The organism is Mucilaginibacter sp. P2_D11 (assembly GCF_056404435.1).
On record NZ_JBFUEA010000010.1, the window covers coordinates 115,344 to 230,686 of the forward strand.

Sequence of the window (115,343 nt, forward strand, 5' to 3'; positions counted from 1 at the left end):
GCAGCACATCTGGATGACGCCCACCGGCAACTGGCGCTACTCCATCATCCGTTTTTATTGGGACGATGAAACCACCCCATCGGTAGAGGCACCAGTTGGTGATTTCTTTTGCATGGGCTGGGGCAAATACGCGCCCATAACTTCGCTTGCAGTAGTGGTGAACCCCGGCAGCGCATTCAACTGCTACTGGCCCATGCCTTTCAAAAAGAAATGCCGCATAACCATGGAAAACATCGACGATGAGGATATGGTGCTGTATTACCAGGTAGATTATACACTGACCAAAGTGCCCGAGGATGCGGGGTACTTCCACGCGCAGTTCCGCCGCATCAACCCGTTGCCTTATAAAAAGGATTACGTTTTGGTTGATAGTATACAAGGCAAGGGCCAGTACGTGGGCACTTACCTGGCCTATGGCTCTAACAAGAACGGCTGGTGGGGCGAGGGCGAGATTAAATTCTTTATGGATGGCGATACCAAATTCCCCACCATCATTGGTACCGGTACCGAGGATTACTTCTGCGGATCGTATAATTTTGATACCCGCCGCAAAAACCCTGATGGCTCCGAAACGCATGGTTACACCGAATTCAGCGGGCCATACACCGGCCTTGCGCAGGTGATAAAGGGCGATGGGCTTTACAATGTTGCCCAACGCTTCGGCCTGTACCGCTGGCACATTGCCGACCCGATACGCTTCGAGAAAAACCTTAAGGTTACCCTGCAGGCCCTGGGCTGGCGGGCCGGCGGCAGGTATTTGCCCCTGCAAGACGATATTGCTTCGATAGTGTTCTGGTACCAAACCGGGGCGCATGGCACGTTCCCTAAATTGCCATCTAAGGACGAACTGGAGGTGAATTGAAATTAGCCCGGAAACATCTTTGTGCCCTTGTAGTGAAATTTTACCGCAAAGCACGCAAAGAAAAAACGCAAAGAAGCGCAAAGGCATAGTTTGCTAAGTATATGGCACGCAAAGTCGCGAAGGCGCAAAGGTTTTTAAGCTTAGCTACTCTATCTTGTTTTTTTCTCCGCGACTTAGCGCCTTTGCGAGAAAAAAAATCTTTGTGGCCTTTGCGCTCATCAGCTTGCAAATTCTTTGTGCGCTTTGCGGTAAAAAATAACGTAACGATTAATAACTTGATATATCAATTTACCGCAAAGCACGCAAAGAAAAAACGCAAAGAAGCGCAAAGCCTTGCAAGCGCAGAAAAACTTAATATTATTTGCATTCTCTTTGCGGCCTTTGCGCTCATCAGTTTGCAAATTCTTTGCGCGCTTTGCGGTAAAATTAACCACACTGAGCTAAATTCATTTTAAAATGAAATTATACAAAACCAAAAAGGGCAACCTGTTGCAAACCGACGGCGGATTTTTTTAAAGTAAAAGGCGATTACGATACCATCGTAAACAACGATTGGCTGGAAAGCTATCTTGATACGGTTCACCATTTCACCGGAGATTATTAAGCGTTAAACGCAATTTCGTTGAAAATATGAGCAATTTCGTTAGATAACATACAAGCTGCATTTAAATAATATATCTTGTGCCCTCCAAAAAACCTGAATACATTTTAACTGACAATGCAACAAAAAAAAACAGATAGCAACCTTGTGGCTGTAGCACTTATTACGTCCCTGTTCTTTTTATGGGGATTTGCGCTCAACCTTAACCCTATACTCATCCCGCACCTCAAGAAAGCCTGCCGGCTTAGCGATTTCCAATCCTCGCTTATCGATTCGGCCTCCTACATCGCTTATTTCCTGCTGCCCATACCGGCGGCCTTGTTTATGAACAAGTATGGCTACAAAGGCGGCATCGTGCTGGGCCTGTTGCTGTTTTCATTCGGGGCAGCGTTGTTCTATCCGGCAGCTGCGGCACGAAATTATAATTTCTTCCTGGGCGCGTTGTTCATCGTATTCTCGGGCATGGCCTTTTTAGAAACAGCTGCCAACCCGCTCATTACCGTACTGGGCGACCCAGCCAAGGCTACCCAACGAATCAACTTTTCGCAATCGTTCAACGGCCTGGCGGCAGTTTTAGGACCATTGATGGGCGGGATTTTTATCCTGTCGGGCACAACGTTGACCGATGCACAGGAGAAGGCCATGTCGCCCGGGGCATTGACGCAATACCTCGATAAGGAAGCCGCATCCGTGCAGATACCTTACGTAGTGATAAGCCTGGTAGTGCTTACCGTAGCTATTTTAGTTTGGCGTACCACATTCCCGGTTATACACGAAGAAAGCGCGAGCGAGTTGAACGAAGAAAAACGCCCTCTAGGTGCCCGGATAGCCGAGTTGTTGAAAGATAAACAATTGATGAGCGGCGCGCTGGCCGAATTTTTTTACGTGGGCGGCCAGGCTTGCGTAGGTAGCTTCTTTATCAAGTTCAGCGAAAAGGTTGCGGGTTTTACCGAGAAGGAGGCTTCAACCTACTATCTGCCGGCAGCATTCGCAGGCTTTATGGCAGGCAGGTTTATCGGCACATTCCTGATGCGCTACTTCAACCCCGTAAAATTGTTGGTTATTTATGCTTTTATCAATGTAGTACTTGTTATAGCAGCTGTTAATCTTAAAGGGGAAGCGGCAGTGTACACGCTGATGGCGGTGTGGTTCTTTATGTCTATCATGTTCCCAACTATATTTTCGCTCAGCATCCGCGATTTAACAGCAAAAACCAAAAAACTGGGCTCGTCGCTGGTCATCATGAGTATCGTGGGCGGTGCCATCATGCCGCCTATCATGGGCCGCATATCAGATAAGTTCCATAATATACAATTGGCGTACCTGGTGCCGGGCATCAGTTTCGCGGTTATTTTGGTGTTTGGCCTTTTCAACCTGAAAGCGAAGAAAGTGGAGATAGTGGCGGGGCATTAACTCGCATGGTATTTTACCACAAAGTGCACAAAGCAAAAACACAAAGGGCACAAAGAATTTTTTCTTTGTGCCCTTTGTGTTAAACGATTGCAAGTTCTTTGCGCCCTTTGTGGTAAAGACTTACAGAATTGCTTTCAACTCCGCCCAAACATTCGCCCCCACAATTTTAGCGCCTTCGGCAGTGGGGTGGATGCCATCACCCTGGTTAAGTGTGCGGATGCCGGCAACATCCTGCAGCAGGAAAGGTACCAGCGTCATACCGTTTTTGGTGGCCAGCGCGGGGAATATGTTCTTGAAATCGTTGGCATAATTGGCACCCATATTCGGTGGTACCTGTATGCCGGTCATTACCAGTTTTGCTTTCGGGTATTTGGCTTTTACCCTATCAATGATGGCTTGCAGGTTCTTTTCCGTATCTTCAACAGGCAAGCCGCGGAGGCCGTCGTTAGCGCCAAGCTCCAGCACGAAAATATCGAGCGGCTGTTGTTTCAGCAGCCAGTCTATACGGCTTAGTCCGCCGGCAGATGTTTCGCCGCTCAGGCCACCGTTTACAACGGTATAGGGCAGTTTGGCCGAATCTATCTTGGCCTGCACCACGCCGGGGAATGCCTGCGAGGCATCCTCCAGCCCATAGCCGGCAGTTAAGCTATCGCCAAAAAACAACACGATTTTTTTTCCTGCGCCCGTGCTTGCTGTGGTTGTCGATGTTGTATCGTTCAGAGCCTGTTTCTTATCGCCGCCACAGGCAGCCAAAAGAAGGGTCAGCAGCAATACGGATGTTATTTTGAATGGATGTTTCATATTGGTTTTAAGCGTTTGAACGTAACACCTCCAAAGGCGGTTTGTTTAAAATGCCCCGGCTGTTGAGTAAGCCTATGACTACCGTTAGCCCCGTGATGGCGATGAATATGTAGGCTACGGGTGCCAAATCTACGTGGTAAGGCGTTTTAAAAGTGTATTTAGCCAGCAACCAGCTGCTGCCTATGGCGATAACGATACCCGTTAAAGCCGATAGCGCACCAAGGAACAGGTATTCTAATGCGGTGATAGAAAATATTTGGCGGCGACTGGCACCCAGCGTGCGCAGCAAAACGCTCTCTTGTATGCGTTGGTATTTGCTGATGCGTACCGAAGAGATGAGCACGATGATACCCGTAAGGATGCTGAAACCGCTCATGAATTTGATCACGTAACCTATCTTATCCAGCAATTCATCCAGCACGGTAAGTACCAGGCCAAGATCGATGATAGATACGTTGGGGAATTGCTTTACAACGGCCTGCTGGTAAGCTGCCGACGACTTTTGCGATGGCACATGCGTAAGCAGTACGTGGAACTGCGGAGCCCCCTCCAGCACCCCGGTAGGGAACAGCACCTGGAAGTTGGTTTGCACCCGGTTCCAGTTCACCTTGCGGATACTGCTGATATAGGTGTTCATCAACACACCTTGTACGTTGAACACCAGCTTATCGCCAACCTTGGCGTTTATCCGCTGCGCAAAACGCTCCTCTGCCGATACCGGGATATCCGTACCGGGCGTGGCCTTGCCTATGAATTTGCCCGAGGTAATGTCTTCTGAATCGGTCAGCGAATCGCGGTAGGTAGAGCGGTATTCCCAGGCGTAGGCGCGGGGAGATATGCGCAGCGTACTGTCTTTTTTGGCATCGGCGGCGGTGTGGCCATTCACTTTCTCCAATCGCATGGTTATTATTGGCACTTGCGATAGTACGGGCAGGCCTTCTTTACGGGTCAATTCGGCAAGGGGCTTTTCCTGTGCGGTCTGGATATCGAACAAAATCATATTGCTTTGGTTGCCGCTTGAGGATAGCGACACCTGCGCAATAAGCAATTGTTGTATCAGGAATAAAGTAGCGATAAAGGCCGTACTTAAACCGATGGACACCGTAAGGATGATAGTTTGGTTGCGTGGCCGGTAAAGGTTGGCAAAGCCCTGCCGCCAGATGTAGCTCCAGCTACTCATTATCAACAGGCGCGTAAAGCGGATGAGCAGCCAGGCAATGGCCGTCAATATCAGGAAGGCGATGAGGATGCCCACGGTGAACGTTGCTGCGCTCGCCCAATCTTCCAGTTGCAGGTATGAGAAACTTACCACAAAGCCCAATACCAGCAAATACACCAGCCAGCGGAACGGGTCGCGTTTGGTAGCCGTATCTTCGAACGAAAGGCGCAGCGTATTCAACGGCGATATATTGCGAATGTTGATTAATGGCAACAGCGCGAACAGCACAGATATGATGATGCCCAACACGATGCCTTGCCAAATGGCCATCCAGGAGATTTGCACGGATATGGTAATCGGCAGAAAATCCTTCAGCACAAACGGTAGCAAATGCTGGATAGAAGTACCCAATATAGCGCCAGCTACTGAGCCGATAAGCCCGATGCCGGTAATCTGTATCAGGTAAATCAGGAATGCTTCGGAGGCCTTTACGCCCATGCAGCGCATAATGGCAATGGAGGTAATCTTCTCGCGGATGTAGATGTTGATGGCGCTTGCCACGCCCACGCAGCCCAGTAACAGGGCTATAAAACCCACCAGCGACAAGAACCGCGACAAATCGCCAAATGATCGCCCGGTGTTTTCTTTACGGCCCTCTACGGTATCGTAGCCATAATCAGCTTTATCCAGCGCGGGTTCTATTTTTTTGGAAAGTTTTTCGGCATCGGTGCCGGGCTTCAACTTATAGTAATACGCGTAATTGATGCGGCTGCCCAGTCCTATCAGTTTGGTTTCTTCCAGATATTGGAAGGGGATATAAACGATAGGTGCAATACCTGCCGCTATGCCCGTTTGCCCGGGTGCTTTGTTCAGTATCCCCGCTATGGCGAAAGATGTGCTGCCCACTTTTATCGAATCGCCCACTTTTGCGTTGAATTGCAGCATCAGGGTTTTATCAACCAAAGCGTATTTACCCGTTTTGAAGCTTTTGCCTGCCTGTAACGGCGTGGTTTCTAAATCGCCGTAGTAGGGGAACGAACCCTGCAATGCCTTCACGTTCACCAGCCGCGTGCCCTGCGTGCGGGTGAAGTATATCATCGAGGCAAAGCTCCGCTCTTCAGACCGGTCGCCGGCGATAGAATCGAGCAGGGTTTGCAGTTTTTTGTCGGGTTGCTTGTTGCCGGTAATGCTCAGGTCGGCACCAATAAGGGTTGCGGCCTGGGCGTTGATATCGTTCTGGATATTATACCTGAACGAGTAGATGGCCACCAACGCCGCAATGCCGAAGATGATGGAGGAGATAAACAGCAGCAGCCGGGCGCGGTTGCGGCGGCTATCGCGCAGCGCCATCTTAAATAGCCAGGCAAAGTTTATTTTGCGATTGTAATTAATGTTGTCCATTTCAGCCGCTATTTGTTGCCTGTGGGTTCGTCGGATACCAGCTTGCCGCCTTTTATGCGCAATATGCGCTGTGTTTTGGCAGCCAGTTCCAAATCGTGCGTTACCAGCACTAATGTCGTCCCGGCCTCGGTATTCAGGTCGAAGATGAGTTTTACTACTTTCTCGCTGGTTTCGGCATCCAAATTTCCGGTAGGCTCATCCGCAAACAATATCCGGGGCGAGTTGGAGAAAGCCCTCGCCAATGATACCCTTTGCTGCTCGCCGCCCGATAGCTGGGCAGGGTAGTGGTGACCTCGGTCGGCCAGGCCTACTTTATCTAGCAGGTCTAAGCTACGCGCTTTGATATTTTTCTCGCCGCGCAGTTCCAGCGGCACCATTACATTCTCTAAAGCGGTAAGCGTTGGCAACAGCTGGAAATTCTGGAAAATGAAACCTACATACTGGTTGCGCACCTGCGCACGTTTATCCTCGCCCAGGGAGCCAAGGTCAACACCGTTGAGCGCTACCAGGCCCGATGTTGCGCTATCCAGCCCGGCGCAGAGGCCAAGCAAGGTAGTTTTGCCACTGCCCGATGGGCCTACGATGGCATTGGCCGTGCCGGCGCCTATGGCGAAGTTGATATTATCTAAAACCGTTAAGGTGCGCCCCGCGCTTTTGTAGGTTTTGTAGAGGTTGGAGATGTTCAGTATAGTTTCCAAAACGATTATATATTTTGCTGGTGCCTTGTAAATATCAAAGTATTCTTAACAAAGCGATTGTATAAATTCATTACTTACAAATGCATTACATTTCTATACTGTTTTTAAAATGCCAATATTATTTCTACACTTGTAATTAATACAATTGTAAATAAACTTACCGCTCATGCATGAATATCCCGGGCAGCTGCGTATGCTGGTTGCTGTTGACTGTATTATATTTGGTTTTGATGGCTTAAACGTAAAATTGTTACTGGTGAAGCGTGGTTTAATGCCCGAGAGGGGCAAATGGAGCCTGATGGGGGGCTTTATGAACCCCACAGAAAGCCCCGAAGATGCCGCAACCCGTGTGCTGGAAGAGCGCACCGGGCTAAAGGACGTATATATGGACCAGTTTATGGTGTTTGGCAAACCCGGCCGCGACCCTGTGGAGCGCACCCTTTCGGTAGCGTACTTTGCTTTGATAGATATACACCAATATGAAGAGCAGTTAACCGGCGAGTATAGCCCCGAGTGGTTTTTGCTGGATAAGATGCCACCCATGGTTTTCGACCATGCCGAGATGGTGGCCGGAGCGCTGAAGCAGCTGAGGTATAAGGCGGCGCTTCACCCGATATTGTTTCAATTGCTGCCGGATAAGTTTACTATCCCGCAATTGCAGGCCCTGTATGAGGGGGTTTATCAAACGGAGTTCGATGACCGTAACTTCAGCCGCAAGTTGCTATCTACGGGCTTGTTGGTGAAACTGGCCGAAAAGGATAAGCTATCATCAAAAAAAGGCGCGTTCTATTACCGGCTGGACCAATCGCACTACGAAGAGAACTTCGAGAAATTTTTGAACCTGGTGCCTAATCCCGATAAGTTTTTTTAACCATAAAAAACGATATATTTACAGGGGTAATCCCCACACTGCCAACGGCTGTGTTCAAAATATAATAAGTGTTTTCAGCCGAAGCCTGCTTTGTGTTGCAGCCAATTAAATATAAACTATTGTTAAGTTGAATAAGGTTAAGGCGATAAGTGCGGCGGTGGCAATTGTATTGGCATGCTTTAGCCATTTGGCCATTGCGCAATCCAGCCAGGGCAAAGAGTTTTGGACCGGCTGGATGACGCACATCAAAGGTTCCGAGAACAGCCAGATGAGCCTTTACATTACCGGCGGCGCAAACACAACAGGCAAGGTAGAGATTGCCGACGGCAGCTTCTCCATTTCCTTCACCGTAACGGCCAACCAGGTTACTACCGTAGTTATCCCCGCAAGTGCATTTATAAAAGGGCAGGGGCAGTCAATGAAAGGGCTGCATATTACCGCCCAAAAAAACATTGCGGTTTATGCGCATATCTATGCCGCCAGTGTGTCGGGCGCAACGCTTCTGCTGCCGGTAAATGCCCTGGGCAAAAATTACTATTCTATCAATTATACCCAGGCCTCCAACTCCCAACAGGTAGAAAATCTTCCCTCGTATTCAACTTTTATGGTGGTTGCTACCGAAGATAATACTACGGTAGAAATCATCCCGAAGGGCAACCTGCTAAATGGTATTATGGCCGGCCAAACTTTAACCATCACATTAAAAAAAGGCGAAGTTTACCAGGGGTTATCTGCCACCGATCTTACCAACACGGTTATACGTACCAAAAACGTAAACGGCGATTGCAAGCCTATAGCCGTATTCTCGGGCAGTAGCAAAATTGGCATCGGCTGCCCCGAAACTAATTTTACGTCAGACAATCTTTTCCAGCAGGTGTACCCTATTTCATCCTGGGGCAAAAACTACATCACCGTTCCGCTAAAGAACCGTAATTACGATATCTTCAGGATAATTACAAGCGAGGATAATACTTCGATCAAAGTCAATGGCAGCAGTACGTTCATCGCGGTGGCGGGGCAAACGAACTACGAATTTACCTCGCAGCAAACTAACGTAATAACGGCAGATAAGCCCATACAAGTGGTGCAATATGCCATATCGCAGGGGCAAAACCTCAATGGCTGCACGCATGATGGTAATGACCTGGGCGACCCCGAAATGATATACCTAACGCCTACCGAGCAAACGCTGGATCAGGTAACGTTATACTCCAGCCCGTATTTCAACATTATTGCCAACTATATCAACGTAGTCATCAAAACCGACCAGGCGTCAACCTTTACGCTGGATGGCAAGCCATATACTAATTTTACCCCCGTGCCTGGTAACACAGCTTATTCCTATGCGCAAATAAGCGTAAATGCGGGTACGCACAACATAAGAGCGGCAGATGGGTTCAATGCCATTGCCTATGGTTTCGGCAACCTCGAATCATATGGTTATGCGGCAGGCGCCAGTCTCAAGAACCTTAACCAGTTTATCGCCCTGGAGGATGCAGCATCTGGCAACCATAGCACTGTCAAAATAAACGGCTGTAAAGACATCGAATACAAGATGCTGCTCACGCTGCCTTATCCCACCTCTCGCATAGAATGGGATTTCAAGGATGGCACTGCGCCGTTGGTGGTAAATAATCCCGCAGTAACCGGCACGGCCATTAAAGAGGGGAAGACCTTATATTACTACGAGTATTATAAACCGGTGAAATTTTCGGCCGGCGACTATAGCGTTACGGCAACCGTGAACAACCCCAACGGCGATATTTGCGGCGCTACCACCGATATCGATTTTGATTTCAACATTAGCGAATACCCCGATGCTAAATTTACGGTTGATAGCGCCTGCCCCGGCGAAGAGGCCAGCTTTACCGACGTTACCGATACCAAAGGCATAGCCATAAAAACCTGGCTGTGGGATTTTGGCGACGGGCAAACCAGCGCCCTGCAAAACCCAAAGCATGTGTACGCGGCAGCAGGCGATTTTAATGTGGTTTTGACCACCGTGAACTTTAATGATTGCGCTGCGGTTTCGCAGCCCATGGTGGTGCATGTTGCCAAGAAGCCGCTCGCTGCTTTTAAGATAAGCGCACCGCTTTGCGCGGGTAAAGAGATTACCCTTACCGATGCCTCTACCACCACAGACGGCAGCATTAAAGCCTGGATTTGGGATTTTGGCGACGGCACCAACGCCACCTTTAATGATAATAAACCATTTACGCACTTATACGCCAATACCGGCAGCTACAAAATAAAGCTTACGGTGGCCAACCAAAGCGGCTGTGCGGGCATATCTGTAGAGAATACCATCGTAATTAACCCCATCCCTGTAGTTGATTTTAGCCTGCCCGACGTTTGTATATCTGATGTTGCCCGTTTTAACGATAAAAGCACCATTGCCGATAATACCGAAGGCGGCTTTACCTACCTGTGGGATTTTGGCGATGCCAGGGCCAATGTTGCCAACCCTAATACATCCACCCTTAAAAATCCCAGCCATCGATACACCCTGGCAGCGGTGTACACGGTTAAGCTTACCATAACCAGCGCAAGCGGATGCGTGTTCGAGAAGACCCAACAGTTTACGGTGAACGGTGCACAGCCTATGGCCAAGTTTACCGTGCGCGATAAGGATGCCCTGTGCAGCAGCAGTCCCGTAGTGATGGATGAAGCTTCCACGCTGGATTTTGGCAACTTCACCAAAATTATTTGGTATTACGATTATAACGGCAATCGCCAGGATGCGGAAACCTTTTTGCGCTCCAACCTGCCCGCCGATAGAATATACAGCCACAGCTATGCCTTATTCAACACGCCTGCCACCAAAACTTACCGCCTGCGGATGGAGGCCTACTCGGGCGATGCCTGTGTAGACGTTGCCGAGCAGGATATCGTTATAAAAGCTAACCCCATTGCCCAGGTTACCGCTTTAGGTTCCATTTGCCTGGAAGTACCGCCGGTGCAATTAATAGCTAACAACAATGGCTATGCCGGCACGGGTGTTTTCAGCGGCAGGGGAGTGAATTCTTCGGGCTTATTTAGTCCCGCGACTGCGGGAGTGGGCGTTACTACCATCACCTATGTCTTTACAGCTACAAACGGCTGCAGCTATACTAACATACAACAGATTACCGTTAACCCTACGCCAACGGTAAATGCCGGAGGCAATACCGGCCTGCTGGAGGGTGGCACGGTGCTTTTGAAAGCAAAGGCAAGCGGAAAGGGTTTAACATATAAATGGACCCCTGCCACCGGGCTGGATCATGATGATGTTTTGAACCCCGTATGCTCGGCAACAGACGATATTAGTTACCGGCTAATCGTTACCAGCAGCGACGGCTGCCAGCAATCTGACGAAATTTTTGTTAAAGTGCTGAAAAAGTTGGGCGTAATAAATACCTTTACGCCTAACGGAGACGGATTTAACGATACCTGGACCATAAAATATCTCGAAAGTTACCCCGGAAACACTGTTGATGTGTACAACCGATACGGAGAAAAGGTATATTCGTCTGTTGGTTACGGCATTCCGTGGGACGGCACCTACAAAGGCGCAAATTTACCATCAGGAACATATTATTATATTATAAACCCTAAAAACGGCCGCAAGGTTGTTTCGGGAAGTGTCACAATTATCAGATGAGAAAAAACTTACTTCTAATGGTATTGCTTACTTTGTTTGTGCGAACGGCATTTGCACAACAGCGCCCGCAGTACACGCAATATGTATTTAATAATTTTTTACTGAACCCGGCCGTGGCTGGTATTGAAAATTATACCGATGCCAAACTGGGCTATCGCAGCCAATGGACTGGCTTACAAGGGGCACCCGTAACCAGCTACTTCAGTATAAACGCACCACTTGGGCAGGATTTTTTGCAGGGCGATGCAACAGCGTTCCCGGCATCGGGAGGGGAGAACCCATCGAGCAGGTTGTTTACGCAGTATTATCGAGCCGCCGAGCCGCATCATGGTATAGGCTTTGCCATCGTATCTGATAAAGCCGGCCCCATAACCCAAACCAATATCGATGCCAGCTATGCTTACCACCTGGGCCTTACCGATCAGCTTAACCTGGCCGTGGGCGTACAAGCCGGGGTAAGCCATATCAACCTGAATACCGATATGATAACGCTGGAGACGCAAAACGACCCGGCCCTCAACAATATCAATAACAACCAATGGAAGCCCGATTTGGGCGTTGGGCTTTGGGCCTATTCATCCAGGTTTTACTTCGGCGTATCGGTACAGCAGATATTGCCACAAAACCTGTACATTACTACCGGCAATACGGCCAACCAAAGCAAAACCGTACCGCACTACTTCGCAACAGGCGGCTACAAGATATTCCTTTCAGATGATGTTACGCTGCTGCCATCGGCACTGTTAAAGTTCATCGATCCGGCACCGGTAACTTTCGATATCAACATGAAGCTATCCTTCCGCGATAGGTTTTGGTTCGGAGGCTCGTTCCGTAAAGGCGATTCTTATTCGGTGCTGGCTGGTTTCAACCTAAGTTCGGTAATCAACGTAGGATATTCGTATGATGTTACCACATCTGCCCTGCGCACCGTAAGCAACGGCTCGCACGAGGTGGTGCTGGGCATCCTGCTTAACAACCGCTATAACCTGAAAAGCCCGCAGCACGGATTTTAAAATTAGAGGCGAGAGTTAAGAATCAAGAGACAAGACAAACATACATTTAAAAGAAAAGCCCTTTAATTGATTTTAAAGGGCTTTTCTTTTATCTTGATTCCTGTCTCTTATTTCTTATCGTTGATGCAAGCGCGGCGTGTATATCGGCATAGATTATAACCATTAAGAGATTATATCATATACAAAAATTACCGTGTTTTCACGGTATGCAGTGTTTTATTCAATAGTTATATTTGCTTGCAAATAACTTATTCACAACCCTTTAATCCTATATCTTGTCCTATGAAAACACCTAATGGTTATTCCCAAATAAACGCGTTGTTCGGCAATCCGGCCAACCCCGATGGGTCTGAAAATAAAGCATGGGTTCACGCCCATATTCAACTGGTAAAGCCACCAGCTGGTTGGAAATTATATTACCAGCAAGACCATAATACGCTGACCCCTTACCCCGGCTTGCAAATGCATGTTTTGCTTGCGCCGGTTTTTACAACCGTAATGAAGGAGATATGGGACTATGCTAAGGCGCAGTTGAACAACCCTACTGATGACCAGATTCGCGCCTGGCTACACCAATACAGGCTGGATGTTACTGCCGGCTGTTTTAATTTCAGGCCGAACGTCGGCAACCCTACGAAATTGTCATTGCATAGTTATGGCATAGCCATTGATTGGGATCCGCTCCATAACCCTCGTAAGAGCCCACTAACCAGAACTTTGCCGGATTGGTGGTATGACATCTGGAAGAAACACGGTTGGAGCGACGGTCGGCATTTTCACACACCAGACCCAATGCACGTACAATTCGCTACCGGAGCCTGAGGAAGTTCAAGAATCAAGAACCAGGAAAATATCCAAAAGAAAAGCCCTTTAACCGATTTTAAAGGGCTTTTCTTTATCTTGATTCTTGACTCTTAGTTCTTGAATCTTCTACAATTCTTTCCTCAGCCTCGCAACCGGAATATTCATTTGTTCGCGGTATTTGGCTACGGTACGGCGGGCTATATTGTAGCCGGCATCTTTTAATATGTCGGTCAATTTTTCGTCGGCAAGGGGGTGGCGTTTGTCTTCCTGGCCAATGTGCTCTTCCAATATCTTCTTAACCTCCTTGTTTGATACCTCTTCACCGCTTTCGGTTTGGATGGCCTCGGAGAAGAATGATTTCAGCAGGAAAGTGCCATGCTCGGTTTGTACGTATTTGGAGTTGGCCACGCGCGATACGGTGGAGATATCCATACCGATGCGGTCGGCAATATCCTTCAAAATCATCGGCTTCAGGTTTTTGTCGTCGCCGGTTAAAAAGAAATCGTACTGGTACTGCATTATGGCGTTCATGGTTTTCAGCAGCGTTTGCTGGCGCTGCTTAATAGCATCTATAAACCACTTGGCCGAATCGAGCTTCTGCTTCACAAATTGCACCGCCTCTTTCAGCTTCTTGTCCTTCTGCGAAGCCTTATCGTAATGCTGGAACATCTCCTGGTAAGAGCGGCTCACCTTCAGTTCGGGCGCATTCTTACTGTTTAGCGTTAGTATCAACATGCCATCGTTGTTACTGATATGGAAATCGGGTATCACCTGCATTTGCTTGGTGCTTACCTCGTTGCTGTCGCCCGGTTTGGGGTTTAGCTTCAGTATCTCGGCAACAACGCCGCGTAACTCTATGGAATTCATATTCAGCACGCGTTCCAGTTTATCGTAATGCTTACGGGTAAACTCGTCCAGGTAATCTTCAACAATTATTATCGCTTTTTTTACAATAGGGTCGTTAACATCTTTTTTGCGGAGTTGTATCAGCAGGCATTCCTGCAGGCTGCGCGCACCAACGCCGGCCGGATCGAAGCTTTGGATTACTTTCAGCATATCCTCCACTTCCTCATCTTCGGCCATCACGTTCTGCGAAAAGGCCAGGTCGTCGGTAATGTTCATAATGGGGCGGCGCAGGTAGCCATCGTCATCAAGGCTGCCTATGATTTGCTTGCCTATAGCAAAATCTTTGTCTGATACGGGGAGCAGGTCCAGCTGCGATTGCAGGCTCTCGAAGAACGAGCTTTGCACGGCAATGGGTATTTCCTTGCGTTCGTCTTCGTCTTCGCCGTTTTGGTCGTAACGAGAGCCATAATCGTTCACGTTATCTTCCTGCAGGTAGTCGTCTATATTAAACTCGTCCATCTCTCCACGCTCTTCGTCGGCGTTGAACTTATCTTCGTCGGGGTCGCGGTCGGGGTATTGTTCCTCGGGTTCGTTTATATTGGCCAGGCTTATATCTTCAAGCGCGGGATTTTCTTCCAGTTCTTCTTTTATACGGGTATCTAACGATACCGTAGGCACCTGCAACAGCTTGATGAATTGTATTTGCTGCGGCGAAAGTTTTTGTAAAAGCTTTTGTTGAAGGTTCTGTTTAAGCATAATTAAGACAAAGGCAAAAGTACATCAATTACCTTAACTTATAAAATAAAGAAGTTGTAACCGGCGTAATGTTGTAAATGCTTTTTGTATTAATTTGTTTGGAGGCGTGGGATAAATATTGATAACTTTAAAAATATATAAATATCTGTATTATGGGTTTCGTAAAAGAATTTAAAGATTTTGCCGTGAAAGGCAATGTGGTTGATCTGGCGGTCGGTGTAATTATCGGCGCTGCTTTTGGTAAGATAGTCACGTCTTTAGTGTCTGATGTGATCATGCCGCCTATCGCTTACCTTACGGGCGGTGTAGATTTCGCCGACAAAAAAATTGTACTTACCCCGGCAGATGCCGTGGCGAAAGTACCCGAAGTAGCCATTCATTACGGCCTGTTAATTAATGCCATTATCCAGTTTTTGATTATTGCGCTTTGCATATTTGTTGCAATAAAGGCCATTAACGCCCTTAAAAAGAAAGAGGAAGAAGCACCTTCTGCGCCGCCTGCACCAAGTAAAGAAGAAGTATTGCTTGCCGAGATAAGGGATATTTTGGCTGCGAAGAAGTAGTGACAACCAAAAGGATACTTACGGGAAGCGTAAAGGCACTGATCCTTGTAAGTGTTTGCGTATTTATATGTTATTCGCATCGTTACAATTCGCCTTATGGAGCATGGTCTTTGGTTGGTATTTGTGGAGGATTTTTAATTTTAACTGCCGTTAGGTTACATGGCCAGACATCAAATGACCTTCGTAATTCGATTATCTTTAATTACACAGGGCTAATAGTTGGTTGCGTTTTAGCAGCGTATGTATTGAGATGGGTTTATCAAAAATACGAACTTGCAGCGCACGGGCTGATTACAAAGGGAATAGTCGTAGGATTTAGCCAGGTAACTGTAAAACACACTGTCGCTAATTACGCTGTTGTTTATTATCGGTTTAACAACCGATTTTACACCCAAGAGTTTAGAGACGCGGATGACATGCTACAAACCTCAGATACAGTTACAATGTTGTGTTCATCAACCGACCCGGAACTTTGTGATATAACAGCTTATCAACGAAATGGGGTTCAAATAAAATGGTAAGTGTAGATTTTTTAAGGCGTGAAGCATTATCGCTACCAGATGCGATAGAGGATGCGCATTTCGAAAACAACTCGTTCAAAATAGCTAAAAAAATATTTGCCACGCTGAATGAAACGGCAAATCGTGCTACGGTGAAGCTGTCGCCAACCGACCAGGATATCTTTTGCCTTGCCGAAGGCAACGGTGTTTACCCCGTACCTAATAAGTGGGGCAAACTTGGCTGGACGCACATCGACCTGAATGCTGCCAAACCTGAGTTGTGTACCGAGCTGTTAAAAGTAGCTTACTGCGAGGTAGCGCCTAAGAAATATGCTGCGCTGATTAATTTTGAGGAGTGAAAACGAAAAACTCCACCACGTCATCATAAGGAACGAAGCAATCTCTACACAGGACAATTCACTATGCAAGTTGCTCTTTTTATCGGGAGATTGCTTCGTTCCTCGCAATGACGCGGCGGTAAAAACGCTTTTCAGCGCTCCTTCGTTTTAAAAGGTCTTCGGCAGTTTAGGATCCGTAAGGATTATATAGTCACCAAATTTGGCGTATTTGCTCCAATCGGGCTTGTCGAAGTTATCATCGGCGTAGGCCTGTATGTTCATTACCTTTATTTTAGGCGCGTACTTCTTTAGCTGTGCAACGGTACCCAGTTTTTCTTCGCTGTGGAAACCGCCGTTTACCTGCATTATCTTGAAATCTTTATGAGCTTTGTAAAATTTGGCAATGCTGTAACCCATGGTAGCATCCCAAAGGTTTTGCGATTGGAAAACGTGCATAGGCCCGCCGTGCCCGCCCATCACCTCGCCGAATTTATCGTAATAGCGGCCGGTTGCGGTATCTATCGGTAAGGGTGGCAGCCAGCTTTTGGCGGTGGCATCCAATTTTTGCAGGTCGCCAAGCCCAACACGGGTAGTCATATTGGTGTAGCGGGTAGGGGCATTGGCAGCAACAACGGGCAGGTTATTGTCTTTGGCGGCATCAACCATTGGGCGGTAATCTTTATAGTTTTTCCAGGCGCGGCCCTCGGTAATCAGGTTCTTCTCGCGGATAAAGCCGGCCAGGTACTCGTTCAATACCGTTTGGCAATCGGTTTGGAACATCTCCATTGATAGCGCTGTTTTAGCCGGGTATTTCGCTGCCAGCATCTTAAATAGTACGGCCTCCAGGTAATGACCTGTGCTATCATTATGCTCCTCGCCGAAGAAAAGTACATCGCTCTTCTCCATATCATTAATTACATCATCCAGCGTGGCGGGGGCATTTTTGGCTGTATTGTATATTTTGTAATGGGCGGCCATAGGGTCCTGGCAAAAGGCGGCCAGAGGAAGCAATATTAGCAACAGGCAGGCGGTAAATTTCATGTGATAAGCGGCTATGTTAATATGTTAATAAATACGCGTTATCAAATAACAACATTTCTATTTGAAAAAACTAAAAAATACGCTACATTTGCACTCTTGTTTTTTAGGACGAAGATTAAGCATAATAAGAATAAAATATAGCCATGAAAAGAACGTTTCAGCCCTCACAAAGGAAAAGAAGGAATAAACACGGTTTCCGTGAGCGCATGTCAACTGCTAACGGCAGGAGGATATTAGCAGCAAGAAGAGCCAAAGGCCGCAAAAGATTGTCAGTTTCTGACGAGCGCACCCACAAAGCTTAATATACTGGTTGTTTTTCCTTATTAAAATAAATAAGGGGCCGAACCGGTTACAAGCTTAATTTAGGTTCAGCACTAACAACTATGCATACTTTTAAAAAAGAAGAACGGTTATGTAATAAGAAGCTTATAGACGGGCTTTTTCATAACGGTTCTTCTTTTTTGTGTTACCCCTTCCGGGCCTCCTGGATGCCTGTAGATAACGCGCAGCAATTCCCCGTGCAGGTAGTGTTCTCGGTGGCAAAAAAGCGCTACAAACGCGCTGTAGACCGTAATGTAATCAAGCGCCGCATGCGCGAGGCTTATCGCCTCAACAAACAAGCCTTGTTATATGATGTACTGGCCGATGCCGATAAACGCATCGTTTTGTCTATTGGCTTCATTGGCAAAGAACTGGCCGATTACGCCCTTATCGAAAAAAAAATGCTTAAGCTTTTGGCGCAGCTTGGGGGGCAGGTAATCAAATGAAGTTTTTGTGGGATATATTTGCCCGCCTTATCGGCAGTGTTTTTTTGCTGCTGATAAAGTTTTACCAGTACTTTATATCGCCTATAACCGGGGCATCGTGCCGTTATACGCCCACCTGCTCGCAATACGGGGCAGAGGCTATTAAAAAATACGGCCCATTTAAAGGTGGCTGGCTCACCATAAAACGCATAGCCAGCTGCAACCCGTGGGGCGGCCACGGGCATGATCCGGTACCATAAATAAGTCAAAAGTTTAAAGTAAAAAGTCAAAAATCGACTGTCTGCTTTTTAATTTTGGCTTTTTAATTTTGACTTAGATGGCAACCATACTACAAATAGAAACAGCAACAACCTCCTGCTCGGTAGCATTAGCCCGGGATGGGCAGGTATTGGGCCTTAAAGAGATAGACCAACGTAATATACACGCCGAGGTAATAACGCTGTATATAGATGGTTTGCTAAAGTATGCGGGTATAGGTTACGATGCCTTGGATGCTGTTGCAGTAAGCTGTGGGCCCGGCTCATACACGGGCCTGCGTATTGGTGTTTCTACTGCAAAAGGCTTATGTTTTGCGCTGGATAAACCGCTGATATCGGTAGATACCCTGGCGGCTATGGCTAAAGGTATTGCAGATGCTGAAGGCGATATGCTATTATGCCCTATGATTGATGCCCGCCGTATGGAAGTGTTTACGGCTATATTTGATCAGCAGGGTGATGTGGTTAAACCCACCTCAGCCGAAATAGTAAATGGAGATAGCTTTGCGGATTTATTGGCCGATAATAGAATATTGTTTTTTGGCGATGGTGCAGATAAATGCCGCGTGGCTTTAAGTGGTAACCCTAATGCTAATTTCCGCACCGGCTTTGCCAATTCTGCGGCACACCTCACGGCTATAGCTGCCGAAAAATACCTCGCTCGGGATTTTGTAGATGTGGCTTACTTCGAGCCTTATTACCTTAAAGATTTTATCGCCGGCAAAAAGGCGAACGCCTAATAATCGTCGCCACTACCAAACAGGCGGTTCCATATCCTGCGGAAGAAACCCGGTTTTTTCTCGAGAGGGATGTAGCTGGCGTTAAGCGGATGTTCTATCAGCGGGCCGAATTTAAAAGTTGCGCCAATGAATATGTCTTCGCCGGTATAAGCCGCGCTATGATTTATCTGGCCTGTGTTTTTTGTTGATGCCAATGCCAGACTTGCGGTTGGTATCAACCTCTCGCTCCCAACAAAAAACTCCACATTGGGCGTTTTTATCATAAACTGGCCGCCCACGCTTAATATTTTGTAATTATTGTAGCTGGTGGTAAGCGTTATCGTGTAGTTTTTATATTGCACGGGGTTTACAAGCGCCGCCGTTACGCCATCAAAAAACACCTCTTTAGAGATAATGAACGTTGGCGAATATTTATACTGATTGTTATAATCGAGCCAGTAGGTTCTGTTTGCGCTTATCTCTATTTTGCCGTTGGTGGGTGTGATGAAACCGCCGATTTTGTCGTTGGTTTTGGTGATGTGCCTGGCCGTTTCGTAGATGTTGTGCTCGCGCTGGTTCGACGAAAATTGGGGTATGGTATCAGTAGCGGCAAAATTATACACGCTGGATCGGTTGCTCCAGTGGATAAAGCCCAGATCCTTAAGGTTGAACTGCAGGTTGAATGCATCCCTCGTGCGGAATGATACCCCAAAGCCTGCGGATATACCCGGGTTGCGGAACGTTGGCAAATAATCGCGCCCGGTAAACGGTCCCGGGTTATAATTAAGGTGGTACCTGCCAGTCATGGCAACAATTGCCTGGTCGGCCGCCCGGTCTATATCCAGCGCCGAAGTGTTAGTTTGTAACTTTTGGTAACGGATACCCATCAACGCACTAAGCTTTATGCCCAGGGCCAAGTCGCGGTTTATTTTTTCGCGATAGGTAAAGCTAAGCTGATGGTAGGCCTGGTAAGTACCCTGGTTATTGAAGATGTTGTCGTAATGGTCGTCGGCAAAGGCATTTGGGCCGTTGTACAGGGCTATAGTTTCGTCGCTGAAAAGGCCGCGGGCCTCTATTTTGCTTTGTGCCGATATGCCGATTTCGGCATTGCCCTCCAGGTTGGTAAACATCTTGAACATCAGCGAGTAGTAGTTGATGTTGCCATTTACCCGGTTCATACGCCCCTGGTTAAGTGTTAGGTTGGTGGTGGTATAATAACCTAAAAATGCCCTTGATTTTAATGGGATTTGCGAATTGCCCGTTAAGAACGAATTGGTAGATAAATTGGGCAGCAGGAAGTTGAAAGCAAACTTGCGGCTGGAATCGGGGATGAAGGTGCCACGAGACGGGTTCTCGAAAGAATCATATAAAGTGCCGGTATTGTATTGCGAAAATTGTTGGCCAAAGGAGTGTACAGTAATTAACAGCAGGGGAAATGCTAATAAAAATTTCTTCATAAATCGCTTCGTATTCTTTGCTCGCGTTAATGCCTTTAAATATATCATTCAAATTTCACTTGGCGTTAAACTACGCCAGTAATATGCTCCTTTAACGGAATACAGCGGCAAGGGTTGTATTTATTGTTGGTTTTGGCCGTTTTTTGCGCTCAGGGTAGTGTCGCGCTGGTTTCGTAGCATGCAAAAGTTGGTGTAGAAATTGCCATCGGTGGCGGTGAGCTGGTACGATGCCGATTGGAAATCCTGCAAGGACAGCTTGTTGTTTTCGTAAGCATAGAAAACGCTATCCTTCAGGTCGTTTTTCAATATCATGCGGGCGTTTTTGAAATTGATAAAGAATGTTACGTTGCTGCGCTCGGCCATCAGATTATCAAAACGCTGGTATGAGTCTGTTTTGCTCATGAATTTACGGTTAAGGTAGCTATCGGCAAAGCTATCCAACTCCTTAACGCTGTTGGCGAGCACCAGGTAATTATCGAATATCCTGAAATAAGGCCGGCGGAACATGTTGAAGGCATCGCCGAACAGGAAATAAGGCAGCTTGTTGTAATTTAATTCGCCGGTATCATCGTTTATCATTGTGCTGATGTTTACCATAAAGGGGCGCAGTTTTGAGCCGTCTTTTACGGTTATCAGAGCAAATTTCTCGCGGTAACGAGTAGTGACTACGGCAAACTCTTTGCCTAGCAGTTTGCTAAGTTCTGATTTTAGGTTGATGCCGGTCTCGGCTTTTACTCTTTTCAGCAGTGTGTCCCGGTCGGTTTTCAGCCCCGCCTTATCCTGGAAGGTGCTCAGATCGTGCATAAATTTCTCCGGGTCGGATGCCGCCATATTGATGGCATACGCCGTAGTGGAAGGGAAAATCTCTTTCAGCTGGTTTTCCACAGGTGCCTGGGCAATAAACAGGTTGAGGTAGCTGGTCGGTTTGTTGGCATCTGCTTTGGTATAGCCGTTAAACATCAGCGCATCTGCTTTGTAATTGAGATTGAGTGCAGCTGAAGCAGGCAGCAACCGGAAGTTTTTGAAGATATCGTTGTTTTTGGTTTTGAACAATTTATCGAAAAGCGGCGATAGCTGGCTGTAATTGATGTAAAGGTTGGCAAGCGAATTTGAGTTTTGCTGATCGGGCAAGAGCAGGAAGGCCGAGGTTTCCTTATCGTTCCGGGGGGAGGCCACCTGGGCTATGAGTTCTTTAGAAAAACTTGCCGAGTAAATATTTTCTTCGGTATTGAGGAGATAGAAGCGTTTTTTGAGCGACGCTAAGTAGATAACAAAGCCCCTTTTCTCATTCATGGTGAACGAAGTGATGAGCATCCCCGTTTTTTTTTGCTTAGCCAGGGCATCAATGATACTTATTTCGAAATCTTTCCCGGCGGCCGCGGTAAGCAGCAGCTGGGGCTCCGGGCCTGTATTGGGGTGCAGCGAAAGGAAAACGTTACTGCCATCGAAGAATTGCCGCAGCGCGGGGTTGCCAAAGAGCGTTTGGCGCACGGTATCCAGCTCGCTTATCGCTTGTTCGCCTATCAGGCTGCCCAGCAGGGTGTTGTCGGTAAAGATTTCGTAAAAACCCTTATCGTTACTGAACTCGAAAACGGCTACAGCACTATCGGGTATGGTGCGCATAATGTTGCCCGCGTGTACGCCAGACGAGTTTAAGCTTTTGAAATACTTAATCGTAAAGTACCCGGTGCCCACAATGAGAATTAGCGTAAATAGGATGAATCTTTTCATGTGGCTTTGCGCCCGCAATTTAGAATTTTACCGTACCACAATAAAGTAATACTTTCATTTGGTTAACTTAGCCTTTTATATCTGCATGAACAAACAAATTATAAGTACCGCTGCACTCCTGGGTGCTATTGCCGTTATTTGCGGTGCGTTCGGCGCTCATGCGTTGGGGGCAAAGCTACAGCCCCGTCAGCTGGAAGTTTGGCACACCGCGGTTCAGTACCAGTTTTACCATGTTTTCGCTTTGCTGTTCCTCTCTACCTTTGCCAGGTTCAAAAATAATCTTATCGTAGCCTCTTATTGGTGTTTCACGTTAGGGATATTGCTTTTCTCGGGCTCGTTATATCTACTGGCCTGCCGCGATTTATTGAAAATGCCTGGTTTGGTAGCCATTGGCCCGGTTACTCCTCTCGGCGGTTTATTGTTTATAATTGGCTGGATAACGCTTGCGCTGGCTGCGTTCCGCAATAAATAAGCCCATGTTAGAGTTTGCCGAGGTACAGCAGCCTAACCGTAAAACGCTTTTTGTTGAGGTGATATTGCCTTTGGCCATCAGCCTTAACTATACCTACCGCATACCTTTCGATATGAACGGTGCTGTTGCGGTAGGTAAACGCGTGGTGGTGCAGTTTGGCAAAAGCAAGCTTTACACAGCCGTTATAGCCGCCATTGGCGAGCAAGCGCCCGAAAAATACGAGGCGAAATATATTATAGAGGTATTGGACGATGCCCCCGTGGTTACCCAAAGGCAGCTTGCTTTTTGGCATTGGGTGGCCGAATATTATATGTGCAATGCAGGCGAGGTAATGAACGCCGCCCTGCCATCGGCACTGAAACTGGCCAGCGAAACCAGGATAATGCTGAACCGGGAACATGAGTACGATAAAACCCAGCTAAACGATAAAGAGTACCTGATTACCGAAGCGCTGGACATACAGCCGGAGTTGACGGTGAGCGATATCGTAAAACTCCTTGGCCAAAAAACGGTGATGCCGATACTGCGATCGCTGTTCGAGAAAAACATCATCATCCTATCTGAAGAAGTAAGCGAGCGATACAAGCCGCGCCGCAAAACCTATATCACTTTAAATCCGGTTTACCTTAACCCCGATAACCGCCGCGAACTATTCGAGATACTGGAAAAACGCGCGCCTAAGCAGGCCGATGCCTTGTTGGCCTATATGAAGCTATCGCGGCAGCAAAAAACCGTTGCCAAAAACGAATTGATAGAGGAAAGCGGCGCGGGCGAAGCCAGCATAAAATCGTTGATAGAAAAGGAAGTGTTTTTTGCCGAGCAGAAGGTGATTAGCCGCCTTGGGTATGAAGGAGATGCCGAAGAAAGCAGCTTGTTTGAATTGAGCTCCGCGCAGCACTATGCTTTGGCCGAAGTGCGACAGCATTTTGAGAAAAAGGACGTGGTATTGCTGCATGGCGTAACGGCCTCAGGCAAAACGCAGTTATATATCAGGCTGATAGAGGAGATGATTGCCACCGGCAGGCAGGTGCTTTATTTGTTGCCCGAGATTGCCCTAACTACCCATATTATAGAGCGGCTGCGCATTTATTTTGGGGGCACTATAGGTGTTTACCATTCGCGGTTTAATGATAACGAACGGGTAGAGGTATGGCAAAAAGTGCTGCGCGGCGAATACAAAGTGGTGCTGGGCGCACGCTCATCGGTGTTTTTGCCCTTCCATGATTTGGGGCTCATCATCGTAGACGAGGAGCACGAAACCTCTTACAAGCAATACGACCCTGCGCCACGCTACAATGCCCGCGATGCGGCCATTTACCTGGCCAATATGCACGGTGCCAAAGTGCTGCTGGGCTCGGCAACACCTTCCTTCGAAACGTATTACAACGCACGCACTAACAAATACGGCCTGGTAGAGCTTGCCGAACGCTACGGCGGTGTACAGCTACCTGCCATTGAGGTAGTAAGCATATCTAAGGAGTTGAAACAGAAAACTATGCAATCGCATTTCAGCAGTGTGCTGATGGCCGATATGCAACTGGCCCTGGAAAACAAGGAGCAGGTGATACTGTTCCAAAACCGGAGGGGTTATGCACCTGTGCTGATGTGCCGGGTTTGCGCCCATACGCCAAAATGTATCAATTGCGATGTGAGCCTTACCTACCATAAGCACACCACCAAGCTGCATTGCCATTATTGCGGTTATAAGGAAGATACGCCTGCCGTTTGCCCGGCATGTGGCTCCACCCATCTCGAATATAAGGGCTTCGGTACCGAAAAGGTAGAAGATGAGCTATCCGTTTTGATGCCGGATGTGCGGCTGGCCAGGATGGATCTGGATACCACCCGCTCGCGCAATTCGCTGCAAACCATCCTCAATAACCTCGAAGAAAAAAAGATAGATATACTCATCGGTACCCAAATGGTTGCCAAAGGACTCGATTTTGCCGATGTTACCGTTATAGGCATCATCAACGCCGACAGCCTTTTAAAATACCCTGACTACCGCGCCAACGAGCGCAGCTACCAGATGCTATCCCAGGTGAGTGGCAGGGCAGGGCGGAGGGGCAAGCAGGGCAAGGTGGTTATACAAACTTACGACCCAAGCCACCGCGTAATAAAACAGGTGATAGAAAACGATTACCTCGATCTGTACCTTACCGAAATGGAGGAACGCAAAAGCTTCCACTATCCGCCGTTTTATCGTATCATCAGCATCGATGTAAAACACATGAACCCCGAGATACTCTACAACCAGGCCGAATACCTGGCAACCGAACTCCGTAAGCATTTCGGCGACCGTGTGATTGGCCCCGAGCCGCCCCTCGTTAACCGCATCCGTAATTTCTACATCAAAACCATTATGCTGAAGTTTGAACGCGATGGCATATCCATTGTAAAAGCCAAAGCCTTGCTAAGAGAGGTAATCACGCAATTCCACACGACGAAGTTGAGTAAAGGGAGCGTGGTGCAGCCGGATGTAGATCCTTACTAAACAGCGATTAAACACGATTAAGGGATTTAGCGATTAACACGATTTTTTTTTGATTTTATAGAATGGATTTTGGTTAGATTCGGTTTATGGATATTAATCAAATCACTCATAAAATAATTGGTTGTGCTATGCAAGTACATTCTATTATTGGCAACGGATTTCAGGAAGGCAACGGAAAAGCTAGAAGATATTCATAAAAATCAGGCAATAAACTATCTCGAGATATTTAATATAGCCGATGGATTGCTTATAAACTTTGGCGGCAATAGCCTCGAGTTTAAAAGAGTCTATAATAAAAGGCTGATTGCGTCCGAAAATCTATCCCTAAGCAAAAACCAGCAAAATAAATCTTCTCTTAATCAATCAAATAAAATAATACGCCTGCAAATCAAATCGTGTTAATCGTTTAATCGCTCAATCGTGTATTATCTTAGCATCGTGTATGGCGTATAAGTTTATTGATAATTACAGGGAACAGGGTGCGAGGAAGCGTTTAGTGGAAGTCCTTAGGAAAAAAGGCATCGAAGACGAGCGCGTTTTAACTGCCATTGGCAAAGTGCCCCGCCATTACTTTTTCGATGAAACTTTCTGGAACCAGGCTTATAAGGATATCGCTTTCCCGATTGGGGCCGGGCAAACCATTTCGCAGCCTTATACCGTTGCTTATCAAACAGAACTGCTCCACATTAAAAAAGGCGATAAGGTGCTGGAAATAGGCACCGGCTGCGGTTACCAAACCTGTGTATTGATGGAGGTTGGCGCTAAAGTATTCACCATAGAGCGACAGGAAAAGCTTTATGAGCGCACCATACAAGTGCTGCCTTATATGGGCTACCAGCCCAAATTCTTTTTAGGGGATGGCTCAATAGGCGTAGCCAGCGATGCGCCGTACGATAAGATCATCGTAACCGCCGGCGCACCCACCGTACCCGACCTGCTACTGAAGCAACTAAACGTAGGCGGCATATTAGTTATCCCGGTGGGCGACGAAAAATCGCAAAAAATGGTTACCGTATTAAAAACCGGCGAAAACAATTACGAGAAAATTGTGCTGGATACCTTTAGGTTCGTGCCGCTGGTGGGGGATAGGGCGTGGTAAGCTGCCTAGCCCGAAGTCACCATTTAAGCGTTTCAATGTATTTAACAAACTTACTAATGCCCTCTTGTTCTGGATATGAGCGTTCCCCCTCCGGTGACTCATAAGGCTTTGGTAAATAGTGAAACTTCCATATCAGCGATACCGGATCCAGGTGTATATGCAATGCTTCCCTGTTCCATTCGGGTATATCATAGATTGTTACGACTAACTCGTCGTGAGATGTGTAAGCATACAGTCTTTCCTCTAAATGAGTACGTCGGATATACCTAACCAGATCGAGCATACTCTGAATAGGCCAGTTATAATCTTCAACTAAATTTCTGTAATGTTCTTCAATTTCAACCCAAGGGACAGGTCTTGCTGTTTGTGGCTTATATTTTTCTACCGGTTTCATACTCACCTTAAATATACAAACAATGAAATGCTTTTCAAAAGTTCCCCCTTCAGAGTGCGGGGCTTCGCCGTTTTCAATTTAGAATTTTGATGGTAGGATGGTCAGTATAGACATTCAACTAATTTTTCCGGGTCCTTATCGCTAATTGCTTTTTCAACTTAATCGTAAATCAAACCCTTAAAAACAATAAACCCCGGTAACGTTATCCATTACCGGGGTTTGATGTTATATAGCGGGGTATTACATACCGCCGCCGAGAGATTTAAGGTCATCCATTGTAATCCTTTCGAAATCGCCGGGGATGCCGAATGTGCCTGGAGCAGATTTAGCTTCGGTAACGCTTTTTACGATAACTTCTGAAGTTTGCCCATCCTGAAAACTAGCGAACTGTATCGGGAAACCACCTGCACCTGCATAGTATTTAGAGAATGCTGTAGCAGGTACCGATATATCGTTGGTTACCCAAACATCGTAGGTTTTGCTGGTCTTGGTATCGGTTGCCACCACTTTTTTGCAGTTGAAGCCGTTGATAACCTTAGTTTCGGTGCCGGGCGCGAATGTTAATTTAGGCATTTTAGAAACAGCCTCTTCAATTTCAGCAGGCGACATAACAGCTGCCTTTTTCATTGAAGCGATAGATACATCTACTAAAATGGCCATAAAAGTCTGCTTAGCGTCAGACAGTACTTTGATATTTGCCGGGCCCGCAGAAAACGCGATAGCGCTGGAATCTGCCCTGAAATAATGTTTGGCTTCTACGGCCTGGCCGCGCATATCCATATTGTAGGTAACATAACCTTCGGTGTATGCTTTTTGGGCACTTGCTTTAAAAGCTGTTGCGGTAAGCACAATGCCCATGGCAACCGTAAATAATTTAATTTTCATGTTTTTAGTTTGATAATTCAATTTGGTGTTTTGTTAAGTAAGTGTGTGCTGTTTCAATAAAGTTATTAAACTTATTTGCTATTTAGATGCGATTATGATGCATTTGTTACGCTTTAATATTTTACAAGTTACAGTAATATTTTTTAGTTTGTCAATATAAATATCCGAATTGCTGCCACCGGCGATAACCATAAGTCCATCTGTCGCTTTCTTGTTAATTAAAACATTGTCGCTCAGGTACAAATATTGAACGTTTAATTGCCTGGGGATAGACTGCAATTGCCACCTTTGGTTTAAAAGCAATATCCGGGTATCGTTAAACTGCACCAGGTTTTGCTGTTTTATGAAATAGGGCAACCTCAGGTTGCTGTCGGGCTTAAGTAGCGTATAGTTGCTGATCTGCATGCTATCCAGCCCGGGTTGTACGGCATAAAGGAATGTTTTGTCTGTATCGGCCAAATCGGTAAGCACCACGCCGCTACTACCGTTCTTGAAAACGATGCCCACATGCTTGCGCAGGTTAAGGAAGCTGATGGAATGGGTTTGGTCGGCATCGTGTTTTTTCAGGCTGATGCTGATGCAGAACAACAGCATTGTTGCTAAGCCAAGTTTCAGATAGATTTTGTTGCCCTTATAAAAGAAGCAAAAGCCGGCAACAATGAGTAGGTAAAGCATTAAATGCTCCGGCCCGGTCAACCATATTTTGCCAATACTGGCGTATGGCACTTGTTCTATCCAGATCAGTGCTTTATTCATCAGCAGGATGCTATGCTCTAACACATAACCCAATATACGCGACACACGGGGAAGCTGCGGCAACAACAGTAGGAGCAGGCCGCTATGCATAATCAGCATTACAGGGATGATAATCAGCAAATTGCTCAGTAAAAAGTAAACCGGCACCTGGTGGAAATAAAACGCACTGAGCGGAAAAGTAATAACCTGCGCAGCGATGGATACCGAGCATGCGCTCCAAAGATAATTGGCAACCTTATTCTTAAAAACCAGCCATCCGTAAACTACCGGCTGTATTATTATTAACCCGGCTACTGCGAGGTACGATAGCTGGAAGCCCACATCGGTAAGCAAAAAGGGATCGCACAACAATAATACAAACGCCGAAGCAGCCAGGATATTCAGGCTATTGATGTACCGTGCAAAGGTTCGGCCGCAGATTATAAGACTGATCATCAAGGCAGCACGGTTCACGGCCGGGGAGAAACCGGTGAGCAAAGCATAAGCCCAAATGAGCACGATGATGCAAAGCACCTTGATCAACTTACCTTGCCCGTACCCATCCAAAAAGCCCAGCACAAGGGCCAGCAAGGCATAAATAATAGCTACGTGCCCGCCCGAAACGGATAAGATATGGATGGTTCCGGTTTTAGAGTACGCCTGTATAACATCATTACTTAAATCGGCTTTGTAACCCAATATCAGGGTAGATGCTACGGCTATGGACGTGGTATCATGCATATTCGCCTTTAGCTTTTCCACTAAACGCTGGCGGACATGCAGGGCAAAAGCAATAACCGGATTGCCTTGGCCCGCCCTTAATACTTTGTATTGCCGAGGGTATAAATATGCCTGATGGTAAACGTTTTTATTGGCCAGGTAACGCTTGTAATTAAACTCGCCGGGGTTATAAGGCGGCTCCACCTCGGCGAATTTTGCGGGGATGAGCAACTCCTCGCCATAGGATAAATATGTAGCTTGCGCGTCTTTAATGGCAACCAGCAAGGTGCCGCTGCAAGGGCTGGTGCTTCCGGTGTTGATAGCTCGCACAGCATCTGCCGTAAAGCGCACTACATCGCCCTTAACAATGGGTTCTGTATTAATGCGTACAGCCAGGTAACGGGCAGGTATTTTAGAGAAATGGTCGGCGTTGTTTAGTTCGCGGTGCTGCAGCGTAAGCAGCCATGCCGCTAAAAACAGGATAGGATAAAGCAATAGCCCGCCGAGCCAGCGCATTTTATAGACGCTCAGTTTGCTGTAGGTGAGGTTCAGTATAACGAATGCGATGATAAGCACAGCGGCCGTGATATAAAGCAGCATGAGGTTGGCCCGCAGCCAATAAAGCCCGGCAACAATACCGGCAATAAAGGGGAGTAATAAAATTACGACTGGGATTTCGCCTTTGTGTTTTGCTATCATACCAAAATCAGGCACCCGCAAAAGGCAGGGCAATAAGGTTTATGGGGAATAAAAATAGCGTATCTGCGGCAGATATTATAGTTCGTCGCGTACTTCCAGCAGGAATTTTTTCAGGTTCTCCAAAGAATCTATCACGCGTTGGTTATCGCGGCTGTCGCCCATATTGGTTTTCAGGTAATCTTTTGCACCTTGCAGGGTGTAGCCTTTCTCGCGTATGAGGTGGAAGATGATCTTGAAATTCTCGATATCCTCCAGGGTGAAGTAACGGTTGCCTTTTTTATTCTTCTTGGGCTGCAGCACATCGAATTCCTTTTCATAGAAACGTATCAGCGACTGGTTCACATCAAACATGGCCGATACCTCGCCCATGGTATAGTACACTTTGCTAATCTCTCGTTCTTTGTAAGGCATACGCAAAGGTAGTTTTTTAGATATTAGCGCGAAAGTAGGGGCAGCAAAAAAACTGCATTAAATTAAACGGAGGTAACATAATATTAACAACACATTATTTCCGCAGGCAAAAAAAAAACCTTATGTTAGGATTCTAATTAATTTATGATTAAATATATTGTTTCGGGCTTTTTATGCCTGTTTTGCACCCGCATAGTTTATGGCCAGTCGGCCGATTCTACCATCTCCATCAAGTCTGCTGTAGAAAATTACCAGTTTGTTTACAACGCAAAAACGGCAGCGGTAGAAATCAAAGAAAAGCAAACCGTTAGTTATGCATCAAGCCGTTTCCAGGCGACTGTGCCGGTGGCCCTCAATTATAACAACCAGGTAACCTTAACCTCGGTAGCATGTGAGGTAGACGGCCGAAAGCCGCGCGATTTTAAACCCGTTTATACCTATTACGGCAGCGATGATATCTTTTATTCCGACGAAAAGATTTGCTATTTCCCCATGGCAATCCCCCGGAAAGGCGCGCTGGGGGTAGTCACCTTCGAGCAAACCGTAAACGATCCGCGCTATTTCACCAGCATTTATTTTACCGAACCCTATGCCCTTGAGCAAAAAACGGTTGCTATAAAAATACCCCGCTGGATGAAGGTTGAGCTGAAGGAACTCAACTTCGGCACTTTCAATATAAAAAAAAGCGTTCAATACATCAGCAGTGAAGATGCCGACCTGGTTACTTATAGCATACAAAACCTGCCTGCCACCAAACAGGAGGGCAACAGCCCCGGCCCAAGCTACCTTTATCCGCATTTACTGGTGATGTGCAAATCGGCAACGCCGCCGGGCGGCAGCTTTACCTATTTCAACACATTGGACGATCAGTACAAATGGTACCATAGCTTAACTAAAAGCAATACGGCTGCAGATCAGGCGGCCGTTATTGCCAAGGCCAAAGAGCTTACCGCAGGTCTTACAACCGATATACAAAAGATAAAGGCCATTTATTATTACGTGCAGGATAATATCCGCTACATTGCTTTTGAAGATGGCATGGCCGGCTTTAAGCCCGAAAGCCCCGACGAGGTGCTGCGCAAAAAATATGGCGATTGCAAGGGCATGGCCAACCTAACCAAGGCGCTGCTTACCGCAAGCGGCTACGATGCGCGCCTGTGCTGGCTGGGCACCAACCACATTGCCTACGATTACCAAACCCCCTCGCTGTCGGTAGATAACCACATGATATGCGCCCTGGATATCAAGGGGAAAACTTATTTTTTGGATGCCACCGAAAGCTATATCGGCTTTGATGAATATGCCGAGCGCATACAGGGCAGGCAGGTGTTGATGGAGGATGGCGAAAAATACAGGCTTACCCGCGTACCCGTTGCCGCTATGGGCCAAAACGCCAACACCGCTATCGCCAGGTACGAAATTGTAGATGGAGCCCTAAAAGGGACGGTAAATTACATTTGGAAAGGGGAGGACAAGGAAGAGGTGCTTACGGGCCTCAATAGCATCCGCAGGGAAAAAGCTGCTGATGCTATGATCAATTACCTGTCTGGCGATAATAACGATTACACCATCACCAACCTTAACATGTCGCAAATGGAAAAGCCTGATGGTAATTTGACTGTAAGCTACCAGGTGAGTACCAAAAACGGGATCTCATCATTCGGCAAGGCTTATTATGTCGACCTCGATCATACCCGCGAGTTTACTGAGGGTGCCATCAAGACCGACGAACGCAAGCACGATTACTGGTTTGGCCATAAAATGGATATCAAACGCGATGCCGAACTGTTGATACCTGCGGGGCTTAAGGTAGATTACCTTCCGGCAGCGCTGAACATCATCACTTCCGATTATGAGTTCCACATCCAATACACCGCCACGCCAACTAAAGTTATTTATAAAAAGAATATCCTTATCAAAAACACGCACCTGGCCAAAGCCAAATTTGCGCAATGGAACCAGGATATAGAGCAGCTGGTGAAAGCCTACAACGATACCGTAACACTTAAACCTTTATAACGAATGAAAAAACAAGTACTAATCATTTTATTTTTATGTGCCACGCTCGGCCTCTCGGCACAAACCTATAATGAAAAAGCCGGCGAGATACAAAAATTGGTATGGGGCGCGCCGCCGCCCGAATTTTTGCTTAAGGAAGTACCCGCCAAATATGCCGGCGAGGGTGCGGTTATCCTGGCGCAATCTTACAGTATGCAGCGCACATCAAACGTAAAGGTGCATTTCATGATTATTACTGCTGCTGTTACCAATAAAGTAAGCCGCATATCCACTTTCCACGAGCGGGTTAAGATAAACGATAAATCGGCACTGGAAAGGTACTCTACGTTAGAGTACCAAAAACTGCTGGATAAAAGCATATCACTGCTGATAAGCAAGATAAAAGATTTGCACGAAACCTACATAGGTGCCAAAATCCTCAAACCCAATGGGCAGGAGGTGGTAATCAATACCGGCGAAGAGGTGCTGCTGAAGAACACAGGCAAAGATCAGCAAGGCAAGCTTGCTATACCCGGCCTGCAGGTAGGCGACATATTGGACTATTACATCAGCAACAATGATTTGTCGGAAAAGGTAGGCGATGATAACTACTCTAATAACGACCAGGTATTCGTGCTTGCCGATGAATACCCCATCCTCAATTATTCGCTCAATTTCCAGGTGAACAAAAAATCGGCGGTGCTGTACATCAACGCTAACGGTGCCCCGGCGTTCCAGGAAAGCACGCTGGACAATGGCGATAAAGTTTATAACTTAAAGCTGAAGGACCTCCCTAAACTGGAGGGCCAGAAATGGACATCCACTTTCCGCCAGTTGCCTTATATAGAAATAAGCAACCAGAGTTCGCTGAAGATGCTCAACAGTTACAATGGTATCCGCAAAGGCGCCGGCGGCATGGATGCCAACAAGGCCTTGTTCGAGAGCGCGTTTAACGAGCAGACTAACCCGATAGATGAAGAGCCCGCCAAGATGCTGAAAGACTACTTCGGTGGCAAAAAGAAGATGCAGGCGGTATCCCTTGATAGCTCCATGAAAGTGTTTTACGATACCTGGAAACTGCATGTCTTCGGCAATTTCTTGAAAAGCGACCTGGACGATATGAGCCAAATCAACTACCGCACCGCCCGCAGCAAAACCGCCGTGATTGATATGAGTCGCCTGCTTACCGATATGGATATACCGCACGATATACTGCTGGTAGCATCGCGTGAGGGGAGCTCGCTCGATAACGTATTCACCATGAGTGATTTTGATGCCATCATCAGGATAGCCAACGGCAACAATCCGCTTTATATGAGTTTTTACGATGCCGTTACCCATTTTAACGAAATACCCGCCAAATTTCAGGGCGAAAAGGCCATTGCCCTTACGCCCGAGCGCAAAAATGCACGCAAGTACGAATTCAACGAATATCAGGCTACTTTGCCGGTGAGCCCTGCCGATAAAAATAAGATAGAGGAGAAACTCAATGTTTGGCTGATGGCAGATTATCAGCATATCAAAATACAGCGCACGGTAAAACAAACTGGCTTCCTGCGCCATAGTGGCCAAAAAGAGCTATTGAGCGCTATGGATATAGATGCCGGCCTTACCGAACTGGTTAACGGCGACCCGCTGGAGAAGCGTCTCTCCAAGAACCCCGAGACCAAAAAATCAGCCGATGCTTTTTTAGCTGGAATGGGTAAAACATCTGCACAGATACGCCAGGATTTTATGGAAGAAGCAAAGAGCCAGTTCGACCAGGAACCTTCGCAACTACTCGATTTTAAGGTGATCAACAAAGGCCTCGAGATAAACCAGGCGCCCTTTGAGTACACCTCTACCATGATACTGAACAACTTCGTGAAAAAAGCGGGCAACAACTACATTGTAGACGTGGGGAAGCTTGCAGGTTCGTTTGTACAGTTAGATGATAAAGACCGCAAACGTACCATTGATGTTTATATGCCGGGCGCTCGTACTTTTAAGTATATCATCGCCCTCAATATTCCGCCGGGCTATAAAGCCACCGGTGTAGAGGATTTGAACAAGCAAAAAAGCAATAAAACCGGGTCGTTCTCCTGCACGGCAGCCGTGGTGGGCAATATGCTCAACATCACCGTAACGCGCACGTATGCCAACAACTTCGAGAAAGCTGCCGACTGGCCGCTGGTTGCCGAACTGGTTGATGCTGCCTTTGCTTTCAATAATCAAAAAATATTGCTCGAAAAATAAGAGCGATTCGACACTGCAACGATATTAGAAGCGATGGGCCTGTGCCTGTCGCTTCTTTTTTTCACAGGCCTCCCCGGTAAGGCGTCCTGCTGGCCCCAATCCCGACAATCTTAAAATCCTGTTTGCATTTCTCGCCCGCGCCAATTACCTTTGCAGCAAATAACTATAAGATGCTATTAAATAACTTATCCTTCAAAACCAATATGCGGCCGCTGGGCAAGCAGTGGGGGAGTTATGCATCAAGGATACATTTCTCTTCATAGTACACCGGATAACCACCGGAAAACAATTTTAATTTTTTATCGACACAACCCTTTTGGCTTTTGCCCTTTAGGACATTTTTAATTTTTATGGACACTTATTATACTATCGAAGAGAAGTATTTGCAGGCTGTTGATGAGCTATCATTCGGCGAAACGCCAAAAGCACTCAATTTGCTCAATGCTATTATTGCCGATGATGCCACTTACGAGCGTGCGCACCATCAACTGGGTAAGCTATATTATTATGATTTACAAGACTACCAAACCGCAGGCTTTCACTTTAAAACCTGCATGGAGTTGGAACCTTTGTTCCCGGATAATTATTTCCATTACCTAAGCCTGGTGGTATTCCTGAAAATGGACAGGCTGGTGACGGCAGTTTCGGCCAAAGCCCTGGCAACGCCGGGGATAGATGTAGCTTCTACATACGCACTGCTTGGCCTTTACGCCGAACAGAACAGGCAATGGGCTAAGGCACTCCAGGCTTACCAAAACGCCTACATGGAAGCAACCGACAAAACCGAGCGTGATGAAAGCGAGGAGGCTATTGACCGCGTTAAGGAGAAAATGCAGCAAAGCCTAACTTACCGTTACACGCTCAGCGGCTAACAAAAAACGGGGTGAGCCAAAATGGTTCACCCCGTTTTTATGATGGATGATTATCCTCTTACTTCTTATAACTTATCTTATAAATATCGCCTTTCACATCGTCGGTTACGTAGAGGGAACCATCCGGCCCTTGTGCAAGGCCGCAGGGGCGACGCAGGGCATTGCCTTTAGCGGTATTTTCTGCAGAACCTGAGAAGCCATCTGCAAATACTTCCATCGGGCCATCGGCTTTGCCATTCTTTAAGGGTTGAAACACCACAAAATAACCCGCCTGTGGCTCGGGCGCACGGTTCCACGAACCATGGAAGGCTATGAATGCACCATTTTTATAACGTTCGGGGAATTGGTTGCCGGTATAAAACAATAAACCATTAGGCGCAAGGTGACCGGGGAAAGCAGCGGCAGGGTCGAGGTATTTGCTGTCGCCCTCTTTTTTGCCGTCGCCGCCGTATTCGGGCATTACTATTTTCTTTTTCTGCACCTGGTCGTAATAAACGTAGGGCCAACCGGCATTGTCGCCTTTGTTCATCGCAAACATACACTCGGCAGGCAATATGGCCGATTGCTGTTGCGTGTACAAGGCGGGCCAGTTATCGTGCAACTGATCGCGGCCGTGTTGCATTACATAAAGCTGGTTAGCGGTTTTATTCCAGTCCATACCCACTACGTTGCGCAGGCCGGTTGCATAACGCACGCCGTCTTTATAAGTTTGGTTAAGCTTATCGGCCTTAAATTGCCAAATGCCCGCTGCCGAATCCAGGACAGGGCAGCCCGGTTGGCCCGGAGATTCTTTGGTGCGGTCTTTCACCTGGCAGGAGTTGGAGTAAGCGCCTATGTTTACGTACAGGTTGCCGGCATCATCCAACAAGATAGCCTTGGCTTCATGCTGGTGACGTGATATAAGGCCGGTTACCACTTTTTCGGGTTTATCCGGGCTTTCTACTTCGTTATTGGCGTTCAGCTTAAAGCGGAACACTTCCTCGTCAGACGAGGCGTATAAGTAGCCATTCTTTACATAAATACCCGTACCATCAAAGGTTCCGAACGAGGTTTTTACGGTAGCTGCGCCATTAGCTTCGGTTAAATACAAGATGCCTGCATTGCCGCCTGCGCTTTTATGTTTTACATATATGCCCCCTTGCGGCGTAATGGAGATATGCCGCACGCTGCCCAGGTTTTTGGCGATGGTGGCTGCACTAAAGCCCGCAGGCAAGGTTAGGGTTACTGCCGATGTATCGGTAGCAGAGGTATCTGTTTTGGCTGTTTTGCCTTTATCGTCGTTGCATGCCGTAAGCAACAAGGCGAAGCAAGCAGCAGCAACAGGCAAAGTTCGAAGGTGGTTGATAGTCTTCATTGTAAGTTTGTGTTTATGCTCAAATTAACCTATAAAACGTTGTAAACCGAAATCTGTTTAGGGTGGTATAGCAATAATTTTGTTATCAGGGAAGGCATATTTTTGATGGCATGCTGCGATATTTATAATTGCTAAACCGTTACTATGTTTTATTTATTGGAATTTAATTTTGATATAATACAAAAAATAAGAATTATATTTTGGTGTGTTAATGCGTCATGATATTATTGCCATCCGGTGTTAAACTTTCGTTTACAGAAGCCGTCATAGATGTATAAAATTTAAACGAAATGAAAAAGATATATTTATTATCGGCAATGGTTTTAGCCGGTTTGTTCGCAAACAAGGCACAAGCACAGATATCCGTTCACATTGGCTTCAACGTACCCGTTAGGCCGGTATATGCACCACAACCTCAGGTTATTTATAATGATGACTTTGACGACAGCGACGATTACTATTACTTACCCGAAGTAGAAGCTTATTACAGTGTACCGCTACAATGCTATTTTTATAACGATGGCAACCGTTGGGTTAGGGCACAATATTTACCGGGCGCATACCGCAACTACGATTGGCGCAGCGCACGCAGGTTCGAGATACGTGGCCGCAGGCCATACATGAACCACGATGCTTACCGTGGCCGCTGGGGCGGTAACCCTAACCGTGGCGACTGGAACCGCAGGGATAATAACTATGCCAGCCGTGGCAACAATGGCTACGGGGGCGGCAGGGATGATAACCGAGGCAGCAATGGTTGGGGCAGGAGGGATGATAACCGAGGCAACAATGGTTGGGGCAGGAGAGACGATAACCGAGGCGGCAACGGCCAAGGCGGCAGAGACGACCATGGTCGTGGCGGCTGGGGTGGCCAGCAAAGCGGCGGACAGCCGCAGCAACCTTCAAACGGTGGCCAACATGGTGGTTGGGGCGGACAACAAGGTGGCGGACAACCACAACAGCCTTCGAACGGTGGCCAACAAGGTGGCGGCTGGGGCGGTCAACAGGGTGGTGGTAGCCAAAACGGCGGTGGCCAGCAAGGCAATGGTGGCCAACACAACGGTGGCCAACAAGGTGGCGGTAACCAAAATGGTGGCGGCCAGCAAGGTGGCGGTCAACACAATGGTGGTCAACACAATGGTGGTCAACAAGGCGGTGGACAAGGTAATGGCGGTGGCCATAATGCAAGGCAGAGTGGCTTTATGCGCCCTGCAAGGTTCTAAGCACCCCTTCCCCAATATACATACCAACAAAGAGAGCCCTGCCGATATCGGCAAGCCTCTCCTTTTATGTAGCTATTAGTAGCTGCTCGCCGTAGTGAGCAACTCAATAGATTCGGGACTGAGCTTTAGTTCTGCAGCTTTGCCAATCTCTTCTAATTGCTGCACGCTGGTGGCGCTGGCAATTGGCCCGGTAATGCCCGGCCTTGCCATTAGCCAGGCCAGAGCTGCGGCGGCAGGCGTGCTGTTGTACTCTGCCGACACTTTATCTAGCGCGGCTAATATTTTATAGCCTCGCCCGTTTAAATATTTTTTGATGCCACCGCCGCGTTTGCTTTTGTTCAGGTCGGCTTCTGAGCGGTATTTGCCGGTAAGGAAACCACTTGCCAGCGAAAAGTAGGTGATAACGCCCAGGCTGTTCTCCCGGCAAAGCGATTCGTACTGGTGTTCGTAATCTTCGCGGGCGTACAGGTTGTATTCGGGTTGCAGGCTTTCATAGCGGGCGAAACCGTTTGCTTTGCTTACCTCTAAAGCTTCGCGCAGGCGGGGTCCGCTATAGTTGGATGCGCCGATGGCCCGCACTTTCCCTTGTTTTATCAAATCGGTAAAAGTGGCCAGGGTTTCCTCCAGCGGGGTGTTGGCATCATCCTCGTGCGATTGGTAAAGGTCGATATAATCTGTTTGCAGGCGCTTCAATGAATCCTCCACGGCACGGGTGATATATGCTTTAGACAGGCCCGTCATTCCTTCGCCCATCGGTTTGCCTACCTTGGTGGCCAGGATAATTTTATCGCGCTTGCCGCCTTGTTTAAGCCAGTTGCCGATGATGGTTTCAGATTCGCCACCGGTATGGCCAGGTGCCCATTTGGAGTACACATCGGCAGTATCTACAAAGTTAAAGCCGCCATCCACAAAGGCATCCAGCAAGCCGAAGGACGTTTTTTCGTCGGCCGTCCAGCCGAAAACATTCCCGCCAAAAACAAAGGGGTGTACTATAAGCCCGGATTTTCCTAACTCTCTTTTTTCCATCGATATTAATTATTTACCGCATTGGGTATTTGCTCCGCAAGTTCGTCAATCCATCCCGAAAAATAGGGCTCCGAGCCTGCAATCCGTTCCCATTTGCCATCAGCATTGCGGGCTATTATCAAATTCAGGCTGCCATCCAGCGAGTTGAATTCATAAGCACCGTTATCAAGCCGCGTTGCAATACCGTTTACTTCGCTATCCGAGCCGGTAAGCACTGCATCAAATTGTTGTTCCATAATCTCCGTTTTATATTGCAACAACGGGTAGGGGTTTGTGTTTGGATAATACGGAATGATGGCCTTAAGGTATTGTTAAAGAGTATAGTATTTACTTACACCCCTGTAAATCGCGCGATACATCTTCTGAAGTTACCGTACCCGTTTTGTTGCCGAAAGAGTTGGTAATATAGGTAAGCACCTTTGCTATATCTACCGGGGCCATATCGTTGGCCGGCATATCGCCTACAAAGCTTTTGCCGCCAACACGCAGCAACTGGCCCTTTGTGCCATTGTTTACGATGCAGGCCAGCAGCTTCTTGTTCGCCTTCAGGAAAACGCTATCGGTAAGCGGGGGGATAAGGTTAGACAGGCCCTCGCCGTTTTTGCCGTGGCAATTTTGGCAGCGTTCGCGGTAAAGCTGCTCTCCGCCAATGTAGTAGCGCTTAAACTCCATATCGGTTTCACTACCGCAGGATGCTGCTATGATGCCCAGCAGCAGCACGATGCCCGCAATTACTTTGAATTTCATTGGGCGATTTGGGTGTTCGATTCTGCCCGCAGGGTTTTGATATCGGCTATCAGGCGGTCCACTTCTTTTTCCAGGGTGCCATCGTACGTGCCGCGTACCCGCTTCTGCTTATCTACCAAAATAAAATAGCCATCGTGTATGAACTTCTCTTTGGCATTTTCCTGCGGCGGACTTACCAGGTAACTGGCCGATAGGACGTAGGTGTCTTCCTTTGTGCCCTGCAGCAGCCACCAGCTGTTGCCGCTGATGCCCAGGTTATCGGCGTATTTTTTCAGCACGGGCACGGTATCATGCCTTGGGTCGATGGTGTGCGAGAGAATCTTGAAATCGCTTACGTTCTTGAACTCGTTATAAACCTTCAGCATATTGCGGTGCATGATGGGGCATATGGAAGGGCAAGTGGTGAAAAAGAAATCGGCTACGTAAATGTCGCCTTTCAGACTTTTTTCGGTGATACTGTCGCCATATTGGTTAACGAATTTAAACGCAGGGATGGTGTGATAAATGGTATCTACCACCGCCTTGCCATCAACCGTGTCGGTTTTGGTATCTCGGTTTCCGTAGAAGGGCAGGGTAGCTTTATTTTCTCCGCTTTTGCAGGCTGCGTAAAGCAGCACGATGCCAACGATAGTTGCCAGTTTCCTCATTTTTTTATCAACGATTTCTTATAGGTGTTTGTTGCTGCGATAGCCGCATCAAATTGCTTGTCGATAGCCTGGATCTGTTTTTTCTGGTCGGCCAGGTAGACCATAATCTCTTCATGCGTTTTCCCCTTGTTCTCCGCATCGAACTTATGCATCCAGTCTTCCATTTTAGCGTTGGTGCTATCCAGTATTTTTACGAGGCTTTTCGCGCCTGTATCAACGTTCAATGCCGAATCTTTTTTTGCCAATGTATCCAGTTGGAATTTCGCTCGCTCTACCAGTTCATCCTTCACCATCACGCTATCGTGTGTGGCTATCACTTCGTCTAATAAGGTTTTCTCTTGTTGTTTGGGGTCGGTACAGCCTAAAAACAGCAGACTTAACAATGCAACGGCAAATAATTTTTTCATGTCAGATGTTATTTTCAAGGGTTCGGATGTAAAAGATATAATCAGAAATAGGTAGTTCTGCGCCCGCTTGCTTAAGGTGCTGGCCAATCTGCGCACGGTGATGCGTTCCATGGTTTATCACATGGGCCAGTATATCGCTTAGCGCATTTTTTAACGCTTCGCCTTTGACATTCTTATAGGTAATTATCGTGTCGAAATCGGCAGGTTGCAAGGTTTCCAGATAGGCTATCCAATCTGCGTGGTTGGCATCTATAGTCGCGTCGAAGCTTTCCACCTGGCCTTCGGGCCACAGCGGGCCGCCCGGTGCCGGAAGGTGTTTGCACCGTTTTAACCAGGTTTGCTGCGCCGCCAGCATATGCGCCATCAGCCCAGCCGGCTGCGGCACGTTGGGGTACTGCAACATCAGCCCGGTAGCTTGCTTGTTGGCGTGGGCATCGTAATTAAACAGGCGGATAAAATAGCTTTTCATGGCCCACAAAAGTAAAAATTATAAACGCGAATTCCACGGATTGAGTGAACACGAATAGCACTAATTGAGACGAATTTCTCACGGTTATTTATTTCTTTAACGGTGTTCGAGAGGGCTTTGCCGTTTCACGAATTTTTAGCTACGGAAGAGAATCATGATTGCAAACCTGCTTTGTGTTAATTGAGCTTAATTCGTGGAATTCGTGTTCACTCAATAAAAATTCTCGGGGCCCTTCTGTGTAATCCTGTCCCTATGTTAACCTAATCATAACATAAACAACACTTTAAGCACACATGGTTGCCTTACATTAGTGATATACAAATTAAAGCAAAGCACCATGAAACTCTTCAGCAAACTAACCGGCTTTATTAACGATATACGCGAATACCTGTTCCTGAAAAGCATGCGTTCATCGTTCAAGCACTAATTTTTACGGAATCGTTTCGTATATACAATTATAATGTACATTTTGGGCCTCGCACCAGCTCAAATTAATGGCATCTGAACGTCCTGTAATTCAACTCGATAAAAAACAATTCGGCCCGGATTTCGCCTGGGGGGTGTCTACTGCGGCCCTGCAAACCGAAGGCTCATGCGATGCCGAGGGCAAAGGCAAATCTATCTGGGATACCTTTACCGCAAAAAAAGGCAAGATACTTAACGGCGATACCCATACCCAGGCCTGCGATTTTTACCTCAACTACCGCCAGGATATCGACCTGGTAAAACAGCTTAATATACCCAACTTCAGGTTCTCCATTGCATGGTCGCGCATATTGCCGCAGGGTACCGGCGAAGTAAACCAGGCCGGGATTGATCACTACAACAACGTTATTGATTATTGCCTGCAGCAAGGTATTGAGCCATGGCTAACTGTTTACCATTGGGATTTGCCGCAAGCGCTGGAAGACAAAGGCGGCTGGACCAACCGCGACATCATTGGTTGGTTTACCAACTTCGTGCAGATTTGCGCGGATGCTTTTGGCGACCGGGTAAAAAACTGGATGATTATGAACGAGCCGGCCGTGTTTACCGGCGCGGGCTACTTTTTAGGCATACATGCACCCGGACGGATGGGGTTGCGTAACTTTTTGCCGGCCGTACATCACGCCGTGCTTAGCCTGGTGGCGGGGGCTAAAACGCTGCGCAAGGCATTGCCGCATGCGCATATGGGTACTACGTTTTCCTGCTCTTACATTGAACCTTATTCTGATAAGCCGCGCGATGTTGCTGCTGCAAAACGTGCCGACGCCCTGATAAACCGCCTGTTTTTAGAGCCGTTACTAGGTCTTGGCTACCCAACCGAAGTTTCGGCGTTGAAAGGTATCCAAAAATATTTTAAGCCGGGCGATGAGGATAACCTGCATTACGATTTCGATTTCATAGGCCTGCAGAATTATACTCGCGAAATCGTCAAATATTCTTTTTTTACGCCATACATCGGCGCCCGGCTAGTTAAGGCCGAGGACCGGAAAGTGGAGCTTACCTCCATGAAATGGGAGGTACACCCGCCTGCTATTTACCACATGATCCATAAATTCAACAGCTACCCGCAGGTAAAGAAGATAATAGTTACGGAAAACGGTGCGGCTTTCCCGGATACCGTAGAGGGCGACGCGGTTGAAGACCCCAAGCGTGTGAATTACCTGCAAACGCATTTACAGCAGGTACTTAAGGCAAAACAGGAAGGCTGCAGGTTGGAAGGCTATTTTGTGTGGACGCTAACTGATAATTTTGAATGGGCCGAAGGCTACCACCCCAGGTTTGGGCTAATACATATTGATTTTGACACCCAAAAACGCATTGTTAAAGCCTCAGGACACTGGTACGCTAGCTTTTTGCGATGAGTTGCCGCTAACATCAACGGTTTGTACAGGCAGGCTCACGAAGAACGTAGTGCCCTGGCCGTCGTTGCTTTCGAGCCATATCTTACCATTATGCTTCTCTACAATCTGCCTGCATATAGATAAGCCCAGGCCAAAAGATTTTTCCCCATCGGTACCGGGCCGCTGAGCGCTGGTAAACATATTGAATACTTCGGTCTGCATCTTTTCGGGGATGCCAATGCCGTTATCCTTTACGGATATTACAACGGCATCGTTGTTATTCGTCACCTTCACGGTAATGGTTTCACCCGTAGGGCTGAATTTAATGGCATTGCTAATAAGGTTGCTGATAACCCGCCATATTTTCTCGCGGCTTACTATTAGTTCCTGCTGTTTTTCCGACGGTTCTAAAATTATTTTCTGCCCTTTTTCGGCGGCTTTAAACCGGAGCAGCTCCACGCTGTTATTCACCAGCGAGTTTATCTCTACAGGTTCCAGGTTAAGCTTCACCGATTGCATGTTGGTTGCCTCCAGTATCTCGTTTATGAGTTCCAGCGAGTTTACTGATGTTTCTCTTACCAGGTTTATAAGTTCCTTTTGATCCTCGGTATAATCGTCCTCGGCCATCATGCCAGTTAACGATGCTATGCCGCCGATGGGGTTGCGCAAATCGTGCGCTACGGTGCGCAGTATGCGGTCTTTTTCCTGGCTGCTGTTGTTTAATTCGGTAAGTGTGTTTTCCAGCACATGGTTCTGCTCGTTTATCTGCTGGTTGAGGATGTTTACCGTAAGCACATCGCGTTTAGATCGTCGCCAGTTGCGAAACACCAAAAACATAATGATTGCCGTAAGTATAGCCACCAGTGTGATGGCGTAGAGGTATATTACCTGTAGCTTGTTGTCGTTGCTCAACAGGTCAATTTCGTGCTGCTTTTCGTAATTGGCCACCTGCTGGTTTACATCGCTTTCCATTAGCAGGCTGGCGTTTTTTGCCAACGAATCTTTAAGATGGTTATAACGTTGTATGTGGCTTATGGCCAGGCTTAAATTGTTCTTTTTTAGGTAGTAGTTGCCTATCAGGCGGTTGTAATCGGCCTCGGCATCGGGGTTTTTGGTGGTGTCGAGTTGCGCACGCAGGTTTCCTAACAGCAATGCAAGAGAATCGGTCTTATTTGCTTTAAGGTATAAATTGCCCAGCTTTACCTCGGTTAGCTGCGCATCCCTATTATCGTACCCCGATTTTAGGTTTATATCGATGCTCCTTTTTAGCAGGGAGATAGCCATCTGATCCTGATTTTTTTGGATATAAACCTCGGCTTTGTTGCCATAAACCACCCCGGAAGCCATATCGATATGCAGTTTCCTGTCGGGGAAATTAGCGGCGTTATCGCTAATGAGCTGCAGAGCTTTATCGAAATAAACCACGGCGCTGTCGTTCTCGTTATTGTGCCTGTAGCTGAGGCCTATATTATCTAGCAGTTCCTGGCGGCGGTAAAAGCTCACGAAGTCTTTATTCAGCGTGTAGCTGTCGCTGCCGCTATGCCTGTAGCTATCCTTAAAGTAATTTGCAGCCAGTTTGTATTGCGCCTTTTTGTACATAATCATGCCCATGCGGTAGGTATAATCGGCAAGGGCAGCAGAATTGAGGTAGTTTTTGCCTGCAAGGTAACCCTCATAGTATGCCTGGTAAGCATCGTTGAATTGCTTCAGTTCGAAATAGGCATCTCCAAGTGCAAAATTGGCCTCGGGATAATTCTCGGAGTATTGCTTGGGCGTAACGCTCTTTTTGGCCATAGCAATCATGCTATCGGCATATAGCAGGCTGGTTTTATAATCGTGCAGCAACTTTTGGTAGTGCACGTAGTGGAAAGCGTAAAAACGAAATTTATCGTTGATGGTGGCATTTGGCAGTTTGCGGAATGCCGAATCCATATAATGTACGGCCCTGGTGCTGTTGTTAAGCCCCCAAATCTTATCGGCTTGTTTCTGTATAATTAAATATTCATCGGAATAGTTGCCCGTATCGGCAGGCTTTTTCTGCCCGCAAGCCACAATAAATGGCAATAGCAAATAAACCCAGCCGTTGCGTTTGGATAGTTTGCTGCCAGAATGGTTTGTTTCGTGCATCAATGTTTATAGGGCGGGTAAAGAAACTCCGACAACAAATATAATATTCGGAGACATATTTCGGCTATAAAGCAATTTAATTTATCAACTAAATGCGTTTTCGCCGGTAATGTCCATACCCGTTATTAACAAATGTATATCATGCGTGCCTTCATACGTAATTACCGATTCCAGATTCATCATATGGCGCATTATCGGGTATTCGCCGGTAATGCCCATGCCACCGAGCATTTGTCTGGCCTCGCGGGCTATATTGATGGCCGTTTCAACGCTGTTGCGCTTGGCCATTGATATTTGCGCAGGGGTAGCGCGGCCCTCATTTTTTAAAGTTGCCAGGCGCCAAACCAATAATTGCCCTTTAGTTATTTCGGTTATCATTTCGGCAAGTTTTTTCTGCTGGAGCTGAAAGCCTGCTATCGGCCTGCCGAATTGCACGCGTTCTTTTGAATAGCGCAAGGCTGTATCGTAGCAATCCATAGCTGCACCAAGCGCACCCCAGGCAATGCCGTAACGTGCCTGGTTTAGACAGCCCAGCGGGCCTTTTAGGCCGCTTACGTTAGGCAGCAAGTTTTCTTTAGGCACCTTTACGTTATCGAAAACCAGTTCGCCGGTGGCAGATGCGCGCAGGCTCCATTTGTTATGCGTTTCGGGTGTGCTGAAGCCTTCCATGCCGCGCTCAACAATAAGCCCGCGTATTTTGCCTTCCTCGTCCTTTGCCCATACGATGGCAATATCTGCAAAAGGAGAGTTGGATATCCACATTTTTGCACCATTGAGCAGGTAATGGTCGCCTTTGTCTTTTATATTGGTGGTCATGCCGCCGGGGTTGCTGCCATGGTCGGGTTCTGTAAGGCCGAAGCAGCCCATCAACTCGCCTGATGCCAGTTTGGGCAGGTATTTGTGTTTTTGCTCTTCGGAACCGTAGGCATTTATGGGGTACATCACCAACGAACCCTGTACCGATGCGGTAGACCGTATGCCCGAGTCGCCGCGCTCTATCTCTTGCATAATAATGCCATAGGCCATATAATCAAGCCCCATGCCGCCATATTCTACCGGAATAGTTGGGCCAAATGCGCCTACCTCTGCCAGCCCCTTTAAAAGCTGTTTGGGGAACTCGGCCTTCTGGGCATAATCTTCAATGATGGGGCTTACTTCTTTCTTCACCCAATCGCGCACGCTCTGGCGGATGAGTTTATGCTCTTCTGATAAAAATTCGTCTATCTGGTAGTAATCCGGTGCTTCGTACAAGTCGGTTTTGGCCATGGCAGTATCGTATTGGTTGGCTCAAATATATACACGATTTGGGTATTAAAAGATTTGAGAATCGTTGTTTTTGATAGGGCAGGGGCACTTTTTGGCGAAAAGTAGGTTTAAACGATTTAAACATAGATTTTACACGATTTTATTTTTCAAGTTTTTTTTACAGGATTAAGGGATGAAAGGATTTTTCAGGATTTTTTGTTTTTTTTAACCACAGAGGGCGCGGAGGAAAACACAGAGTGACACAGAGCCTGTCAGTCGGTTGTTTTTTTACACCATAAAACTTATAAATGATTTGCAAAACTCTGTGTTTCTCTGCGCCTGCTCTGTGCCCTCTGTGGTTAAAAAATCAACATTGCTATCAAATAATCCACTACTTTTGGCTTATGGTAAAAGTGGCTTTACAGGGCGCGGAGTTTTTTGCTTATCACGGGTTTTACCCGCAGGAGCAGCTTTTAGGTACCCGTTTCGTGGTGGATATAGAGGTGGTTTTTGAGAACGCCTACGATTTTAACGATGATAAGATAGCCAACACCGTAAACTACGAGGAGCTTTACCGCATAGCCAAAACCGAGATGCAGCACACCCGTAAATTGATCGAAACCGTTGCGCAGGGTATTATTGACGGTATTGCCGCTAAGTATCCTTACGTGAGGATTGCCTCCGTCACCATTAAAAAGGCACACCCCGCTTTGGGCGGCCCGGTGCAGAATTCGGTAGTAAGTATCAGTTATAACAAAGACAAAACAAAGCATGGCCTTTAATAAGATAAGCGCGGAGCTACTTGCCGCTATAACCGCAATTGTTGGCGCGGATGCTGTTTTAAGTAGCGCGGCAACCATAGCCGACTACAGCCACGACGAAACAGAAGACCTGGTTTACTACCCCGAGGTAGTGGCCAAGCCAAAGGATACGGCGGAAGTAGCAGCCTTGATGCAGTTTTGTAACCAAAACCTCATCCCCGTTACCCCACGAGGGGCGGGCACGGGACTCGCAGGCGGCGCACTGGCCATTAACGGTGGGCTGATGATATCCATGGAACGCTTTAATCAGATCCTGGATATAGACGAGCAAAACCTGCAGGCTACCGTTGAGCCGGGTGTTATTACGGAAATATTTATGAACGCAGTCGCCGAAAAAGGCCTGCTTTACCCGGTTGACCCGGCCAGCAAGGGCAGCAGTTTTATTGGCGGCAACGTAGCTAATTGCAGCGGCGGGCCAAGGGTGGTAAAATATGGCACCATCCGCGAGTACGTGCTGAACATGGAAGCGGTGCTGCCCAACGGAGAAATCATTTGGACGGGCGCCAACACGCTTAAATATGCCTCAGGCTACAACTTAACCCAGTTGCTGATAGGCAGCGAGGGTACACTGGCCATTGTTACCAAGATTGTGGTGAAGCTGATACCCCGGCCAACGCTTGATGCTTTGATGCTGGCATCCTTCAATACCAACGAAGACGCCTGTGCGGCGGTATCGGCTATATTCAGGGCAGGGGTGGTGCCATCTGCGCTGGAGTTTATGGAACGCAAGGGCATCGAATGGGTGATAGAGCACGACGGCCTAACCTTCGACCTGCAGGATGGGGCGGAAGCCTTTTTGCTGATAGAAGCCGACGGCACTAATCAGGATGTAATATTTGCCGATTGCGAAAAGATAAACGAAGTTTTGGAGGCGCATAATTGCCGCGACGTACTCTTCGCAGATACCTCGGCGCAAAAGGAAGAAATCTGGCGCATCCGCCGCACCATGGCGGTATCGGTAAAATCAAATTCGATATACAAGGAGGAAGACACCGTTGTGCCCCGTGCGGCCTTGCCGAAACTCATCAACGGCATCAAAGAAATTGGCAGCCGGTATGGCTTTGCCTCGGTCTGTTATGGCCACTGCGGCGATGGCAACCTGCATGTAAATATCATTAAAGCCGGTATGAGCGATGAGGACTGGAACAATAAACTAAAAGCCGGTATCACCGAAATATTCGAACTAACCGTAAGCCTCGGCGGCACCATCTCCGGCGAGCATGGCATCGGTGTGGTACAAAAAGAGTTTATGCCGTTGAAATACACGCCTATGCACTTTGCGCTATGGAAGGGGATCAAAGCCGTATTTGATCCAAATGGAATATTAAATCCGGGGAAGATATTTTAGATGCGAAAATGTGCTGTTTTTAGTTAAACAAGCATCAGTTGGCTTTTTCAACAATGCCGAAAAATCCGGCAAAAATTAAAATTAACCCTACCCAAAACAAGATTTTCATAGCTTTTTTGTCTTCTTTGTAACCGCCCCTGCCTTCTATTTTGCTTACATATCTGTCGTAACCTCCTCTTGTCACTTGATAAGGAATAAATTCTTTGCCGTATTGTCTCCAGAAAAAAGCGCGTACAACATGATAAAGTAAGAAGGTTACCAATGGAACCATACAAAGACTTGAATCATTGATTAAAAGCAGGCAGCAGTTTAAAAACCAAATTATTGAGAAATAAACACTCCTAAAGCGCAAACCAATAGGCGTTGATACTGTCAAAATTCCAACTGCAGGAGCAGTAAAAAGCAAGTAAGGGAGGGCCCGTTGAGGATCGATTACCCTTATAATCACTTGAGTTAAAACAGCGACTGAATAGGCACCAAGTATTAGAACATCTGAATTAGTTAGATTTCTAAATTCTAATCTGCCAACGGTGAATCTTCTTTCTAAATCTTGATAATAGTTTTTCGCTTCTCTCAATTCGTATTCAGTATCAATCTCGGCTCATCATGATCAATCATCTTTTGCCTGCCTTCCCTTGGGATAGAGACAGATTTGCCGGCGGTATAATCGTAACTGATGCACACGGTTTTACAGGTGGTGCAGATCTCTTCGCCTTTATCGGTAAGTTTTACCAGTACGTGCATTACATCAAAGCTACTATTGCCTATGCGGATAACGCGCACGTAGCAAACCAGGCGGTCATCAATAGTAACGGGTTTTAGGTAGTTGATCTCCGACCGGCCCACAATAATGCCCGTTTCCTTTAAATTCCAGTGGGCAACATCGCGCCAGTAGTTGAAACGGGCAACTTCAAAATAGGTAAGGTACACCGCGTTGTTCACGTGCCCCACGCTGTCGATATCCGAAAAGCGGATAGCTATATCGGTTTTATACTTGTAATCGGTCAGTTTTTCAGCCATGCTATGACAAATTGTCTGATAGAATTTTATTTTACAGACATCCTGTCTTGTAAACGCGCGATTTTACCTGTTGGTATAACAGTTGATAAATCTTCAACGAAGTTAACAAAACAAAAACTCAGGAGGATATAAAAATGACATTAGTAAAATTCAACAACGGACTGAAAGCTAACGCTAACCCATTCTTTAGCGATGTATTCGATTCTATTGTAAACGATTCGTTTTTGAGCGACAAATTGGTTGCCCGTGTACCGGCAGTTAACATTGCAGAAAACGACAACGAATTCCAGATAGAATTGGCAGTACCTGGCTTAAAGAAAGAAGATTTTAAAATAAACCTGGATAAAAACGTACTGAGCATTTCGGCAGAAAAGAAAACCGAAAACAACCAGGAGACAAAAAAATACAGCAAACGCGAATACAGCTACAACTCATTCGTACGGTCATTCACCTTGCCCGATAGTGCCGATTACGCAAAAATTGAAGCCGATTATACCGACGGTATCTTGAAATTAACCGTTGCTAAAAGAGAAGAAGCTAAATTTCAGTCGAGAGAAATAGCTGTAAAATAAAGCCTCACCCCGGCCCTCTCCAAAGGGGAGGGAGCTAAAAGGTATGAGGTAAATGAGTGTTTTCATAAGTTTGGTTTAGTTGAAAGGCCGGTCCGCAAGGGCTGGCCTTTTTTTTGATACACAAGCACTCTCCAATTAAGAATTAAAAATGAAATCGGAACTGAAATTTAAATTTTGCTGGCTGTTTGTTTATACGGAGAAGAGTGCAGTGAGCGTATCATACCAGTATTTGTTTTGAGACCCTATAAAATTATGATCGATGATTAAATAGATGGTTTCTTTTGAAGCCGCTGTTTGGTAGACGAGCCGCAATGGTTGCCAAAATAGTCCGTTGTTTTTTACGTAAGTTGCTTTGAACGTATCATCAAACCCCATGTAAATCTGGTCGAGTTGTGCTAAATTGATGACCAGTTTTTCGTCGTCGCTGCTGATGATAATCTCGTTTTCCGTTAAAGTAATTTCACCGCTATGATGATGGAGTGGTGGAACAAACGAGAACATTGCACTTACTTCCTGCAATAATCCTGCATCACAAAGTTCCTGCTGGTAACTCCACATTACTTTGCCCTCGAGTATCGTTTGCATCTTTTGATTTGTTGGAATTAGAATGTTCAATTAAACTCAACCTTTACAAGGCAATCTCAAATCTCACGTCTTATATCTCGCATCTAAACTTACGCCCGCATATTAATATACTGCAGCGGTTGGCCAAAATCTTCGGTACGGCACAGCGCGATAACGGCTTGCAGGTCGTCTATCTTTTTAGCGGTAACGCGCACCTGGTCGTTTTGGATGCTGGCTTCTACCTTTAGCTTGCTGTCTTTTATCTTTTTAACGATTTTCTTGGCCGCTTCTTTATCGATGCCTTCTTTGATTTTTATCTCTTTGCGTATCATATTGCCCGATGCGTAAACCTCCTTGCCAAAATCGAGGGCTTTTGGGTCGAGCCCCTGTTTAGACATACGGCTGATGATGGCATCCTCTATGGCTTTTACGCGCATATCATCCTCAGTAACAATGGTTACCTCGTTGGTTTTCTTATCGAGATCTATGGTGCTCTTGCTGCCGTTGAAATCGTAACGGTTCAAAATTTCTTTCTTGGCGGTGTTGATGGCGTTATCCAGCGTTTGTCCGTCTATCTTGCTTACTATATCAAATGAAGGCATAATGGTTGTTTTAAAAATGCAAAGCTAAGGTAACATTTGCATATGCTATAAACTATAATGCAGATATTTGGTTTACCTGCTTTGTATCTATTACAATTATTTAATATTATCTTAACAAATAAAAAGGCAGATTTGTGCTTTATGGATACTAAAAACATTCCGTTAGTTAACAGGGAAATAAGCTGGCTATATTTTAACGACAGGGTTTTGCAGGAAGCTGCCGACCCAACCGTGCCGCTTATAGAACGCGTGAAGTTTTTAGCCATCTTCAGTAGCAACCTGGATGAGTTTTACCGCGTACGCGTGGCAACCTTGAGCCGCCTGGCCAACCTCAATGAAAAGGCGAAAGAGATATTAGGCTACAACCCCAAAAAACTGCTCAACCAGATCAAAAACATCGTGGTGAAGCAGGAGAAGAAATTCAACAACCTGTACGAGAACATCATTGTAAAGGAACTGGCCGAGGAAAAGATATTCCTGCTGAACGATAAACAGCTGAACGTAACCCGCGGCGAATTCGTAAAGGATTTTTTTCGAGAGAGGCTGTTATCCACGCTGGTGCCTATCATGCTGGATGATGAACTGCCCTTGCCCGAACTGCGCGACCGCGCGATATACTTCTTCGTAAAACTAACCAAGGGCAAAAAATTCCGCTACGCGCTGATAGAGATACCCGATAACCTGTCGCGTTTTTTGGTACTGCCCGAGACAAATAAGCTCAAATTCATCATCCTGCTGGATGATATCATCCGTTACAGCCTCGAGGATATCTTCTTCATCTTCGAACATGATAGCATAGAGGCATACTCCATACAGCTCACCCGCGATGCCGAACTGGACCTGGATAAGGAAGTGAGCGGGAAGTTTATCGATTCGCTGGCTAAAAGCCTTTTAAAGCGCCGCAAAGGCAAGCCCATGCGCCTGGTGTTCGATACCGAAATGCCGCCCGATATGCTGGGCTACCTGGTAAAGAAAATGCGCCTGCAGGGCGAGAACCTGATACCCGGAAGCCGTTACCAAAATTTCAAGAATTTCATCAGCTTCCCCAACGTGGGCCGGCCCGAGCTGGAATATGTCAAAAACCGCGCGTTGCCGCTGCAAGGGCTATCGTTCGGCAAAAGCCTGATGGAACTCATCGCTAAGCGCGATTACCTCATTAGCACGCCCTATGAGTCGTTCGATTACGTGATACACTTTTTGCGTGAGGCGGCTATAGATCCTAGAGTAAAGGAGATAAGCATAACCGTTTACCGCCTGGCCGAAAACTCCAAGATTATCTACGCCCTCATCAATGCTGCCAAAAACGGCAAAAAAGTGAACTGCCTGGTAGAGTTGCGCGCCCGGTTCGACGAGCAGAACAACATCTACTGGAGCAACAGGCTGGAAGAGGAGGGCGTTAACGTGCTTTATGGCATCGATGGTTATAAGGTGCACTCCAAGATTTGCCTGGTAACCCGTATAGAAAAGGCCAAGCCGGCTTACTATGCCTGCCTTTCTACCGGTAACTTCAACGAAAAAACCGCCAAAATATACGCCGACCACACCCTGCTCACCGCCGATAAACGATTGACCGGCGATTTGGTGAACGTTTTTAAGGCATTGATAAAGCTTACACTGCCAAAGGATCTGAAGCACCTCATCGTATCGCCTATAGATTCGCGGCCGGCCATTTATAAGCTGATAGATAATGAGATAAAACTGGCCAAAGCCGGCAAAAAGGCGTATATGATATTTAAGATGAACAGCTTGGCCGATGAGCAGATGATAGCTAAACTATACCAGGCCAGCAACGCAGGGGTTAAGATAAAGATGATCATACGCGGCATGTGCTGCCTTATACCCGGACAAAAGGGTTTCAGCGAGAACATCGAGGTGATCAGCATCGTTGACAAATACCTGGAGCATGCCCGTGTGCACATCTACGGCAACGGCGGCAACGAAGTGATGTACCTTACCTCGGCCGATTTCATGACCCGCAACATAGAGAACAGGGTAGAGGTAGGCTTCCCTATATACGATGATAACCTGCGCAAAGAGATACGTGACATTATAGATATACAGCTGCGCGATAATACCAAGGCCCGCGAAATTACCGGCAGCAGCGCAAACAAATACCACAAAACTAAGGCCGATACCCTTACCCGCGCCCAGATGGATATTTACACATACCTTAAAAACAAAACCACCACAAATTGAGATACGCTGCCATTGATGTAGGATCTAACGCCGTTAGGCTCCTGATAGCCAATATTATAGAGAATAACGGTTCTGTTTCGTTCAAGAAGAATACGCTGGTGCGCGTGCCTGTAAGGCTTGGCGACGATGCCTTCCTAAACAAGCGCATCTCCGATAAAAAGGCCGATGACCTGGTAAAATCTATGCAGGCCTTCCGCAACCTGATGGATGTTTTTAAAGTAACCGACTACATGGCTTGCGCCACATCGGCCATGCGCGAGGCGGAGAACGGGCAGGAGGTTGTTGCGCGGATAAAAGCAGAAGCGGGGATTGATCTGAAGATCGTACACGGCCAAAATGAAGCCGAAATTATCTACGCCAGCCATGCGGAGATAGATATTGATAAAGACAAGAATTATCTCTACATAGATGTAGGCGGTGGCAGTACCGAACTTTCTCTGTTTTCTAAAGGCGAACTGCTGGCTTCGCAATCGTTCAACCTGGGTACCATACGCATTCTGGATAATCAGGATAAGGAAGAAACCTGGAACGAGATGAAAGATTTCATCCGCGAGCATACGCGCCAGCTCAAAAGTATTTTCGGTATAGGTACGGGCGGCAACATCAATAAGCTTTATAAGCTATCCAACGAGAAGGATAACGCCCCGCTTACCTATGTTAAACTGAAATCTCTGTACAATTACCTCGATTCGTTTTCGATGAAAGAGCGTATAAACGTTTTGGGCTTAAACCAGGATAGGGCCGATGTAATTATCCCCGCCTGCGAGATATATTTAACGGTTTTAAAGTGCGCTAATATCAAAAGCATGTATGTGCCAACAGTGGGCATGGTGGACGGTATCATCCAAACACTTATAGAAAAAAACCTTGACCCGCAGCATTAAAATTATTTTAACAAATTGTTTACAAATCAAAAAACTGTTGTTATATTTGTAGTGCCCGCTCAAAGGGCATGTTTTTCATAGGTAGATGTAGGGTCGGAAACTTGTTTTCGACCCTTTTTTGTGCCCTAATTCTTTATCACGGCAATATGAGGTACGCATTCATTACAACCATAGTACTTTTTGCTTTCGGATTCGGATGTAATGACAAATCAGGACATTCTCACACTTTTAGCAACGACTACGATATAACCGTGGCCGATGGAAGGCGCGCATATATTTATTTGAAACAAAGAGTGGATACTGTACGTTTGAATTCGATTGCCGATAGCTGCTTTCATGAGTATGTTAGGGATACAAGGGATACGTTCAAAGTTTCTTTTCTGTATTGGGACGACGGTAAAGATCGGTCGCCTTTTGCTGAAAAGATTTGGGTGTACAATCATATCAAAGACAGGTACCTTGAGTATCCGATGAAGAAGGTTGCTCAGCTTCCCGTGCCGTAAGAATTAAGAGTGAGTAAGATGAAGAGAAAAATCGTAGTAGCCGTAACCGGCGCAAGCGGAGCCATATATGCCAGGCTTTTACTGGATAAATTGCTAACGCTGCAGGCACAGCTGGCCGAAGTGGCTGTAGTGATGTCTGATAATGCCAAACAGGTGTGGGCGTTCGAATTGGATAACACCGATTATACGAGCTATCCTTTTAAATTTTACGCCAAAAAAGATTTCATGGCGCCTTTTGCATCGGGTTCGGCAAAGTTCGATACCATGGTTATTGTACCCTGTTCAATGGGTACCCTGGGCCGGATAGCCTCCGGCATGTCTGACGACCTGATAACCCGCGCGGCCGACGTGGTGCTTAAAGAACGCCGCAAACTGATTCTGGTGGCGCGTGATACGCCGCTGAACCTTATCCATATCCGCAATATGCAAACGATAACCGAGGCAGGCGGCATCATTTGTCCGGCCATACCATCGTACTACAGCAAGCCCAAAACCGTAGAAGAATTGGCCATGACCGTGGTGAGCCGTGTGATAGACCTGATAGGGCTGGAGGACGAAAGTTACAGGTGGGATGGGATTTGATAAATTTGAATTTTACGCGCTGGCATTGCTAAAGTTGCAACAATTGCCGATTTTAGCGGTGCGCAAATTGGCATGAAGAAACTCCTGAGTATTTTATTGATTATACTGATAGCCGGCTGCAAAAAAAGCTATTACGTAGTGCCGGATGAGGACTCGCCCAACGCCAAGGCCGCAAAGGCGTTGTTAGCCACCACCCAGCCCCCTTTGCATATTCCCGGTAAAGCTTATTTTTTTGGCGATAGTATTACCGAAGGCTATGACGGTAAAATTGTGAACCCGCGCAATTGGGTTAGCCTCGTCTCTGCGTTTACAGGTTGGGATGGCTTCAACTTCGCCATCGGTGGTACCACGCTGGAAAAATATGTGAACGGCGTAAGCGCGGGCCAAAGCATGGTAAACCGCGTTGGGGAGATACCGATGAAAATCGATAATGATAAATACCTGTTTTTTGCATACGGCGTAAACGATGTGTACCTCAACACTGCCGACCTTACCCCCGCACAATTTACTACAGACTACCAACTGGTACTGGACAATGCTTACGGCAAAGGCTGGCTACCGAAAGATATTGTTTTGGTAAATATTTACTACCTCAACGAGGCTACGCTGCTACAGTTTACCGATCCGGCAGGCACTGCAACCGGCAGGCTCGCTGCATTCAATACGGCGCTGAAAGCTGTTGCCGATAAAAACACCGTGCATTTTATAGATATACGCACGTTTATGCTGAACCATGGCGCAGATTACTTACTGGGTGATGGCGTACACCCCAACGAAACCGGCTATGCGGTGATAGCCAGGGGAATAGAGGACTCCCTAAGAGCATTCTGACAGAATAGGCAGCTTTGTTCAATTAATATGTGTTAAAAAATTTGGCAAAAGAAGCCTTTTTTTTATTTTTATAATTATATCCACAACCTAAACCAGGTGGCTGCTATTAGAGAATGAAACGTTTGCTGTGCTTTTTTATCATTGTTGTTTTTGCAGGCTGCGGCAAAGATTTAGCGCCTAAACCCTTAGGCCCTGTTGATATAACCGTGAAGGATACTACAAAATCTCCTACACCACCACCGCTCGAACCTGATTCTCTTTTGATTGGTCCCGATACGGTAGTTACAACATCCGTTACGCCAGCTCCGCCGGTTAATCTACCTCCAAATAATTCAACAACACCGCCTGCCCCGCCTGTAGAAACTGTCCCGGTTATACCCCCGGCCCCTATAGAAACTGTCCCGGTTACGCCGCCAATTATAAATGGGAAGGCTTATTTTTTTGGTGATAGCATCACCGAGGGCTACGATGGCAAAAGTGTTAATGCCAAAAATTGGGCTGCCCTGCTATCGCAAGCAATGGGTTGGGAAGGCCATAACTTAGGTATAGGTGGAAGTACGCTCGAAAAAACGTCTAATGGTGTAAGCGTTGCAAAAAACATGTATAACAGGGTTGGTGAAATACCGCAAAAAGGCGAAGGTGATAAGTATTTATTTTTTGCATACGGCATTAACGATGCGGCTTATAATTTTTATGACCTTAACGTCGCCCGGTTTTCTGCTGATTATCAATTTATTTTGGATGTTGCACGAAGCAAGGGATGGCAGGGCAACGATATTGTTATTATAAATATATATTACTGCAATGCAGCGGCACTGTTCAGGTACTCGGACCCGTTGGGCATCGCACATGGCAGGTTGGCTGCGTTTAATGCCGCCATAAATGCAATAGCAGAAACAAACCGCACGCATTTAATTGATATTTATTCTTACATGAAAGAAAACGGTGCCGATCAGATAGTCTCTGCCGATGGCGTACACCCCAGCGAAGCCGGGTATGCGGTAATAGCAAGGGGGATTGAGGAAGCTATACGGGGTTTCTAAAGTTCTTTTTTATCCTGATTTTACCGCGGAATGTTTAAATTTGAGTTAAACATCTACCATATCTTATGAAAAAAATCTACTGCCTTGTTTTATTGGTTTGTGCCCTTTGCTGCCGTACGGCGTATGCGCAAATCGATACCGTTGCCAACCTTTCTACCGAAGATAAACTGTATGGCCTGAGCAAGTTCTGGTCGGAAGTGAGCGCGAATTTCGCCTATTTCGACCACGCCAAGGTAAACTGGGATAGCACCTATCGGGCTTATATCCCTAAAATCATCGCCACCAAAAATACCTGGGAGTATTACATGCTGATGCAGAAGTTTTGCGCTTTGCTGAAGGACGGACACACCGGCATCGGTTTCCCCGAGAAGCTGCTCACGCATAAATCGCGTTATAAATGGATATATATCGAGAATTTCGACAAGAAGTTTATCGTAACGGATATACCGGTTCAGTATAAAGATTTGGTGCCGCTTGGCTCGGAAGTAATCAGCGTTGACGGCATACCCGCAAAAGAGTATGCTGAAAAAGAGCTGATACCCTACATCAGTTCATCAACCGAACATGTGCTTTGGAACACCGCCGCTGCCATGATGTTCTACGGAACCGATTCTACCAAGCTGTTTCACCTCAAATTGAAAACCCCGCAGGGCAAGGTAATCCCTTATGATTATCAATTCCATACCTATGGCACCAAGTGGGTAAGGCGCAACGGCAGCACGCCCTGGAAGATGATGGACTTTAAAGTGATGGACGGCATTGGCTACGTAAAACTGAACACCTTTGGCGATGAAGCCATCGATAGCGCCTTCAAAAGCATCGTGCCGCAATTATACTCCTGCAAGGGCGTGATATTAGACCTCCGCGATAACGGTGGTGGCGATACGGGCGTAGGCGCAGAGATATTGAAATACTTTACGGAACAGAAGCTGCTGGTAGGTTCGGCATGGAGGACGCGCGATAACCTGTCTTCATTTAAAGCATGGGGGTATTACCAATCGAAAGATAAATCGGGCAAGCCCTTAACTGCCTGGCAAAAGAAAGCCTTAGACTCCTACAAAGGCGATTACTGGTACCAGGGCGATACCATGCGTTTCGACAATGATATTACAGATAAGAAGATAACCGCACCGCTTATTGTGCTTACCGGCAACAACACTGCATCGGCAGCAGAAGATTTCCTGATTATTTTAGATGGCCTGAAGGGCCGCGCCACCACCATGGGCCAGCAAACCTATGGCAGCACCGGCCAGCCGCTGCCCATTAGTTTGCCGGGCCTGACGGACGGCCGTATTTGCACCAAGCGTGATACCTACCCCGATGGCCGCGACTTTGTAGGCATAGGCGTAATACCCGATATAGAGATACCGCGCAACCCCAGCGATGTAATCGCCGGCACCGATACCGTGCTGCAGGCCGCGTTGAAGGAGATGAAAAAGAAAACAAAATAATATAATATCAAAGCAGATGAAGCGAATTTTTTTGGCGATTATAGTTTTGCTGGCAATTGTGGTATGCTCTTTCCGATTGAATGTTGGTGCAAGAAGTTATACTGAAACGTTCATGGAAAAACCCGGCGATAAGTCTTCCATCTGGTTTGAAGTGATTCATAAGGGTGAATCAACCAGTTTGTTATTTTATGGCCGGGACACCTTGATGAACGGAACCATAGTTTACTATAAATCCATTGCCAAAGAACTTAAGATAACTAAGGACGAAATTCGGTTTAAGTTAAATAAATATGCAGTAAGCCCTAAGCCGTTTAACAACGACAGTGACAGCGGGATTTATTCAACTGATATAAATAAAGTACCCGGTCTGCTTTTAGCAACAATGTATTTTTGGACCGAAAAAACAAAAGATGGCTTAAAGCTTTTCAGGACTTCAGACTTCTATTACAACAGGAGTGATGCATTTAGTCTCATGAAAATCAAATAAGGTTAAGCGTATCTAATTACTTGAGAAGCCTTTTTACATTCCCGTTAATAACTACTCACCACTCACCCAATCAACTATTCTCTAAATTGCTTACCTTTGCGGGCTGAAAATGAATAAGAAAGTCGCATTTTATACGCTTGGCTGTAAGCTAAATTACTCGGAAACCTCTTCGATAGGCCGCCTGTTTACGCAGGCCGGTTTCGAAACGGTGGAGTTTAGCAACACGCCGGATGTGTTTGTGATAAACACCTGCTCGGTTACCGATAATGCGGACAAAAAATGCAAAAAGATCGTAAAGGAAGCGCTTAAGATTTCGCCAAACGCATACGTCACCATCGTCGGCTGCTACGCCCAACTGAAGCCAAAGGAGATTGCCGAAATACCCGGCGTGGATATGGTTTTGGGCGCTGCCGAGAAATTTAGGATAGTAGAATACCTTACCGATTTAACCAAGAATCCCAAAACATTAGTATATAACCAGCCCGTTAGCGAGGCCAACGAATTCGTGCCCTCATTTTCGTATGGCGACCGTACCCGCACTTTCCTTAAAGTGCAGGATGGTTGCGATTACTCCTGCACGTTTTGTACCATACCACTGGCCCGTGGCGCCAGCCGCAGCGATACCATTGCGAATGCGGTGGCTCAAGCCCGTGAGATTGCTGCTTCGGGTGTTAAGGAAATCGTATTGACCGGGGTAAACCTGGGCGATTTCGGCATCCGCAATGGCCAGCGCGAAGATAAGTTCTTCGATTTGGTAAAAGCTTTGGATGAGGTAGAAGGCATCGAACGCATCCGTATATCGTCTATAGAACCGAACCTGTTGAGCGATGAGATTATCGAATTCGTAGCTACCTCAAAAAGGTTCGTACCGCATTTCCATATCCCGCTGCAATCGGGTTCCAACAAAATATTGGGGCTAATGCGCCGCCGCTACAAGCGCGAACTGTATGCCAGCCGTGTGGAGAAAATAAAACAAGTGATGCCGCATTGCTGCATCGGGGTAGACGTTATCGTTGGTTTCCCCGGCGAAACGCGCGAGGATTTTATAGATACCTATAATTTTTTAAACGGACTGGATATTTCTTATCTGCACGTGTTTACCTATTCGGAACGGGAGAACACCCCGGCTGCCGAAATGGGAGGCGTAGTGCCCGGCTCTGCCCGCGCCGACAGGAGCAAGATGTTGCATATCCTTAGCGACAAAAAACGCCGTGTTTTTTATCAGGACCAATTGGGCAAAACCGACAAGGTTTTGTTTGAAGGCGATATAAAAGACGGTTTTATGCATGGCTTTACCCGCAACTACGTAAAGGTAAAAACCAAGTACGATCCCATACTGGTTAACGAATTAAGGGCCGTGCGCTTAACCCAAATTTCACCCGATGGTGATGTTGAAATAACAGAAAGCGAAGAAATATTAGTGCATTAAAGCCTATATTCGCCCCCAGAAAATACCGATAAATGTTTCCAACCATATCCTACCTCATAGAGTACTTCACCGGGCTGAACATCCCCTTGCCCATCCAAACTTTTGGGTTTTTTGTAGCCTTGGCCTTTATGGCCGCCTACTGGGCATTTACTAAAGAGTTTAAGCGCAAGGAAGCCGCGGGCTACATAAAAGGTACCGGAAAGGACATTATGGTGGGCAAGCCCGTTTCAATGGGCGAGCTGGCCGGGAACGCTTTGTTCGGTTTTGTATTCGGTTTTAAGGTGGTAGATTCTGTCCTGCATTACTCTGCCCTTATCGATAACCCTCAAGATTTCCTGTTGTCTTTAAAAGGTAATTGGGTTGGCGGTATCGTATTTGCAGCGCTATTTGCTTACTGGGCCTATTATGAGGCAAAAAAGCAAGAACTGCCAAAGCCTGAGTTGCGCCGCGTTACTGTACATCCCCACGAATTGATGGGTAGCATACTGTTATGGGCCGCTATTTTTGGTTTTGCAGGTGCAAAGCTATTCAACGCCCTGGAGAACTGGGGCGAGTTTATGCGCGATCCGATAGCGATGCTTATCGGCTTTAGCGGCTTAACTTTTTATGGTGGTTTGATTTGCGGCGGAGCTGCTGTACTATATATTGCCAGTAAAAACGGCGTAAAACCGCTGGATATGCTGGATATCGGCGCAGCAGGTATGATGCTGGCTTACGCTGTAGGTCGCATAGGTTGCCAGATGTCGGGCGATGGGGATTGGGGCATACCAAACCTTGCGCCAAAACCGGGCTGGCTTAGCTGGGCGCCCGATTGGATGTGGGCATTTAAATTCCCGCATAACGTTAACGGTAACCCAACCGACCCCCTGATGGTACACCTGCCCGATTGCGTTGGCAAATTTTGCTACGAACTTAGGGAGGCAGTTTATCCTACTTCTTTTTATGAATCGGTTATTTGTTTGCTACTTTTCTTCTTTATCTGGAAGATACGCCACCGCGTGAAGGCGCCGGGCGTATTGTTCGGTATTTATATGATACTGGCAGGTATCGAACGTTTCCTGATAGAACTGATACGCGTAAATACTAAATATGTAGTTGCTGGCATACCCTTTACCCAGGCAGAGTTGATATCGTTGATCATGGTTTTAGGCGGTGCAGCATTGATTTATTTCGGTAACGTCCGTTATCAAAAATCGCCCCTATCCACAACAACATCATCATGACGCTCAACCCCATTATCAGCCAGGTAACTGAGGTTGCCAAAACAGCAGGCCAGTTCATCCGGCAGGAAAGATTGACTTTCGATGCCGATAAGATAGAATACAAAGGCCTTAACGACCTGGTATCTTACGTAGATAAAACCGCCGAACAAAAGATAGTTGCCGGGTTGGAGAAGATATTGCCCGAGGCCGGCTTCATTACCGAGGAGAAAACAACCACCAAAATCGGCGATACTTATAACTGGGTTATCGACCCATTGGATGGCACCACCAACTTTATCCACGGGCTGCCTTCGTACTCGGTAAGCATCGGCTTGAAAAAGAATGAAGAACTCGTTTTAGGCGTAGTGTACGAAGTATGCCAGGATGAGTGCTTTTACGCTCACAGCGAGTCTCCGGCATATCTTAACGGCAAAGAGATAAAGGTGAGCAACAAACCTACGGTGGCCGACAGCCTCATTGCCACCGGGTTCCCGTATTACGATTTTAGCAAACAAGCTGCCTATATCGAACTATTTACCGAACTGATGCGCAATTGCCACGGCCTGCGTCGCCTGGGTTCCGCTGCGGTAGACCTATGCTACACCGCCAGCGGCCGATTTGATGCTTATTACGAATACAATCTGAACGAGTGGGACGTAGCCGGCGGTATCGTTATCCTGAAACAAGCGGGGGGGCACGTGCTGAATTTTAAAGGTGGTGACGAAGTATTGAATACCAGGGAAGTTCTCGCAACCAACGGGAAGATAACAGGAGAGATGCTGGAGTATATCAACAAGTATTTTAAATAAGGCTACTTCCAAAATTGCCACCACGAGCCCTTAGGGGCATCGGGGTATAAGAATACCGGAAAGTTATTGTCATTTTGTTTCTCGGCAGAACTTCTATTATCAATGTAAACGAAATGGTTCAATTCGTCCTTTTCGCCGGTAATGACTATTATACGTTTGTCTAACCACGTTGTTATTTGCAACAATTCCTCTTCCAGAGCGGGGGTAACGCGCTTTATCAATTGCTTCTTTTCGGCTTCAGTTAAATTCTTCCACGTTTCGCCTATGTTAATTACGGGCAAATAAACCATTGACAAACCCAAACCCAATCCCAGGCGCCTAAAGAAATTGAAGCCATGGCAATACAAGTCATAAAACTGTTCGAGGTATTCTGGGAGATTTTCATCACGTAACATTGTGTTTGCTATCAACAAGCGCAATTTATATGTTTCATAGCGGCCCATGTCAACCACGGTTGCTAGTAACTTATATAACTCATATTTGGCACCAGTCTTTGAATAAGGGAGAGATATCAATTCCAGGTAGTGAGTGGCCGACAGTTGTAATTCTAAGTCTGCATTGGCATAAACCCATTGCTCAAAATTGGCGAGCGGCGTTTCTCCGTTCATCACCTTGAAAAACTCGGTTTCTATTTCGCTGGGTAAGGGTATCAATTGTTAACGAGGCTTAAGTTGAAAACAAAAGTGCAAAAAAACGCCGATTTGAATCATCTTCAAATCGGCGTTTTTTATAGGGGTCACAAAAGCAAATCTGTAAAATCGTAAAATCTGCTTAATCCCGGTTACAAAGCTTGAGAAACTACCTCGGTTACCTCAGGCACCATGCGTTTGAGCAGGTTCTCGATACCGGCTTTAAGTGTTACGGTTGATGATGGGCAACCGCTGCACGAGCCGCGAAGCTCTACGGTAACTACGCCTTCATCGAACGAGCGGTAGCTGATTGCGCCGCCATCCTGCTCAACAGCCGGGCGTACGTAATCGTTCAATATCTGCTGTATTTTTATCTCGGTTTCAGTTCCTTCGAACTCAACGTCGGTAGCTTGCTCAACCAGTTGCACTTTCAGTTCAGATTCTACTGCGCCTTTTACAAATTCTTTCAGTATCGGCTCAATGTCGTTCCATTCGCTGCCTTCGGTTTTGGTAACGGTTACGAAGTTGCTGGCGAAGAACACACCGTTTACGAACGAAAATTTATATAATTCCTTGGCGAAAGGCGATTTTTCGGCACTTTCGCGGGTGGCGTAATCCACGCTGCCGTTTATCAGCAACTTGTTTACAATAAACTTCATTGTTGCCGGGTTCGGGGTAGATTCGGTATATACGTTGATATTCATGGATGTACTATTTTATATAAGATAACAAATGTAATCAGGTTTTTGATTGTTTTATCGCCCTAAATTAGTTATGACCTGTTGGTGACGGTGCAATCGCCATCACGTCGTTGCGAGGAAAGCGAAGCGACGAAGCAATCATCGGCAAGCAAAGCCGCTAAGCAAGTCCGCTCTGCTTGCCGATGATTGCCGCGCTATCGCTCGCAAAGACGTTTAGGGTATTAGCTTTTCATCCGCACACCCGCACATCTGAAATCTGCACATCTAAACCCCCGTATAATTCTGCGGCGAAATCGCTTTCAACTCTTCTTTAACGCTCGCGCTTACTTCTAAAGTATCCACAAACTCTGCAATGGTTTCGGCATTTACAGTAGTGTTCGTACGGGTAAGTTCCTTCAACGCTTCGTATGGATTAGGGTAGCCCTCGCGGCGCAATATAGTTTGTATTGCTTCGGCCACGACCGCCCAGTTAGCTTCGAGGTGCGCGTTGATGGCCGCCTCATTAAGCAATAATTTATTCAAGCCTTTTATGGTTGATTTAAAGGCGATAAGCGTATGCGCCACCGGCACGCCGATGTTGCGGAGAACGGTAGAGTCTGTTAAATCACGCTGCAGGCGCGAGATGGGCAGCTTTGCTGCCAGATGTTCGAACATGGCGTTGGCTATACCCAGGTTACCCTCACTATTCTCAAAATCAATCGGGTTTACTTTATGCGGCATGGCCGATGAACCAACTTCGCCAGCTTTTATTTTCTGCTTAAAGTAGTTCATGGATATATAGGTCCAAACATCGCGGTCAAGGTCTATCAGGATATTGTTGATGCGTTTCAGGGCATCGCACTGGGCAGCAAAATTGTCGTAATGCTCTATCTGTGTAGTAAACTGCGAGCGGTAAAGGCCCAGCACATCGTTCACGAAATGGTTGCCGAAGGCTTTCCAGTCGGTATTTGGGTAGGCCACTTTATGCGCATTAAAGTTGCCGGTGGCGCCGCCAAACTTGGCTGAATAAGGCACATCGCGCAGCAAATGCAGCTGGTTTATCAAACGCTCTACAAAAACCTCTATCTCTTTACCCAAACGCGTTGGCGAGGCCGGTTGGCCATGCGTATGGGCCAGCATAGGGATGTGTGCCCATTGGGCGGCATAGTGCCTCAGCAAGTCGATAAGCTGGTGCAGCGCCGGGGTGTAAACATCATGTATGGCGGCCTTGAACGAATAGGGTATAGCCGTATTATTGATATCCTGGGAGGTAAGGCCGAAATGGATAAACTCCTTGAATTCCTGCAAGCCTAGTTCATCGAATTTTTTCTTGATGAAGTATTCCACCGCTTTTACATCGTGGTTGGTAGTTTTTTCGATGTCCTTTATCTCAGCGGCATCAGCTTCGCTGAAATTTCGGTAGATATCGCGTAACTTTTCGCTCCTGGTGCCATCAAACAGTTCTAACTGCGGTACGGGCAGCGCATGCAGGGCCAGGAAGTATTCAATTTCTACAAGTACCCGGTATTTAATTAAGGCAAACTCCGAGAAATAAGCGGCTAATTCTGCTGTGGCATTACGGTAACGCCCGTCGATAGGGGATATGGCGGTGAGGGAATTCAATTCCATGTGTTAGTTTTTTGCAAAGATAACAATTTGAAATTAGGTGGGTGAGGGGTGGAAATGATTACAGTGCACGCAATCGAAAAATAAAGTTACCGTAGCGATGGGTTGAAACCCATCGCTACAAATGAGATAGTTAACGAATAAATAACGTGTTTGTCAGCCAAAGGTAATTTACGATGGAAACTTTGAAATCTAAAAATGTTTCCATAGTTTTGACTCGTAAAGTCAATGAGTCAGGAAGAAAGAATAATAAACGGCGCGCTCGACCTGTTTTTGCAAGCAGGTATTAAAAGCGTAACCATGGACGATATAGCCCGGCATTTGGGCATGTCGAAGAAAACGATATACCATTTTTTTGGCGATAAGAACGAGTTGGTGGTTGAGCTGGTTAAAAGCCGGCTAAAGGAAGATGAGCGGCAGATAAACGAAATCATCGAGAAATCGGCAAACGTGATAGAGGAGATGATTGGCATGATGAAGTGCTCGGAGGACATATTCTCGAGGATAAATCCCATCGTGTTCCACGATTTGCAGAAGTACCACCCCCAGGCCTGGCAGGAGTTCCAGAATTTTAAAGCCGGGGTTATTATCAGTAAGCTGGTAGAGCTTTTGAATAAAGGTATGGAGCAAGGTTTCATTCGCGATGATATTGACGTAAAGATACTGGCTACTATGCGCGTGAACCAGGTAGAGATGGGCTTTAATACAACTATTTTCCCGGTTGCGCATTTCAATAGCTGGAAGGTACAGCTGCAATTGCTGGAACATTTCAACTATGGCATTTGTACCATAAAGGGGCACGAATTGCTGGATAAATACAAACAACAAAACGCAAACAAATAATAGAAACCTGCTGACATACGGTTGTCAATAAAAACAATCTTTTTGCAGCAGAGAAAAACGGAACACACCAAAATCCATCATATATATGCACACCAACATGAAACGATTACTACTCATAATGCTTTGCGCTGCAGCCAGCCTCAAAGGCTACGCGCAAACGCAGCCCGCCCCTCAAACTTACAGCTTCACCATACAGGATGCTATCAACTACGCCTACGAGCACCGCGACTCGGTGGTTAATGCAGCGCTGGATGTAAAAAGTGCCGACTATAAGGTAAAAGAAACCATTGGGCAAGGCTTCCCGCAGATAGACGGCACGGCATCTATACAGGATTATCTGAAAATACCCACCACCTTATTGCCCGGCGAGGTTTTCGGCGCACCGGCAGGTACTTTTATACCAGTAAAATTCGGCGTAAAATATTCGTCTAATTTAGGGATAAACGCTACGCAATTGCTTTTCGATCCAAGCTACATCATAGGCTTGCAAGGACGAACTACTTATAAGGAGCTGTACAACAGGGCCTACAACCGCACCAAAATTGATATGAACGTAGCGGTTACCAAAGCTTATTACCAACTTTTGGTAAGCCAGGAGCAAATAAAGTTACTGGATGCCAACATAGCCCAATTAAAGCTAAGGCAAGACCAAACCATAGCGCAAAACAAACAGGGCGTAGTGGAGAAAATTGATGTAGACCGTATTGCCGTGCAATATAACAACCTGGTTACCACGCGCGAAAATACGCTGCGTTTGCTGGCACTGAATTACCAGGTGTTGAAATTTCAGATAGGCATGCCAATAGATTACACCCTCACTTTAAAAAACAGCTTAGCCGATGTAAAACTGGATGATGCCGAGGCCGAAATAGTTGCAGATACAACGGCCTATAAAAACCGGGCTGAGTATGGTTTTTTAGAAACAAGCCTTGCTTTGAGCAGGTTCGATCTTAGACGTACCAAGGCTCAGTTTTTGCCAACCTTATCTGCAAATGCAGCTTACACGTTTTCGTACCAAAACAACAGCTTTGGCGATTTGTACAGCTCAAGTTTCCCCTCTAGCTATATTGGCCTTACTTTGAAGGTGCCCATTTTTAGCGGTTTTCAACGTGTAAACCGGGTTAAGCAATCGCAAATAACCGTATTAAAGGCAGAGAATAGCCTTGCACAAGCCAAAAACGGCCTTAACCTGCAGGCACAAACGGCTAAAACAAGATATATCAACGGTTTGCAATTGCTTAACAATCAAAAGCGCAGCCAGGAACTTGCACGCGAAGTATTGCGCGTAGCAAATATAAAATATCAGCAGGGCGTAGGTAGCAGCATTGAAGTTACGCAGGCGCAAACCGACCTGCAAAACGCAGATAACGATTATATAAAAGGGCTTTACGATGCTTTGGTAAGCAAGGTTGATTTAGATAGGGCATACGGACGCATACAATAAACAAACTAAACTCACATTCACACTCCATATAAACATGAAAAAATTACTATACATACCGGCAATACTGTTATTAGCAGCATGCTCAAAACCAAAAGACAAAAAGACCGAACTGGCCGACCTGCAAAAGCAGCAGCAAGAGATAAACGCCAAGATTAGTAAACTGCAAAGCGAAATTGGCACGGTAGATTCAACAAAAGCCGTTGAGGTTGGTGCGCTTGAAATTAAGACCTCAACGTTTACCAACTACGTGCAAATACAGGGTAAAATAGATGCCCAGGATAATGTTACGGCTTTTTCTCAGTCGCCGGGTACTATTACGGGCCTGTATGTAAAACCGGGCCAGCATGTGAGCAAAGGGCAGGTGCTTGCGCAACTTGATGCCAGCGTACTGCAGCAAAATATTGCGCAAAGCGAGGCGCAGGTAAGCCTTAACCAAACCCTTTATGAGCGTCAGAAAAACCTTTGGGATCAGAAAATAGGCACCGAAGTACAGTTTTTACAGGCACAAACAACTTTACAGGCAAGCAAAAAAGCTTTGGCCTCCTTACGCCAGCAGGCAAACCTTTACCGCATTGTATCGCCAATAAACGGCACAGTAGACCAAATGGATCTTAAACTTGGCCAGGCCTTGCAGCCTGGGCAGCCCGGCAACGGTATCCGTATAGTTAATGCTGATATATTAAAAATTAAAGCCGACGTGCCTGAATCATATTCGGGCAGCGTGAACACCGGTAACCAGGTACAAATATTGGTGCCCGATGCTAAAGACTCGTTAATGACAACCGTAACCTTCGCTTCTAAAGCTATCGACCCAACCTCGCGCAGCTTTGCAGTTGAAATAAAATTGCCACATCGTGCTTCGTTGCGCCCTAACATGACGGCCATTATCAAAATTGCCAACTACATTAATAATGCTGCGATAGTTATCCCGGTTAAATCCGTTCAGCGTTCAGAAGAAGGCGATTATGTTTTCTTGAATGTAAATGGCATTGCCAAACGTACCACCGTTAAAGTTGGCGCTACCTATGGCGGTATGTCCGAGATATTATCGGGCTTAAAAGTCGGCGATCAATTGGTTACCGATGGCGCTACCGATATAGAGGACGGCGACAAGATAAAGGTTACAACAACATCTGCTAATTAATTGAACGCCTGATATAATACATATTATGAAAGATGTGAAAAAAGAGTTTGGGCCCTCCAGTTGGTCCATTGATAATAAAACAGCAATTTATGTGCTGATATTATTTATAACGGTGATGGGGATCATCAGGTACAACCAGTTGCCTAAAGAAAACTTCCCGGATATTGAGGTGCCTAAAATATTTGTTACCACTCAGTTCCTTGGCCAATCGCCGCAGAATATTGAGAACCTGGTTACCCGCCAGATAGAGAAGAAACTTAAATCTCTTAAAGGGTTAAAAAAGGTTACCTCTAACTCGGTACAAAATGTATCAATCATCACCGCAGAATTTAACACCGATGTTAAAGTTAAAGATGCTAAGATAGATGTGCAGGACGCAGTTGATAAAGCCCGCCAGGATTTGCCGCAGAACGATAACAACTTTAAAGAACCAACCGTTTCTGACGTTAACATCTCCGACCTACCTATCCTTTATGTTAACTTATCGGGCGATTACGACCTTAAAAAGCTGAAAGAATTTGCCGATATATTGAAAGACGACATCGAGAGCTTTAAGGAAATTTCGCTTGTAAATGAAATTGGCGCCCTAACTCCCGAGATACAGGTAAATGTGGACTTGAACAAGATGGCCGCCGCTCAGATTAGCTTTAGTGATATAATACAGGCTATAGGCAACGAGAATATCCTGGCATCGGCCGGTACCATCAAAACCGATGGCGTGCGCCGCGCAGTAGATATTAAAAAGGATTTTAAAAACGCCGACCAGGTGGCTGCTATGGCTATCCGTAATCCTAAGGGCCAGGCTGTGTACCTGAGGGATATCGCAGAAATCAAAGATTCGTTTTTGGAGCAAGAGAGTTTTGCACGCCTAAAAGTACCTGGTAACGATAAATTTAAAAATGTAATTACCCTTGCAGTAAGTAAGCGTGCCGGCGAAAACCTGATACAGGCCTCCGACAAAATAAACAACTTAATTAAAGACAAACAAAAAACAGTATTCCCTAAAGGTCTAAACATCACTGTAACCGGCGATCAAAGTAATAAAACCCGCACCACGCTTAACGATTTGATCAACACTATCGTTATCGGTTTTATATTGGTTACGGTTATCCTGATGTTTTTTATGGGGACAACCAATGCCATTTTTGTGGCCTTATCAGTGCCGTTATCCTGTTTTGTAGCGTTTTTGGTAATGCCGGTGTTCGATGTCACGTTCAACATGATTGTTTTATTCTCCTTCCTGCTTGCATTGGGTATTGTGGTGGATGATGCCATTGTGGTAATAGAAAACACGCACCGCCTTTTTGCCAACGGTAAAGTGCCGATTAAAGAAGCAGCAAAACATGCAGCAGGCGAAGTGTTTTTGCCGGTGTTTTCGGGTACCATGACCACCCTAGCGCCCTTTATACCATTATTGTTTTGGAACAGTTTGATAGGGGAGTTTATGAAATATCTGCCCATAACGCTGATAATTACCTTGTTGGCCTCGTTGGTGATCGCTTATATCATGAACCCCGTTTTCGCGGTGGATTTTATGAAACCGCATCACGATGGCGAGCACGATCACCCGAAATTTGATAAAAGCACCCGTAAAACAACCTTTATAATGGGTGGCTTTGCAATCGTATTGTACCTGCTAACATTTTTACCGGCAGAGAGTGCTTTACACATTACACTCTTTACACCCAACCTGTTGGTGGTGCTGATTGTATTTTACCTGCTAAACCACTTTGTGTTCCTGCGTTGGATAGATAAATTTCAGAAAAACGGCTGGCCACGTTTCCAAAACTGGTACGCCAGGTGGTTAGAGAAAGCTGTAAAGCGCCCTGTTACTATGTTGATGGGCACATTTGTACTGTTCATAGCGGCTATCGTGGGTGTATCATTATTCGGTAAAACACCGGTGTTTTTCCCTGCGGGCGATCCAAACTTTGCTTATGTGTACATCACCATGCCTATAGGTACCGACCAGGCTACTACCGATGCAGTAACCAAACAGGTAGAGCAGCGCGTAGCTAAAGTTGTAGCGCCTGATGAAGATATCGTAACCTCGGTTATATCTAACGTAACCAAAAGTGTAACCGATCCGCAGGACGAGGATCAGGGCGATTACCAAAATAAGGGTAAGGTAACTGTGGCGTTTGAGGAATTTGGAAAACGTAAGGGCAAAGACACCAAGGCAATCTTGCTAAATATCCGTAAAGCTGTACAGGGTTTTCCGGGTGTTAAAATTGTTGTTACGCAGGAAGCAGCCGGCCCGCCGGTGCAAAAAGACATCAGCCTGGAAATTGCCGGCGATAACCTGGATACACTTGTAAAAACAGCTAAGCGTTTAAAAAACTTTATCGGGAAACAGAACATACCCGGTATAGATAACCTTGTTGCCGATATAGAAAGCGACAAGCCTGAAATTGTATTTGATATCGACCGCGAACGTGCCAATCGCGAAGGCATCAGCACGTTTCAAATTAACCAAAACCTGGGTATCGCAATATTTGGTGCAAAGGCGGCAGATTTTAGGAACACCAAGGAAGATGACTACCAGATAAAGGTGCGCGCTATGGAAGAGCAGCGCGGTAATATTGATGAGCTGCGGAACATGCGTATCACTTACCGCGACCTTGCTACCGGTGGCGCGATACGCCAGGTGCCTATTTCGGCCTTTACCGATATCCGCTATACCAATACATTCAGTAATATTAAGCGCAAGCAACAACGCAGGGTACTTACCTTATCCTCAAGCGTTATACAGCCTTACAATCCAAATGAAGTGAATGCCAGCATTCTCAAAGCTATTGCTAATTTCAAGCATGACGATAGCGTAACCATAAGACAGGGCGGTGGCCAGGAAGATCAAATGGAAGCTGTTACATTCCTTGGGGGCGCGCTGCTCACTTCTTTCGGCATAATCTTTATCATCCTGATGATACAGTTCAACTCGGTGGGTAAAACGTTTATCATCATCAGTGAGATTTTCTTCAGTATAATAGGCGTGCTGTTAGGCGTAACCATCTTCCACATGACTATGGCCATCGTTATGACAGGCGTAGGTATCATTGCCCTCGCCGGTGTGGTGGTGCGAAACGGTATTTTGCTGGTAGAGTTTACCGATATGCTGATAGAGCAAGGCACCAGCCTGCACGATGCCGTGGTTGAAGCCGGCCATACCCGTATGACGCCCGTATTGTTGACGGCTACTGCCGCCATTTTGGGGCTGATACCGCTTGCTGTCGGCTTTAATATCGACTTCGTAGGGTTGTTTACCCACTTTGAACCGCATATTCACTTCGGTGGCGATAACGTTGCATTCTGGGGCCCATTGGCATGGACGATGATCTTCGGCCTGGGCTTTGCAACCATCATCACTTTGATATTGGTGCCTTGTATGTACATCATCCGTGTAAACATGAAGACATACTTCTTTGGCGACCAAAACGCAAAGAAAGACGCTGAAATAGAAAAGCTGTTAGCTGCCGAAGCCGACGCATAGGCTGATATCCTAAAAATCATACTCAAGGCCGCATAGTTGTACTGTGCGGCCTTTTATTTGTAGAATTAGTGTCGTTTTAACATTTGAATATCATCTTTTAAACAGCCTTAAAACTAATAGACTGAAAATTTGATATTTTTGTTAAATAAGTCAGGAATACGGATTGACTAAGAGCAAGATAAGCAATAGATGAGCGCAGGCATAGAAAACCAGGATATCAAACGCGAGAAGATTTTAGAGGCATCGTACCAGCGGTTCCTGCATTATGGTTATTCAAAAACCACGATGAATGAGATAGCGGGCGATCTTTCTATGTCTAAAGCCTTGCTGTATTACTACTTTCCGGATAAGAGCGAACTGTATATGGCCGTAATGCGCAAGCTGGCCAACGATTACCTTAAGCTGCTGCAGGATAATGTAGACAGCTTTACCGGCCTGCGTGATGCTTTCCTGTTCCAGGTAAATACCCATCACCATTTTATGGTGGCCAATTATAACTTCTTCGATTTTGTAAGGCTTAACGAGCAGAACCTGCCTGATAGCATATGGGCCATAGTGAACCAGATACGTGCCGCCGAAACCACGCTGCTTGCAAACGCCATACAGGCAGAAATTGCCAAGGGCAACATACAACAGGTAGCCAATCCGGATGAAATCGTGGATGTTTTCCTTGATGCGCTGCACGGCATCAAAGTGGGCGCTATGCAGCACAAAAAAGCCGCCTTCCCCCGCAAAGAACACCTGGACGAGATACACGCCAAACGCTTGCTGCTGATTGATATCTTCGTAAAGGGCCTTCGGTAGGCGTGCGTTCTCTTCAAGCGGCTTTACCCGCATCCCTCCTAAAACGTTATGAATATTGCAGCATAAAACCCGATGTTTGTTAGGCTAAAATGCTTAGTCATTTACAAATCCTTTATGATCTTTGTCATAAAAAAAGCCATATTTATATAATAGTTTTACGCCATGATCAACGCAGAACAAAACTTCACAGCCTTAAGGCTTATTTTGCCTCCCGCGCCAAAACCGCTGGGAGTGTACAAACCTTGTTTAATTGATGGTAAATACCTCTACGTATCGGGCCACGGCACGGTTAAGAGCGATGGCAGCCTTATTATAGGCCGCATAGGGCAAGATATGACGGCCGAAGAAGGCAAGCTTGCAGCAAGGCAAGTTGGCCTGGCTATTTTAGCTACCATTAAAGCCAATGTAGGCAGCCTGGATAAAATAAAACGTGTTATAAAAGTGCTGGGCATGGTAAATTGCACACCCGATTTTGAGAAGCACCCCTTCATCATAAACGGGGCAAGCGAACTGTTTGCGAGTGTTTGGGGCGAAGACAACGGCATTGGCGTGCGTAGTGCAGTGGGCATGGGTTCTTTGCCCGATAATATCCCGGTAGAGATTGAGGCTTTATTCGAGCTGGAAGATTACTAACAATGAAACGGTTGCTGCTCGTTTTGATGATTTGCGTGCTATTTAGTTGTAGTAATGTTTCGGATAAAATAGTGGACAACTTTAGTCAGAAATGCAAAGCAGCGGGCTGCACTATCAAAATAAAAGACGTAACGGACTTTAAATGGGACAAGTTGTACTTGTTTGGCTCCTGGACTGAGCAATCCTTTATTGTTAATGCGATAGGGTTTAATTATACGGGACATGATGTGCCGGATGATACGGTTAGGTTACTTTTTATTTCTGGCAATGAAGTGGTGCATGAGGAAGATTACGACCAGTCACACTATAGTTTCCCTGAAGAATTGAAAAGTTACCCCGGAGAGGAAAAGAAAGGTTATCTAACACCAGCTACCGCCGTTTTTAATGTTGCTAAGGTAAAAGCGGATACTTCATGCAATGATTGTTTTTATTATTCTCTGAGTTCTATAAAAAAATGAGCAGTAACTGGTACCTTATAAACGATGTCCACAAACTGGATACCCCGGCTTTGGTGGTTTATCCCGATAGAGTAAAATACAATATCGACCTGGTTAGAACCATGGTAGACGATGTTAACCGCGTGCGCCCGCATATAAAAACCCATAAAAGCCCGGATGTTACAAAGCTGATGTTGCATGCCGGCATAGGCAAGTTTAAGTGCGCCACCATTGCCGAAGCCGAAATGCTGGGCATGTGCAAGGCTATGGACGTTTTGCTGGCCTATCAGCCCAACGGACCTAAACTGACAAGGTTTATCAATCTAATAAAAGCATATCCGGATACCGCGTTTTCCTGCCTGGTAGACAACGTAGGCACCGCAAGCGCGATAGCCGAGGCGGCGCTGAAAGAAGATATCGTTATCACGGTTTACATCGACCTGAACATCGGTATGAACCGCACCGGCATTATACCTGCCGATGCATTGGAGCTGTACCAGGCATGTGCCGATTTGCAAGGCGTCGCCTTGAAGGGCCTGCATGCTTACGATGGGCATATACATGATGCGGATTACGCAGTAAGGCAGCAACGGTCAGATGAAGCCATCGAACCCGTACTGGAGCTTGCCCGGATGATATACGATGAGGGTTACCCCATGCCGGTAATTATTGCCGGTGGTTCGCCAACGTTTCCTATCATCGCGCAAAGGGAAAATTTAGAATGCAGCCCCGGCACCTTTGCTTATTGGGACAGGGGCTATGAGTTGGCGTTTAAGGAGCAGGCTTTCCAAACGGCGGCCCTAATCGTAGCGAGGGTGGTTTCCCTACCGGGCGAAACGAAAGTATGCATAGATGTGGGACATAAATCGGTATCGGCAGAAAATGAATTAGGCAAGCGTATCTACTTCCTAAACGCGCCCGAATTGGTATTTACAGGCCACAGTGAGGAGCATTTAGTTGCCGATGCAGGCCCGAACCACCATTATAAGGTGGGCGATATTTTGTATGGTTTGCCTTACCATATTTGCCCAACAGTAGCTTTGTACGAGCGGGCGATAACCATCGAGAACCAACAAATAACCGGAGAGTGGCTCAATGTGGCAAGGGATAGGAAAATTACGATGTAAAATATGAATAAAAGAAATATTTACGTTGCCGCTGCGGTACTATTAATAATTTTGGCTTTTCAGTTTTACAAAAGCAATGAAAAAACCAAGCAGGATAGTTATAGAATAACAGAGGTAAATAAGGGCTCGAAACCTGCAAAAGGTGTTATCGTTAGGAACGAATCTGACAAGTATAACCACATATTTGTAATTAAATATCAAGCCAACAAAGCTGACTATGAATCCTGGGTTACATGGTACAGCAACCCAAAGGGGCTTAGGGTAGGGGATTCCATTTCATTTAGATACAGCATAAAAAATCCGCAGTTGGTCATCACCGAATTAGAAAAAGCATACTAAGTTAATCTCACGACCTATGTTTATTATCGATGCTCACCTCGACCTCAGCATGAACGCCCTGGAATGGAACCGCGATTTAACGCAACCCATTGCAGCTATCAATGCCCGCGAGGCAGGCTTGACCGATAAACCCGATAGAGGGTCAGGCGTAGTATCCCTCCCCGAACTACGTAAAGGCAACATCGGCCTGGTGGTAGCTACGCAAATAGGCCGCTACGTTGCGCCTGATAACCATTTGCCGGGCTGGCATTCGCCGCAGCAGGCATGGGCACAAACGCAGGGGCAACTGGCCTGGTACAAAGCCATGGAAGATGCCGGCGAAATGGCGCAGATAAATAACCTTGCCTCGCTGGAACAGCATTTAGCATTGTGGAGCGATAAGGGGGATAACACAAAAAAAACGGTCGGCTATATTTTAAGTTTAGAAGGTGCCGATTCCTTTGTGGACGTAAGTTATCTGGAACGTGCCTATCAGAATGGACTACGTGCAGTCGGCCCCGCCCATTACGGCCCCGGCAGGTATGCCAATGGTACCGATGCAACCGGCAAAATGGGCGCAAATGGATTGGAACTATTGAAAGAGATGGAGCGGCTGAATGTGATACTGGATGCCACTCACCTCTGCGATGATGCCTTTTGGCAGGCCCTGGACAACTTTAATGGCCACGTTTGGGCCAGCCATAACAATTGCCGCGCATTGGTGAACCATAACCGCCAGTATAGCGACGAAATGATAAAGGCCCTGATAGAACGTGGTGCCGTAATAGGCGCAGCGTTGGATGCCTGGATGATGGTGCCGGGATGGGTGAGGGGCCGATCTACCCCGAAGGGCATGAACTGCAACATGGAGGTAATGGTTGACCATATAGACCATATTTGCCAGATTGCCGGTAATGCCATGCACATAGGCATGGGCACTGACCTGGACGGTGCCTTCGGTAGAGAACAATGCCCTTACGATTTGGAAACCATCGCCGATTTGCAAAAGGTACCTGATTTATTGAAGAAACGGGGTTATACCGACGGTGATATCGATAATATGATGCATGGCAACTGGCTGCGTTTCTTAAAGAATGCGTGGAAATAGAACAATGAAATATAAACGCCTGTATTTATTGATAATAATATGCCTTGCAAGTTGCAACAAACTTGCGCCGGGTGGTTTTTGGAATAATTTTGACAGCGCGCATATCAATGGTAAAACCACTGACCAGGGGCCATGGGCTGTGCAGCGTGTTATTTACTGGGAAAGCCAGGTTAAATATAAAGACAGCGATGTGCTGAGTTTTGCATCGAATAACGGGTGGACAGTATTCCTTTCCAAAATCGAAAACGATTTTGGCGACGACAGCAGTTGGATGAAATACCCGGGTAAATTATACATACTCAAGAAGGAGTCGGTTAACGCCGTAGATAAGGGCGAAAGATCATACTGTTATTTGTTGATAAGTGCCGACCACACGAAGATGTCGGTTAATCTCGATGAAATGGATTAATTAAAATTATGAACAAAGAGCAGGCGAGGTTAAAGGAAACGGGTTGGAAAAAATGGGGACCTTATGTGAGCGACCGCCAATGGGGCACGGTGCGCGAGGATTACAGCGCTAACGGCGATGCCTGGAACTATATTACTCACGATATGGCCCGCAGCAGGGCCTACCGCTGGGGCGAGGAGGGTATAGCCGGCATTAGCGACCGCGACCAGCACCTTTGTTTTGCCATTGCCCTGTGGAATAAAAAAGACCCCATCATCAAAGAACGCTACTTCGGCCTGAACAACAGCGAAGGCAACCACGGCGAAGACGTAAAAGAGCTTTACTATTACCTCGATAGCACGCCCACGCATTCGTACATGAAAATGTTGTACAAATACCCGCAGCAACAATTTCCATATACCACCTTAGCTGAAGAAAACCGCAAACGCGGCCGTAACGACCCCGAATTCGAACTGGCAGATACAGGCATCTTCAACAACAACGAATATTTCGACGTTTATGTGGAATACGCCAAGGCCTCGCGGGAGGATATCGGCATCAGGATAACCATCCATAACCGTAGTGATGCGGAGGCAAGCCTGAATGTGCTGCCCACGCTTTGGTTCCGTAACACCTGGACGCTGGGGTACAATAGCGGAGTGCCCGTGATGTCGGCTATCTCTGGTAATCAAATCAAGCTCAATCACCCGGAACTGGGCGAAATGCATTTGGTTGCAGATGGTTCGCCCGAACTGATGTTCTGCAACAACGAAACCAATACCTTGCGCTTTAATCATTTCGATGATGGCAAGCGTTTTTATAAAGACGGCATAAACGATTATATCGTACACCGTGCGGAGAGCATTAACCCGGATAAAACCGGCACCAAGGCGGCTGCTAACTACGAAATTACTATCCCCGCGAAAGGAAGCTACACGATTAAGTTGCAGCTTTCCGAAGACGCTACAAACAATCTGGATGGTATCGACGAGCTATTTGCCACCCGCAAAGCCGATGCGGATGAATTTTACACCAACCTGCAGCCAACGGCCAACGAAGATAAGGCCCGCGTGCAACGCCAGGCTTTTGCCGGTTTGCTGTGGAATAAGCAGTTCTACTACTACGATATACACCAATGGCTGCATGGCGACCCGGCTCAGCCCCTGCCATCCGCGCAGCGCTTAACAGGGCGTAACAGTAAATGGCCGCAATTCAATAACCGTGGCGACATTATCTCCATGCCCGATAAATGGGAGTTCCCCTGGTTTGCGGCCTGGGATCTTGCCTTCCATTGCATCCCGCTGGCCAGCGTAGATATGGCCTTTGCCAAAAACCAGCTTACGCTGCTTACCAAAGATTGGTATATGCACCCCAACGGACAACTGCCCGCATACGAGTGGGATTTCAGCGATACCAATCCGCCCGTTTTGGCCATGGCCACCTGGAAAATTTACCTGCTGGATAAAGCCGCCACCGGCGAAGGCGACACGTTTTTCCTGGAACGCATCTTCCACAAGCTTATGCTCAACTTTACTTGGTGGGTAAACCGTAAGGACGCGGCCGGCAACAATATCTTCGAGGGCGGTTTTTTGGGACTGGACAACATCGGCGTGTTCGACCGAAACACGCGCTTCGGCAACGGCACGCACCTGGAGCAGGTAGATGGCACCAGTTGGATGGCGATGTATTCGCTAAACCTGCTGCGCATAGCTGCTGAACTGGCCGCAACTAACAAGGCTTACGAGGATATCGCCTCTAAATATTTCGAGCATTTTATTTACATAGCGGGTGCCATGTCGACTTTAGGCACGGATAACACCGGCCTATGGGACGAAGCCGACGGCTTCTTTTATGACCAGTTGCGCCTGCCCGATGGCAGCGCCGAAAAGATGCGGGTACGCAGCATAGTAGGGTTAATTCCTCTTTTTGCAGCCGAGGTATTGGATGAGGCCGCCATTGCGGATAACCCTATTTTTAAGGGCCGCATGGACTGGTTTATCGCCAACCGGCCCGATCTGGCATCGCTGGTATCGCGCTGGAACGAGGTTAGGGCAGGGGGCACGCACCTCATTAGCCTGTTGCGCGGCTACCGCATGAAAAGCCTGCTGCGCTATATGCTGGATGAAAAGGAGTTTCTGAGCGATTACGGCATCCGGTCGCTCTCCAAATACCATCTGGATAAGCCTTACAGCGTTAATATCTATGGCAACCACTTCAGCATAAAATATTTACCGGCGGAAAGCGATAGCGGCATGTTCGGCGGCAACAGTAATTGGCGCGGGCCAATATGGATGCCCATGAATTACCTCATCATAGAAAGCCTGAACACCTTTTACGAATACTACGGCGACGATTTTAAGGTAGAATGCCCCACCGGTAGCGGCAACATGATGAACCTGAAAGAAGTGGCCAACGAAATTTACCGCCGCATCTCTTCAATTTTCCTCCGGGATGAAAAAGGCCACCGCGCTGTATTCGGCCATAACGAAAAGCTACAAACCGACGAGCACTTCAAAGACCATATTCTATACCACGAATATTTCGACGGCGACAACGGCAGCGGCAAAGGAGCTTCCCACCAAACCGGTTGGACAGGGTTGATAGCGAATTGTTTGTACCATTGAGGATTTACCAGATAAAAAATACTGTTATTACCCCTTGTTGCTTTTTGGAGAAGGCAATGCAACTAATGGTCTTGTAATCTGATCGATATCGGAAACTAATAGCCTTGCTGTCGGCTTTAAATTCGTTCCAAATACTCCGCATAGTTTCATTGTAATTTTCCGGGTCGTCAGCCAATTTCTCGTTTTTACGTAACGCAGGCTGATGGAAGTTATCATCGTCGAAAAAATGCTTTATAATTGAATTAACGGTATCGGCCTGTTGTTTCGGTTTTAACGTCTCATAGTTCAATATATAATCGGAAACGTCGCAAATACTTTGGTGTATCAAGCCTTTTGCAGGATTTAGTATCTTAAGCACGAAGGTGCCGTGCCGCACGTTCGCGCCATAAAAAGCAATCGAGAAATTGTCTTTAACAACTGTATCCGAAAAGAATCTTTGCGTAGTATTATTCGATAGCAGGTGACTGGTATCTACACGGGGTGGTATTACATATTCATGTAGAGGTGGAGGCGGCATTAGGGTAACCTTAACAACTTTCGCTGTGTCTATTGCTTTAGTAAGCGGTTTTTTACGTCCACAGGAAGCGATAATTAAGGTGGTGATAAGGATAAGGTAAAGTGGTTTCATGGTTTTTAGCTTTCCTTTGAAATGAGCTTTAAAAGGTCTATCAGTTCGGTTTCGCTGATGTTTTCCTGTTCGCCTTTATCATATATTTTTAACAGATACAAGGTTTCTGTCGCTATGGCTACCAACAGGTGTGTGATTATCCTTGCGCCGCCACTTTTGCCTTTGCCTTTACTGATGATGGCCAATCGTATTTTATAGCAATTTTTACCAATAGGCGTACCCAATTTGGGATTTGCTTCTATCTCATCCGAAAAATTAGCGTAATCAACTTTTAACGAAGGGTATTTTTAGACAACTTTTTCAATTCCTTGTCAAAGGTGCCAAGGGTAATGATATTAGAGTTCATCAAGCAATTCCCTTGCTGTTTTCAACTTAATTTTCCCTTCCTGGTGCAGTTTAACCTCTTTAAAAGCCGCCTCCAAATCCTTTTTCATCTTTTTTGCAGCGGGCGATAATTTAGGAGTTGCAGGCTCAATCAATTTGATTTTGCCACCTAACTTTGATATTACTTTCAATATCATTTCCGCATCTTTTTCGGGAAGTTTTATTTCGGCGGTTACCATGGTCATAATTTTATTAAATATACCATAAAAGTATTTAAAGCAAAAAACTTATGCGATGGGCTCGCACCTACCGCTTCAAGGCCCTATCCATTTCAATTTTGGTATCGCGCTCTTTCATGGTTTCGCGCTTGTCGAAAGTCTTTTTACCCTGGGCCAGGGCTATCTCTACCTTGGCGAAGCCGCGTTCACTGATGAACATGGCCAGGGGTACTATAGTGAGTCCCTTTTCTTCGCCGCGGGTGAGCAGTTTTTTGAGTTCCTTTTTGTTGAGCAGTAACACGCGGTCGCGCTTGGCTTCATGGTTGTAGAATGAGCCGAACGTATATTCGGAAATATGCAGGTTGCGTATATAAAGCTGGTTGCCAATAAAGGTGCAAAAGGCGTCATTTACGTTAGCTTTGCCCTCGCGGATGGATTTTATCTCGGTGCCCAGCAATTGTATGCCCGCCACGTATTTATCCAGTATGTGGTACTCAAAGTATGCCTTTTTATTCTTGATATAGATGTCCTGCTTCATTACGGTGCAAATATGCAAATTATTTTGCGGCTGGTTTAACAACCAGCACAGGCACGTTTACCTTGTGCCGCACGCTGTTTACGGTGGTGCCAAAAATCAGGTCCTTAAGCGCTTTATGCCCGTGCGAACCCATCACGATGAAATCGATTCCTTCGGAATTCACAATTTCGGCAATAGCGGTTGCTGCGCCGCCATAACCAATGCGTGCTTCGGCCTTGTAATTCAGCTTTGTTAGAGCATCCACATATTTATCCAGGTTATTCACGTCGCTTTGGGTTTCGTTATCCATCACCTGTTTGCCGTAGTAGCGTGCACCAGCGGTTTCTACAACATGTATCAGGCTGTATGTGGCTTTCTTGCCGCCCTGCATTAATGCATGGCGTATGCAGTCCTGGTCGTTTTTCGAAAAATCGATGGTAACGGCGATATGATTGTAATGCACTGCTTCCAAATTATCCAGCGAAGCTGCAATGCCATGCGGGATGTAAGTACGATGATCGGTATGTTTATACAAAAGCGGGCGCAGGAAAACGTAAAGCAACAGCGCTGCAACGCCAACCGTAATCGGCGTTATTACAAAGTGTACCAAATTTGCCGATCCCTGGTTTGCTTCGGCCCAACCACCTATCACTTGTACCACCAGCTTTGCATTCAAACCAACTATCAACACAGCAAATACCCAGGCCAAAACCTTTAAAGGCAGGCTGGTAGCAAATTTACCCATCCGCTTTTTATCCGATGTAAAATGTATCAGCGGGATAATGGCAAAACCCAATTGCAGGCTCAGTACCACCTGGCTCAATATCAGTAGTTTACCCAGGCCTTCTTCTCCGGCATACAGTATGGTGAAAAACGCGGGTACTATGGCAAATATCCTGGTGAGCAAACGCCGTAGCCAGGGTGCAATACGTAGGTTAAGGTGCCCTTCCATAATAATTTGTCCGGCGAGGGTTCCTGTTACGGTGGAGCTTTGCCCGGCGGCTATCAGCGCAATGGCAAACAATGCGGGTGCCAGTTTGCCAAAAATATTGCTAAGCAATTTATGTGCGTCCTGTATCTCGGCCACCTCGTGGTAACCCCGGCCAAAAAAGGCGGTTGCTGCCAGTATCAATATGGCTGCGTTTACAAAAAAAGCCAGGTTTAACGCTATGGTGGTATCCCAAAAGTTGTAACGGATGGCGTTTTTTATTCCCTGTTCAGTCCGGTCTATCTTTCGCGTTTGCACCAGTGAGGAGTGAAGGTAAAGGTTATGCGGCATTACTGTAGCGCCGATAATGCCAATAGCCAAATATAACGACCGTTCGTTCAATGCCGTGGGGATAAAGCCCTTGGCAACATCAATTACATGTGGCTGCACAATAAACATCTCCAATAAAAAGGCTAATCCTACTATAAATATCAGCGATATAATAAAGCCTTCTAATTTGCGCATGCCTTTATTCAGCAAAAACAAAAGCAGCAAGGTATCCAGCATCGTGATAGATACGCCCCATATCAGAGGCAAGCCGAACAGCAGGTTTAAACCAATGGCCATGCCAATAACTTCGGCAAGGTCGCAGGCTATGATGGATATCTGCGCCAGTATATACAGGCAAAAATTCACGAAACGCGGGTAGGAGTGTTTGGATGCCTGCGCCAGATCGAGTCCGCGCACTATACCCAGCCGTACACATAGGTTTTGTAGCAGTAGGGCTATCATGTTCGATAAAAGCAATACCCATATCAACTTGTAACCAAACTGGCTGCCTGCGGCTAAATCGGTGGCCCAGTTGCCCGGGTCCATATAGCCTACGCTTACCAAATAGGCGGGGCCTAAAAACGAGAGCAGTTTGCGCCAGCCGGTTTTATTTTCGGTACCTACCGAGTTGTGCACATTGCCCAACGATTCGTTTGTTATCATATAGCTATCAAAAGGTTATTGGCCACTTCGCGGCTTATTTGTAAAACTTTGTTATCCATTTGCAGTACTACGGTGTTATCGTAACTGATTATTTCTTTCACCGTTATTTGTTTGCCAATTATCAGGCCTTGCTTATCCAGGTATTGAAGGAAAGCCACCGAGTGGTCCCGAACGCCCGATATGATACCCCCGGCACCAACAGGCAGGGCGGAAATTGGTTTAAGGTCGTTCGTTTTAAAATGGCCGTTGCAGTCGGGTATCGGGTCGCCGTGTGGGTCGCGCTTGGGGAATCCCATGAATTCATCCAGCCGGTCTATCAGTTCGTTCGATGATATATGTTCCATTTCTTCGGCCATGGCGTGTACCTCGTCCCATTTAAAATTTAGCTTCTCTACCAAAAAGTATTCCCAAAGGCGGTGCTTGCGTATGATGTTGATGGCCACCTTTTCACCCGCCTCGGTAAGGCTTACGCCCTGGTAGCGGGTGTAGTTAATAAGGGTTTTGTCTGATAATTTGCGCAGCATATCCGTAACCGATGATGCTTTTGTTTCCAGCGAAGCCGCTATCTGGTTGGTGCTTACGTTTGGGCTAAGCACAGCCAGTTTGTATATGGCTTTCAAATAATTTTCCTCGGCTAATGTATTCATTTAGGCAAATATAATATTATTTTTAGACTTGTCTAAAAATAGTCTTTATTTTTTTATTTGTTTGGTTAGGCGATATTTATGTGGAATTATATTTTGCGTGCTACAGATTATTTTATATTTGCATGTACCATGGCAGCTGAATTAGATAAGATAGACCTCCAAATACTCAAGATATTACAGGAAAATGGCCGCATAACCAACCTGCAGCTATCCACCGAAATAGGGCTTTCACCGGCGCCCACCCTGGAGCGTGTGCGTAAACTGGAGAACGCCGAATACATCAAAAGCTATCATGCTTTGGTAGATGAGGAGAAGCTGGGCCTTGGCATCAAGACGTTTATACAGATATCCTTAGATTTCCACCAGAAGAACACCATCCAGACTTTTTTGGATGAGATACAAACCATTAAGGAAGTTACCGAGTGCCACCACGTAACCGGCCAATGCGATTTTCTGCTGAAGGTTTACGTTCGCGACATTAAATCGTACGAGCGCCTCATTATGGATAAAATCAGCCGCATCACAGTGGTGAAAACATTCCAAACCATGATGATTATGAGCACCAGCAAAAAAGAGCCAATAGTTCCGCTGGAATACTAGGCTTTGGATATGCAGATTTCGGATGTGCAGATTTCAGATGAAGAAAAATGCGCAGTTGAAAAGTTAAATACGCCGATCGCAGCTATACAAAACGCCCTTCAAGGAAAGCTTGAAGGGCGTTTTCGCTATAGCCACAGCTTCATTACGTATCTATTAGGATGCCCCTCTAAAAAAATACAATGACGTAAAAAAAATATTATTGAACGGAGTGAGCTGAGAGATAGGCCCACATGGCAGTCACGGAAGTAGCTTGGATTTGCAAATTAGCTCTTCTTGCGGATGGTTGCCGCGCTATCGCTAGCGATGACGATGTGGGTAGGACGCTGAGTTTTATGCCTTTATTGCCCCCTCCACGTAAGCCTTTAAATTATTCAACACCGTTTGGCAGGCGGCTTGCTGGTCTTCGGCCGGATCGGATCCCTGTGGTTCGAAGTTCTCCGTTATGGTTACAGGATTGCTGCCACTGAAAGTGATAAGCGATCTGCGCCCATCATCCAGCGTATAGGCGAGGAGTTGGTTAGTAACTACCTCATCATACGTCCCCTCGAAATTGAAGCTGAAGCTACCATCTTTCAGGCCCATCACAAACAGGAACCTGCCGCCGGGCTGCGGGTCGTTTTCGGCATGAAGGGTATGCCAATCGGGCGAGAAGCTGTTCCAATTCAATATATCAGCAGGAGTGTGCCATATTGCCCATACTTTTTCGATAGGGGCGTTGATTACAACGTTGGCGGTTAGGGCGTTATCTTTCAGGGCCATGGTTTTATTGTGTGTAATACAAATATAAACCGCACTAACGGTGATACGAGGGGCAAAAGCGGCAACAAACAGGCATTATCTGACATGTTGTTCATTAAGTATTATCGGGACCCTGTCTTTTTATAACTATAAAGTTTGCCAGCCGTAAGCCTCACAGGGGAATTTGGATTTCTGCTGTCAAAATACACATAAAAATTTCTCGCGGTCGAATCGCCTGTAACCTGGAAAACATACGTAGAAGCATCTTTCCAATAAGAACGTTCCACCTCTGCATTCTCATCTTCTACAGCGGGGCTTGTGAGATATAGCTTTCCGGTTTTTTCAGTTTTCCCATCCCGGTAAGAATAAGTTGTATAGGTATCACAAGAACTTGATGAAAAAGAAAAAATGGACTTTGATGTGTTTTTCGTGACTAAGGTAAAATGAGAATCTTCGTAATCGGCTCCGCCACATTGCCCTCTGTGGTTAGGTGTGGTGATGTCGGTAGAAAGTACAATGAGTGAAAAATTCTTTTGAAGCTTACAATCGGGTTTTAAATCAGCTGTAGCTTCGCTTTCGTAATTTTCCGATGTGATTGTTTTGGAATTGATTTTATACTCTGTAGTTAATATAGGAAGAATACCTTCGCCTACCTCTTTATAACCTTTAATGGCTTTGGCCTTAATCAAATATGGTCCTACTTTATAATTTTGTTTGGCTACTATTATTTTAATTGACGCTAAAGCAGGATAATAATAGCTGGTATCTTTTATCAATACAAAAGAGGTATCTCGATATTCATACGTGCCGGCATCTACACTTAAATATGGATTGGTAGAATCGTCGCCGTAAGAATCATTTTTACAATCAATATCCTGGAAACTGAGCTGATGACTTACAGGATTGTATTTTAGAAAAGGCCTGGGATATCGTTTACCCTGCTTGATATCTGATATAAATGTGAAGGATTTGCCATTGCTGGTATCCTGTTGCGATTGAGAATAATCGTCCGTTTCGTCTATATCCGGAGGGAAAGCCACCTCTATTAAAGAATCTTTACCGAGCCGGATTGTTGAAACGGCATTGGTTATGCTTTTTACTTGCGTGAAATCGATAGTTGATGCCCTATTTGCTGAAGCGGTAAATTCAGCAATGTGGTCGGAATGATCATCTCCTACCATTTCAATTTCCCTGGAGAGGATTAAATACGAAGGCAACTTGCCGGGTAACTTATATACGTGAGTAATAGGATAATTTCGGAAATCAAAATTAGCGTCATTATCGTCGAACTCCCGCTCAATCACCCGGTTTTCATATTTGTACTGAATGACAGCTGTGTAAAACGCTGCATTCCTATCGTCTAACCCGCCTATAAATTGGGCTACCCTTAATAAACTATCGGGGCTATAATAAATCTTCCCCTTTTGCCATTTGACGTAATTAACGGTAGAATCCTTTGCTGTTACCGGGTGGGTATTAATTTTAAGCAACAGATTGTTTAGCCATGCAGAATCCTTTTTTGCATGGGGCCGGATAACGCCATATTGTGCAAAGGCATTACAGCAAAGAATTAGCATGAACAGCGTAAGTATAAAGAACTTACAACTGCTCATGCTATTAGTCATATTGCGTATAATAACCTTCATCACTTCACCACCTCAACCCATTGCCCTTTCAGTAGCGCGTTTATATCGTGGTTGTACATGGCTTCGCAATACGCTGCCGGCAGGTAATATTTACCGGCGTAGGCTGCGTTCAGCATCACGTAGTAGGTTACTTCCGTTCCCTCGTATAAACTGAAATAGGTGTTCACCCGGTCGTCGCGGATGTCGCGGTAATCGGATGGGGAGGATTTAAAGGCCTCATCGTTATTCAGCATACGGGTGTTTAATATCTCCCATCCCGAAGGGAATATTTGCGTGAGCGCCATATTATCGTAACGGCCGCGTTTGCCGGGGTTCTTGATGTTTACCTGCGCCACAAAATCGGTACCCTGTTTTAGCTTCGTTGGGTCGATAGGGGTGCCGCCCAGGGTGGTGTAAGCCACGCGCATCTGCAGTACATCCGGGTCCTCATGCGACTCAACATCCTGGCTCGGCGATGGCTGGCCCTCCTGTATCAACCTAACATATAGCTGGTTTTTACCATTGTTTCTCATGGTCACGGTGCCGCCATTGGCTGCTAATGCGGCCTGCCACATGTACGAATCGGAATTTACGTTTGCCTTATCCTTATTAGCCTGGTAGTTGAACAGTAGCTTGGCCCCCGATTTATTCTGTCCGCAATATTCCGCAATAGCAACAAGCGAATAAGCCGTGGTTTGGGTGCTGTACCAACTATCGATAGAAAGCTTTGCCGCTACCGACCGGAGCAATTCCGCAGCCTTTTGGCGTTGCCCGAATAGGGTGAGCGTTTCCAATATCATGGCCTCATCGCGGAGGTCTGACCCATAGGTTCCATACATCGAATTGTACGGGGCGATATCGGTATTTAAACCTTTTATCATTCGCAAGCCAACTTCCGGCTGCCCGGCAAGTTTATAGGCTGCTGCTAAGCGCCAACGCGCCTCTACGCTGAGGTATTGGTACTCTTTCAAGCGGTTCATGGCACCTAACTCAGCAGAGCCCGAAAGGGCCAGCAGGTAAAGGCGGTAGGCCTGCACCAGATCGGTATAGTAATAATAATCGTGTATGTTGGTACGCGGATCTGGCGACCAGTTAACGGCTTTTTGTTTTTGGTAACGTTTCCAGTCGTTGATCATGCCCGCGGGCAGGTTATACCCCTTTGCCTGTGCAGCCAGCAAGAAATGGCCTGCGTAATTGGTTCCCCATTCGTCGGCATCGCCATAACCCGGCCAGTAGCTTAAGCCGCCGCTATTCACCCTAAAGCCGTTAAGTCGGTTAATGGTAAGTTTGATATTCCGGTCGCTTTCGGCCTTTTGGCGGGGCGAGAGATCCAGCAACTGGCCCAGGTACAACTGCGGGAAGCCCGATGAGGTTGTTTGCTCCACGCAGCCATGCGGATAGGTGATCAAATAATTCAGACGTTTGCCCAGGTTTAGCGGCGGTATGCTCGCTACCTCCAGCGTGGCTTTATTGGTGCCGTTGATACCGATGGCCGTGTATGGTACCGACCAGGACTCGCCGGGTTTCAGTTCTTTCTCCAGCACGCGCGTTACCGGCGGGTTGGGGTTGCGCACGTTAAGCTCTACATCGTAAGCCGTGCTTTCGCTGCCCGATTTGGCGGTAATCCGCACCTTGCCGATGCCTACGAAATCCCTCACGTCTAAATCGAACGTTACCAGCTGGTCGCCCGGTTTGGTAAAGGAAACTACGCGGGTGTTGTTGCCGCCCAGGTTGCTGAATGCGTTCGATTGCACCTGCACCGTTACCTGTTTGATGTTGTTCTCCATGGCAAAAACCGTTACCGGCAACTGCACTTTTTCCGACGGGCCAAGCACCCTCGGCAGGGTAGCCAGTATCATCAGCGGCTTTTTAACCGCTACTACTTTTTCGGCGGTACCGTAGGCACCATCGTGCCCGGCAATAACCACCGCTTTTATCGAACCGACGTATTGCGGCAGCGTGAATTTAGTAGTTTGGCTTCCGCCGCTCTCCAAACGGAACGGCCCCAGGAATTTCACCACGGGTTTAAAGCGGTTTACCGTTACGTTTTTCTTAGGACCGCCGGTGCCGTCGCCGCCAATGCTCAGGATGCGCTCTAAGCCACCGCCGAATGCGCCAATGACGAAATCATACAGATCCCAGGTTTTTACACCAAGGGCCTCGCGGGCGTAGAAAGCATCGTGCGGGTTAGGCGTTTGGTAATTGGTAATATCCAACAGACCCTCATCTACCAAAGCGATGGTATAAGTCATGGCTTTGCCGTTAGCTTCTGACACCGTGATGGCCGATTGCGTTTCGGGCCGTATCTTATCCGGCATGCTGATTACCGGCTTCAGCGTAGTAGCAGGGTTATCTACCGTGAGCGGTATGGCGCCGTACATGCGTATTGGCAAATCGTTTTTGGTTTGCGAGTGGCGCTGCAGCAGCGTTACGTTCACAAAAACGTTTGGTGCCATGGCTTCATCTACCTTAAAGGTGTAGCGCGTTTCGCCTTTTTTGGTATCTATCCATGTGGTTTTTATCACCTTGGTGCCGTTTTCGAAACTGATGAGCGCGCGCCCATCGGCACCGGTGGGTATAGTAAGCGTGGCATCGTCGCCCACTTTGTAGCTCGTTTTGTCGGAAGTGAAGGAGAGCATCGCCGCATCGGTAGGGGAGCTTTGTTGCAACCTTTCCGACCAGTTTGGCCAGTCGGCATAAATAATTTTGCCGGTAGAGTGCCCTGTTTCCGGGTCTTTTATGCGGATAAGGTAACGGCCCCAATCTGCTTGCGGTATGTTGAGCGTGTACCGGCCGCGGCCATTATTCAAAGTAACTGTGCCAACACGAACCAGTTTATTGTATTTATCCTGGGTAAAGTTACTCATCTCGTCGCCGCTGTTATCCCACCACCATCGCCATTGTATTTTGTAGAGTTCCAGTTCAACCTTGCGGGTGCCGGCAAACAACTTGCCTTTGGTATCTACGTCTACAATATCAATAACATGGTCTTTATCCGTAACCAGCATGCCCGACATGTCGCTGCCTTTCGGCGCTTTTAGCCCAACGTAGCCGGGGTAAACGTTATAATCCATAGCAGTTTGCTGCAGGCTGAAGTTGCCGCCGGCTTCGAAAACTTTTACCAGGAAGTTGGCGCGTAACTGGCCGGGGGCCTGCCCCTCTACATTGATATCCGTATTGATGTTGGCCGTGCCGTTTTCATCCAGTTTGCTATCAAAAACGGTTTGTGTCTGAGTGTTGAAGGCCAGGGTTGGGTCGTCGAATTCGTAGCCATCGAAACCCGGGAAGGCGGTTTGCTGCGACGACAGGAAAGCATCCACCTTAGCCTTTAAATTCTGCGCCGCCCCGCCGAACAGCCATTGGGCGCTTAGCTTGCCGCTGGCGCCGTTGCCCTTGGTAAGCTCGGTAGCCCCGCCGAAATCGAGTTTCAGCTTCAGGCGGTTAGGCATTATGGTTTCTACCTTTATCTTCTTCTCGAATGTGGCACCGCCCACTGTCACCTTGGCCGACCAGTTGCCCGTAGGCGAAGTAGTCTCAGTAGCCGTATGGAAACTGTAAAAGCCATCTACTGAACTGGTGCGGGTGATTTTTTTGTACAGCTGCCCTGCGGGGTTATAGAGCTCGAACTGCACCGGATGATCGGCAGGGAGGGTTTTCTGTTTATCCTCCAGTATAAAGGTGGTAAATATCGAATCGCCGGGGCGCCAAACGCCACGCTCACCGTAGATAAAGCCTTTCAGGCCATTCTGGACCTCTTCGCCGCCAACATTGAATCGCGAGAGCGGCAGCGAGCTGCCATCGTCCAACTTAAGATAGCCGCGTTCTTTGCCGTGTTTAGCAACCAGCAGGTAGGGCTTGCGTTTGGTTGTCAGGATGGCCATGCCGTCGCCATCGGAGGTGCCTTTTACGATAACCTGTTTCTGGTAATCCAACAACTCCAGGTTCACGCCTTTCATCGGTTCGGCGGTGAGGATATTGGTAACGGCTATGGTGATGTTGTTGTCGCTGCCGCGTTTTACGATGAGGCCGATGTTTGACGCGATGATGTTGCGCATTGCCCAGCGATCCTTGGTGTAATACGAATTATCGCAGGCATCCTCGCGTTTTTCCCAATCGTAGCCCTCCGGGTAATAATTATCATACCTCGACCAGAAATCATCGTCTTCGTCGCTCACTGCGCCGCTATTGTTGCCATAGCTATCGCCGCCATAGTATTCACCTTCGTCTCCGTCGCCCTCGTTGCCGGTGCTTTTTAATACAGCCATGCCGTTTTTGCAATTGTATAAAGAATACTCCTGCCTGAAACCGATAACCACGCGGTATATCGCGCCCGGCTCAGCACGGAAAAGCTTATCTACATCCAGCATAAACCTATTCTTTTTATGCAGGTTGAGGCCTTTGTCTTCGGTAAGCGAAATGGTTTTCTGCAGGATAGGCTTGCCTACCTGGCGGAGCTGGTTGCCGCCATCGAAACCGTTGCCCTGGAAATACTGTGGTACGTTGTTCTCGTATATCTTGATAATCGTTACATCTACCGCCTTTAGGTTCACGGCTTCGAAAGGCATCATTAGCCTCCCCGAATCGGGCAGGATAACGCCCTTGCCCGGGATGGTAACCGCCGGCAGCCTGTTCTCGAAGAACACGTTTGCCGAGTAGCTTTTTGTGATTTTTTTGCGGAAATAACTCTCCACGCCCTCGTTTACCGTTACAGCGAAGCTGCCTTCCAGCCGCTCGGGCGCGTAAACTTTTACCACGCTGCCATCAATGGTGTAGGCAGCGCTGGTGATATCGGCCAGGGTAATGAGGCCGCTAAGTTCCTGGCCCACCATAATGGGGTCTGAGAATTGTACGGCTACGTATTGGTCGTTATCCTGTATGGCTTTGATATCCAAAACCTTAAAATCGCCGATTGCCGGCACTTCGAAGCTTTGGGTGCCCGTTTTTTCGATATCCAGGCCGCTGCCATCCCAATTTACCTTAAGGGGCGATGCACTTGTTGAGCGTTTGATGCCGCTGATGGTGAATTTATGCGTTTTGGTTATGCCGTTGTGCTGCCAGCTTATTTTTACCGGAGTGGCATAAGCTGCGCTGAGCAGCTTTTCTATTTTTTCGGGGCTCTCGTTATCGGCGGTTTCCAATGTGCCCGTAAGCTTCATCATATCTGCCGAAGTGTTGGTGGCACTGGTGAGGCCGAAGAAATCGATGCTGAAATCGGGCTTGATGGTTTGGAAATCGAACTTGAATTCTTCGTACTCGCTAGCTACTTTAACAATTTTGCCCAGGTTGAAAGTTGCATCGTATTTTTTATCCGGGTCAAGCTTGCCTTCGGGGCGGAACTCGATGGTGCGCTCGTCTATCCAATAGGCCTTTCCTTTGATAGATGGAGAAAATTCGAATACATCATCGCTCAGTTCTTCGCCGCGGGCATGGGTAACTTGCACCTCGCCTGCAAGTTTGATGCGGATGGAACTTTGCTTTGAAATTACCCCCGTGGTGTACGATTCGATGTACCGGCTGAACTCCGCCCCGCCCTTTTTACGGTTGTTGGCGCGGATGAGGGAAATACTTATAGCAATCAGAATTAGTGTTGCAGCCACAATGGCCGGCCCTCTTCGCGAACGGAAAAGGTTGTAAATGTAGTTCATGGAATAGGCGTGTTATTTTCCCTGAATTTAAATAAGTTTTATTGAATAAATATTGAGTTATTCAATAAATATTTTCGCAAAGGGGAATTAAGCGAAAATGGCCCGTAATGTAGCGTAAAGCCAGAAAATTGAGCTGTCGCGGACAGGGAAATGGGCCGGGTTTTTATGCCCGTTGAAGATGATTTGAGGATAGGAGATTAAGCGCGGATTTGCTGCTTATCCTTCCGAGAAAAAATCTATCAAACTACCGAAGTAGGCCTCGTTCCAGCCTTCAGAAATGTCGTAGAAATCGCTGTCGGGGATGTTGGTGTGGCGTAGCTCTACCGAGGTGCCGTGCTTATCAGCGTGGAGTTTGATGGTGACGATAGATTCATCCGACTGTCCGTCGAAATACCATTGCTGTACGATTTTTTTATTTTCTTCGAACTCCAGGTTCTTGCCCACGATACTGCCTTCCCACATCGAAAACTCAGAGCCGGGGATGGTTGACATTTCAGCTTCTTCACCCGTCCACAATTGGATGGTGATGGGGTTGGTAAGCGCCATATATAGCTCCTCTGGCGTAGCCGGGATGATGTAGTATTTTTTGAGGTCTTTCACGGGCGCAAGTTAGCTGAAAAAAATGGGAGTAGGATGGATGGGGTCGAGATGAATTATAGCGATGGGTTTGAAACCCATCGCTATATTATACTATCACGTCATGCCGAATTTATTTCGGTACCCCATCTGATTAGTTCGCGACGTTGCAAAGCGGTTAAGCATATCGGCTACTTTTATGATGGGGTCTTGAAACAAGTTCAAGATGACGGTTGATTTTTATCTAACGCCCAAATGCTACTTACTCTCCACCGGCCCAATAGGCAACACAACCCGTCCGTAAACTTCGTTTAATACGCCGGCTATGCCCGTGTAAATGGCCGATAATCCGCAGATGATGCCTTCGTAACCTGCAAGCGTAGTGATGCTTTTATTGCCTGTAGCATCGCCAATAGCCAGTAGGGCGAACAATACGGTCAATGATGCGAACACGAACTGTAGTGCACGGTTTAGTTTCAACGTACCGAAAAACAGGCAGAAGGTAAAGAATCCCCAGATGCTTAAATAGGCTACCATGGCGCCTTCGGTAGGTTTGGTTCCCCAGCCCAGTTTCGGCATCACTATTAATCCTACAAGCGATAACCAGAAGAAACCGTATGAGGTGAAAGCGGTTAGCCCGAAAGTGTTATTCTTTTTGGCTTCGATTACGCCGGCAATAACCTGCGCGAGCCCGCCGTAGAAAATGCCCATACCCAATATCATGGTATTCAGTTCGTAAAAGCCGGCGTTATGGATATTGAGCAAAACGGTGGTCATACCGAAGGCGCAAAGGCCAAGTGGTGCAGGGTTGGCTATGCCATCCTTCACAACAACAGGAGTAGTTGGGATCATGTGCTAAAAGGTTTTTAATTTTGGTTTATGGATGCAATCTAATTTAATTACCGTTAATTAACAATTAAATTTAAACTGAATTGTCGCGGGCGCGTTAACATTACCATATATGCAGAAACTCGTTTTAATTCGCCACGGCGAAAGCATCTGGAACCAGGAGAACCGCTTTACCGGCTGGACAGACGTAGACCTATCGCCCGAAGGACTGGAACAAGCCAAACGTGCCGGGCAGTTATTGGCAAAACATGGTTATACTTTTGATGTTGGTTTTACCTCGGTACTAAAACGCTCTATTAAAACCATGCATTTCGTACTGGAGCAACTGGACCACCTGTGGATACCCGTGCATAAGTCATGGCGGCTGAACGAGCGCTTTTACGGTGCCCTGCAGGGCCTCAACAAAGATGAAACCGTTGCCAAATACGGCGAGGAACAGGTACACAAGTGGCGGCGCGACCCCAAAGAGCACCCGCCTGCTATAACCGAGCAGGACGAACGTTTCCCCGGCCACTACCTGCGCTATAACGATTTGACTTACCGCGAACTTCCCCTCACCGAAAACCTGAGCGAAACCATGACGCGGGCATTACCCTTTTGGCATGAATCCATCGTGCCCGCCATCCGCGATGGAAAAAAGGTGGTCATCTGCGCACATGGTAATAGCCTACGGGCGCTTATACAATACATAGATAACCTAAGCGACGAGGACGTTGCTAAACTGGATATACCAACTGCTGTCCCCTGGGTGTATGAACTGGACGATAGGCTGAACCAGATAAAGCATTATTATTTGGAGTAAATACTTACATTAGTAGAGCCAATCAATTATCATAAATGAACGTACTCACCGATGTATTGAAGGAAATGTTCCCAAAGCTCTTTAATCCGAAAGACTCACTTCCACGGAAAGTAGCGAACATTAAACACGATATTAAAACTATCGTCAAAAAATATTGTGAAGAAAAATTTTGGATAGATTGCTACGGTGCGTATGACATCGACCCCAAATACTTAGTGTTTTTAATTTGCGTCAGAACCGATAAGGTAAAGGAAGCATTAAAAGCTAACGACGAACTAAACAACCTGTTAAGAAATCTGCTTGTTGAACATGAATATCCTGTACAAGCGTATAGTTCAGTGATTATTGATTATGAATCGCAAGAAACGGTAGACAGGGACTCTAACGGACAATGGGCTGTGCATCTTAAGTAATTGCCTAAAATTGCGCGGGATTATTCTTGCTGATAACGGCACTCTCAAATACCACAACACAGCAGAACCGAATAAGCAATTATTGGGAATGGGTTTCGGTATTAACTAACCTATGGTCTTTATTAAAATACCTTGTTCTTGTTTTTTTGCCGACGCTATCGTAATTTTCTTCCATTAAACTTCCATCCGGTTTATTGTAAGAAATAGTTTCTATGGTCCTGTCTTTTTCGCGGTAGAATATCATTTTATATTTAATTCCTTTATCAAAAAACGATTCGGTGTAAAGATAGTTGTTAACGGAACCCTGGTAAAGCAGGGTCTTCTCTATCACACCTTTTTTTGAGTAGATGCTAATTATAAAGGGCACACCGGTATCCATGTAATAAGCGCTGCTATCTATTTTTGTACCCTCATGGTAATACGATTTACTCTGTATAATTCCGCTTTCGTAATACCATATAACCGGGCCATTTAACGAATCTTTCTTATAATTCATAACTCCGTATAATTCTCCGTCGGGATAGTAATACTTAGCCTGCCCGCTTTTCTTATTGTTTTTATAGGGTATCGTAAACTCAGGTTTGCCGTTGGCAAAGCGTACGGTGTAAAGCCCGTTATTGATGCTTTTAACCGGTTGAGCTATTTTAAAATATTCATTCAAAAATTTCAGTTGAAAAATTCCGCCTCCAAAGCCCCAGTTCCTGAAACCGTTGTTATCGCGGTATAAAACAGAATTGGTGCAGCTGCTCAAAACAGGCTTTCCGTTAGCCACGTAACAAAACGCAACCCATTCCTGCCCTTCCTTAATATCCATGGCGCAGGACGAGGCGGTATTGAATTTAACGTGCCCGCCGCTAACATTAATTACTGTTTGCGAAGTGCCTTTAAACAGTTGGATCTCCTCTATAGCTATCTGGAAATTGGGGCTATAATCATGTTCATCCACCTTGGGCAGTTGTTCTAAAATGCTTTTTATTTTTATCAGTGCGATGTATGGCGTTGCATGTATGTAATTACTATCCAGATTTGGAACATTGCAATAGCATGCCTTGCTCTCTACAGAATTTAGCATCAACGCAAACAAAAACACAATTTTTGCGACTACTTTCATCAGTTAATTATCTAATTCCAATCCCCAATCCTTACCCTTATTTACGGCCGGTACGCCTTTATCCAACCAAACGGGCAGTGGCTCGCCTTTGAGGAAATGGCCGAAAAACTGCGCTTCGCGGATGCTGATATCTTTGCGGTTCTGGCGTTTTACCAGGTTATGGGCCTCATTATTATACTGCAGCAACCACACGGGTTTGTTAAGCCGGCGCAGGGCGGTAAACATCTCTATGCCCTGGTACCATGGCACGGCGCCGTCGGCATCGTTGCTCATGATAACCACCGGGGTTTGTACCTTGGGGAACTGGAACAAAGGCGAGTTCTCTATGTACAGTTCGGGCTTGTCCCAAAGCGTTGCGCCTATGCGACTCTGCGTTTTTTCGTACTGGAACTGGCGGTTCACGCCGCTTTCCCAGCGGATGCCGCCGTAAGCCGAAGTCATGTTGGCAACGGGCGCGCCGGCCCAGGCAGCTGCATACATATTGGTTTGCGTAATGAGGTAAGCTACCTGGTAGCCACCCCAGCTTTGGCCCTGTATACCGATGTGCGAGCCATCAACCCAGGCGTTCTTCTTCAATGCCTCCACGCCGGAGTTGACGAATTCTACCGCCGATGCACCGGGATGCCCGCTGATATAGCTGATATCCGGCGCAAAAACCAAATACCCGTTGCTCACGAACCACGATATGGGCAGGCGCGACGGCGTAGGCGCAGGGGCCTGGTAAGCATAAAGCCCATCGCTCAGTTTTTCATAGAAATAGGCGATCATCGGGTATTTTTTATTGGGTTCGAAGTCCTCGGGCTTGTACAGGATGCCTTTTGATTTATAGCCCTTTGGCGTGGTCCACCGTACCAATTCGGCCGTGCCCCAGTTATAACTGGCCTGCTGCGGGTTGATTGCGCTCAGCCTGGTTTCCTTCAGCAAATCGCCGGAAACGTATAGGTCGGGAGACTGCACGTAGCTGGCCTTAGTGTAAATAAATACATCGGCGTTCTTGGCTTTTTGCAGGCTGCTGTAACTTAATGGGGCCACGACGGCCTTTTTTGGGTCGCCGGACGTACCGAGGGTTTTAGTGTAATAGCCCCATTGTTTATCCTCCTCGTTTTGGGCGATGAGCCAAAGCGGTTTCTTCGGGTCGATGAATTTCTCTTCGTTATCTGTTGGTGTGTAACGGAAAGTTACCTTATTATGGCGACCGAAATTGTTGGTGAGGTTAACCGTATGGCCCGTTGCAGGGTCTATGCTCCAGATATCGTACCGGTCGTATATCAGTACGTTCTTGTCGTCCTTTTCCCAAGCGGCAATGCCGTAAGCGCCGGGGTCGTCGGGTACATCATTTTCTTCGTCGCCCATTTTTACGCCTGTGGCAGCTGTTAAATTCAGTTTTTTGCCGGTTGCGATGGCGTAGGAATACCAGTTCTGCGTTTTAGAATCGAACCAAACCACGTAGTTACCTGCGGGCGATATGCGGTAGCTGGCCTTTGCGCGGGTGTTGATGCGGATACGTTGGCCGGTTTTGGTGTTGATGAGAAAGGCTTCCTGCTGCGAGCCGCCTTCCCATTGCGATTGCACGCGCGCGCCGGTATCTGCCAGGCCCAATACATAGTCGCCATTATTATTATCTGGCACGGCTATTTCGCGTATGTTCTCATCGCCCAGCTGGATGAGTTTCTGTTCCCCCGCGCCGGGGCGGATAACCGCGAGGTAGCTGCGCTTTAGTTCGCGCTGAAGGTTTTTTAACTGGTAGGGCTGCAGGTAATCGTCTTTATAATTCCATATATCCAGCCTGGCGGTTTCAAAATCTACCAGCGTAGTATCCGCAGGTTTGGGGATAGGGGCGGTGCCAAAGAATAAATTCGCGCCATCCTTGCTGAAAAATACCCGGCCATCGCCGCTGGCGGCCCAGTTGGCGGGCATCCCTTTGCTGCCTTGAGCGGCAACAACAGCCGCACTATCTTTTGTGGTATTGTAATAGTAGAGTTTGAAGGGTTTCACCAGGGCCTTCTCGGGGTTCTTTTCGGCGGTAAAGGCCAGTTGCTTGCCGGCATCGTCGAACGCCAGGTTACGGTAATTGCCGCGGCCGGTGCTTACGGTTTTGAGGCTATCTTTTTCGACATCATAAACAAACAGGCCCGAAATCACCGCTTTAGATTTCTTGGGTGCAGTTACCGAAAAAGCCAGTAGCTTGCCGTTTTTGCTCAATATATAATCGCTTACGTATTTAAAGGTGCGGGTTTTGCCGTTAAGCAATTGCCTTAGGGTGAGCTCAGCGCCATCTTTTACAGGCGGGGCAATGGTAGTGGCTACGGCTTTTTTGGAAGTGTCTCCCGCTTCGGGTTTCCTCACCGTATCGGCAGGGGATAGGTAAGCGATAACCGAAGCTTTCTCGGCAATTTTGAAGGAGCGGATAGCAGGTATCTTCTCTACCGTTTTGCTACCTGCTATGGTAATGCCCAGCGTATCTTTAGGGAATTCGTTGGGTTTCTTCTTTTTTATTTTCGCCTGGCGGATGTCCTTAAAAAAGGGGCGTATCATGAACACCGCGTATTTAGAGTCGGCTGTAAAGCGGGCGGTATCTGCACGGGGCACGGTGAAAGGGCTTTTGTTTTTGGCATCGGTGAGTACCAGGTTGGCATCGCCCTCCTGCGGTTTTACCACGTAGAGCACCCATTTTCCATCGTTGCTAATCAAAGAATTATTGATGCTTTGCCAGCCATCGTAAACCGACTGGTCGAGCGGTTTTTTGGAAGTTTTTTGCGCAAATGTGTTGATGCATGCCAGTAATAGCAAGGCGGGGAGTAGTATGTTTTTCATAGCAGATGGTAAACCTTAAAGATGCTAAAATTTAAAGCCAGACGGCGTTTTGAAATGAAAAAGTTACAGTTTGGTTTATCATAGCAAACAATCTGCCTCCCGGCGTATTATACAGCTATGGCTTCATCCAAAACATCCATTTACGCTGCACTTGTGGCCAACCTGCTCATTGCCATAACTAAGTTTATCGCGGGTGGTATCAGCAACAGCGCGGCCATGGTGGCAGAAGGGGTGCATTCGTTGGTAGATACCGTTAACGAATTGTTCCTGCTGTTGGGACTGGCGCGAAGCAAAAAGCTGCCCGATGCTACCCATCCCTTCGGCTATGGTAAGGAGCTATATTTCTGGTCGTTCATCGTTTCGATTATGATATTCGGGCTGGGCGGCGGCGTGTCTATTTACCAGGGCATCGCCCATATCGTCAAGCCCGAAGCATTGGGCGACCCAACCATCAATTACTGGGTGCTGTCGCTCTCTATCGTGTTCGAGGGGGCATCGCTCATTATCGCTGTGAAGCAATTCAACCAGTTGCGCGGCGAGAGGCCCTTCTGGCAAGCGGTGGTAAGGAGTAAGGACCCATCCAGTTTTTTAGTGTTGTTCGAGGATGCCGCGGCTGTTGCGGGTTTGTTTATTGTGATGATATGCGTTTACCTAAGCCACCGTTTCAACCAGCCCTATATAGATGGCGTGGCATCACTGCTGGTGGGGCTGATATTGATCGTGGTATCGGCTATTTTGGCGCGGGAGAGCCGCAGCCTGCTGATGGGCGAGGGGGTATCTACCCAAACGCGCGACAAGATTTGCCATATTGTAGAAAACGACGAACAAGTTGTTAAGGTGATGCATATCCTCTCTACCTATCAATCGCCATCGGAAGTGCTGTTGATGCTCATCGTGGCCTTTAAAGAGAATATGGATACGTCGGATATCAATGTGGCAATCGACCGCATCCGCGACCAGGTGAAGGCCGAATTTAAATTCGTGCGTTTTGTGGTGATACAGCCCGAGAGCCTGGAGCACCACGTTTTATGGAACGACGAAAGTTATTAAGCTACGGGTAATTTCATAGCTTTGGGATGCCGCACGGCATTTCTATCCGCATGAAAAAACTGAAACAAATTATAGCCGGCGTAAAAGCTGCCGACGATACCGCACCTGAATACATAGACCTGCTTTGGCAGCTCATCTGCTACTCGCCAAAAATGCACTTGCGCTTGCAGCAACAACAAATGCTGGACGAAGCAGAGCGCTTCAGTCTCAGCACGTACGACGAGCATTTTACGCATACCGATTTAAATTTCAACGGGTTTAAATGGGGAGAGGGTACGCACAAAATCATGATTACGCACGGCTGGGGTTCTAAAGCGGCCGATTTTATGGAACTGATTACCGCCCTTCGCCAGATACCCGATACCACGGTAATTGCTTTCGACGTGCCCGGCAACGGTAGTTCGGCGGCGGAATTATCCAATGGGGCACTGTTTGCAGGGGCCGCCGAAGCGGTAATTGCGGAATTTGGTATGCCCGATGTGCTGATTGGCCACTCGATGGGCGGTATGGCCAATACTGTGGCTTTGAACAAGTTTGCTGCAAGGCCCAAACTTCTTATCAGCATTACGCCGCTTATCCGCCTGAAAGAAAATTTTGAATACAGCATGACGGCTACCGGCATAGCGCCGGTGATGCAGCAAGCTTATCTGGACAGCTTTACCCAACTGGTGGGCCGCCCCGCATCTGATTACGATTTGGATGTGTTTTACCAATTCGGTGCGGAATTAGAGCACCTGCTGCTGTATGATGATGCTGATTTGATTTCGCCATACGCATTTATGCAAGATTTTTTGGAGAAACGCCCATTCATCCAAAGTTATAATTTCGCAGGTGCCGGGCACGAACGTATCATCAAATCACCGGAGGTAATTACCCTGATCGTTGATAAAATAAAAGGAATTTTGGAATAGCCGCAATCAATCTTTTGGGTAAATTTGATTGATGAACACGCCCGCCAATGCCCTGTATTCAAAAATGTACCTCTACCGGCGCGTGGTGCAGGCCAAGCTGTTTATCGATACCCATTATCATCAACCCTTGAACTTAGACGATATAGCCGACGAGGCCTATTTCTCCAAGTTCCATTTCATCCGTCTGTTTAAGGCTACCTATGGCAAAACGCCTCACCAATATTTAATTGCCGTGCGCATAGATAACGCACAACGGCTGCTAAAGACTGGCATGCCGGTAACCGATGCCTGCTACGCGATTGGTTTTGATAGCCTAAGTTCGTTTTCGGCATTATTTAAACGGATGGTAAAGCAATCACCATCGGCATGGCAACAAGCAGAACTAAAACGTGATGCGGATATGAAAAAGGCCCCGCAAAACTTTATACCCAATTGCTTTGCGGAGATGAATGGGTGGGTTGTTTGAGTTTTTATCTGAACTCGAATTTTAAGGAATTATTTGAATGGTCAGAATTAAGCTGCGGCCCTTCCGCCTTGAATTATTCCATAAATTCTTTTAATTCCTTGAAATTCGAGTTCAGATAAATTCCGCAATTTTCGATAACCCAATCTCGTCGTCTAACCGCATCTTTATCCCATAAACTAAAAACGACATGATTACCAAACTTAACCACGTGAGCATCTTCGTGCTCGACCAGGATAGTGCTTACGATTTTTATGTAAACAAACTGGGTTTTAAGGTGCATACCGATGCCAGCATGGGGCCCGGCATGCGCTGGCTCACCGTTTGCCCACCCGAACAACCCGACCTGGAAATTACCCTGATGGCCATAAGCGAGGGGATGATGTTCAAACAAGAGGCTGCAGCCCAAATGCGCGATCTCGTGAGCAAAGGTACCTTTGGTTTCGGCGTATTCGAATGCAACGACCTGCTAGCCACTTATGAAGAACTAAAAGCCAAAGGCGTGGAGTTTACTAAAGTACCCACCAAAGAGTTCTACGGTTTTGAGGCCTTGTTTAAAGATGATTCGGGGAATTGGTTTTCGTTGGGAGAGAAGAAACAGGATTAAAACACGATTGAGGGATTTAGCGATTTAACACGATTTTGATTTGGGCCGCAACAAATCCTGCTTAATCGCTAAATCCTTAAATCGTGTTAAGTATCGCCAGCACCTCATCCCAGTTATTCACCCTTTCGTGGTGATTGTGGTTCACGTTATGGAAGGCATGGAACATGAGGGTTTTGCCTTTGAAGTTATCGAGGTTTTTGAGGTGGTCATCAATCATGTAATCGGTGTTGATAATGCTTTTATCACCGCAGAAGATAATATTGCGCCAGCTGATGAAGGGGAAGTTGAGCCGTAGCCATTCGTGCTTTTCGGTAAGGCTCAGCGGGAACTCCATCGCCGCCGAAACGATGTACACCTCGTAAGTCTCCATCAGCTTCTTCACTGCTCCAACAGCGCCTTCCATTACGGGGCAGTTAAAAAGAAACCCGGCGTAAAGGCAAATCGACGTGCGGCACCTGCTTCGGGGAACAGGGTGTCTTCGGTTTTGCCGGCTATATCATCCTTGGTAAAAAGTACGCCGTATTCGCGATGGTACAGGTTTAAAAAATGCTGGTCAACATCGGCAATCACGCCGTCCATATCTATAGCTATCGATTTTTTCATATTTAGGAGGGGTAAGATTTGTCAACTTTTTAAAAGTTGACAAATCTACTTAATCACGGTTTGTGGCTCGCCTTTACTTTGTTAAAATAATCAACCAGTTTGTCGATGTTGCGCAGCCCGAAATGCCCGGCGCGCAGCTGCTCCACCACTTCCGGCTCGTCGCCCATTACCTCGCTCATTACGTCCACAAAGTTCTCTTCGGTAAGGTGCCTCATGGTGGCCGTATTAGTGCCGTAATAATAGCTTAGCTGCGATTTATCGCCTTTGCCGCTACCACCACCACCGCCAAGATTTATGCCTAAGCCGCCACCCAGGCCACCGCCGTAACCGCCGCCGCCCGTGCTAAGGCCCACACTTGGCGAAAATGATACTTTTTTACCTGTGCCACTGCCGCTGCCCGCGCCACGCGTGGCGTATATCCTGGTTTCTTCGTTCACCAATACACGTACGAAATCAAGCTCCTTTTTGGCCCAGGTTTCGTTGCCGGGTGCATGAGCCACCACGAAGCTATCTTTGCCTACTACGTACGCCTGCAGATCGCTGGTGCTAAGTTTGTAGGGGGTAGATTTATCGGCGTCCTTAAATTCTATGAAGCCCTCATTTTTGATGGGGCCGGTACCTGCAGGGTTGGGGATGATGAAACCATCGTACCGAACGCCTTTTACATCTATAAAATAGCCGGGCTGCCATTTTTGTGATTTTGCTGATACGAAGGTCAGCATCAGGAATAAAATGATTAAAATTGAGCGCATAAAATTAAAATACAAATAACGCATTTTTTACCGCTTTTGATATATGATGACTGTTGATTTACGCAGCGATACCGTAACCAAACCTACCCCAGGCATGCTCGAGGCCATGTGGAGCGCCAAAGTGGGCGATGATGTATTAGGCGAGGACGAAACCGTGAACGCACTGGAAGAAAAGGCCGCTGCGATGTTCGGGATGGAGGCAGCTATCTTTTGCCCAAGCGGCACCATGACCAACCAGATCGCCATTAAATGCTTCACCCAACCGCTGGACGAACTAATTGCCGACCAAACCGCGCATGTGTACCGTTACGAGGGTGGGGGAATCGCCTTCAATTCGGGCGTATCTACGCGTTTGCTCAACGGCTACCGCGGCATACTTACGGCGGAAATGATTGCCCCCGAGATAAATGAAGATAACATCCACTACCCGCATACCAGCCTGGTGGTGCTGGAAAATACCGTAAACAAAGGCGGAGGCAGTTGTTATACCTTGCAACATATTAAACCTATTGCCGAGCTATGCAAGGTCAAAGGTCTTAAGCTGCACCTGGATGGCGCGCGCATCTTCAATGCGTTGGCGCATACAGGCGATAAGGCGCTTGATTACGGCACCTATTTCGACGGTATATCGGTATGCCTTTCCAAAGGATTGGGTGCCCCGGTCGGCTCGGTTTTGCTTGCCGATAAAGCAACTATCAAATATGCGCGCCGCATACGTAAGGTATTAGGCGGAGGCATGCGCCAGGCCGGCTTTCTGGCTGCAGCCGGCATCTACGCGCTCGATCATCATGTGGAACGCTTGAAAATAGACCATAAGCATGCCCAAATCATAGCCGAAGAACTGACCAAAAAAGATTGGGTGACTAATGTACTTCCGGTGGAAACCAACTTGGTGCTGTTTGATACAGTTGAGCCTGCCGACGTTGTTTTGGCCCGACTGGAAGCCAAAGGCATCAAAGCTAACAGCACCGATACCCACCGTATCCGCTTTGTAACGCATTTGGATGTACACCCCGAGCAGGTGGAGTATGTTGTGAGATCACTATAAGCCCCACCCAACCCTCCCCGGAGGGGAGGGCGTAGATGTTGTTGAAGGATTAAAAGTTTTCCCTTCCGGGGGAGATTTAGAGGGGGCTGCGGACTTTCCGACCGACAAGAAAACTTATCCATTCCCGGCTTGTTCTACAACCCATGAACCGCCTCCTAAAAAAACTCGAAAAAATTGGCCGCGACCCAAAGATTGCAGCAAAAGCCGTGGGCTTACGTTATGTATCAGATTCTACGCCGGGGTACACGCGCAAAAAATCGGGTAGGGGATGGAGCTATTACGATGCCGAAGGCAGCCTGGTGCGCGATAAGGAGCTGGTTAGCCGCTTTGCGCGATTGGTGATACCACCTGCTTATATCAACGTTTGGATATCGCCCTATGAGAACGGCCACTTGCAATTCACCGGTACGGATGCTGCCGGCCGCAAGCAATACCGTTACCATGCGTATTGGAATAAAATACGCAATCAATCTAAATATCACCGCATGCAAATGTTTGCGGCACATTTGCCCGCCATACGCCAAAGGGTAGACCAGGACCTGGCCCGCCGTAACCTCGACCACGAGAAGGTAGTTGCTTTGGTGGTTAGGCTAATGGAATTGACCAGCATACGGGTTGGGAACGAATCTTACAAAAAATTATACGGCTCTTTTGGTCTTACCACTTTAATGAATAAACATGTAAAGATTGAAGGCACACGCCTCAATTTTGAGTTTAAGGGTAAGAAAGGCGTTTTTCATAAAATAGCGCTGCAAAGCAGGCGGCTGGCCAATTTGGTTAAGCAGTGCCGCGATATACCAGGGCGCGAACTGTTTCAATATTACGATGAAGGCGGCAACCGGTGCGCAGTTGGCTCAGGCGATGTAAATAACTATCTTAAGGACGTAACAGGCGAGGATTTTACCGCCAAAGATTTCCGCACCTGGGCGGGCAGCGTGAGCGCGTTATATGCCTTTAAACAGGCCGGCGAGTTTGATAACGTTACCGAGTGCCGCAAAAAAATACTAAGCGTGCTGGATGAGGTAGCCGTAAACCTGGGCAACACGCGCACGGTTTGCAAAAAATATTATGTGCACCCCACCGTGATAAAAAGCTACGAAGAGGGTACCATCTTTAAATACATCAGCGGGCTCGACGAGAAACAGGATGTAAAATCGGCCGAGCTGAATATCGCCGAAAAGGCATTGATAAAATTGCTGGAGAATGAAAAGCTTGCCGAAGCAAGCTGATTACTGTTGTCCTCAATACCCTTTCTTGAATGTATAAGCCTCGAATATCCAGTTGGCATTTTTGTAAAACCTGATACCATCCGCTATCGGTTTAGGGGCTTTTTTAGGAAGACCAAGTGTAAACCCTATGCAGGCTTGTAGCCTAAAGTGTTCCACTTTGAATGTGGAACACTATTTTTTAAATAATCGTTGATTATCAAATAGTTGCATTTTTTTGCGGAACACTTTGGAACATTCCTTTAGGTAAAGTACGCAATAGTCTTATTGTTAATAAGTTAAATAAATGCTACAAGAATAACGCTTTTTCTGCGGAAAGTGGAACACTTTTAGGGTAAGTCGGCCTGATAAAGTTGCGGTTATAGTTGCTCCAAATGTACTTCGGCCATCATGCATCTTGCGCTGCCGCCTCCGTTGGTTTCTATAGTATTGATGTCCGCGTAAACCAATTTGCCAAATACCGACAGGGTATTGCGCTGCGCATCGGTTAAGGATTGATAAGCCGTTTGCGACATCACAATCAAAGTATCCCCACCCGCGTTCATCACCTCCAGCATATTGCCTGCGAATTTGTTCATTTGCTCAAAGGTGATTTCGATAACCTGTTTCCCTGTTGATTTTAGAGATTGAATCACTGCAAGCTTTTGGTACAGGTCGGTAATGCTATCCAAACAAATTACCGCGAACTTGCTGCCTACGCACATCAATACGTTGGTATGGTAAATAGCCTTGCCTTGCTGGTCGAAGGCATCGAAAGTGACGGTTTTGTAGCCGGTGTAATCGCAAAAGGCTTTCAGTACTTCGGCATCGGTACGGGGGGAGAGGCAGGCGTAAGCGATTTTGTTTACCCTATCCAGGACCATGCTGCCGGTACCCTCTAAGAATTGGTTTTTGGCTTCGTATCGGCTCAGGTCTATGATGTGTTTGGCGGCGAAGTTATCTTCCAGCTGACTGATGATATCCTCGCGTCGCTCCAGCCGGCGGTTCACTGCCTGCATGGGGTAGAGGAATATATCGCCGGTATCATGGAAACTCACCCAGTTGTTGGGGAAGATGGAATCGGGGGTGTGCGGTTCGGGTGTATCTTCAATCACGGTTACGTTGACTCCGTTTTCGCACAATACGCTTACAAAGCCGTCGAACTCCCGTTGTGCTTTTTGTTGCACGGCTTGTTGGTCGGCCTGTTTTATTTGGAAAGCGTTGCTCTCCGCAGTTTGCGCGTTGAACCCGAAATTCACCGGGCGTATCATGAGGATGTTTTTAGTGGATTGCATGGGCGTTTTTGTCTGAACTCGAATTCAACGAATTTAGTGAATTGTCAGAATTGAAAAGGAGATTCTTGATTCTGTAAATTATTAAAATTCGTTGAATTCGAGTTCAGACAATATTACTCAATCCGCTTTATAATCCAATATATCCCCCGGTTTGCAGTTCAATTCTCTGCAAATGGCTTCCAGCGTATCAAAGCGTACGCCTTTTACTTTGCCGGTTTTGAGGAGGGAGAGGTTGGTCATGCTGATATCCAGACGCTCGGCGAGCTCTTTGAGCGACATTTTGTTCTTCGCCATCTCCACGTCGAGGTTTACGATGATTGCCATTATACAAACTCTCCAATCTCTTTTTTAAGTTCGAACCCGTATTTGAAAATATCGGCCAGTATGTAGAGCATGACACCTAATATCAGCCCGGTAAAGCTTTGTTCCCATACCATATTCATCAGGTGCATTTGTTTTACACTGGTACCTAAAATTACAGCGGTACTAATGCCCAATAATACACTGAGTACGGTAGTCAGCGCAAAGCAAAGTGCAGTTATTTTAAGCCGACGTACATTCTCATAGGTAAAAGGCGCGCTTTGTTTAATGGTATTAAAGAACTTGCGCAGCTGGTAAATGATGCTCATCACCAAAGCCTCAAAAGCAAACAGGAAGAAATAGGCCAATGCGATGTGGCTGAAGTTGTTGGCCAGGTACATTTTAACAGTGGCCTGGTCGGGTGTAAGGGTGATGTTGCTCACGTCCGGCTCAAGCGACGTTAAATGGGTGGAGGTGGTTATCAGCGGATACTTAACCGGGTTGCTAAACTCGGTGTAATGGTCGGTGCTTATTTTCCAGGTTAGCACGCAAAAGGCAAATACCGCAAGCACCATATTGCCGTACCAAAATATGGTTAAAATAACTCTTACAGTTTTTAAAAGCCAGGATGTAGTTTTCATGTTTGTATTGATTTAATAATGCAAACATACAAGTAATATTCGTAAAACAAATAATATTTTATGTTTTACATAAAATATTATTTGTTTTATGTTATAAGCCAGATTTTTAGAATCCAGTTAATCCTAAAAATCTGTTAATCCCGGTTCAGACAACCTTATCCCTTTGCAGCGGCATACTCATGCAATGGAAGCCGCCACGGGCGCGGGATAACTCGGCGGAAGGCATCAGTATCAGCGTATCCGTCATGCTTTGCGGCTCCAGTTCGTTGTCTTCAAATTTTTGGAGCAGTTCCTGCACTTTGATCACCGCAAAACCGCTTTGCTTAAAGGCTTCTACGGTTTTGTCGTTACGGTCGTAGCCTAAAACCACACCCTCTTTTAGGGCAAGCAGGTTACAGCTGTCGGTCCATTGTTCGCGGGCATCGTAGGGGAACACATCGTTGCCCGAGTAAATGAAGCGGGTGGGTTCTTCACTATGCAAATCTTTCTGGCTGATGTTATCCAGCAAAGCCTCCAGCGTGGCAAATGTTTTTGGCTTTTTGCCTTTGCGGAACTGCACCAGTTCGGGTTTATCCTTGTTTTTTTTATCGGCAAACCAGCCAACGGCATCAGCATCTTCCTGTAGTGTTTCGGTGATGGTAAGCGAGCGCAGCAACACCCAAACATTGCGTTTTACCTGGGTGAAAACGGTATCGATGTGCATGTAATCGCGCTTGTGCGGTATTTTTACCACGGTAACCTTCTCTACCACATCGTTATCGAACAATAGTTTAATTGCTTCGTTGGCACCGCTAACAGATGTGCGCTCGCTCCAGCCAATCAACAGGTGATTAGGGGCAACCATCATTACATCGCCGCCTTCCAGGGTGGTTTTGCTTTCTTGCTCCTCGCCGGGGCGGAGGAAGTGCTGCACGGTATCGGGTATCTCCAAAATATTATTTCGATAGCCTTCGAACAAAGGGTGATTGAAGAATATATAGCGAGCCAACAGGGTTTCGCGGGCACGGGCCTTTTTGGCTGGTTTGTTCAACAGCATGTGGTTGTTGACGGCGATGCCGATATCCCTGGTAAATATCATGTTGGGGATAGGCGCGAAAATCATCTGATCGTCCGTAAGCGAGCCGGATATGAATATCTTGGCCAGCTCTACCGGTTCTATATCTATCAATTGTAGTTGCAGGCGGTAGGTACAGCCCTCTATGGCGCAAACCGCTGCCACGAGTTTTTTACGGATATCTTTTTGCTCGAGGATGTCGCTTAGCAGAGTTTGTATCTCCACCACTTTGGTAGAATTATGAAAGCCGGCGTTATCGGGCTTGAAAAAATCGCGTTTATTCTCCTGGTTATCTATATCGGCCAGTTTGCCTTTTATTTTGGCAGGGTCCAGGAAGTACATCAGCAATTTGATATAGTAATCGTACTCGCCGCTGCGCATGGTATCCAGGTGTACAATGTCCTCAAAAAGCCAGTCCTGCGCTTTTGAGGGCACCACCTTGCCCAGGCCGCTATCGGGGCTATGGACCAATAAAACGCGTAGGTTGCCTATTTCGGAAGTTACATCGAGCTTGAAATTATTGTTATCGGGTATCATAGAAGGTAGTAAGAGTAACAAAGCTATTAATTTAAGTTGATGGTTCATAGATGAGGAAATAGCGGGTAACTTTGCAGCGTGGTTATTTTACCGCAAAGGCCACAAAGAATTAGCGCGTCGGTGAGCGCAAAGGACGCAAAGGGTTTTGCAAACTGGTTAAAGAATCAAAAGAATAGATTATAAAAAAGCTTAACTTCATTGCGTTAGTTATCTTGTTCCACTTAGAATGAAAAAGCAGGACAGACTTTGCGGTTCTTTGCGTTTTTTTTCTTTGCGTCCTTTGTGGTAAAATCGCAACCATCCCAATCAAAATCCTCCCCATTTATTGCTAATTTTGCCCGATGGATTTTATTATCGAGGCCGTTGTTAAGGCCATAAAAGAATTATACCAAACCGATATTGCCGCTAAGGATATCAATTTACAGGAAACACGTAAAGAATTTGAGGGCCAGGTAACGCTGGTTACCTTCCCATATACTAAACTTTCGCGTAAGGGTCCCGAGCAAACCGGCGGCGAAATTGGCGAATATCTGCAAAATAGTCTACCCGAAGTTGCCGCCTTTAATGTTGTAAAAGGGTTTTTAAATATCTCTTTTGGCGATGATTTTTGGTTGGATAAACTGAACAATGAAATCCTGCAGGATGATTTTGCTGCTGCGAAACCAAACGGCAAAAAAGTGATGGTGGAGTATTCGTCGCCAAACACCAACAAACCACTGCACTTAGGGCACGTTCGTAATAACCTCTTAGGTTTTTCGGTAGCACAGATATTGGCCGCTGCCGGTTACGAGGTAATCAAAAGCAATCTGGTGAACGATAGGGGTATCCACATTTGTAAAAGCATGTTGGCCTGGCAAAAGTTTGGTGAAGGCGAAACACCTGAGAGTGCGGGCCTGAAAGGCGACCACCTGGTTGGCAAATACTATGTTTGGTTTGAAAAGGAGTTGCGCATACAGCTTGCCCCGGTTCTAAATGCGATCTATGACGAAGGCGATTTATCGTTATTTAACAGTAATCAGAGCAAGAAAATTCAGGATTCATTAAATGTAATAGCCGTCTGCAAAGATAAAATTGTTAATGTAGCCGAGGGTAATACAAAGTTGCTTGGCGATTTAAACGACAAAATAGGAACTGAAGAAGATAAGATAAAAGAGGTTGCTAAAACGGTGACGTCTTTGATGCAGGAAGCCCAACTGATGCTCCAAAAGTGGGAAGCAGGCGACGAGGCAACCATAAACCTGTGGAAAACCATGAACGGTTGGGTGTACGCAGGCTTCGCCGAAACTTACAAAACCCTGGGCGTTGAATTCGACAAATACTACTACGAAAGCAATACCTACTTATTAGGCAAGGATATTATTGAAGAAGGCATTGAAAAGGGTGTTTTCTTCAGGAAGGACGATGGCTCTGTTTGGATAGACCTTACTGCCGACGGCCTCGACCAGAAACTGGTGCTTCGCGCCGACGGTACTTCAGTATATATCACACAGGATTTGGGCACAGCACAGCTCAAATATGGCGACTACAAAATGGATGAATCCATCTACGTAGTGGGCAATGAGCAGGATTATCACTTTAAAGTGCTGTTCCTCATCCTTCAAAAGCTGGGAAAAAGCTGGGCAACAGGTTTATACCATTTAAGCTACGGGATGGTTGATTTGCCATCGGGTAAGATGAAATCGCGCGAGGGTACGGTAGTAGATGCCGACGACCTGATGGCCGATATGTTCAATACCGCCGCCGAAACCACCGAAGCCATGGGCAAGGTCGATGGTTTTAGCGAAGAAGATAAAAACAAACTGTACCGCACCATCGGTATGGGTGCGCTAAAATATTTCCTGCTGAAGGTTGATCCTAAAAAACGCCTGCTGTTCGACCCGAACGAATCTGTAGATTTTCAGGGGCATACAGGGCCGTTCATCCAATATACTCACGCGCGTATCAAATCGGTATTGAGCAAGGCAAATTACTCGCCGCAAACCAGTGCTACAGATGTTACAGTATTGGGCGGCGTAGAACGCGACCTGATTGTACTGCTCAGCAAATTCCCCGAAACGATTGCCGAAGCCGCAGCAGGCCAGAGCCCGGCACTGGTTGCCAATTACATTTACGAACTAGCCAAGCTCTACAACAAGTTCTATCACGAAAGCCCCATTATGCAGGCTGAAAGCGAAAGCTTAAAGCAATTCAGGTTGCAGTTGTCTGCTGCCTCGGCGAAGGTCATCAGCAAGGGGATGAATTTGCTGGGGATTGATGTGCCGGAGAGGATGTAGGTAAGATAGAATCAAGAATTAAGAGACAAGAATTAAGACGGAATAAAAATATGCAAAGCCCTTTGACGAAAAAACAAAGGGCTTTGTCTTGTCTCTTGATTCTTGCCTCTTGATTCTATCTTTAACGCCAGTGCCCTCTTCGCCAAACGTAGCCACGATTGGTATGTACCCAGGCACCTTCTACGTAAACACGGGTTGCACGCGGGCGAGCGTAGTAGCCATTGCGGTAAACGTAACGGTGGCCGCGCCAAACCCATTCGCCGGGTACCCAATAAGCATTCGCATAAGGTGCTGAAGGCCTCACGTAAACCGGTTCTACCGGTTGATCGGCAACATAACCCTCGCTAGCACATGATGACAGGAACACCGAGCCTGCTAAGGCACACATGATCCCTAATTTTGATATTGTTTTCATCTGTAGTGTATTTGATAAAATATTTTGACAGATGAGAAATGGAATAGTTTAAAGAGGAGGAGTTAAGAAGCGAGAGTCAAGAGACGAGAATCAAGAGACAAGATTCAGACAGTATTTGTCCTGTATCTTGATTCTCGTCTCTTGATTCTACTTCTGGAATTTCTTCGCCACTACCAGATCCTTACTCCCAGCCGTGTACTGGTAAAACCCGGTGCCCGATTTTACGCCAAGCTGCCTGGCCATTACCATATTTACCAATAAAGGGCAGGGTGCATATTTAGGGTTGCCGAAGCCTTTGTGCAATACGTTGAGTATGGCCAGGCACACATCCAGCCCAATAAAATCGGCCAGTTGCAGGGGGCCCATAGGGTGTGCCATGCCCAGTTTCATTACGGTGTCAATTTCGGCAACGCCCGCTACGCCTTCGTACAGGGTGTATATGGCCTCGTTTATCATTGGCATCAAAATGCGGTTAGCCACAAAGCCGGGATAATCATTCACTTCCACCGGCGATTTACCTAAAGTAAGCGCCAAATCCATAATAGTTTCGGTTACCTCATCTGTAGTGGAATAACCGCGTATTACCTCCACCAGTTTCATCACGGGCACAGGGTTCATAAAATGCATGCCTATTACCTTGTCGGGCCGGTTGGTTGCGGCGGCTATTTCGGTGATGGAGATAGAAGAAGTATTGGATGCCAGTATTGCCTGGGGCTTGCACAGGTCGCTAAGCTCTTTAAAAAGCTTTAGTTTAATTTCCCGGTTTTCGGTGGCCGCCTCTACAACCAAATCCGCATCAAAAGCACCCGCGTAAGCATCGGTATATGTCTTTATATTGGCCAGGGTTGCTGCTTTGGCATCCTCGTCTATGATTCCTTTTTTTTCTTGCCTGTCCAGGTTGGCGGCAATAGTTTGCAAAGCCTTTTGCAAGGCTTCGTTGCTGATATCCACCAGCGATACCTTGAAACCATTTTGCGCAAAGGTATGGGCAATGCCGTTACCCATAGTGCCCGAGCCTATTACAGTAATATTTTTCATGTGAGGTATGCATTATGATTGCAGGGGCTATATTAAGCAATATTTCAATTTGATTGATAGTTAATAATTGTATAATTTAACCGTTTCGCAATAGTAAACCCAGGCATCCACCTCTTTCATTAAAATCTATGAAAACGCTGAGAATCCTACCCGCTTTTTTTTGTCTGTTGGCAATGGCATCAACTGTAAAAGCGCAATTTAAGCTTTATACCGATTACAAGCCGGTAATGCTGATAGATTATACAAATATGGAAGGTTCGCCCTATTTGTACGAGGACTGGCAAACCGGCAACGTTACCCTTACTAATGGTGTGAGCAACAAAGAGCCCATGATGCTTAAATTGAACATGGTGAATGATGTGGTGTCCTTTAAGGATAAAGAAAGTGGGCAGGAACTGGAGTTTGTGGTGCCGGTACAGGAGTTTTCGCTTAGTGTGGGTACTGCGATACGGCATTTCAAAAGCGGCATCAAAAATATCGATGGTATAGCGCCCACGGCCTTCTTAGAAATACTGAGCGATGGCAAAGCACAATTGCTTAAAAGGAACAACAAAATCGTATTCGAACAACAACCCATCGGCTCGGCAACGAAAGAGCGCAGCTTTATCGAAAAAACAAAGTACTACCTGGTTATCGGTGGGAAGGCAACGGTGGTAAAAGCCGATAAGAAATCGATATTGGCCGCACTTGGCGATAAACAAAGCCAATTGGAAGACTATATCAAAACCAACAAGGTAAACTTTAAAAGCGATACCCAACTGGGTAAATTGGTAGATTACTATAATTCGTTATAATGGCCACCAACATCAGGCATCAAATAAATTCAACACACTCTACCTCAAAAAATATGAAATACCTCAGGATACTATGCGCTTCGTTTTGCTTGCTGAGCTTTACCCTTGCAGCAAAAGCACAGCAGTTTATGCACTACATAGATTCGAAGCCGGTAATGACTATCGATTACAGTGAAATAAACGGCAGCCCATACCTGAAGCCCGACTGGCAACCCGGGAACTTCACCTTAGCCAACGGCTTCAGGAGTAAAGAAGCGATATGGCTTAAATATAATATGGTGACTGATAAGGTTACTTTTAAAGATGAAAAAGTGGGCGCGGAAATGGAATTCGTAGTGCCCGTACAGGAGTTTACTTTAAGTTTAGCCGAAAGCGATGGGGCAATAACCAGGCTTTTCCGCAGCGGTTATAAAGACATAGAAGGTACCACGCCCGCATCTTTTTTTGAGGTGATAAGCGATGGCAAAACGCAACTCATCAAAAAAACGGTTAAAACATTATTAGAAACCGTGGTTATAGGTGCACCTACCAAACAACGAACCTTTATCGAGAGATCTACAAAGTATTACCTGGTAGTTGATGGTAAAGCCCAACCGTTAAAAAACGATAAAAAATCGATATTAGTCGCCCTTGCCGATAAGCAGGCAGCTTTGGATACTTACCTTAAAGCCAACAAGATAAATTTTAAGAGCGATGCCGACCTGGGTAAACTGATGGCCTATTACAACACCCTATAAAGCACTGGTAAACACAATGCTGGATGCTGATGAAATAAGTTTTTATCTTTCTGTTTTCAAAGGGCTCAACCCTAAGGATATCTATGACATATTAAAGCTGGCGCATACCCGCAAGTTTGCCGCAGGCGATATCTATATTGCTGAGGGGGCTACACATCAAAAACTGGCTTACATACGCAAGGGGTTAATCCGTGCTTATTATTTAAAGGAAAACGGCGACGAGTTTACGC

109 protein-coding genes (2 of these 109 cut by a window edge) are annotated in these 115,343 nt (G+C 46.7%); 60 read left to right on the forward strand and 49 right to left on the reverse strand.

What is annotated here, in order from left to right; translation table 11 throughout:
• The 3 genes from AC1DXC_RS16890 to fucP all read left to right on the forward strand — a co-directional run.
• Positions 1 to 862 carry the 3' portion of a glycoside hydrolase family 172 protein gene (locus AC1DXC_RS16890; RefSeq protein ID WP_477460339.1) on the forward strand. It extends 302 nt beyond the left edge of the window, so 862 of the gene's 1,164 nt are visible here — the last part of the coding sequence; its start codon lies off the left edge, out of view; its stop codon occupies positions 860 to 862.
• Between the two features lie 101 nt (positions 863 to 963).
• On the forward strand, positions 964 to 1,317 hold the full coding sequence (locus tag AC1DXC_RS16895; protein ID WP_477460340.1) for a hypothetical protein: 354 nt from the start codon (positions 964 to 966) through the stop codon (positions 1,315 to 1,317).
• Positions 1,318 to 1,580: 263 nt separating this feature from the next.
• Positions 1,581 to 2,876 carry an L-fucose:H+ symporter permease gene (fucP, locus tag AC1DXC_RS16900; protein ID WP_477460341.1) on the forward strand — a complete coding sequence of 432 codons (1,296 nt, stop codon included), beginning with the start codon at positions 1,581 to 1,583 and terminating at the stop codon, positions 2,874 to 2,876.
• A gap of 120 nt (positions 2,877 to 2,996) precedes the next feature.
• Here fucP and AC1DXC_RS16905 read toward each other — a convergent pair whose 3' ends face one another.
• Genes AC1DXC_RS16905 through AC1DXC_RS16915 form a run of 3 tightly spaced genes read right to left on the reverse strand, consistent with a single transcriptional unit; the run spans position 2,997 to position 6,935 of the window.
• Entirely contained in the window at positions 2,997 to 3,677 is a 681-nt protein-coding gene (locus tag AC1DXC_RS16905) for an arylesterase (protein ID WP_477460342.1), read from the reverse strand.
• Between the two features lie 7 nt (positions 3,678 to 3,684).
• Positions 3,685 to 6,237: an ABC transporter permease gene (locus AC1DXC_RS16910; protein WP_477460343.1), complete on the reverse strand. Its 2,553-nt coding sequence runs from the start codon at positions 6,235 to 6,237 to the stop codon at positions 3,685 to 3,687.
• Between the two features lie 8 nt (positions 6,238 to 6,245).
• Positions 6,246 to 6,935, reverse strand: a complete 690-nt coding sequence (locus tag AC1DXC_RS16915) for an ABC transporter ATP-binding protein (protein WP_477460344.1) — start codon at positions 6,933 to 6,935, stop codon at positions 6,246 to 6,248.
• Positions 6,936 to 7,101: 166 nt separating this feature from the next.
• Here AC1DXC_RS16915 and AC1DXC_RS16920 point away from each other — a divergent pair, with 166 nt between their 5' ends.
• The 4 genes from AC1DXC_RS16920 (at position 7,102) to AC1DXC_RS16935 (ending at position 13,281) form a co-directional block, all read left to right on the forward strand.
• Positions 7,102 to 7,806, forward strand: a complete 705-nt coding sequence (locus AC1DXC_RS16920; protein ID WP_477460345.1) for an NUDIX hydrolase — start codon at positions 7,102 to 7,104, stop codon at positions 7,804 to 7,806.
• 127 nt (positions 7,807 to 7,933) lie between these two features.
• Positions 7,934 to 11,446 (forward strand): PKD domain-containing protein, encoded by a 3,513-nt coding sequence (locus AC1DXC_RS16925; RefSeq protein ID WP_477460346.1) that lies wholly within the window; start codon positions 7,934 to 7,936, stop codon positions 11,444 to 11,446.
• Positions 11,443 to 12,459, forward strand: coding sequence for a PorP/SprF family type IX secretion system membrane protein (locus AC1DXC_RS16930; RefSeq protein WP_477460347.1), 1,017 nt, complete (start codon positions 11,443 to 11,445; stop codon positions 12,457 to 12,459). Before AC1DXC_RS16925 ends, AC1DXC_RS16930 begins: the two co-directional genes overlap by 4 nt.
• Before the next feature lie 282 nt (positions 12,460 to 12,741).
• A complete protein-coding gene (locus AC1DXC_RS16935; protein ID WP_477460348.1) occupies positions 12,742 to 13,281 on the forward strand; it encodes a M15 family metallopeptidase in 540 nt (179 codons plus the stop codon).
• A gap of 108 nt (positions 13,282 to 13,389) precedes the next feature.
• Here AC1DXC_RS16935 and rpoN read toward each other — a convergent pair whose 3' ends face one another.
• Positions 13,390 to 14,865, reverse strand: a complete 1,476-nt coding sequence (gene rpoN, locus AC1DXC_RS16940) for an RNA polymerase factor sigma-54 (RefSeq protein WP_477460349.1) — start codon at positions 14,863 to 14,865, stop codon at positions 13,390 to 13,392.
• A gap of 152 nt (positions 14,866 to 15,017) precedes the next feature.
• Here rpoN and mscL point away from each other — a divergent pair, with 152 nt between their 5' ends.
• The gene (mscL, locus tag AC1DXC_RS16945; RefSeq protein ID WP_477460350.1) at positions 15,018 to 15,428 is read left to right on the forward strand and encodes a large-conductance mechanosensitive channel protein MscL; all 411 of its coding nucleotides are present in this window, start codon (positions 15,018 to 15,020) and stop codon (positions 15,426 to 15,428) included.
• Between the two features lie 514 nt (positions 15,429 to 15,942).
• Complete coding sequence (locus tag AC1DXC_RS16950) at positions 15,943 to 16,287, forward strand: MmcQ/YjbR family DNA-binding protein (RefSeq protein WP_477460351.1); 345 nt, start codon at positions 15,943 to 15,945, stop codon at positions 16,285 to 16,287.
• A 147-nt stretch (positions 16,288 to 16,434) separates the two neighbouring features.
• Here the strand turns inward: AC1DXC_RS16950 and AC1DXC_RS16955 are convergent, their stop codons facing one another.
• The gene (locus AC1DXC_RS16955) at positions 16,435 to 17,307 is read right to left on the reverse strand and encodes a ChaN family lipoprotein (protein WP_477460352.1); all 873 of its coding nucleotides are present in this window, start codon (positions 17,305 to 17,307) and stop codon (positions 16,435 to 16,437) included.
• Between the two features lie 143 nt (positions 17,308 to 17,450).
• Between AC1DXC_RS16955 and rpmH the strand changes: the two genes are divergently transcribed.
• The 4 genes from rpmH (at position 17,451) to tsaB (ending at position 19,071) form a co-directional block, all read left to right on the forward strand.
• Entirely contained in the window at positions 17,451 to 17,609 is a 159-nt protein-coding gene (rpmH, locus tag AC1DXC_RS16960; RefSeq protein WP_133234571.1) for a 50S ribosomal protein L34, read from the forward strand.
• An 81-nt stretch (positions 17,610 to 17,690) separates the two neighbouring features.
• Positions 17,691 to 18,074, forward strand: coding sequence for a ribonuclease P protein component (rnpA, locus tag AC1DXC_RS16965; RefSeq protein WP_477460353.1), 384 nt, complete (start codon positions 17,691 to 17,693; stop codon positions 18,072 to 18,074).
• A complete protein-coding gene (gene yidD / locus AC1DXC_RS16970; protein ID WP_477460354.1) occupies positions 18,071 to 18,313 on the forward strand; it encodes a membrane protein insertion efficiency factor YidD in 243 nt (80 codons plus the stop codon). The genes rnpA and yidD overlap by 4 nt, the downstream gene beginning before the upstream one ends.
• A 77-nt stretch (positions 18,314 to 18,390) precedes the next feature.
• Complete coding sequence (gene tsaB, locus AC1DXC_RS16975) at positions 18,391 to 19,071, forward strand: tRNA (adenosine(37)-N6)-threonylcarbamoyltransferase complex dimerization subunit type 1 TsaB (protein ID WP_477460355.1); 681 nt, start codon at positions 18,391 to 18,393, stop codon at positions 19,069 to 19,071.
• Here the strand turns inward: tsaB and AC1DXC_RS16980 are convergent.
• Both AC1DXC_RS16980 and AC1DXC_RS16985 read right to left on the reverse strand, forming a co-directional pair.
• Entirely contained in the window at positions 19,068 to 20,507 is a 1,440-nt protein-coding gene (locus AC1DXC_RS16980) for a DUF5723 family protein (protein ID WP_477460356.1), read from the reverse strand. The genes tsaB and AC1DXC_RS16980 overlap by 4 nt on opposite strands.
• 120 nt (positions 20,508 to 20,627) lie before the next feature.
• On the reverse strand, positions 20,628 to 22,238 hold the full coding sequence (locus AC1DXC_RS16985; RefSeq protein WP_477460357.1) for a hypothetical protein: 1,611 nt from the start codon (positions 22,236 to 22,238) through the stop codon (positions 20,628 to 20,630).
• 85 nt (positions 22,239 to 22,323) lie between these two features.
• Between AC1DXC_RS16985 and AC1DXC_RS16990 the strand changes: the two genes are divergently transcribed.
• The 4 genes from AC1DXC_RS16990 to AC1DXC_RS17005 all read left to right on the forward strand — a co-directional run bounded on the left by AC1DXC_RS16990 (position 22,324) and on the right by AC1DXC_RS17005 (position 26,303).
• Entirely contained in the window at positions 22,324 to 22,710 is a 387-nt protein-coding gene (locus AC1DXC_RS16990) for a DUF423 domain-containing protein (protein ID WP_477460358.1), read from the forward strand.
• Between the two features lie 4 nt (positions 22,711 to 22,714).
• Positions 22,715 to 25,204, forward strand: coding sequence for a replication restart helicase PriA (gene priA / locus AC1DXC_RS16995; RefSeq protein ID WP_477460359.1), 2,490 nt, complete (start codon positions 22,715 to 22,717; stop codon positions 25,202 to 25,204).
• A 123-nt stretch (positions 25,205 to 25,327) separates the two neighbouring features.
• A complete protein-coding gene (locus tag AC1DXC_RS17000) occupies positions 25,328 to 25,606 on the forward strand; it encodes a GxxExxY protein (RefSeq protein ID WP_477460360.1) in 279 nt (92 codons plus the stop codon).
• Between the two features lie 40 nt (positions 25,607 to 25,646).
• Positions 25,647 to 26,303, forward strand: a complete 657-nt coding sequence (locus tag AC1DXC_RS17005) for a protein-L-isoaspartate(D-aspartate) O-methyltransferase (protein WP_477460362.1) — start codon at positions 25,647 to 25,649, stop codon at positions 26,301 to 26,303.
• 16 nt (positions 26,304 to 26,319) lie between these two features.
• Here AC1DXC_RS17005 and AC1DXC_RS17010 read toward each other — a convergent pair whose 3' ends face one another.
• From AC1DXC_RS17010 to AC1DXC_RS17025, 4 genes are all read right to left on the reverse strand, one after another.
• Positions 26,320 to 26,697, reverse strand: a complete 378-nt coding sequence (locus tag AC1DXC_RS17010) for a hypothetical protein (RefSeq protein ID WP_477460363.1) — start codon at positions 26,695 to 26,697, stop codon at positions 26,320 to 26,322.
• Positions 26,698 to 26,937: 240 nt separating this feature from the next.
• Complete coding sequence (locus tag AC1DXC_RS17015; protein ID WP_477460364.1) at positions 26,938 to 27,582, reverse strand: DUF4412 domain-containing protein; 645 nt, start codon at positions 27,580 to 27,582, stop codon at positions 26,938 to 26,940.
• Between the two features lie 78 nt (positions 27,583 to 27,660).
• Complete coding sequence (locus AC1DXC_RS17020; protein WP_477460365.1) at positions 27,661 to 29,736, reverse strand: ComEC/Rec2 family competence protein; 2,076 nt, start codon at positions 29,734 to 29,736, stop codon at positions 27,661 to 27,663.
• A gap of 75 nt (positions 29,737 to 29,811) precedes the next feature.
• Positions 29,812 to 30,147 (reverse strand): MerR family transcriptional regulator, encoded by a 336-nt coding sequence (locus AC1DXC_RS17025; RefSeq protein WP_477460366.1) that lies wholly within the window; start codon positions 30,145 to 30,147, stop codon positions 29,812 to 29,814.
• 144 nt (positions 30,148 to 30,291) lie between these two features.
• On the opposite strand from AC1DXC_RS17025, the gene AC1DXC_RS17030 reads away from it, so the two are divergent.
• The 3 genes from AC1DXC_RS17030 to AC1DXC_RS17040 all read left to right on the forward strand — a co-directional run bounded on the left by AC1DXC_RS17030 (position 30,292) and on the right by AC1DXC_RS17040 (position 35,252).
• Entirely contained in the window at positions 30,292 to 32,166 is a 1,875-nt protein-coding gene (locus tag AC1DXC_RS17030) for a transglutaminase-like domain-containing protein (protein ID WP_477460367.1), read from the forward strand.
• Between the two features lie 3 nt (positions 32,167 to 32,169).
• Positions 32,170 to 34,380: a hypothetical protein gene (locus tag AC1DXC_RS17035; protein ID WP_477460368.1), complete on the forward strand. Its 2,211-nt coding sequence runs from the start codon at positions 32,170 to 32,172 to the stop codon at positions 34,378 to 34,380.
• Positions 34,381 to 34,730: 350 nt separating this feature from the next.
• Positions 34,731 to 35,252 (forward strand): hypothetical protein, encoded by a 522-nt coding sequence (locus AC1DXC_RS17040; RefSeq protein WP_477460369.1) that lies wholly within the window; start codon positions 34,731 to 34,733, stop codon positions 35,250 to 35,252.
• Positions 35,253 to 35,310: 58 nt separating this feature from the next.
• Here AC1DXC_RS17040 and AC1DXC_RS17045 read toward each other — a convergent pair whose 3' ends face one another.
• The gene (locus AC1DXC_RS17045) at positions 35,311 to 36,606 is read right to left on the reverse strand and encodes a PQQ-dependent sugar dehydrogenase (RefSeq protein ID WP_477460370.1); all 1,296 of its coding nucleotides are present in this window, start codon (positions 36,604 to 36,606) and stop codon (positions 35,311 to 35,313) included.
• Between the two features lie 290 nt (positions 36,607 to 36,896).
• On the opposite strand from AC1DXC_RS17045, the gene AC1DXC_RS17050 reads away from it, so the two are divergent.
• The gene (locus AC1DXC_RS17050; RefSeq protein ID WP_477460371.1) at positions 36,897 to 37,829 is read left to right on the forward strand and encodes a hypothetical protein; all 933 of its coding nucleotides are present in this window, start codon (positions 36,897 to 36,899) and stop codon (positions 37,827 to 37,829) included.
• Positions 37,830 to 37,904: 75 nt separating this feature from the next.
• Here AC1DXC_RS17050 and AC1DXC_RS17055 read toward each other — a convergent pair whose 3' ends face one another.
• The 6 genes from AC1DXC_RS17055 to AC1DXC_RS17080 form a co-directional block, all read right to left on the reverse strand.
• Positions 37,905 to 38,855: an aldo/keto reductase gene (locus AC1DXC_RS17055; RefSeq protein WP_477460372.1), complete on the reverse strand. Its 951-nt coding sequence runs from the start codon at positions 38,853 to 38,855 to the stop codon at positions 37,905 to 37,907.
• Between the two features lie 5 nt (positions 38,856 to 38,860).
• Positions 38,861 to 39,091 carry a hypothetical protein gene (locus AC1DXC_RS17060; protein ID WP_477460373.1) on the reverse strand — a complete coding sequence of 77 codons (231 nt, stop codon included), beginning with the start codon at positions 39,089 to 39,091 and terminating at the stop codon, positions 38,861 to 38,863.
• Positions 39,092 to 39,182: 91 nt separating this feature from the next.
• Entirely contained in the window at positions 39,183 to 39,602 is a 420-nt protein-coding gene (locus AC1DXC_RS17065) for a c-type cytochrome (protein ID WP_477460374.1), read from the reverse strand.
• Positions 39,599 to 40,249: an SCO family protein gene (locus tag AC1DXC_RS17070; protein ID WP_477460375.1), complete on the reverse strand. Its 651-nt coding sequence runs from the start codon at positions 40,247 to 40,249 to the stop codon at positions 39,599 to 39,601. Before AC1DXC_RS17070 ends, AC1DXC_RS17065 begins: the two co-directional genes overlap by 4 nt.
• The gene (locus AC1DXC_RS17075) at positions 40,246 to 40,656 is read right to left on the reverse strand and encodes a hypothetical protein (protein WP_477460376.1); all 411 of its coding nucleotides are present in this window, start codon (positions 40,654 to 40,656) and stop codon (positions 40,246 to 40,248) included. The genes AC1DXC_RS17070 and AC1DXC_RS17075 overlap by 4 nt, the downstream gene beginning before the upstream one ends.
• Before the next feature lies 1 nt (position 40,657).
• On the reverse strand, positions 40,658 to 41,125 hold the full coding sequence (locus tag AC1DXC_RS17080; RefSeq protein WP_477460377.1) for a DinB family protein: 468 nt from the start codon (positions 41,123 to 41,125) through the stop codon (positions 40,658 to 40,660).
• Positions 41,126 to 41,619: 494 nt separating this feature from the next.
• Between AC1DXC_RS17080 and AC1DXC_RS17085 the strand changes: the two genes are divergently transcribed.
• Complete coding sequence (locus AC1DXC_RS17085) at positions 41,620 to 42,972, forward strand: GH1 family beta-glucosidase (protein ID WP_477460378.1); 1,353 nt, start codon at positions 41,620 to 41,622, stop codon at positions 42,970 to 42,972.
• Here the strand turns inward: AC1DXC_RS17085 and AC1DXC_RS17090 are convergent.
• Entirely contained in the window at positions 42,940 to 45,078 is a 2,139-nt protein-coding gene (locus AC1DXC_RS17090; RefSeq protein WP_477460379.1) for a tetratricopeptide repeat-containing sensor histidine kinase, read from the reverse strand. The two genes, AC1DXC_RS17085 and AC1DXC_RS17090, sit on opposite strands and share 33 nt — an antisense overlap.
• 84 nt (positions 45,079 to 45,162) lie before the next feature.
• The gene (locus tag AC1DXC_RS17095) at positions 45,163 to 46,344 is read right to left on the reverse strand and encodes an acyl-CoA dehydrogenase family protein (protein ID WP_477460380.1); all 1,182 of its coding nucleotides are present in this window, start codon (positions 46,342 to 46,344) and stop codon (positions 45,163 to 45,165) included.
• A gap of 383 nt (positions 46,345 to 46,727) precedes the next feature.
• Between AC1DXC_RS17095 and folB the strand changes: the two genes are divergently transcribed.
• A complete protein-coding gene (gene folB, locus AC1DXC_RS17100; protein ID WP_477460381.1) occupies positions 46,728 to 47,105 on the forward strand; it encodes a dihydroneopterin aldolase in 378 nt (125 codons plus the stop codon).
• Complete coding sequence (locus AC1DXC_RS17105; protein WP_477460382.1) at positions 47,095 to 48,492, forward strand: FAD-binding oxidoreductase; 1,398 nt, start codon at positions 47,095 to 47,097, stop codon at positions 48,490 to 48,492. The genes folB and AC1DXC_RS17105 overlap by 11 nt, the downstream gene beginning before the upstream one ends.
• Before the next feature lie 34 nt (positions 48,493 to 48,526).
• Here the strand turns inward: AC1DXC_RS17105 and AC1DXC_RS17110 are convergent, their stop codons facing one another.
• Positions 48,527 to 49,069: a hypothetical protein gene (locus AC1DXC_RS17110; RefSeq protein WP_477460383.1), complete on the reverse strand. Its 543-nt coding sequence runs from the start codon at positions 49,067 to 49,069 to the stop codon at positions 48,527 to 48,529.
• Positions 49,066 to 49,512, reverse strand: coding sequence for an acyl-CoA thioesterase (locus AC1DXC_RS17115; protein ID WP_477460384.1), 447 nt, complete (start codon positions 49,510 to 49,512; stop codon positions 49,066 to 49,068). The genes AC1DXC_RS17110 and AC1DXC_RS17115 overlap by 4 nt, the downstream gene beginning before the upstream one ends.
• A gap of 134 nt (positions 49,513 to 49,646) precedes the next feature.
• Here AC1DXC_RS17115 and AC1DXC_RS17120 point away from each other — a divergent pair, with 134 nt between their 5' ends.
• Positions 49,647 to 50,084, forward strand: a complete 438-nt coding sequence (locus AC1DXC_RS17120) for an Hsp20/alpha crystallin family protein (protein ID WP_477460385.1) — start codon at positions 49,647 to 49,649, stop codon at positions 50,082 to 50,084.
• Positions 50,085 to 50,273: 189 nt separating this feature from the next.
• Here AC1DXC_RS17120 and AC1DXC_RS17125 read toward each other — a convergent pair whose 3' ends face one another.
• Together AC1DXC_RS17125 and AC1DXC_RS17130 are read right to left on the reverse strand one after the other, a co-directional pair.
• On the reverse strand, positions 50,274 to 50,669 hold the full coding sequence (locus AC1DXC_RS17125; RefSeq protein ID WP_477460386.1) for a hypothetical protein: 396 nt from the start codon (positions 50,667 to 50,669) through the stop codon (positions 50,274 to 50,276).
• An 89-nt stretch (positions 50,670 to 50,758) separates the two neighbouring features.
• A complete protein-coding gene (locus AC1DXC_RS17130; RefSeq protein ID WP_477460387.1) occupies positions 50,759 to 51,250 on the reverse strand; it encodes a YajQ family cyclic di-GMP-binding protein in 492 nt (163 codons plus the stop codon).
• 141 nt (positions 51,251 to 51,391) lie between these two features.
• Here AC1DXC_RS17130 and ppk1 point away from each other — a divergent pair, with 141 nt between their 5' ends.
• From ppk1 to AC1DXC_RS17180, 10 genes are all read left to right on the forward strand, one after another.
• On the forward strand, positions 51,392 to 53,446 hold the full coding sequence (gene ppk1, locus AC1DXC_RS17135) for a polyphosphate kinase 1 (RefSeq protein ID WP_477460388.1): 2,055 nt from the start codon (positions 51,392 to 51,394) through the stop codon (positions 53,444 to 53,446).
• Entirely contained in the window at positions 53,443 to 54,330 is an 888-nt protein-coding gene (locus AC1DXC_RS17140; RefSeq protein WP_477460389.1) for a Ppx/GppA phosphatase family protein, read from the forward strand. Before ppk1 ends, AC1DXC_RS17140 begins: the two co-directional genes overlap by 4 nt.
• A gap of 521 nt (positions 54,331 to 54,851) precedes the next feature.
• Positions 54,852 to 55,415 (forward strand): UbiX family flavin prenyltransferase, encoded by a 564-nt coding sequence (locus AC1DXC_RS17145; protein ID WP_477460390.1) that lies wholly within the window; start codon positions 54,852 to 54,854, stop codon positions 55,413 to 55,415.
• Positions 55,416 to 55,487: 72 nt separating this feature from the next.
• Positions 55,488 to 56,246, forward strand: a complete 759-nt coding sequence (locus AC1DXC_RS17150) for an SGNH/GDSL hydrolase family protein (protein ID WP_477460391.1) — start codon at positions 55,488 to 55,490, stop codon at positions 56,244 to 56,246.
• Positions 56,247 to 56,359: 113 nt separating this feature from the next.
• Positions 56,360 to 57,289, forward strand: coding sequence for an SGNH/GDSL hydrolase family protein (locus tag AC1DXC_RS17155; protein WP_477460392.1), 930 nt, complete (start codon positions 56,360 to 56,362; stop codon positions 57,287 to 57,289).
• Between the two features lie 65 nt (positions 57,290 to 57,354).
• The gene (locus AC1DXC_RS17160; RefSeq protein ID WP_477460393.1) at positions 57,355 to 58,740 is read left to right on the forward strand and encodes a S41 family peptidase; all 1,386 of its coding nucleotides are present in this window, start codon (positions 57,355 to 57,357) and stop codon (positions 58,738 to 58,740) included.
• Between the two features lie 16 nt (positions 58,741 to 58,756).
• Complete coding sequence (locus AC1DXC_RS17165) at positions 58,757 to 59,227, forward strand: hypothetical protein (RefSeq protein ID WP_477460394.1); 471 nt, start codon at positions 58,757 to 58,759, stop codon at positions 59,225 to 59,227.
• Positions 59,228 to 59,336: 109 nt separating this feature from the next.
• Positions 59,337 to 60,656: a tRNA (N(6)-L-threonylcarbamoyladenosine(37)-C(2))-methylthiotransferase MtaB gene (gene mtaB / locus AC1DXC_RS17170; RefSeq protein WP_477460395.1), complete on the forward strand. Its 1,320-nt coding sequence runs from the start codon at positions 59,337 to 59,339 to the stop codon at positions 60,654 to 60,656.
• A 32-nt stretch (positions 60,657 to 60,688) separates the two neighbouring features.
• Positions 60,689 to 61,879 carry a prolipoprotein diacylglyceryl transferase gene (locus AC1DXC_RS17175; RefSeq protein ID WP_477460396.1) on the forward strand — a complete coding sequence of 397 codons (1,191 nt, stop codon included), beginning with the start codon at positions 60,689 to 60,691 and terminating at the stop codon, positions 61,877 to 61,879.
• Complete coding sequence (locus AC1DXC_RS17180) at positions 61,876 to 62,667, forward strand: inositol monophosphatase family protein (protein ID WP_477460397.1); 792 nt, start codon at positions 61,876 to 61,878, stop codon at positions 62,665 to 62,667. Before AC1DXC_RS17175 ends, AC1DXC_RS17180 begins: the two co-directional genes overlap by 4 nt.
• Positions 62,668 to 62,669: 2 nt before the next feature.
• Here AC1DXC_RS17180 and AC1DXC_RS17185 read toward each other — a convergent pair whose 3' ends face one another.
• The 3 genes from AC1DXC_RS17185 to purB form a co-directional block, all read right to left on the reverse strand.
• Entirely contained in the window at positions 62,670 to 63,275 is a 606-nt protein-coding gene (locus AC1DXC_RS17185; protein ID WP_477460398.1) for a tautomerase family protein, read from the reverse strand.
• 173 nt (positions 63,276 to 63,448) lie between these two features.
• Positions 63,449 to 64,000, reverse strand: coding sequence for a NifU family protein (locus AC1DXC_RS17190; protein WP_477460399.1), 552 nt, complete (start codon positions 63,998 to 64,000; stop codon positions 63,449 to 63,451).
• A gap of 261 nt (positions 64,001 to 64,261) precedes the next feature.
• Complete coding sequence (gene purB / locus AC1DXC_RS17195; protein ID WP_477460400.1) at positions 64,262 to 65,605, reverse strand: adenylosuccinate lyase; 1,344 nt, start codon at positions 65,603 to 65,605, stop codon at positions 64,262 to 64,264.
• A gap of 225 nt (positions 65,606 to 65,830) precedes the next feature.
• Here purB and AC1DXC_RS17200 point away from each other — a divergent pair, with 225 nt between their 5' ends.
• From AC1DXC_RS17200 to AC1DXC_RS17255, 12 genes are all read left to right on the forward strand, one after another.
• Positions 65,831 to 66,445 (forward strand): TetR/AcrR family transcriptional regulator, encoded by a 615-nt coding sequence (locus tag AC1DXC_RS17200; RefSeq protein WP_477460401.1) that lies wholly within the window; start codon positions 65,831 to 65,833, stop codon positions 66,443 to 66,445.
• A 97-nt stretch (positions 66,446 to 66,542) separates the two neighbouring features.
• Positions 66,543 to 67,889, forward strand: a complete 1,347-nt coding sequence (locus AC1DXC_RS17205) for a TolC family protein (protein ID WP_477460402.1) — start codon at positions 66,543 to 66,545, stop codon at positions 67,887 to 67,889.
• A 34-nt stretch (positions 67,890 to 67,923) separates the two neighbouring features.
• Complete coding sequence (locus AC1DXC_RS17210) at positions 67,924 to 69,033, forward strand: efflux RND transporter periplasmic adaptor subunit (RefSeq protein ID WP_477460403.1); 1,110 nt, start codon at positions 67,924 to 67,926, stop codon at positions 69,031 to 69,033.
• Positions 69,034 to 69,058: 25 nt separating this feature from the next.
• Positions 69,059 to 72,523, forward strand: coding sequence for an efflux RND transporter permease subunit (locus tag AC1DXC_RS17215; RefSeq protein WP_477460404.1), 3,465 nt, complete (start codon positions 69,059 to 69,061; stop codon positions 72,521 to 72,523).
• Positions 72,524 to 72,712: 189 nt separating this feature from the next.
• Positions 72,713 to 73,327: a TetR/AcrR family transcriptional regulator gene (locus AC1DXC_RS17220; RefSeq protein WP_477460405.1), complete on the forward strand. Its 615-nt coding sequence runs from the start codon at positions 72,713 to 72,715 to the stop codon at positions 73,325 to 73,327.
• Positions 73,328 to 73,489: 162 nt separating this feature from the next.
• Positions 73,490 to 73,960, forward strand: a complete 471-nt coding sequence (locus AC1DXC_RS17225) for a RidA family protein (RefSeq protein ID WP_477460406.1) — start codon at positions 73,490 to 73,492, stop codon at positions 73,958 to 73,960.
• 2 nt (positions 73,961 to 73,962) lie between these two features.
• The gene (locus AC1DXC_RS17230; RefSeq protein WP_477460407.1) at positions 73,963 to 74,418 is read left to right on the forward strand and encodes a hypothetical protein; all 456 of its coding nucleotides are present in this window, start codon (positions 73,963 to 73,965) and stop codon (positions 74,416 to 74,418) included.
• Entirely contained in the window at positions 74,415 to 75,524 is a 1,110-nt protein-coding gene (locus tag AC1DXC_RS17235) for a D-TA family PLP-dependent enzyme (RefSeq protein ID WP_477460408.1), read from the forward strand. Before AC1DXC_RS17230 ends, AC1DXC_RS17235 begins: the two co-directional genes overlap by 4 nt.
• A 3-nt stretch (positions 75,525 to 75,527) precedes the next feature.
• Positions 75,528 to 75,863 carry a hypothetical protein gene (locus AC1DXC_RS17240; protein WP_477460409.1) on the forward strand — a complete coding sequence of 112 codons (336 nt, stop codon included), beginning with the start codon at positions 75,528 to 75,530 and terminating at the stop codon, positions 75,861 to 75,863.
• A 16-nt stretch (positions 75,864 to 75,879) separates the two neighbouring features.
• On the forward strand, positions 75,880 to 76,950 hold the full coding sequence (locus tag AC1DXC_RS17245; RefSeq protein ID WP_477460410.1) for a dipeptidase: 1,071 nt from the start codon (positions 75,880 to 75,882) through the stop codon (positions 76,948 to 76,950).
• Between the two features lie 4 nt (positions 76,951 to 76,954).
• The gene (locus tag AC1DXC_RS17250) at positions 76,955 to 77,359 is read left to right on the forward strand and encodes a hypothetical protein (RefSeq protein WP_477460411.1); all 405 of its coding nucleotides are present in this window, start codon (positions 76,955 to 76,957) and stop codon (positions 77,357 to 77,359) included.
• Positions 77,360 to 77,367: 8 nt separating this feature from the next.
• The gene (locus AC1DXC_RS17255) at positions 77,368 to 79,962 is read left to right on the forward strand and encodes an MGH1-like glycoside hydrolase domain-containing protein (protein ID WP_477460412.1); all 2,595 of its coding nucleotides are present in this window, start codon (positions 77,368 to 77,370) and stop codon (positions 79,960 to 79,962) included.
• A 4-nt stretch (positions 79,963 to 79,966) separates the two neighbouring features.
• Here AC1DXC_RS17255 and AC1DXC_RS17260 read toward each other — a convergent pair whose 3' ends face one another.
• From AC1DXC_RS17260 to AC1DXC_RS17285, 6 genes are all read right to left on the reverse strand, one after another.
• Entirely contained in the window at positions 79,967 to 80,590 is a 624-nt protein-coding gene (locus AC1DXC_RS17260) for a hypothetical protein (RefSeq protein ID WP_477460413.1), read from the reverse strand.
• 5 nt (positions 80,591 to 80,595) lie between these two features.
• On the reverse strand, positions 80,596 to 80,775 hold the full coding sequence (locus tag AC1DXC_RS17265; protein ID WP_477460414.1) for a hypothetical protein: 180 nt from the start codon (positions 80,773 to 80,775) through the stop codon (positions 80,596 to 80,598).
• Between the two features lie 150 nt (positions 80,776 to 80,925).
• Entirely contained in the window at positions 80,926 to 81,159 is a 234-nt protein-coding gene (locus tag AC1DXC_RS17270; protein WP_477460415.1) for a hypothetical protein, read from the reverse strand.
• Positions 81,160 to 81,220: 61 nt separating this feature from the next.
• Positions 81,221 to 81,670: an SsrA-binding protein SmpB gene (smpB, locus tag AC1DXC_RS17275; protein ID WP_477460416.1), complete on the reverse strand. Its 450-nt coding sequence runs from the start codon at positions 81,668 to 81,670 to the stop codon at positions 81,221 to 81,223.
• 19 nt (positions 81,671 to 81,689) lie between these two features.
• Positions 81,690 to 83,570, reverse strand: coding sequence for an Nramp family divalent metal transporter (locus AC1DXC_RS17280; protein WP_477460417.1), 1,881 nt, complete (start codon positions 83,568 to 83,570; stop codon positions 81,690 to 81,692).
• Positions 83,567 to 84,217, reverse strand: a complete 651-nt coding sequence (locus tag AC1DXC_RS17285) for a metal-dependent transcriptional regulator (RefSeq protein WP_477460418.1) — start codon at positions 84,215 to 84,217, stop codon at positions 83,567 to 83,569. The genes AC1DXC_RS17280 and AC1DXC_RS17285 overlap by 4 nt, the downstream gene beginning before the upstream one ends.
• Before the next feature lie 129 nt (positions 84,218 to 84,346).
• Between AC1DXC_RS17285 and AC1DXC_RS17290 the strand changes: the two genes are divergently transcribed.
• Positions 84,347 to 84,817: an Lrp/AsnC family transcriptional regulator gene (locus tag AC1DXC_RS17290; protein WP_133232099.1), complete on the forward strand. Its 471-nt coding sequence runs from the start codon at positions 84,347 to 84,349 to the stop codon at positions 84,815 to 84,817.
• Positions 84,818 to 85,147: 330 nt separating this feature from the next.
• Here the strand turns inward: AC1DXC_RS17290 and AC1DXC_RS17295 are convergent, their stop codons facing one another.
• The 5 genes from AC1DXC_RS17295 to AC1DXC_RS17315 all read right to left on the reverse strand — a co-directional run bounded on the left by AC1DXC_RS17295 (position 85,148) and on the right by AC1DXC_RS17315 (position 94,253).
• Positions 85,148 to 85,576 carry an SRPBCC domain-containing protein gene (locus tag AC1DXC_RS17295; RefSeq protein WP_477460419.1) on the reverse strand — a complete coding sequence of 143 codons (429 nt, stop codon included), beginning with the start codon at positions 85,574 to 85,576 and terminating at the stop codon, positions 85,148 to 85,150.
• Positions 85,577 to 85,677: 101 nt separating this feature from the next.
• On the reverse strand, positions 85,678 to 87,168 hold the full coding sequence (locus AC1DXC_RS17300; RefSeq protein ID WP_477460420.1) for a hypothetical protein: 1,491 nt from the start codon (positions 87,166 to 87,168) through the stop codon (positions 85,678 to 85,680).
• Between the two features lie 32 nt (positions 87,169 to 87,200).
• On the reverse strand, positions 87,201 to 92,825 hold the full coding sequence (locus AC1DXC_RS17305; RefSeq protein WP_477460421.1) for an alpha-2-macroglobulin family protein: 5,625 nt from the start codon (positions 92,823 to 92,825) through the stop codon (positions 87,201 to 87,203).
• Between the two features lie 216 nt (positions 92,826 to 93,041).
• The gene (locus AC1DXC_RS17310; RefSeq protein WP_477460422.1) at positions 93,042 to 93,425 is read right to left on the reverse strand and encodes an SRPBCC domain-containing protein; all 384 of its coding nucleotides are present in this window, start codon (positions 93,423 to 93,425) and stop codon (positions 93,042 to 93,044) included.
• 234 nt (positions 93,426 to 93,659) lie between these two features.
• The gene (locus AC1DXC_RS17315; RefSeq protein ID WP_477460423.1) at positions 93,660 to 94,253 is read right to left on the reverse strand and encodes an acetate uptake transporter; all 594 of its coding nucleotides are present in this window, start codon (positions 94,251 to 94,253) and stop codon (positions 93,660 to 93,662) included.
• Between the two features lie 109 nt (positions 94,254 to 94,362).
• Here AC1DXC_RS17315 and gpmA point away from each other — a divergent pair, with 109 nt between their 5' ends.
• Complete coding sequence (gene gpmA / locus AC1DXC_RS17320) at positions 94,363 to 95,052, forward strand: 2,3-diphosphoglycerate-dependent phosphoglycerate mutase (RefSeq protein ID WP_477460424.1); 690 nt, start codon at positions 94,363 to 94,365, stop codon at positions 95,050 to 95,052.
• 35 nt (positions 95,053 to 95,087) lie between these two features.
• Positions 95,088 to 95,465, forward strand: coding sequence for a hypothetical protein (locus tag AC1DXC_RS17325; RefSeq protein ID WP_477460425.1), 378 nt, complete (start codon positions 95,088 to 95,090; stop codon positions 95,463 to 95,465).
• A gap of 79 nt (positions 95,466 to 95,544) precedes the next feature.
• Here AC1DXC_RS17325 and AC1DXC_RS17330 read toward each other — a convergent pair whose 3' ends face one another.
• Together AC1DXC_RS17330 and AC1DXC_RS17335 are read right to left on the reverse strand one after the other, a co-directional pair.
• Complete coding sequence (locus AC1DXC_RS17330; protein WP_477460426.1) at positions 95,545 to 96,576, reverse strand: toxin-antitoxin system YwqK family antitoxin; 1,032 nt, start codon at positions 96,574 to 96,576, stop codon at positions 95,545 to 95,547.
• A gap of 3 nt (positions 96,577 to 96,579) precedes the next feature.
• A complete protein-coding gene (locus AC1DXC_RS17335; protein ID WP_477460427.1) occupies positions 96,580 to 99,390 on the reverse strand; it encodes an alpha/beta hydrolase family protein in 2,811 nt (936 codons plus the stop codon).
• Positions 99,391 to 99,507: 117 nt separating this feature from the next.
• On the opposite strand from AC1DXC_RS17335, the gene AC1DXC_RS17340 reads away from it, so the two are divergent.
• From AC1DXC_RS17340 to AC1DXC_RS17355, 4 genes are all read left to right on the forward strand, one after another.
• Positions 99,508 to 100,440 (forward strand): cation diffusion facilitator family transporter, encoded by a 933-nt coding sequence (locus AC1DXC_RS17340; RefSeq protein ID WP_477460428.1) that lies wholly within the window; start codon positions 99,508 to 99,510, stop codon positions 100,438 to 100,440.
• 50 nt (positions 100,441 to 100,490) lie between these two features.
• The gene (locus AC1DXC_RS17345; RefSeq protein ID WP_477460429.1) at positions 100,491 to 101,351 is read left to right on the forward strand and encodes an alpha/beta fold hydrolase; all 861 of its coding nucleotides are present in this window, start codon (positions 100,491 to 100,493) and stop codon (positions 101,349 to 101,351) included.
• A 31-nt stretch (positions 101,352 to 101,382) separates the two neighbouring features.
• Positions 101,383 to 101,817 (forward strand): AraC family transcriptional regulator, encoded by a 435-nt coding sequence (locus AC1DXC_RS17350; RefSeq protein WP_477460430.1) that lies wholly within the window; start codon positions 101,383 to 101,385, stop codon positions 101,815 to 101,817.
• A 187-nt stretch (positions 101,818 to 102,004) separates the two neighbouring features.
• The gene (locus AC1DXC_RS17355) at positions 102,005 to 102,421 is read left to right on the forward strand and encodes a VOC family protein (RefSeq protein ID WP_477460431.1); all 417 of its coding nucleotides are present in this window, start codon (positions 102,005 to 102,007) and stop codon (positions 102,419 to 102,421) included.
• 76 nt (positions 102,422 to 102,497) lie between these two features.
• Here the strand turns inward: AC1DXC_RS17355 and AC1DXC_RS17360 are convergent, their stop codons facing one another.
• From AC1DXC_RS17360 to AC1DXC_RS17370, 3 genes are read right to left on the reverse strand one after another with little or no spacing between them, the layout of a single operon-like run.
• On the reverse strand, positions 102,498 to 102,824 hold the full coding sequence (locus tag AC1DXC_RS17360) for a 5' nucleotidase, NT5C type (protein WP_477460432.1): 327 nt from the start codon (positions 102,822 to 102,824) through the stop codon (positions 102,498 to 102,500).
• Positions 102,824 to 103,024, reverse strand: coding sequence for a hypothetical protein (locus AC1DXC_RS17365; protein ID WP_477460433.1), 201 nt, complete (start codon positions 103,022 to 103,024; stop codon positions 102,824 to 102,826). The genes AC1DXC_RS17360 and AC1DXC_RS17365 overlap by 1 nt, the downstream gene beginning before the upstream one ends.
• Positions 103,025 to 103,077: 53 nt before the next feature.
• Positions 103,078 to 103,776, reverse strand: a complete 699-nt coding sequence (locus AC1DXC_RS17370) for a hypothetical protein (protein WP_477460434.1) — start codon at positions 103,774 to 103,776, stop codon at positions 103,078 to 103,080.
• A 43-nt stretch (positions 103,777 to 103,819) separates the two neighbouring features.
• Here AC1DXC_RS17370 and AC1DXC_RS17375 point away from each other — a divergent pair, with 43 nt between their 5' ends.
• Together AC1DXC_RS17375 and AC1DXC_RS17380 are read left to right on the forward strand one after the other, a co-directional pair.
• Entirely contained in the window at positions 103,820 to 104,824 is a 1,005-nt protein-coding gene (locus AC1DXC_RS17375) for a threonine aldolase family protein (protein ID WP_477460435.1), read from the forward strand.
• 143 nt (positions 104,825 to 104,967) lie between these two features.
• Positions 104,968 to 106,053 (forward strand): DNA topoisomerase IB, encoded by a 1,086-nt coding sequence (locus AC1DXC_RS17380; protein WP_477460436.1) that lies wholly within the window; start codon positions 104,968 to 104,970, stop codon positions 106,051 to 106,053.
• Positions 106,054 to 106,409: 356 nt separating this feature from the next.
• Here the strand turns inward: AC1DXC_RS17380 and ctlX are convergent, their stop codons facing one another.
• From ctlX to AC1DXC_RS17400, 4 genes are all read right to left on the reverse strand, one after another.
• Positions 106,410 to 107,324 carry a citrulline utilization hydrolase CtlX gene (gene ctlX / locus AC1DXC_RS17385; RefSeq protein WP_477460437.1) on the reverse strand — a complete coding sequence of 305 codons (915 nt, stop codon included), beginning with the start codon at positions 107,322 to 107,324 and terminating at the stop codon, positions 106,410 to 106,412.
• A gap of 117 nt (positions 107,325 to 107,441) precedes the next feature.
• On the reverse strand, positions 107,442 to 107,648 hold the full coding sequence (locus tag AC1DXC_RS17390; protein ID WP_294944429.1) for a helix-turn-helix domain-containing protein: 207 nt from the start codon (positions 107,646 to 107,648) through the stop codon (positions 107,442 to 107,444).
• Entirely contained in the window at positions 107,648 to 108,265 is a 618-nt protein-coding gene (locus AC1DXC_RS17395) for a DUF2975 domain-containing protein (RefSeq protein ID WP_477460438.1), read from the reverse strand. Before AC1DXC_RS17395 ends, AC1DXC_RS17390 begins: the two co-directional genes overlap by 1 nt.
• Before the next feature lie 145 nt (positions 108,266 to 108,410).
• Positions 108,411 to 109,856 (reverse strand): arginine deiminase family protein, encoded by a 1,446-nt coding sequence (locus AC1DXC_RS17400; RefSeq protein ID WP_477460439.1) that lies wholly within the window; start codon positions 109,854 to 109,856, stop codon positions 108,411 to 108,413.
• 341 nt (positions 109,857 to 110,197) lie between these two features.
• Between AC1DXC_RS17400 and argS the strand changes: the two genes are divergently transcribed.
• Positions 110,198 to 112,129, forward strand: coding sequence for an arginine--tRNA ligase (argS, locus tag AC1DXC_RS17405; RefSeq protein ID WP_477460440.1), 1,932 nt, complete (start codon positions 110,198 to 110,200; stop codon positions 112,127 to 112,129).
• A 121-nt stretch (positions 112,130 to 112,250) separates the two neighbouring features.
• On the opposite strand, the gene AC1DXC_RS17410 is transcribed toward argS, so the two are convergent.
• Together AC1DXC_RS17410 and AC1DXC_RS17415 are read right to left on the reverse strand one after the other, a co-directional pair.
• Positions 112,251 to 112,544, reverse strand: a complete 294-nt coding sequence (locus AC1DXC_RS17410) for a hypothetical protein (protein WP_477460441.1) — start codon at positions 112,542 to 112,544, stop codon at positions 112,251 to 112,253.
• Positions 112,545 to 112,691: 147 nt separating this feature from the next.
• Positions 112,692 to 113,582: a 3-hydroxybutyryl-CoA dehydrogenase gene (locus tag AC1DXC_RS17415; protein ID WP_477460442.1), complete on the reverse strand. Its 891-nt coding sequence runs from the start codon at positions 113,580 to 113,582 to the stop codon at positions 112,692 to 112,694.
• A gap of 128 nt (positions 113,583 to 113,710) precedes the next feature.
• Here AC1DXC_RS17415 and AC1DXC_RS17420 point away from each other — a divergent pair, with 128 nt between their 5' ends.
• The 3 genes in view from AC1DXC_RS17420 to AC1DXC_RS17430 are tightly spaced (at most 53 nt apart) and all read left to right on the forward strand, a layout consistent with a single transcriptional unit that may run on beyond the window.
• Positions 113,711 to 114,376: a hypothetical protein gene (locus tag AC1DXC_RS17420; RefSeq protein ID WP_477460443.1), complete on the forward strand. Its 666-nt coding sequence runs from the start codon at positions 113,711 to 113,713 to the stop codon at positions 114,374 to 114,376.
• Positions 114,377 to 114,429: 53 nt separating this feature from the next.
• A complete protein-coding gene (locus AC1DXC_RS17425; protein WP_477460444.1) occupies positions 114,430 to 115,113 on the forward strand; it encodes a hypothetical protein in 684 nt (227 codons plus the stop codon).
• A gap of 16 nt (positions 115,114 to 115,129) precedes the next feature.
• Positions 115,130 to 115,343, forward strand: the 5' end (the start) of a protein-coding gene (locus tag AC1DXC_RS17430) for a Crp/Fnr family transcriptional regulator (protein WP_477460445.1). The gene runs 380 nt beyond the window's last position; only the first 214 of its 594 coding nucleotides appear in the window; the start codon lies at positions 115,130 to 115,132; the stop codon falls past the right edge of the window.

Coding starts and splice junctions, on each gene's coding strand:
- AC1DXC_RS16895 (WP_477460340.1), top strand. CDS start 964: ATGGCACGCAAAGTCGCGAAGGCGCAAAGGTTTTTAAGCTTAGCTACT.
- fucP (WP_477460341.1), top strand. CDS start 1,581: ATGCAACAAAAAAAAACAGATAGCAACCTTGTGGCTGTAGCACTTATT.
- AC1DXC_RS16905 (WP_477460342.1), bottom strand. CDS start 3,677: ATGAAACATCCATTCAAAATAACATCCGTATTGCTGCTGACCCTTCTT.
- AC1DXC_RS16910 (WP_477460343.1), bottom strand. CDS start 6,237: ATGGACAACATTAATTACAATCGCAAAATAAACTTTGCCTGGCTATTT.
- AC1DXC_RS16920 (WP_477460345.1), top strand. CDS start 7,102: ATGCATGAATATCCCGGGCAGCTGCGTATGCTGGTTGCTGTTGACTGT.
- AC1DXC_RS16930 (WP_477460347.1), top strand. CDS start 11,443: ATGAGAAAAAACTTACTTCTAATGGTATTGCTTACTTTGTTTGTGCGA.
- AC1DXC_RS16935 (WP_477460348.1), top strand. CDS start 12,742: ATGAAAACACCTAATGGTTATTCCCAAATAAACGCGTTGTTCGGCAAT.
- rpoN (WP_477460349.1), bottom strand. CDS start 14,865: ATGCTTAAACAGAACCTTCAACAAAAGCTTTTACAAAAACTTTCGCCG.
- mscL (WP_477460350.1), top strand. CDS start 15,018: ATGGGTTTCGTAAAAGAATTTAAAGATTTTGCCGTGAAAGGCAATGTG.
- AC1DXC_RS16950 (WP_477460351.1), top strand. CDS start 15,943: ATGGTAAGTGTAGATTTTTTAAGGCGTGAAGCATTATCGCTACCAGAT.
- AC1DXC_RS16955 (WP_477460352.1), bottom strand. CDS start 17,307: ATGAAATTTACCGCCTGCCTGTTGCTAATATTGCTTCCTCTGGCCGCC.
- rpmH (WP_133234571.1), top strand. CDS start 17,451: ATGAAAAGAACGTTTCAGCCCTCACAAAGGAAAAGAAGGAATAAACAC.
- rnpA (WP_477460353.1), top strand. CDS start 17,691: ATGCATACTTTTAAAAAAGAAGAACGGTTATGTAATAAGAAGCTTATA.
- yidD (WP_477460354.1), top strand. CDS start 18,071: ATGAAGTTTTTGTGGGATATATTTGCCCGCCTTATCGGCAGTGTTTTT.
- tsaB (WP_477460355.1), top strand. CDS start 18,391: ATGGCAACCATACTACAAATAGAAACAGCAACAACCTCCTGCTCGGTA.
- AC1DXC_RS16980 (WP_477460356.1), bottom strand. CDS start 20,507: ATGAAGAAATTTTTATTAGCATTTCCCCTGCTGTTAATTACTGTACAC.
- AC1DXC_RS16985 (WP_477460357.1), bottom strand. CDS start 22,238: ATGAAAAGATTCATCCTATTTACGCTAATTCTCATTGTGGGCACCGGG.
- AC1DXC_RS16990 (WP_477460358.1), top strand. CDS start 22,324: ATGAACAAACAAATTATAAGTACCGCTGCACTCCTGGGTGCTATTGCC.
- priA (WP_477460359.1), top strand. CDS start 22,715: ATGTTAGAGTTTGCCGAGGTACAGCAGCCTAACCGTAAAACGCTTTTT.
- AC1DXC_RS17005 (WP_477460362.1), top strand. CDS start 25,647: ATGGCGTATAAGTTTATTGATAATTACAGGGAACAGGGTGCGAGGAAG.
- AC1DXC_RS17010 (WP_477460363.1), bottom strand. CDS start 26,697: ATGAAACCGGTAGAAAAATATAAGCCACAAACAGCAAGACCTGTCCCT.
- AC1DXC_RS17015 (WP_477460364.1), bottom strand. CDS start 27,582: ATGAAAATTAAATTATTTACGGTTGCCATGGGCATTGTGCTTACCGCA.
- AC1DXC_RS17020 (WP_477460365.1), bottom strand. CDS start 29,736: ATGATAGCAAAACACAAAGGCGAAATCCCAGTCGTAATTTTATTACTC.
- AC1DXC_RS17025 (WP_477460366.1), bottom strand. CDS start 30,147: ATGCCTTACAAAGAACGAGAGATTAGCAAAGTGTACTATACCATGGGC.
- AC1DXC_RS17030 (WP_477460367.1), top strand. CDS start 30,292: ATGATTAAATATATTGTTTCGGGCTTTTTATGCCTGTTTTGCACCCGC.
- AC1DXC_RS17035 (WP_477460368.1), top strand. CDS start 32,170: ATGAAAAAACAAGTACTAATCATTTTATTTTTATGTGCCACGCTCGGC.
- AC1DXC_RS17040 (WP_477460369.1), top strand. CDS start 34,731: ATGGACACTTATTATACTATCGAAGAGAAGTATTTGCAGGCTGTTGAT.
- AC1DXC_RS17045 (WP_477460370.1), bottom strand. CDS start 36,606: ATGAAGACTATCAACCACCTTCGAACTTTGCCTGTTGCTGCTGCTTGC.
- AC1DXC_RS17050 (WP_477460371.1), top strand. CDS start 36,897: ATGAAAAAGATATATTTATTATCGGCAATGGTTTTAGCCGGTTTGTTC.
- AC1DXC_RS17055 (WP_477460372.1), bottom strand. CDS start 38,855: ATGGAAAAAAGAGAGTTAGGAAAATCCGGGCTTATAGTACACCCCTTT.
- AC1DXC_RS17060 (WP_477460373.1), bottom strand. CDS start 39,091: ATGGAACAACAATTTGATGCAGTGCTTACCGGCTCGGATAGCGAAGTA.
- AC1DXC_RS17065 (WP_477460374.1), bottom strand. CDS start 39,602: ATGAAATTCAAAGTAATTGCGGGCATCGTGCTGCTGCTGGGCATCATA.
- AC1DXC_RS17070 (WP_477460375.1), bottom strand. CDS start 40,249: ATGAGGAAACTGGCAACTATCGTTGGCATCGTGCTGCTTTACGCAGCC.
- AC1DXC_RS17075 (WP_477460376.1), bottom strand. CDS start 40,656: ATGAAAAAATTATTTGCCGTTGCATTGTTAAGTCTGCTGTTTTTAGGC.
- AC1DXC_RS17080 (WP_477460377.1), bottom strand. CDS start 41,125: ATGAAAAGCTATTTTATCCGCCTGTTTAATTACGATGCCCACGCCAAC.
- AC1DXC_RS17085 (WP_477460378.1), top strand. CDS start 41,620: ATGGCATCTGAACGTCCTGTAATTCAACTCGATAAAAAACAATTCGGC.
- AC1DXC_RS17090 (WP_477460379.1), bottom strand. CDS start 45,078: ATGCACGAAACAAACCATTCTGGCAGCAAACTATCCAAACGCAACGGC.
- AC1DXC_RS17095 (WP_477460380.1), bottom strand. CDS start 46,344: ATGGCCAAAACCGACTTGTACGAAGCACCGGATTACTACCAGATAGAC.
- folB (WP_477460381.1), top strand. CDS start 46,728: ATGGTAAAAGTGGCTTTACAGGGCGCGGAGTTTTTTGCTTATCACGGG.
- AC1DXC_RS17105 (WP_477460382.1), top strand. CDS start 47,095: ATGGCCTTTAATAAGATAAGCGCGGAGCTACTTGCCGCTATAACCGCA.
- AC1DXC_RS17115 (WP_477460384.1), bottom strand. CDS start 49,512: ATGGCTGAAAAACTGACCGATTACAAGTATAAAACCGATATAGCTATC.
- AC1DXC_RS17120 (WP_477460385.1), top strand. CDS start 49,647: ATGACATTAGTAAAATTCAACAACGGACTGAAAGCTAACGCTAACCCA.
- AC1DXC_RS17125 (WP_477460386.1), bottom strand. CDS start 50,669: ATGCAAACGATACTCGAGGGCAAAGTAATGTGGAGTTACCAGCAGGAA.
- AC1DXC_RS17130 (WP_477460387.1), bottom strand. CDS start 51,250: ATGCCTTCATTTGATATAGTAAGCAAGATAGACGGACAAACGCTGGAT.
- ppk1 (WP_477460388.1), top strand. CDS start 51,392: ATGGATACTAAAAACATTCCGTTAGTTAACAGGGAAATAAGCTGGCTA.
- AC1DXC_RS17145 (WP_477460390.1), top strand. CDS start 54,852: ATGAAGAGAAAAATCGTAGTAGCCGTAACCGGCGCAAGCGGAGCCATA.
- AC1DXC_RS17150 (WP_477460391.1), top strand. CDS start 55,488: ATGAAGAAACTCCTGAGTATTTTATTGATTATACTGATAGCCGGCTGC.
- AC1DXC_RS17155 (WP_477460392.1), top strand. CDS start 56,360: ATGAAACGTTTGCTGTGCTTTTTTATCATTGTTGTTTTTGCAGGCTGC.
- AC1DXC_RS17160 (WP_477460393.1), top strand. CDS start 57,355: ATGAAAAAAATCTACTGCCTTGTTTTATTGGTTTGTGCCCTTTGCTGC.
- AC1DXC_RS17165 (WP_477460394.1), top strand. CDS start 58,757: ATGAAGCGAATTTTTTTGGCGATTATAGTTTTGCTGGCAATTGTGGTA.
- mtaB (WP_477460395.1), top strand. CDS start 59,337: ATGAATAAGAAAGTCGCATTTTATACGCTTGGCTGTAAGCTAAATTAC.
- AC1DXC_RS17175 (WP_477460396.1), top strand. CDS start 60,689: ATGTTTCCAACCATATCCTACCTCATAGAGTACTTCACCGGGCTGAAC.
- AC1DXC_RS17180 (WP_477460397.1), top strand. CDS start 61,876: ATGACGCTCAACCCCATTATCAGCCAGGTAACTGAGGTTGCCAAAACA.
- AC1DXC_RS17185 (WP_477460398.1), bottom strand. CDS start 63,275: ATGAACGGAGAAACGCCGCTCGCCAATTTTGAGCAATGGGTTTATGCC.
- AC1DXC_RS17190 (WP_477460399.1), bottom strand. CDS start 64,000: ATGAATATCAACGTATATACCGAATCTACCCCGAACCCGGCAACAATG.
- purB (WP_477460400.1), bottom strand. CDS start 65,605: ATGGAATTGAATTCCCTCACCGCCATATCCCCTATCGACGGGCGTTAC.
- AC1DXC_RS17200 (WP_477460401.1), top strand. CDS start 65,831: ATGAGTCAGGAAGAAAGAATAATAAACGGCGCGCTCGACCTGTTTTTG.
- AC1DXC_RS17205 (WP_477460402.1), top strand. CDS start 66,543: ATGAAACGATTACTACTCATAATGCTTTGCGCTGCAGCCAGCCTCAAA.
- AC1DXC_RS17210 (WP_477460403.1), top strand. CDS start 67,924: ATGAAAAAATTACTATACATACCGGCAATACTGTTATTAGCAGCATGC.
- AC1DXC_RS17215 (WP_477460404.1), top strand. CDS start 69,059: ATGAAAGATGTGAAAAAAGAGTTTGGGCCCTCCAGTTGGTCCATTGAT.
- AC1DXC_RS17220 (WP_477460405.1), top strand. CDS start 72,713: ATGAGCGCAGGCATAGAAAACCAGGATATCAAACGCGAGAAGATTTTA.
- AC1DXC_RS17225 (WP_477460406.1), top strand. CDS start 73,490: ATGATCAACGCAGAACAAAACTTCACAGCCTTAAGGCTTATTTTGCCT.
- AC1DXC_RS17230 (WP_477460407.1), top strand. CDS start 73,963: ATGAAACGGTTGCTGCTCGTTTTGATGATTTGCGTGCTATTTAGTTGT.
- AC1DXC_RS17235 (WP_477460408.1), top strand. CDS start 74,415: ATGAGCAGTAACTGGTACCTTATAAACGATGTCCACAAACTGGATACC.
- AC1DXC_RS17240 (WP_477460409.1), top strand. CDS start 75,528: ATGAATAAAAGAAATATTTACGTTGCCGCTGCGGTACTATTAATAATT.
- AC1DXC_RS17245 (WP_477460410.1), top strand. CDS start 75,880: ATGTTTATTATCGATGCTCACCTCGACCTCAGCATGAACGCCCTGGAA.
- AC1DXC_RS17250 (WP_477460411.1), top strand. CDS start 76,955: ATGAAATATAAACGCCTGTATTTATTGATAATAATATGCCTTGCAAGT.
- AC1DXC_RS17255 (WP_477460412.1), top strand. CDS start 77,368: ATGAACAAAGAGCAGGCGAGGTTAAAGGAAACGGGTTGGAAAAAATGG.
- AC1DXC_RS17260 (WP_477460413.1), bottom strand. CDS start 80,590: ATGAAACCACTTTACCTTATCCTTATCACCACCTTAATTATCGCTTCC.
- AC1DXC_RS17270 (WP_477460415.1), bottom strand. CDS start 81,159: ATGACCATGGTAACCGCCGAAATAAAACTTCCCGAAAAAGATGCGGAA.
- smpB (WP_477460416.1), bottom strand. CDS start 81,670: ATGAAGCAGGACATCTATATCAAGAATAAAAAGGCATACTTTGAGTAC.
- AC1DXC_RS17280 (WP_477460417.1), bottom strand. CDS start 83,570: ATGATAACAAACGAATCGTTGGGCAATGTGCACAACTCGGTAGGTACC.
- AC1DXC_RS17285 (WP_477460418.1), bottom strand. CDS start 84,217: ATGAATACATTAGCCGAGGAAAATTATTTGAAAGCCATATACAAACTG.
- AC1DXC_RS17290 (WP_133232099.1), top strand. CDS start 84,347: ATGGCAGCTGAATTAGATAAGATAGACCTCCAAATACTCAAGATATTA.
- AC1DXC_RS17295 (WP_477460419.1), bottom strand. CDS start 85,576: ATGGCCCTGAAAGATAACGCCCTAACCGCCAACGTTGTAATCAACGCC.
- AC1DXC_RS17300 (WP_477460420.1), bottom strand. CDS start 87,168: ATGAGCAGTTGTAAGTTCTTTATACTTACGCTGTTCATGCTAATTCTT.
- AC1DXC_RS17305 (WP_477460421.1), bottom strand. CDS start 92,825: ATGAACTACATTTACAACCTTTTCCGTTCGCGAAGAGGGCCGGCCATT.
- AC1DXC_RS17315 (WP_477460423.1), bottom strand. CDS start 94,253: ATGATCCCAACTACTCCTGTTGTTGTGAAGGATGGCATAGCCAACCCT.
- gpmA (WP_477460424.1), top strand. CDS start 94,363: ATGCAGAAACTCGTTTTAATTCGCCACGGCGAAAGCATCTGGAACCAG.
- AC1DXC_RS17325 (WP_477460425.1), top strand. CDS start 95,088: ATGAACGTACTCACCGATGTATTGAAGGAAATGTTCCCAAAGCTCTTT.
- AC1DXC_RS17330 (WP_477460426.1), bottom strand. CDS start 96,576: ATGAAAGTAGTCGCAAAAATTGTGTTTTTGTTTGCGTTGATGCTAAAT.
- AC1DXC_RS17335 (WP_477460427.1), bottom strand. CDS start 99,390: ATGAAAAACATACTACTCCCCGCCTTGCTATTACTGGCATGCATCAAC.
- AC1DXC_RS17340 (WP_477460428.1), top strand. CDS start 99,508: ATGGCTTCATCCAAAACATCCATTTACGCTGCACTTGTGGCCAACCTG.
- AC1DXC_RS17345 (WP_477460429.1), top strand. CDS start 100,491: ATGAAAAAACTGAAACAAATTATAGCCGGCGTAAAAGCTGCCGACGAT.
- AC1DXC_RS17350 (WP_477460430.1), top strand. CDS start 101,383: ATGAACACGCCCGCCAATGCCCTGTATTCAAAAATGTACCTCTACCGG.
- AC1DXC_RS17355 (WP_477460431.1), top strand. CDS start 102,005: ATGATTACCAAACTTAACCACGTGAGCATCTTCGTGCTCGACCAGGAT.
- AC1DXC_RS17360 (WP_477460432.1), bottom strand. CDS start 102,824: ATGGAAGGCGCTGTTGGAGCAGTGAAGAAGCTGATGGAGACTTACGAG.
- AC1DXC_RS17365 (WP_477460433.1), bottom strand. CDS start 103,024: ATGAAAAAATCGATAGCTATAGATATGGACGGCGTGATTGCCGATGTT.
- AC1DXC_RS17370 (WP_477460434.1), bottom strand. CDS start 103,776: ATGCGCTCAATTTTAATCATTTTATTCCTGATGCTGACCTTCGTATCA.
- AC1DXC_RS17375 (WP_477460435.1), top strand. CDS start 103,820: ATGATGACTGTTGATTTACGCAGCGATACCGTAACCAAACCTACCCCA.
- AC1DXC_RS17380 (WP_477460436.1), top strand. CDS start 104,968: ATGAACCGCCTCCTAAAAAAACTCGAAAAAATTGGCCGCGACCCAAAG.
- ctlX (WP_477460437.1), bottom strand. CDS start 107,324: ATGCAATCCACTAAAAACATCCTCATGATACGCCCGGTGAATTTCGGG.
- AC1DXC_RS17390 (WP_294944429.1), bottom strand. CDS start 107,648: ATGGCAATCATCGTAAACCTCGACGTGGAGATGGCGAAGAACAAAATG.
- AC1DXC_RS17395 (WP_477460438.1), bottom strand. CDS start 108,265: ATGAAAACTACATCCTGGCTTTTAAAAACTGTAAGAGTTATTTTAACC.
- AC1DXC_RS17400 (WP_477460439.1), bottom strand. CDS start 109,856: ATGATACCCGATAACAATAATTTCAAGCTCGATGTAACTTCCGAAATA.
- argS (WP_477460440.1), top strand. CDS start 110,198: ATGGATTTTATTATCGAGGCCGTTGTTAAGGCCATAAAAGAATTATAC.
- AC1DXC_RS17410 (WP_477460441.1), bottom strand. CDS start 112,544: ATGAAAACAATATCAAAATTAGGGATCATGTGTGCCTTAGCAGGCTCG.
- AC1DXC_RS17415 (WP_477460442.1), bottom strand. CDS start 113,582: ATGAAAAATATTACTGTAATAGGCTCGGGCACTATGGGTAACGGCATT.
- AC1DXC_RS17420 (WP_477460443.1), top strand. CDS start 113,711: ATGAAAACGCTGAGAATCCTACCCGCTTTTTTTTGTCTGTTGGCAATG.
- AC1DXC_RS17425 (WP_477460444.1), top strand. CDS start 114,430: ATGAAATACCTCAGGATACTATGCGCTTCGTTTTGCTTGCTGAGCTTT.